Origin of the sequence: Cellulosimicrobium sp. NPDC055967, assembly GCF_042269845.1 — a bacterium.
Lineage (GTDB): Bacteria > Actinomycetota > Actinomycetes > Actinomycetales > Cellulomonadaceae > Cellulosimicrobium.
The window spans coordinates 554960-659312 of record NZ_JBHJYJ010000001.1; the positions used below are offsets into that span (position 1 = coordinate 554960).

Genomic DNA, 104353 nt, shown 5'->3' on the forward strand with positions numbered 1-104353 from the left:
GACCAGCACGGACCGCCACAGCCGCGCCCCGCGGCGCCCGACGCCCCCGACCCCCCCCCGCCCCCACGGGGGGTCCCTCGCCGCCCCCGGGCTGCGGCACGCCCCACGACGGCATGCTCGGCGGGCAGCAGGCACATGGTCGACACAGTGCTTCCGAGAAAGGCGTGGACCGGTCGCGTCATGCCTTCGTAGCGTCGGGAGGTGCCCGACGCGATCTTCGACGACGCCCGCCTCGCCGCCCTCTACGACCCGCTCGACCCGGACCGCTCCGACCTCGACGCCTACGCGGCGATCGTCGACGAGCTCGGCGCGCGGCGCGTGCTCGACGTCGGGTGCGGCACCGGGACGTTCGCGTGCCTCCTGGCGCGGCGCGGGATCGAGGTGGTCGGCGTGGACCCCGCGGGAGCGTCGCTCGACGTCGCGCGCTCCAAGCCGGGCGCCGACCGCGTGCGCTGGGTGCACGGCGACGCCACGACCCTCCCGCCGCTCCAGGTGCACCTCGCGACCATGACGGCCAACGTCGCCCAGGTGTTCCTCACCGACGACGCGTGGACCGCGACGCTGCGCGGCGTCCGTGACGCGCTGGTCCCGGGCGGGTGGCTCGTCTTCGAGACGCGCGACCCCGCGCGCCGAGCATGGGAGGGCTGGGTCCGCGAGGCGACGACCGTGCGCGTGGACGTGCCCGACGTCGGGCCGGTCGAGTCCTGGACCGACCTCACCGACGTGTCCCTCCCCCTCGTGTCGTTCCACGACACGACCGTGCTGCCCGACGGCACCGAGCTGCACTCCGACTCGACGCTGCGCTTCCGCGAGCGCGACGAGGTCGAGGCGTCGCTCGTGGCGTGCGGGTTCGAGGTCGTCGACGTCCGCGACGCGCCCGACCGCCCGGGCCGCGAGTGGGTGTTCGTCGCGCGGCGCGCGGAGCCCGACGTCGAGTGACGCAGGTCCGAGCGAGCGACGCACTCCGAGGTGCGCCTCCCGGTCGGGCGTGCGTCGGTCGGCACGTTCGCCCAGGACGGCACCGTGGTGCCTGGCATCGTCTGTGGACGGCGGTTCGACGGTGTGGGACACACCTCGTAGATTCCTCGTAGCGCTCGGCCGACCAGCGGGGCGCGACGACCGGTCCGACACCACCGACAGGGGTCCTCTTGCTGCACGTGCACCGCTCCGAGCGTGCCGAGGCGCTCGTGGCGCCGCTCGCCGCCGTGCTCGCCGAGGCGCCGGAGGACCCGTTCACGCCGGACGTCGTGGCCGTCCCGACGCGCGGCGTGGAGCGGTGGCTCGCGCAGCGGCTCTCGCACCACCTGGGCGCGGGCGAGACGGCGGGCATCTGCGCGAACGTGGACTTCCGCGGGCCGCGCCGGCTCGTGGAGCAGGTCGTCGCGGACCTCACGGACCTCGACCCCGACGACGACCCGTGGCGCCCCGAGCGGCTCGCCTGGTCGGTGCTCGAGGTGCTCGACGCGCACCTCGCCGAGCCCTGGGCGGCGCCGCTCGCGCGCTACGTCGGCGACCCGGGCGACGAGGTGCGCCGGGGGCGACGTCTGACGCTCGCGCGGCGGCTCGCGGACCTGCTCGTCGACTACGCGCGGCAGCGGCCCGAGGTCGTGCTCGCGTGGTCGGCCACGTCGCCGGAGACCGGCGACACCCCGGACGACCTCGCCTGGCAGCCCGAGCTGTGGCGCCGCCTCGTCGACCGCGTCCCGGCCACGGACCCCGCACGTCGCGTCGAGGACGCGGTCGCGGCGTTGCGCGCGGACCCGGCGGCCGTCGACCTGCCGCCGCGGCTGTCCGTGTTCGGCCCGACGCGGCTCCCGGAGGACGAGCTGCGCGTGCTGCACGCGCTCGCCGAGCACCGCGACGTCCACCTCTGGCTCGTGCACCCGTCGCCCGCGCTGTGGGAGAAGGTCGCGGCGTTCGACGGCGGTCCCGCCGCGACCCTCGACGCCGCCCCGGACGACCGCCCGGAAGGCGTGCGCACCCGACGCCGCGCGGACCTGCCGACGCTCGCGCGGCATCCGTTCCTCGCGTCGACCGGCCGCGACGCGGTCGAGCTCCAGCTCCGGCTCGCGGGGAGCACGTCGGTCGAGTCGCACCACGCGGCCGCTCCGGCTCCGCCGACGCTGCTCGGCACGCTGCAGTCCGCGCTGCGGACCGACGAGCCCGACGGCGCCCACGTGCTGGACCCGGCGGACCGGTCCGTGCAGGTGCTCGCGTGCCACGGCCGCGCCCGCCAGGTCGAGGTCCTGCGCGAGACGCTGGTCGGCCTGTTCTCCGCAGACCCCACGCTCCAGGCGCGCGACGTCATCGTGCTGTGCCCCGACGTCGAGACGTTCGCCCCCCTCGTCACGGCGACGTTCGGCGCGGTCCCCGAGCTCGGCGACGACGCGCACCCGGGCCAGCGCCTGCGCGTGAGCCTTGCCGACCGCGGCGCCGGGACGACGAACCCCGTGCTCGCGCTGCTCGCCACCCTGCTGCGCCTCGCGGACGGCCGCGTCACGGCGTCGGAGGTGCTCGACCTCGCGGCGAGCGCGCCGGTCCGCCGCCGGTTCCGGTTCTCCGACGACGACGTGGACCGCCTGCGCCAGTGGGCCGTCGAGGCGGGCGTGCACTGGGGCGAGGACGGCGCGCGCCGAGCGCGATTCGACATCAACGAGAGCGTCCGCCAGGGCACGTGGGACGCGGCGCTCGACCGCCTCCTGCTCGGCGCGGCGATGGCGGACGAGGACGCACGGTTCGTCGGGCCGGCGCTGCCGCTGGACGACGTCGGCTCGACCGACGTGGACCTCGCGGGCCGCCTCGCGGAGCTCGTCGCGCGGCTGACGGAGACGCTGCGCGCGCTCGACGGGGTGCACCCGCTCGCGCACTGGCTCGACGCGCTCGACCGCGCGCTCACGCTGCTCGCCGAGGCGCCGCCCACGGAGGGGTGGCAGATCGGCTCCGCGCGCCGCGTGCTGGGCGACGTGCGCGCGGCGGGCGCCGCGCACGGCGGGGTCGCGCTGCGGCTCGCGGACGTGCGCGCGCTGCTCGACGACCGTCTCGCGGGGCGTCCGACGCGTGCCGGGTTCCGCACGGGCGCGCTCACCGTGTGCTCGCTCGAGCCGATGCGCTCGGTGCCGCACCGGGTCGTGTGCCTCCTGGGCCTCGACGACGGCGTCTTCCCCCGCACCGCCGCTCCCGCGGGCGACGACCTGCTCGCACGGCACCCGGAGATCGGCGAGCGCGACGCGCGCAGCGAGGACCGGCAGATCTTCCTCGACGCCGTCGCGGCGGCGGGCGACCACCTCGTCGTCGTGCACACGGGCGCCGACGAGCGCACCGGCGCCGCCCGCCCGCCGGCGGTCCCCGTCGCGGAGCTGCTCGACGCGCTCGACCGCGTGGCGCGGACTTCCGACGGGCGCCCGGTGCGCGAGCACGTCGTCGTGCAGCACCCGCTGCAGACCGTGGACGAGCGCAACTTCATCCCGGGCGCTCTGGGCGTGCCGGGTCCGTTCAGCCACGACGGCGCGGCGTTCGACGGCGCCCGCCAGGCGCGCGAGACGCGTCAGCCGGTCGGAGCGCTGGTGGGCGCGCCGCTCTCGCTCCCGGCCGTGGCCGAGAGCGGCCCGCAGGCCGGCGAGGTCCCGGACGCCGGGGCGGACGCCCGCGCCGACGTCGAGCTCGACGACCTGGTCCGCCTGCTGGAGAACGCGCCGCGCTGGTTCGCGCAGCACACGCTCGACGTCGGGCTCGTGCTGGAGGAGGACGACGTCGAGGACCGCCTCCCGCTCGCGCTCACCGGCCTCGCGGGCTGGGGTGTGGGCGACCGCGTGCTCCGCGCCGCGCTCGCCGGCGTCGACCCGAACCGGGCGATGCAGGCCGAGTGGCGCCGGGGCCAGGTCCCGCCGCGCGAGCTGGGCCGCTCGGCGTTGCAGGAGGTGGTCCGCGCCGTCGGCCCGCTGCGCGTCGCCGCCGTGGAGGCCGCGCGCGAGGCCGACCTCGCCGCGGGCCGCCCGGTGAGCCAGGACGTGCTGAGCTCCGCGGAGACGGTCGACGTCCGCGCCGTGCTGCCCGACGGCCGCACCCTCGTCGGGAGCGTGCCGGGCGTGCACGGGGCGCGGGTCGTGCGCACCGAGTACTCGCGGCTCGGTCCCAAGCACCGGCTGCGCGCCTGGGTCCAGGCGCTCGCGCTCACGGCGAGCGACCCGGGCCGCCCGTGGGACGCCGTCGCGATCGGTCGCTCGTCCCGGGGCCCCGGCGTCGCGTGGTCCACCCTCACCCCGCCGGACCGCGAGACGGCGTCCCGGGTCCTCACGGACCTCGTGGCGCTGCGCGACGAGGCGGCGCGCGAGCCGTTGCCGCTGCTGCCCGACGTGTCGCTGCGCTACACGGAGGAGCGGCGCACGAGCGACGCGCGCGACGCCCTGATGCGCGCGGGCTGGGCGTGGAACAAGGGCTTCGAGCGCAAGGACCCGTACGTCGTCCTCGCGTGGGGCCAGGACCCAGCCCTCCCCGACGTCGCCGGGCTCGCCACCACGGCCGACCTGGGCCGCTTCCCCGACGACCCGACCCGCCTCGGCGCGCTCGCGCGCCGTGTGTGGGAGCCCCTGCTGGAGAACGAGCTGCGAGGTGCCCGGTGAACGGCGTGACGTCCCGGACCACGCCCGGCGGCGCCCCCACGCGTGGGGGCACGCCGGGGACGAGCAGCGCGCCCCGGCGCTTCGACCCGTTCGGCGAGCTGCCGAGCGGGACGGTCGTGCTCGAGGCCAGCGCCGGCACGGGCAAGACCCACACGATCGCGACCCTCACGACGCGCTACGTCGCCGAGGGCGTGGCCGCCCTGCCGGAGATCATGCTCGTGACCTTCGGCCGCGCCGCGACCTCGGAGCTGCGCGACCGCGTCCGCGAGCGCCTCGTCGCGACCGAGCGGGCGCTGCGCGGGGCCGCCCCCGCCGACGACCCGGACCCCCTCGTCGCGTTCCTCGCCGCGGTCGACGACGACGAGCTCGACCGCCGCCGCGAGCGCCTGCGCGTCGCGCTGTCCCAGCTCGACGCGGCGACGATCACCACGACGCACGGCTTCTGCCAGCAGATGCTCACCGCGCTGGGGACGGCGGCCGACGTCGACCTCACGACGAGCTTCCTGCCCGACGTCGCGGACCTCGTCGAGGAGGTCACGGACGACCTGTACGTGCGACGGTTCGCCGACGAGCCCGAGCCGATCCTCTCGCCGCGCGACGTGCGCGACGTCGCCCGGGCGGCCGTGAGCGACCACGGGGCGGTGGTCGCGCCGTCGGACGCGGCCGAGGGGTCGGTGGCGGCGGCGCGGTACGAGGCCGCGGTCGCCGCGCGCCGCGAGGTCGAGGCGCGCAAGCGCGCGATGCACCTGCTCGACTACGACGACCTGCTCGTGCTGCTGCGCCGCGCGCTGACCGACCCCGAGCACGGCGCGACGGCGGCCCGGCGGGTCCGGTCGCGGTTCCGCGTCGTCATGGTGGACGAGTTCCAGGACACCGACCCCGAGCAGTGGGAGATCCTGCGGACGGCGTTCCACGGGCACCCCGAGGAGTGCCGCACGCTCGTGCTGATCGGCGATCCCAAGCAGGCGATCTACGCGTTCCGCGGCGCGGACGTCGTGACGTACCTGCGCGCGGTCGAGGACGCCGCGGACACGGCGACGCTCAGCACGAGCTGGCGCAACGACGGTCCGCTCCTCGCGGGCCTGCACGCGCTGCTGGGCGAGACGGCGCTCGGCGACCCGCGCATCGTCGTGCGCCCGGTCGACGCGGCGCACCCCGAGCCGCGCTTCTCCGGCGGCGCGCCGGTGCGGCTGCGGCAGGTCACGCGGCGCGCCTACCGCCTCGGCGGGTCGTCCGCGCCGTCGGCACCGGACGCGCGCAGCCTGCTGGCCCGGGACGTCGCGGCCGACGTCGCGAGGCGGCTGGGGACCGCCGGCGGCGGCGGCGACCGCGTGCGCGACGACGGGCTCGGCGCGGCGGGCGACGACGGCGTGAGCACCGGCGGCGCGGGACGGTGGCGGCCGCTCGAGCCGCGCGACGTCGCGGTGCTCACCCGGACGAACGCACAGGCCGAGGCGGTGCGCTCCGCGCTCGTCGCGCTCGGCGTGCCCGCGGTCGTGTCGGGGCCGTCGAGCGTGTTCGGCTCGGCGGCGGCCCACGACTGGCTCACCCTGCTCGCCGCGCTGGAGCAGCCGGGTCTGCACCGCCGCGCGACGGCGCTCGCCCTCACCCCCTTCGTCGGCTGGGACGCGCAGCGGCTCGCGACCGCCGGCGACGCCGACCACGACGAGCTCGGGGACACCGTCCGGACCTGGGCACGCCTGCTCGCGGACCGCGGCGTGGCCGCGGTCGCGGAGGTCGCGGCCCGGGGAGGTGCGACCGCGCGGGTCATGGCGCGGGTCGACGGCGAGCGCTACCTCACCGACCTGCGCCACGTCACGCAGGCGCTCCACGAGGCCGCCGTCACCGACGGGCTCGGCACGGCCGCGCTCACGGCGTGGCTGCGTGCCCGGATCGCCGAGGTCGGCACCGTCTTCACCGACGAGCGCACCCGGCGCCTCGAGACGGACGCCGCCGCCGTCCAGGTCGTCACGGTGCACGCGGCGAAGGGCCTGGAGTTCGGGGTCGTGTACGTCCCGTTCGGCTGGGAGCGGTTCGAGTCGGACGACCAGGAGCTGTTCGCCTTCCACGACGACCACGGGCAGCGCGTCCTGCACCTGGGCGGGGTCGGCTCCCCCGGGTTCGTCGACGCCAAGGCACGCTGGCGCGACGAAGAGCTGGGCGAGGACCTGCGGCTGCTGTACGTCGCGCTCACGCGCGCCCGGCACCAGGTGGTCGTGCACTGGACGCCGACCAAGCGCAGCACCGGGTCCGGCCCGCTCACGCGGCTGCTGCTCGCGGACCGGATGCTCGGCGGCGAGCCCGGCCGCCACGCCCGGCCCGACGCGATGCGCGACGACGCCGTCCGGTCCGCGTTCGAGGCGCTCGCCGCGCGCTCGGGCGGGACGGTCGTCGTCGAGCAGATCGATGCCCGGCCGAAGGGCGAGCGCTGGTCGCCCGGCGCCCGCGCCGGGTCCGACCTCGCCCTCGCCGCCGCGACGCACCTGCCCGACCGCGAGTGGCGGCGCGCGTCGTACTCGGCCCTCACCGCGGCCGCGCACCACGGTCCGGTCGGCGGGATCGAGAGCGAGCCCGAGGACCCCGGTGTCCAGGACGAGCCGGAGGAGACGCCGGACGACGACGGGACCGGCACCGCGCCCGCCGTCGTGCCGGCCGGCCGCCCCGGCGCCGACGTCCCCTCGCCCTACGAGGGGCAGCCGGGGGGCACGGCGTTCGGCACGCTGGTGCACGAGATCCTCGAGTACGTCGACACCACGGCGGACGACCTCGACGCCGAGGTCCGCGCCCGGTGCGCGCAGGCTGCGACGGTCCGTGTGCCCGGGGTGGAGCCCGTGTCGCTCGCGGCGGCGCTGGGCCTGTCGCTGCGCACCCCGCTCGGACCGATCGCGGGCGGGCTCACGCTCGCCGACGTCGACCCGCGCGACCGGCTGCCCGAGCTCGAGTTCGAGCTCCCGCTCGCGGGCGGGGACGAGACCGAGGGCGTCACGCCCTCGACGCTGCGCGACCTCGCCGACGTCTTGCGCGCCCACCTGCCCGCCGACGACGCGTTCGCCCGCTACCCCGACCTGCTCGCCGCGCTGGCCGACGAGGCGGCGGACGGCTCCGGGGCGAGCGGAGCGGCGGGCGGCGGCGTCCCGCTGCGGGGGTACCTCACGGGCTCGATCGACGCGGTGCTGCGGGTGCCCGCCACGGGGCCGGACGGTCGTCCCGACCCTGCGGGCCGCCGGCGGTACCTCGTCGTCGACTACAAGACCAACCGCGTCGGCCCGCCCGGGGTGCCGCTCGCCGTCGGCGACTACCACCCGGACGCGACGCGCGACGCGATGCTCGCCTCGCACTACCCCCTGCAGCTCGTGCTGTACCTCGTCGCGCTGCACCGGTACCTGCGCTGGCGCGTGCGCGACTACGACCCCGACCGCGACCTCGCGGGCGGCGCGTACCTGTTCGTGCGCGGCATGGCCGGCCCCGACACCCCGACCGGTCCCGACGGCGCGCCGTACGGCGTCGTCGCCTGGACGCCCCCGCCGGGGCTCGTCGTCGCCCTGTCCGCCCTGCTCGACGGAGGTCGCGCATGACCACGACCCCTCTCGGCGCGACGGCGCCGGCCGCGCCCGTGACTCCCCCCGTGGACGAGGGCGACCCGCGCCTCGCCGTCGGGGTGCCCGCGTGGCTCGCCACGTTCAACGCCGCGCGCGTGGTCTCCGCGGCCGACCTGCGCGTCGCGCTGCGGCTCGGCCGCCTCACGGGCGAGCAGGACGACCAGGTGCTGCTCGCGGTCGCGCTCGCCGTGCGCGCGGTGCGCAGCGGGTCGGTCTGCGTGCGCCTCGACGACCTCGGGTCGCTCGAGCTGCCCGAGGACGAGGAGGCGGCGCGCACCGACGCCACGGACCTGCCCTGGCCGGACCGCACCGCGTGGGCGGCCGCGGTCGCGCGCAGCCCGCTCGTCGCGGTGGGCGTCGACGGGCCGGCCGACCGCCCCGCGCGCTGGGTGGGCGGCGCCCTGTACCTCGACCGCTACTGGCGCGACGAGCTCGCGGTGCGCCACGACGTGGACGGTCGGCTCGCCGCGGACGACCTGCCCGTGGACGGCGAACGCCTCGACGCCGCGCTCGCGCGCCTCTTCCCCGCGGCGGACGACACCCGGCAGCGCCTCGCCGCCGCGCACGCCGCGACGCGCCGGCTCACCGTCCTCACGGGCGGCCCGGGCACGGGCAAGACGACGACGGTCGCGCGCCTGCTCGCCGTCCTGCACGACGCCGCGCTCCCGACCTCGTCGTCCGCCGGCACCACGTCCGGCGCCGCGTCCTCCCCCGTACCTCCGGGCGCCGGAGGGACGACGCCCGCCGCGGGCACCGCTCTCGCGGCGGGCACGGTCCCCGGCACCGCGCTGCGCGTGGCGCTCGCCGCGCCCACGGGCAAGGCGGCCGCGCGCCTTCAGGAGGCGGTGCGCGAGGTCGTCGCCGGTTTCCCGGACCCGGTCGACCGCGAGCGGGTCGGCGCCCCCGTCGCCACGACGCTGCACCGCCTGCTCGGCTACCGGCCCGGCAGCAGCACCCGGTTCCGGCACGACGCGCACCACCACCTGCCGCACGACGTGGTGGTCGTGGACGAGACCTCGATGGTCGCCCTGCCGCTCATGGCGCGGCTGCTCGAGGCGCTGCGGCCGGACGCACGGCTCGTGCTCGTCGGCGACCCCGACCAGCTCGCGTCCGTCGAGGCCGGGGCCGTGCTCGGCGACCTCGTGCACCGCGAGCCGGTCGCGCCGCCCGCGACCGCGACCGTCGTGGTGGCGACGGCCGACGTCGCGCTCGCCGGCTCCCCGCCGCCCGCCGTCGGCGAGGTGGACGACCGCGCGGTCCTGGGCAACGGCGTCGTGCGGCTGCGCACCGTCCACCGCCAGGACCGCGACTCCGAGATCCTGCCGCTCGCGGCGGCGATCCGGGCCGGGGACGCGGAGGCGACGCTCGCGCTCCTGCGGGCCGGGCACGGGAGCGTCCAGTTCCTCGAGACCCCCGACGACACGCCCGACGACGCCGTGCTGGCCACCGTCCGCGCGGACGCCGTGGCCGCGGGCACGCTGCTGGTCGAGGCGGCCCGCTCGGGTGACGCGCCCGCAGCGCTCGACGCCCTCGCCCGGCACCGCGTCATGGTCGCCCACCGGCGCGGCCCCGCCGGTCGGGGCCGGTGGGCGGCGCAGGTCGAGGCGTGGGTCGAGGAGGCCACGGGCCACCACGCGACCGACTCTCCGTGGGTCGCCGGCCGGCCGCTGCTCGTCACGACGAACGACGCCGAGGTCGGCCTCTACAACGGCGACACGGGCGTGCTCGTCGCAGAACCCGGGGGCGCCGGCGTCGTCGCCGTGTTCGGCGACCCGCGCTCCCCGCTGCGGGTGCGCACCCACCGCCTCCCGCCGGTCGAGACCGTGCACGCGATGACGGTCCACCGCGCGCAGGGCAGCCAGTTCGACCGCGTCACCCTCGTGCTGCCGCCCGCGACGTCGCCCCTGCTCACACGCGAGCTCCTCTATACCGCGGTCACGCGGGCACAGTCGTTCGTGCGCGTCGTCGGTTCCGAGGACGCCGTGCGCACCGCGGTGACGAGCCCGGTCCACCGGGCGAGCGGGCTGCGCACCCCGCTGCCCGGCGGTCAGTCCTCCGCGCGCCCCGCCTGATCCTTCTCCCGCAGCTCCTTCAGCCGGCTCCAGGGCACGAGCACGATCCAGGCGACGGACGCGATCGCGGCGCCCATGATCATCGAGGGGACGTCCATGGCGACCATCCTGACAGGCGTGCCCCGACTCCCCAGGGGAATGAGGCTCGGGGGTCGCCGGTTGGCACCAGGGTGAGCACCCAGACCCCGCGCCTGTCCGTCCTCGACCTCGTGCCCGTCCGCTCGGGCCAGTCCAGCACCCAGGCGGTGCGGGCGTCGCTCGACCTGGTCCGCCTCGCGGACCGGCTCGGGTACGAGCGGTACTGGTTCGCCGAGCACCACAACATGCCCGCGGTCGCGGCGTCGACCCCGCCCGTGATGATCGCCGCGGCGGCGTCGGTCACCGAGCGCATCCGGGTCGGCTCGGGCGGGGTCATGCTCCCCAACCACGCGCCGCTCGTCGTCGCGGAGCAGTTCGCGGCGCTCGAGGCGATCGCCCCCGGCCGGGTCGACCTGGGCATCGGCCGCGCGCCGGGCTCCGACCCCGTCGTCACGCAGCTCCTGCGCATCACCGGCCCGACGGCCGACGTCGACCGGTTCCCCCAGCACGTGACGGACATCCTCGCGCTCATGAGCCCGCAGGGCGCGACGCTGCGCCTCACGAGCGGCCAGGTGTACGACGTGCACGCGACCCCGGCCGCCGACGGCGCACCGACCGTCTGGCTGCTCGGGTCGAGCGACTACTCCGCGCGCCTCGCGGCCGAGCTCGGGCTCCCGTACGTGTTCGCGAACCACTTCTCCGGTCAGGGCGTCGACGAGATCCTCGCGCTCTACCGCGAGGGCTACCGTCCGAGCGAGGCGTTCCCCGAGCCGCGCACGTTCCTCACGCTCAACGCGGTCGTCGCCGAGACCGACGACGAGGCCCGGGCCCGCGCGCTCCCGCAGGCGCGGATGATGTCGCGGCTGCGCACCGGTCAGCCGCTCACCGCGCTGGAGACCGTGGAGGAGGCCCTGGCGGCGCCCCTCGACGGTGCGGCCGGGCAGATGGTCGAGGACAGCCTGCGCCGCTGGGCCGTCGGGACGCCCGACGACGCCGCGGCCGAGGTCCGTCGGCTCGCCGAGCGCCATGGGGTCGACGAGGTGATGATCGTGCCGGTCGCGGCGTCGCGCGCCGACGAGGCGCTGGACTCCACCCCGGGCCGCACCCGCACGCTCGAGCTCCTCGCGGCCGCCCTCGCGGGCGCCCCGACGGCCTGACCCGCCGACCGCCCGTCGGGCCATCCACCCGCCTCGCTGCCGAACACGACCTGGCACGCGGTCGAACACGACATGAGGGTCATGATCCGCGGGATATCGACCCTCATGTCGTGGTCGGCGGGAGGCGGTAGCCTCGCGCGCATGACGACGACGTACGACGACGCGTCCTGGCACTCCGACGGCGAGGGGTACCCGCCGGAGGCCGGCCCCGCGGCGGGCGCGACGCACATCGGCATGTTCCTCGCGTGGGCGGTGCTCGGCGGGCGCGTCTCCGAGGGGCTCGCCGAGGAGGCCGCGGACGAGCTCGCCGCGCTGCGCGACCGGAGGACGACGCCCGGTGAGTTCGTGCTCGACGCGTGCGACGGCAGGCTCGTCGACGAGGACCTCGACGACGTCGCCGCGGCGTTCGCGAGCGCGTACTACGCCGGCGACGAGGAGGACGAGGACGGCGGCGGCCTCTACCTGGAGGACTACGTCGACGCGGTGAGCCCCGGCGACGGCGAGCCCGAGGACGTGTACCGCGTGCCGGACACGTGGGAGACGTACGACCTCATCGGTCCCCTGATCGACGCGCGCTTCTCGCAGTGGGACGACGAGGGGTGCCCGACGGTCCTGCGCCACCGCGCCTGAGACCCGAGATGACCGCGCCCACGCCCGTCACCCGGCTCGCCGCCGTGCTGCGCGCCGACAACCCGGGTCCGATGACGCTCGACGGCACACGCTCGTACGCGCTCCGGGCGCCCGGGTCGGCGACGTGCGTCGTCGTGGACCCGGGGCCCGACGACGCCGCGCACCTCGACGCGCTGGCGGCGGCCGGGCCGGTCGAGCTCGTGCTCGTCACGCACCGCCATGCCGACCACACGGCCGGGGCTCCCGGGCTGCGGGAGCGGACCGGGGCGCCGGTGCGCGCCGCGGACCCGGCGCACTGCCAGGGTGGCGCGCCCCTGCGCGACGGTGAGGTGGTCCAGGCCGCCGGGCTGCGCATCGTCGTGCACGCCACCCCGGGCCACACCGCCGACTCGGTCTGCCTCGTCCTGCCCGACGACGGCCCGGTCGCCATGGCCGGCGACCTCGCCACGGCCGGCGAGCTCGCCAGGGGCGGCGCACGCCCGGGCGACGAGACCCCCGCCGACCAGCCCCTCGGCGACGCGGCCCTCGGTGGCACCCGGTCGGGTGACGCCGCTGCGGGCGGCGCGGGATCGCCGTCGGGCACGACGGTCCTCACCGGGGACACCGTGCTCGGGACCGGCACGACGGTGATCGCGGCGCCCGACGGCTCGCTCGGTGCCTACCTCGCGAGCCTCGACGCGATCGAGACCGTCGCCTCCGCGGGGCCTGGCCGGACGACGGGGCTCCCCGGCCACGGGCCGGTGGTCGACGACCTCGCGGAGCGGGTGCGTGCGTACCGCGCGCACCGGCTCGAGCGCCTGGCCCAGGTGCGGGCGGCGCTCGCCGCGCTCGGGTTGGCCGCGGGCGCGGACGACGCCGTGGAGCGGGTGGTCGCGCGCGTCTACGCCGACGTCGACCCGTCCGTCCTCGGCGCGGCGCACCAGTCCGTCGCGGCGCAGCTCGCGTTCCTGGCGCGGGCCGACGAGCTCGCACGACGGTCCGCCCGAGGGAGGTCCCGCGCGCCCCGCGACCCCGGCTGAGCGGACGGCTGGTCGTGCGGCGAGTGTCGGTGGCGCCCGGCACGATGACGGGCATGACGACACCACGGCTCGGTATCGCGTTCGTGCCCACCCACGCTCCGGAGAGCCTGCGGCGGCTCGCCACCACTGCGGAGGAGGCCGGCCTCGACGACCTCTGGGTGTGGGAGGACTGCTTCAAGCAGTCGGGCCTGGTGTCGGCGGCCGCCGCGCTGGCCTGGACCGAGCACCTGCGCGTCGGCATCGGGCTCATGCCGGCCCCGCTGCGCAGCACGGCGATCACCGCGATGGAGGTCGCGACGCTCGCCCGGATGTTCCCGGGCCGGCTCGTCGCGGGCGTCGGTCACGGGGTCCAGGAGTGGATGGGGCAGGCGGGGGTCCGCGTCGCGTCCCCCCTGACGCTGCTGCGCGAGCACACCACAGCGCTACGGAGCCTGCTCGCGGGCGAGGAGGTCACGACGGCGGGGCGGTACGTCACGCTCGACGCCGTGCGGCTCGACTGGCCTCCCACGCAGCCCGTCCCGCTGTGGCTCGGGGGCGTGGGTCCCCGGTCGCTCGCGCTGGCGGGCGAGCTGGGCGACGGCCTGATCCTCGCGAACGCGCTCACCCCGGACGACGTGCGGGCGGCGGCCGCGGCGGCCCGCGCGGCCCGGGGCGGTGACCGGCTCGGAGCGGGGAGCGACCTCGATGTCCACGCGACGCTCATCGCGGCGACCGGCCCGGACGCGCAGGAGCGCGTGGACCGCGAGGTGCCGCTGTGGGGCAAGGAGGCCGGTCAGGGCATCGGCGCTGGCGGCGACGCCGCGACGATCGCCGCGGCCGTCCAGGCCCTGGCGGACGCGGGTGCGACGGCCGTCGCGGTCCAGCCGACCGCCGACGAGCCGGACGTCGAGGGGTTCGTCCGGTTCCTCGGGCGGGAGGTCGTGCCGCTGCTCAACGCCCGCTGACGCGCGACGCGTCGGTCGACCCGCCGGCGCGCTGACGCTCGCGGAGGCCGTGCATCAGGGCGACCACCGCGCACACCAGCGCGACCGCGCCGACGGCGAGCGCGAGCCGCACGGGGAAGGCGGCATAGAGGTCGGACACCTCACCGACCGGGAGCCCCCACTCGACGGCGGTCTCGCGCAGCTCGCCCGCGAGGACCCCGACCCGGCCCGGCACCCGCGACGCGACTGCGGCGACCCAGCCGAGGAGCTCGATGACGACGGAGGCCACGGAGTAGGCACCGGTCGCGAGGGGGATCACGGGGACACCCTAGCGGAGCCGGACACCGCGGGCATATCCGGCACGACCCCGAGAATCCCCTGGCGCGACCCTCAGACCAGCGGCTTCGCGAAGCAGAGCGCGACGTGGTTGTCCCCGACGTAGGGCGGGAACGTGTGGACGGCGCGGTAGCCGAGCGAGCGGTAGAGCGCGATCGCGCCCGGCTGGCGGATGCCCGTCTCGAGCAGGAGCCGGGCCGCCCCGCGCTCGCGCGCGACCGCCTCGAGCCCGTCGAGCAGCCTGCGGGCCGTCCCGGTCCTGCGCGCCCGTGCGCGCACGAAGACCTTCTTCACCTCGAGCGCGTCCGCGGGCGCCCCGGGCGCGGGGCGACGCAGCGACGCGCACCCGACGGCCTCACCGTCCCGGTACGCGACGAGGGTCGCCACGACGTCGGCGCCCAGGCGTGCGTCGACCACGTCGAACCCGCCGGCGGCGTCGAACGCCGCGAACAGCTCGGGGTAGAGGATCGCCGAGGACGTCTCGTGCATCTCGCGCCGCAGAGTCGCCGCGTCCGGGTCGTCCCACGGCACGGCGCGGACCTCCAGGACCCCACGAGCAGACGTGGTCACGGACTCGCGCGGGGTCGCGGTCGACCGCGCGTCGAGCGTCCCGGGCCCGCCGATCGCCGCCGACGTCTCGTCCACGGCGCCGGTGCCGACGCCCGTACCCCGCGCCGTCCTGAGGTCGAGCGCGAAGCAGCGCGAGAGCAGGTGCCCCGCGTAGTGGCCGTACGACTCGATCGGGACGTACCCGAGCGAGAGGTAGAGGTCGATCGACTCGGGCTGGAGCGTCCCGGTCTCCAGGACGACGCGCTCGAGACCGGCGTCGACAGCGTGCCGGTGCACGGCCCGCATCGCGGTGCGCGCGTGACCGTGGCCGCGGTGGTCGGGCTCGACCCAGAGGCGCTTCACCTCGCCGGTGCGCGCGGGGTGCGCGCCGCCGCGGCCGTCGGGAGTGCCCGACACGTCCCGCAGCGCGACGAACGCGACCGGCTCGCCGGCCGACCGGACCACGAGGTTCGCGACCGACGCCTCGGGCTCGAACGTGCCCGCGTCGGGCTCGCCGTAGCGCACGGCGAGCTCCGCCTGCTGACGGGCGCGCAGGAGCTCGGCCGCGGCGTCGTCCCCGGGGACGGCCTCGACGGTGACGTGCGCGCCCGGGCGTCCGACGCCGTCGGGCCGGACGCGCGGGGACGCGCCCGTCACGCCGACCTGGTCATGCGCGGACGAGCGCGCCCAGGACCGACGTGAAGAAGCCGAGCCCGTCGGTGCCCGCGCGGGGTCCCGCCTCGTTCGCCGGGCCGAAGCCCGCCTCGACGGCGTGCTCGGGGTGCGGCATCAGGCCGACGACGTTGCCCGCCGCGTTCGTGATGCCCGCGATCCCACGGCGCGACCCGTTCGGGTTCCAGCCGTCGTAGCGGAAGACGACGCGACCCTCCGCCTCGAGCTCGTCGAGCGTGCGGTCGTCCGCGACGAACTGGCCGTCCTGGTTCTTCAGCGGGACGGTGATGCGCTGGCCGACCGTGTAGTCGCGCGTCCAGGCCGTGTCCGCGTTCTCGACCACGAGCACCTGCTCGCGGCAGATGAAGTGCAGGTGGTCGTTCTTGACCATCGAGCCGGGCAGCAGGTGGGCCTCGGTGAGGACCTGGAAGCCGTTGCAGATGCCCAGGACGGGCATGCCGCCCGCCGCCGCGTCGACGATCGACTCCATGACGGGCGCGAAGCGGCTGATCGCGCCCGCGCGCAGGTAGTCGCCGTAGGAGAAGCCACCGGGCAGGACGACCGCGTCGACGCCGTGCAGGTCGGCGTCCGCGTGCCACAGCGACACGGCCTCGCCGCCCGCGAGGCGCACCGCGCGCGCCGCGTCGCGGTCGTCCAGCGTGCCGGGGAACGTGACGACGCCGATCCGCGCCGTCGCGAGCGTCGCGCCGGACATCAGGCGAGCCCCTCGGACGTGATCGTCGCGGCGGCGTCCGCCTCGATGTCCGCCACACGCACGACGTCCTCGATGACCGGGTTCGACAGGACCTTGACCGCGGCCTCCTGGGCGGCGGCGAGGACCTCCGGCGTGACCGGGCCGTCGACCTCGAGCTCGAACCGCTTGCCCTGGCGCACGGACGTGAACTGGGTGAAACCGAGGCGCGGCAGCGCCCCGACGACGGCCTTGCCCTGCGGGTCCAGGATCTCGGGCTTGGGCATGACCTCGACGACGACGCGTCCCACGGGGGCTCCTTGGCGAGAGAGTTCGGGAGAGCCGGGGCTCCGGGATCCCGCCCACGTCACGGTCGTCGAGGACGGCCGGTGGGACGGGGCGAGCGGGAGCCGACGGCGGGATTCCGCGGCCAGTCTACCGGGCGCGCACGACGCTTCCGGCGGGCGTCCGCACCCTGGCACGACGGCGCGGCTCAGGCTCCGGCCGCGCGCGGCGGGTCCGTCGGGGTGTCCACGGGGATGTTGCCGTCGAGCACGTGCTTTCGCCACGCGCGCGCGACGTGCGAACGGCGGAAGAGCAGCCCCCCGCCGAGGAACGTCCCGCACCACAGGAGGATCAGCCACAGTTCGGGCCTGCTGACGTCGTCCGAGAACAGGACCTGCGCCAGCACCGGCCAGCCGTAGAAGATCGCGAGAGCGGTCCCGAGCCCCGTCATGGTCACGCGCCAGGGGTAGAGCAGGCCGTGGATGTCGTCGGCCACCCATCACCAGTAGCGCGACGGGAGCCGGGCGTCGAACAGCCGGTACAGCAACCAGCGCCCGAGCGGCGGGTGCTCCCGCCGGCGCAGCGCCCAGCCCGCGCGCACCAGCCCCCACGCCTCGCGCGCGCCGATGCCGTGCGGCGCCCCGCCGTCGTCGGGCGCGGGCGCGAGGTCGAGCAGGACCGCGAGCGCCTCGTCGCCGTGGAGGCGGCGCCAGCGCGGCGGGTAGGCGCGGAGCCAGAACCGGGCGGACCGTTCGTACCGGTCGGCGCCGCCCGCGCTCACGCGCCGCTCCCCGCGAGACCGTCGGCGGCGCCCGCCGGGCCGTGGCGCTCCAGGGACCGCCGCGCACGCTCGGCGAGCTCGGCGAGGCGGAGAGTCTCCGCCCGGGCCGCTCGGCGCCCGTCGTCGGTAGCGCGGTAGTAGCGCCGGAGGCGGCCGTCGACGACCTCCTCGCCGGTCGGCTCGACGAGCCCGGCCCCGACGAGCCGGTCGAGGTTGCCGTAGAGCGTGCCGGCCCCGAGCCGGGTGCGGCCGTCGGACAGCTCGCGCACGGCCTGGATCACCGCGTACCCGTGCCGCGGCTCCGCGCTGAGGGAGAGCAGCACGAGGTACGCCTGCTCGGTCATGCGGAACGCGGGAGGACTCGGCGCCATGAACGATATGTATCGGATGACGACCTATAGAGCCAGCCCTCGACGCGTGTCGGAGGGTGCGGCTAGAGTCGAACACGTGTTCGAGACGCACGCTCGGGCACGGTGCGAGGGCGGGGTCCTGCCCCTTCCCCGCCCTCGCACGAACTGGTCCCACGACGCAGGGAGGTCCGCGTGGCAGCACCGCTCGCACCTGCTCCGACCGCCGAGCGCGGCAGGGCTCGTCCGACGCCGCAGACCGTCGCGCGCGTCCTCACGCGCGACGAGACCTGCGTGTTCCCCGGGTGCCGTGTCCCGGCGTTCCGCTGCGACCTCGACCACGTCGTGGCCCCGCGGCCGGGCGCGGACGACGACGCCGCGGCCGCCGCACAGGAGGCCGACAACCTCGTCGCGCTCTGCCGGCACCACCGCGTCGTCCGTGCCCGCGACGGCTGGCGGCCCGCCCTGCTCGCCGACGGCTCGGTCCGGTGGACCGCGCCGAGCGGGCACACCTACGTGCGCCCGGGCGCCGCCCGGACCGCCTGACGGCGAGACCGGTCGACCGACTGACAGCCTCAGCCGAGCGTCGAGCCCGTGAGGCGCTCGTACGCCTCGAGGTACCGGGCGCGGGTGCGCGTGACGACCTCGGCGGGGATCGACGGCGGCGGGGTGTCGGACGCGCGGTCCCACCCGGACGCGGGCGAGACGAGCCAGTCGCGGACGAACTGCTTGTCGTAGCTCGGCTGCGCGCGCCCCGGCTCCCACTGGTCCGCGGGCCAGAACCGCGACGAGTCGGGCGTGAGCACCTCGTCCCCGAGGACGGTCTGGCCCGTGGTCGGGTCCACGCCGAACTCGAGCTTGGTGTCCGCGAGGATCACGCCGCGCTCGCGCGCGACCTGCTCGGCACGCGCGTAGACGGCGAGGGTCAGGTCGCGGAGGCGCGTGGCGTCGTCGAGGCCGATCTGCGCGGCGACCGCGTCGAACGAGACGTTCTCGTCGTGCTCGCCGACGGCCGCCTTGGTCGCGGGCGTGAAGATCGGCTCGGGGAGCCGCGAGCCGTCGACCAGCCCGGCAGGTAGCGGCACGCCGCAGACCTCTCCCCCGGCGCGGTACTCGACGAGCCCGGAGCCGGTGAGGTAGCCGCGCGCCACGCACTCGACGGGGAACATGTCGAGGCGGCGGCAGATCATCGCGCGCCCGGCGACGACGTCGGGCACGAGTCCGTCGCCCGGCTCCGACGACACCTCGGTCGACACGACGTGGTTCGGCACGAGGTCGGCGAGCTGCTCGAACCACCACAGGCTGAGCTGGGTGAGCACGACGCCCTTGTCGGGGATGCCGGGCGACAGCACGTGGTCGTAGGCGCTGACCCGGTCGCTCGCGACGACGAGCACGACGTCGCCGAGCGGGTGCACGCCGCCGACGGCGGGCAGGTCCGGCGCGTAGAGGTCGCGCACCTTGCCGGAGTACACGTGCGTCCAGCCGGGCAGGTCGAGCGCCGCGGTGTCGAGCGCGTCCACCTCGCCGAGCGAGAGGGCCGAGGCAGGGTCCTGAGGGGTGTCGGTCACGGCCCCTAGTCTCGCACCGGCCGTAGCGGGCGCGGCACCGTGTCCGACGACCGGTCGGTCAGCCTGTCAGCCTGCCTCGCCGGACCGGCGGTCCGACCTGGCGGCTCGAACAGGCGTCCCGTCCCGGCGGCCCCTCGGACGGCGCCGAGACGCCTCGCCCGACGGCACGGGACCGCGACCACCGCCGAGCCCGGCGCGACGAACGCCGCCGAAGCCGCTACTGTGCCGTCAGGACGGTCGTGGGAGCGCTCCCTCACCGTCGGGGGCCTGCATCGGAGCGACCCCCTCGGGGGCGCCTGCACCGCTGTCCCGGCCCGGCCGACGACGGCGGGGTCGACATCCGCACCGAGGAGGCAACGATGCACCACGGCACGATGCACCATCGCCTGACAGCGCTAGCAAGCGGGATCGGGGTGGTCGTCGCGAGCGTCGGGCTCGCGACGGCCGCGAGCGCGAGCGCACCCGCCGGCACCCCGACGTCCGCCGGGAGCGCGGTCCCCGCGCTGCTCGCCGGGCCCGTCCCGAGTCCTGACGACCTGTCCCCCGGCCAGCTCCACGCGCTCGAGCGCGACCTGGGCCTCGACGCGGCCGGCGTCGCGGACCGCCTCGCGCTCGACGCCGCGACCGGCGCCGTCGAGCAGGCACTGAGCGGCGGCCTGGGCGCGGCGTACGCCGGCACGTGGGTCGACGCCGACGCCGCGACGCCCGTCGTCGCCGTCACCGACCCGGCCGCGGTCCCCGAGGTCGAGGCGGCGGGCGCCGAGGCCGTCGTCGTGGAGCGCGGCCTCGCCGAGCTCGACGCCGTCGCCACCGGGCTGGACCAGGTGTCGACGCCCGACGCCGTCCAGGCCTGGTACGTCGACGTGACGACGAACGAGGTCGTCGTCGAGTCGCTCGACCCGGCCGCTGCGGAGGCGTTCGTCGCGGCCTCGGGGGTCGACCCGGCCGCCGTCCGCACCGAGGTCGTCGACGCGCCGTACGAGCTCACGGCCGACGTGCGCGGCGGCGACCGGTACATCACCCGCGACCCGGGCGCGTCGTCGGGGTCGGCGTGCTCGATCGGCTTCGCCGTCCAGGGCGGCTTCGTCACGGCCGGGCACTGCGGCGCCGCGGGCAAGGAGGTGCTCACGGCGGGCTGGGCGCGCATGGGCACCGTCCAGGCGGCATCGTTCCCCGGCCACGACTACGCCTGGGTGCGCGTCGACGCCGGGTTCTCCCCCGTCCCGCGGGTCAACAACTACGCGGGCGGCACGGTCGACGTCGCCGGGTCCGCCGAGGCGCCGGTGGGCGCGTCCATCTGCCGCTCCGGCGCGACGACGGGCTGGCGCTGCGGCGTCATCGAGCAGAAGAACATCACCGTGAACTACGGCAACGGCGACATCCCCGGCCTCGTGCGCGGCAGCGCGTGCGCCGAGGGCGGCGACTCGGGCGGCTCCGTGATCTCGGGGAACCAGGCGCAGGGCGTGACCTCGGGCCGCATCAACGACTGCTCCAACGGCGGCAAGTTCATCTACCAGCCCGTCAACCCGATCCTCTCGGCGTACGGGCTGTCGCTCGTCACGACCGGCGGCGGGTCGGGCAGCGCGCTCGTCGGGCTCGCGGGCAAGTGCATCGACGTGCCGGGCTCCGACTTCAGCGACGGCAAGCGGCTGCAGCTCTGGACGTGCAACGGCACGAACGCCCAGCGGTGGACGTTCGAGTCCGACGGCACGGTCCGCGCGGGCGGCAAGTGCATGGACGTGGCCTGGGCCGCCACGGCCGACGGGACCGCCGTCCAGCTCGCGAACTGCAGCGGCCACCCCGCCCAGCAGTTCGTGCTGAGCGGCGCGGGCGACCTCGTGTCCGTCCTCGCGAACAAGTGCGTCGACGTGCCGAGCAGCAACAGCACCGACGGGACGAAGCTCCAGATCTGGACGTGCAACGGCACCGCGGCCCAGAAGTGGCACCGAGCCTGACAGGACCCCCAGGGCGCCGAACACGACATGGCGGTCGTTATCAGCGTGAAAGCGACCGTCATGTCGTGTTCGACGGCGGGAGAGGTCGTGCTCGACGGGCGCCCGGGCGCGTCGGGGTCGGGCGGGCTGCCCGACGGCGGGGCGTCAGCCCGCGAGCGTGACCTCGCCCGCGGCGGCCCGCGCCGCGATGTCGGTGCGGTGGTGCGAGCCCGGGAGCACGATGCGGTCGACCGCCGCATACGCCCGACGGCGCGCCTCGGCGAGGTCGGCACCGCGCGCCACGACCGACAGCACCCGGCCGCCCGAGGCGACCAGGCCGCCGTCGTCCCCCCGCGACGTGCCTGCATGCAGCACGTGCACGCCCTCGACGTCCTCCGCCGCGTCGATGCCCGTGATGACGTCGCCGCCGCGCACCGCGCCCGGGTAGCCGTGCGCCGCGACGACCACGGTGACCGACGCGTCGTCGTGCCAGCGCAGCGCGCCGACCTCGGCGAGGCGGCCCTGCGCCGCCGCGAGCATCACGGCGGACAGCGGCGTGGCGAGGCGCGTGAGCACCGACTGCGTCTCCGGGTCGCCGAACCGCGCGTTGAACTCGACGACGCGCGTCCCGCGGCTCGTCAGCGCGAGCCCCACGTACAGGACGCCGACGAACGGCGTGCCGCGCCGCGCCATCTCGTCGATCGTCGGCTGCGCGACGCGCGTGACGACCTCGTCGACCAGCCCCTCCGGCGCCCACGGCAGCGGGCTGTAGGCGCCCATGCCGCCCGTGTTGGGGCCGGCGTCGGCGTCGAACGCGCGCTTGAAGTCCTGGGCGGGGGCGAGCGGGACGACGGTCGCGCCGTCGCTCACGCAGAAGAGCGAGACCTCCGGGCCGTCCAGGTACTCCTCGACGACGACGCGCGGGTCCTCGGGCATGCCGTCCGCGGCCCGGCGCGGGGTCGCGAAGCACGCGGCGGCGTGCTCGAGCGCGGCCTGCCGGTCCTCCGTGACGACGACGCCCTTGCCCGCGGCGAGGCCGTCGTCCTTGATGACGTACGGGGCGCCGAACGCGTCGACCGCGGCCGCGACCTGGTCGACGTCGGTGCACACGTGCGCGAGGGCCGTCGGGACGGACGCCGCCGCCATGACGTCCTTGGCGAACGCCTTGGAGCCCTCGAGGCGTGCGGCCTCGGCGCTCGGCCCGAACACCGGGATCCCCGCCGCGCGCACCGCGTCCCCGACGCCCGCGACGAGCGGCGCCTCCGGGCCGACGACGACCAGGTCGACGCCCAGGTGCGTGGCGAGCGCGGCCACCGCGGCGCCGTCGTTCTGGTCGACGGCGTGCAGCGTCGCGAGGCCCCCGATGCCGGGGTTCCCGGGAGCGGCGTGCAGCTCGTGGGGCTCGGAGCCCGGGCGGTCGGCCTCGTGCGCGAGGGCGTGGACGATGGCGTGCTCGCGGGCACCGGTCCCGACGACGAGGATCTTCACGGGCGCCGAGTCTACCGAGACGGCCCGGACGCCCCGCGGGGCGTCCGGGCCGTGGTCGGCGCGCGTCGTCAGTTCAGGGACGGCGGCTCAGTGGATGAGGTCGTGCCGCGGGATGATCGCATCGCGGCTCGGGCCGACGCCGATCGCGGAGATGCGCGTGCCCGACATCTCCTCGAGCGCGAGCACGTAGCGCTGCGCGTTCGTCGGCAGGTCCTCGAACGTGCGGGCGCCGGAGATGTCCTCCTGCCAGCCGTCGAGCTCCTCGTAGATCGGCTTCGCGTGGTGGAACGCGGTCTGGTCGAGCGGCATCTCGTCGTAGCGGACGCCGTCCACGTCGTACGCGACGCACACCGGCACCTTCTCGAAGCCGGTGAGGATGTCGAGCTTGGTGAGCACCATGTCCGTGATGCCGTTGACGCGGGTCGCGTAGCGCGCGATGACCGAGTCGTACCAGCCGCAGCGGCGCGCGCGGCCGGTCGTCACGCCGTACTCGCCGCCCTGCTTGAGCAGGTACTCGCCGTTCGCGTCGAACAGCTCGGTGGGGAACGGGCCCTCGCCCACGCGCGTCGTGTACGCCTTGATGACGCCGATGACGGAGCTGATGCGCGTCGGCCCGACGCCCGAGCCGGTGAGCGCGCCGCCCGCCGTCGCGTTGGACGACGTGACGAACGGGTAGGTGCCGTGGTCGACGTCGAGCATCGTGGCCTGCCCGCCCTCGAAGAGGACGTTCTTGCCCGCGTCGAGCGCCTTGTTCAGCTCGAGCGCCGTGTCCGCGACCATCGGCTTGAGCCGCTCGGCGTACTGCAGCAGCTCGGCCACGGTCTCGTCGACCGTGATGGCACGGCGGTTGTAGACCTTCACCAGCAGGTGGTTCTTCTGGTCGAGCGAGCCCTCGATCTTCTCCGCGAGGATCTTCTCGTCGAAGAGGTCCCAGATGCGGATGCCGACGCGGTTGATCTTGTCCGCGTAGGCCGGGCCGATCCCGCGGCCGGTCGTGCCGATGCGGCGCTTGCCGAGGAACCGCTCGCTCACCTTGTCGATCGTGCGGTGGTAGCCCGCGATGACGTGCGCCGAGCCCGAGACGAGCAGGCGGGAGACGTCCACGCCGCGCGAGATCAGGTCGTCGAGCTCCTGGAACAGGACCTCGATGTCCACGACGACGCCGTTCGCGATGACCGGCGTGACGCCCGGGGACAGGATGCCCGACGGCAGCAGGTGGAGCGCGTACTTCTCGTCCCCGATGACGACCGTGTGGCCGGCGTTGTTGCCGCCGTTGAACTTGACCACGTAGTCGACCCGGGAGCCGAGCAGGTCGGTCGCCTTGCCCTTGCCCTCATCGCCCCACTGGGCACCGACGAGCACCACGCCTGGCATGGAATCCCCACTTTCGCACTGCCTGTTCCTCGGGCCGGTCATGGTCGTGGGCGCACCGGCGTCCGGAGCGGAGCGGGCAGGTCGTGCCCGACGGCGCTGGGCCCGCGGGCCCGAGGCGTCACCCGGGCGGCAGTCACCCGGGGACCGGCGCCGAGTTTACCGGCCATTGACCTTTCGGGCGTCCGTCGTCCACGGCGCGTCCGCCGAGCCCGTGATCGCTCCTCATCGTGCGGCCGGCGTGGGGAGCGACCCCGCGTTCGGCACGTTCCGGTGCCGGGCGCATCCCGGGCGGGCAGAATGGCTCCATGAGCGACACGCACGCGAACCTCCTCGACGGCCCTGCGCCGGTCCGTCTTCCCGACGACTACGCGCACGTCCGCGACGCCATCGCCGCCGACGGCGACCCGTACGAGATCGCGGCCCGCACCCCCGCCAGCTCGCTCGCGTGGGCGTACCTCGCGGAGGACTTCCTCCACGAGAACGGCTCCCGCGGCGCCGTGACGGCCTACGCGTTCGCGCGCACCGGCTACCACCGGGGCCTCGACTCGCTGCGCCGGGCGGGCTGGCGCGGGCAGGGCCCGATCCCGGCCGACCACGTCCCGAACCAGGGCTTCCTGCGCGCGCTGCTCGCGCTCGCGGAGTGCGCGGCGTACATCGGCGAGGTCGAGGAGGCCGAGCGCTGCGAGCAGTTCCTGCGCGACTCCGGCACGTCGGCCGACGAGGTCCGCGGGCTGCGCTGACGGCTCCGGGTCGCGCGACCGTCGTCCAGGGGCGGTGGACGCGCGACCCACCCGGGCGACGATTAGAGTCGACGACATGATCGAGATCGCCACGTCACCCGCGACGACGACCCTCGTCATCGCCGGGGACCTCGATCTCGCCGAGCGTGACCAGTTCCCGGAGATCGCGGCGCGCGTCGTCGGGCTGCGCCGTCAGCTCCTCGTGATCGACATGTGCCGCGTGACGTTCATGGACTCCACCGGCGCCGCGTTCCTCATCTCGCTCGCGGACTCGGGGCGCAAGCGCGGGGGCGCCACGGTGCTGCGCGGCTGCGACGACCGCGACCTGTTCGTGCTGGAGGTGTGCGGGGCGCTCGAGCTGTTCCGCATCGACTCCGACCACCGCTGCGAGCCCGCGACGCCGCCGTCCGGCTTCGCGAAGGTCGAGCCCCCGGCCTGACGGCCGGGCCCGCGGGGGCGACCGCCTATCGACCCGACGGCCGCAGCGTGGCCCAGACGAGCTTGCCGGACGCCGTCGGGCGCCAGCCCCAGTCCGCGAGCCGCTCGACGATCTGCATGCCGAACCCGCCCATACGGTTCGGGTGCCCGTCCGTCGGGACGGGCGGCGCCGGGTTGGAGTCCTCGACCTCGACGCGGATGCCGTCGCCCGTGTCGAAGAGGCGCAGCGCCAGGTGCCCCCAGCCGTGCAGCACGCCGTTCGCCACGAGCTCGGAGACCACCAGCTCCGCGTTCGCGCTGTCCCGCACGCCCCACGCCTGGCACGTGCGCACGACGGCGTGCCGCGCGCGCCCGATCGACGCGGGCTCGCTCGGCAGGAGCCAGCGGCGGCTGCGCGGGCTGAGCACGACGGCCGACGCGTCGTGCACCGGGTCGGGGATGCGCACGACGACGAGCGCGACGTCGTCCTCGGGGGCGTCCGCGAGGCGGGACAGGAGCTCCTCACCCACGCCCGCGGCGTCGACGGCCGTCACGGCCTCGGACGCGGCGACGAGCGCCTCGAGCCCCACCCGCAGGGCGCGGTCGCGGCGCTCGATGAGGCCGTCGGTGTAGAAGACGAGCGTGTCGCCCGGGGCGAGCGCCGCGACGCCCGTCGACCGGCTGCGGCCGCCGAACCCGACGAGCGCGCCCCCGGCGTCGTCGAGCTGCGTCACCGTGCCGTCCCGCAGCAGGAGCGGGGGCAGGTGCCCGGCTCGCGAGTACTCGATGCGCCACGCGTCGTCGGGCTGCTCGGCGTCGGGCTGGGTGAGCGCCGCGTAGACGAGGCTCGCGGAGCGCGGGATGCGCATGCCCTGCACGAGCTGGTCGACGCGCTCGAGCACCGGTCCCGGCGTCGTGAGCTCGTACGCGTACGAGCGCACGACCGAGCGGAGCTGGCCCATCGCCGCCGCCGCCTCGACGTCGTGGCCCACGACGTCGCCGATGACGAGCCCGACGACGTCCGGCGCGATCTGCAGGACGTCGTACCAGTCGCCGCCGACCTGTGCGTGCTCCGAGTTGGGCGCGTAGTAGGTCCAGACGTCGAGCCCGGTCACGTCGGCCTGCTCGGGCAGCATCGCGCGCTGCAGCGTCTCGGCGAGGCGGTGCTCGCGCGCGTAGAGCCGCACGTTGTCGATCGCGGTGCCGGCGCGGCGCGCGATGACCTGGAGGAGCGTGCGCACGCCCTCGCGCGCCTCCGCCTCGGTGCCGAGCCCGTGCTGCGCCGCGTCGGGCGCGTCGCCCGTGACGAGCAGGCCGAGGATGCGCCGGCGGCCCGGGACCGCGGTCACCGTCACGGAGCCCGGCCGGTGCGGCAGGCCCGAGTGCCGGTGGTGCAGGTCACGCTGGAGCCAGCCGGACGCCGACCACTGCGGGTACGTGGCGGACAGGTCGAGCGTCACGGGGCCCTCGATGCGCCCGTCCAGGACGTCCTGGACGCGGTCGGGCACGTCCACGAGGCGCACGCGCGGGACGGAGCCGGTGACGGCCGCGGAGTCGCCGAGCGCGTCGGTCGTGTGCAGGCCGGGCGCGACGGGGAACGCCCCTGGCGTGTAGCGGCCGTGCCGCTGCCCGCGCCCGCTCGGGGGCGCGGCCGTGTCGACGCCCTCGGCGTACCGGAGCCCGTCGTCGTTGAGGTAGAAGCCGGCCCAGTCGACGACGTACCCCGCGAGGAGCTGGGTGATGTCGCGCAGCGCGTACGGCTGGTCGAGGTCGGCGAGGAGGTCCGAGCTGCGGGAGACGACGTCGAGCACGGCACGCTCGCGCCGCTCCAGCGCGAGGGACGCGACCTGGGCCGCGTACCGCTCCAGGTGCTCGGAGACGTCGACCTGCACCCCGACCCAGTGGGTGACGGTACCGTCCGGGCCGGCGAGCGGGGCGAGCGAGAGCTGGGTCCACACGGGGGAACCGTCGCGGCGCAGCGCGCGGACGGTGTGCGTGATCTCGCGCTCCTCCGCGATCGCCGTGCGCAGCTCCTGCGCGTCCACCGGCTCCGAGAGGAGGGACTCGAGGACGTGCGGGCTGCGGCCCAGGACCTCGGCGGCGGCGAACCCGGTCTGGCGCTCGAACGCGGCGTTCACCCACACGATCGGCATCTCGTCCGAGCGGGGACCGGTGACGAACATCGCGACACCGGCGCCCTCCATCGCCCGCGTGCACAGCTCCTGGACGTGCGCGGGCACGTCGGTGCCGAGCCCCGGCGAGCTGCCCATCGTCACCTCCGACGGTCCGTGCGTCGATCGTCTGGAAACCGACGCCACGGTCGCGTTACTGTCCCGACTGGACATTCAACCGTAGATTGGTGCTTCCCGAGACCGGAACGGGTCGGGACCACGCAGAGAGGAGCGCCGGTGCGCGAAGGTACACCCTCGGCCGCCGACCGTCCGGTCGGCGTCGCCGGCGACCCCGCCGGGGCGGGCGACCCGGCGAGCGTGCACGTCATCGTGGGGACGACGCGGGCACGCATCGTCCTCTCGGGCGAGATCGACGCCGACCTCGGCGCCGACCTCCAGGAGGCGACCGCCGCGGCGGAGGACTCCGGGCTCCCCGTCGAGATCGACGCGCACCACGTCACCTTCATGGACTCGTCCGGTGTGGCGTTCCTCGCACGCCTCGCGTCGCGCGGCCCGCACCGGGTCCGCGTCCTGCGCGCCCCGCCGACGGTCCGGTTCCTCCTCGAGGTGACCCGCATCGGCGAGCTGCTCGACATCGTCGACGTGGACCCCGGCTTCGACCTCGACGAGACCCCGGGCGACGGCGCGGGCACCACGGACTGAGGCCGGCCCCACCCCCGCACCGTCACCCTGCTGCACGGTCACCCTGCTGCACGGTCACCCCGCCGCACGGTCGTCCTGTCCGACGGGTCACGACCCGTCGGCACCGGTCGCGACCACCGGCACGACCCACGACGAGGGCCCCCGGTCCGAACGGACCGGGGGCCTTCGCGCGTCCCGAGCCGGCGCGACGCCGGCTCGCGGGGCGTCAGCGGATCTTGTTGCCCGCCGAGCGCAGCTGCTGCGACGCCTCGATGATGCGGGCGGCCATGCCGGCCTCGGCCAGCTTGCCCCAGGCGCGCGGGTCGTAGGCCTTCTTGTTGCCGACCTCGCCGTCAACCTTCAGGACGCCGTCGTAGTTCGAGAACATGTGGCCGACGACCGGACGCGTGAACGCGTACTGCGTGTCGGTGTCGATGTTCATCTTGATGACGCCGAAGTCGACCGCGGCCGAGATCTCCTCGGCCGTGGAGCCCGAGCCGCCGTGGAAGACGAGGTCGAACGGGTTCGCCTTGCCGACCTTCGCGCCGACGGCGTCCTGGATCTCCTTGAGGATCTCCGGGCGGAGCTTGACCGCGCCCGGCTTGTACACGCCGTGCACGTTGCCGAACGTGAGGGCCGTCAGGTAGCGGCCCTTCTCGCCCGTGCCGAGCGCCGCGACCGTCGCGAGGCCGTCCTCGACCGTCGTGTAGAGCTTCTCGTTGATCTCGGCCTCGTGGCCGTCCTCCTCGCCGCCGACGACGCCGACCTCGATCTCGAGGATCGTGCGCGCCGCCTGCGAGAGCTCGAGGAGCTCCGCCGCGATCGTGAGGTTCTCGTCCAGCGGGACGTCCGAGCCGTCGTACATGTGCGACTGGAAGGTCGGCAGACCGCCGTTCTTCACCTGCTCGGCCTCGAGGGCCAGGAGCGGGCGGACCCACGAGTCGAGGTTCTTCTTGACGCAGTGGTCGGTGTGGATCGCGATCTGCACCGGGTAGTTCTTCGCGACCTCGCGCGCGTACGCCGCGAGCGCGAGCGAACCGGCGATGCGGTCCTTGACCGTCGAACCCGAGCCGTACTCGGCGCCGCCCACGGAGACCTGGATGATGCCGTCGGACTCGGCCTCGGCAAAGCCCTGGAGCGCGGCGGTGATGGTCTGCGACGAGGTGATGTTGACGGCCGGGTAGGCGAACGAGCCTGCCTTCGCCCGGTCGATCATCTCGGCGTAGACCTCGGGGGTTGCGATGGGCATGCGGAGCTCCTGTGGAGTCGTGCGGGGTGGACTGTCAGGTCAAAGTCTGGCATGGATGACAGCGCAGGGTCAGGGCCGTTCGACCTGTGGTCGCCCGGTGACCACGCCGCCGCTCGACACGGCCCGCGGGTCCGGGCTCACTGCACCGGCGGCAGCGTGCACAGCAGCGCCGTGACCGCCAGCAGCAGCCCGGCCACCACCAGGAGCACGACGGCAGCGACCGACGGCTGGCGGCTCCGCACGACCACCTCGGCGCGGGCTCCGTCACCGGTCGGGGCGAGTCGACGCAGCACCTCCAGGTCAGCGGCGAGCTGTGCGGTCGGCGTGGTGCTCATCGCCACGTCGCCACGCCGGGCGTCGCTCACGAACGCGAACTCGTGCCGTGCGCCGTCGACCGTCTCGACGACCAGCAGAGTCGTCGTGTGGACGACCCGCGCGATCGACGCCCACGGGATCTCGGTCCGGGTGGTGCGGACGTGCACGACGACCCCCGCACGATCGGCCCGTACGGTCCGCGCCTCGTCGACCAGAAGTCCCAGGAGCACGAGCCACGACAGCACCGCCGTCCCCCAGGCCGCCACCGACCCGGGATCGATGTCGACGAGCATCCACCGCACGCCCGCCGTCCCGAACAGCGCGACGACAGCCACGGCACCGATCACCATGGCGGCCTGGGCGATTCGGAGGACCGCGCGACGCCCGGCGTCCGGGTAGGCGTACGGGAGACCGGCCACCGCAGCCCGGATCGGCGTGGTCTCCCCGACCGCGGGCACGGGGTCAGGCCTCGCTCAGGATCCCGACCAGGACCAGCGCGCAGAACGCCGTGATCGCGCACAGGGCGAGAGCGGTGACCACCACGGTGGCGGGCCGCTGGTACCACCACGGCCCCGGCTCCATCGGTGCGTCGAGCTCAGCGACGACGCCGGGGGTGGGCCGGGGCACGTCCAGCTCACGGACCTTGCGGACCCGTGCGCGGTTGACCAGGGGCATGACCCACCACGCCAGGAGCCCGATACCCCACCACGACCAGGTCAGCGTCCGCGCGGTCGCCTCCCGGTGGATCGCCTCGCCGCACGACCGGCACATCCAGCCCTTCCACGTGGTCACGCGGTAGAAGATCGCGATGGACCCCAGGGACTGCTGCGCGGTCTTGACGGCGGGTGTGGATCCGCAGAAGCGGCACTCGCCGACGTCCGGCTCCCGCCCGGTCGTCGTCGGCTGGGCGGAGGTCTCGGCACTCATCAGGCTTGCTCCAGATCATGTTTTGTCGGGCTATGTTGCCCGATAGCGGGCGAACCGTAGCAGCGCTGGCTCGCGGCTGTCACCCCCGCTCGTGCGGGCTCACCGCGTGCTCGTCGCCCAGGCGTACATGGCCACGGCGGCAGCCGCCGCGGCGTTGATGGAGCGGGTCGAGCCGTGCTGGGTGATGTGCAGGACGGCGCGGCACGCGGCGACCGCCTCGGGCGTCAGCCCGGTCGACTCCTGCCCGAGCAGCAGCACGCACGACGCGGGCAGCGCGTACCCCTCGATCGGGACGGAGCCCGGGATGTTGTCGACGCCCAGGAGCGGCAGCCCCTCCCCCGCGGCCCAGGTCGCGAGGTCGGCGACGGTCGCGTGGTGGTGCACGTGGAGGTAGCGGTCGGTGACCATCGCGCCGCGACGGTTCCACCGGCGCCGCCCGACGACGTGCACGCCCGCCGCGTTGAACGCGTTCGCGGTCCGCACGACGGAGCCGATGTTGAGGTCGTGCGCCCAGTTCTCGATCGCGACGTGCAGGGAGCGCGCCGGGTCGCGGCGGGCGTCGAGGTCGGCGACGACCGCCTCGACGGTCCAGTAGCGGTAGGCGTCGACGACGTTGCGCCGGTCGCCGTGCGCGAGCAGCTCGGGGTCGTACCGCGGGTCGACGCGGGTCGCCCCGGGCGGGCCCGCAGGGTCCGGGACGCGCGGCCACGCGTCCGGCCCGCCGGGCCAGGGCCCGACCCCCACCTCGCGCTCCTCGGCGCGGTCCTCGGCGCGGTCCTCGGCGCGGTCGCCCTCGTGCCCGACGGCGGGACGCGCCCCGGGCGGCACCTCGCGCGAGGCGTCGGACGGCGTCACGCGCGGGACCCGAGCCAGTCGCGGTAGGTGAGCGTCCCGTAGCGGCGGTCGGGCACGAGGTTGCGGCCCGCGCGGAAGAACTCGCCCAGCGGCCCGGGCAGCGGCACCCCGACGACGGGGCGGCGCGAGCAGTGCGCGGCGCGCCACGCGCGGGCCATGCCGCGGGCGTCGAGGACCTCGGGGCCGCCGATCGTCACCGTCGTCGCGTCCGGTCCCGGTCCCGGCACGCCGCCCGCGGGCGGCGCGCCCTCGGCGGCGTCGACGAGCGCCCGCGCGACGTCGGCGAGCGCGATCGGCTGGAACCGGACCCCGCGCGGCACGGGCAGGAGGCCGAGGCGAGCCCACCGGCCGAGCCGCCCGTCGCGCCCGAGGAAGATCTCGAGGAACTCGTGGAACTGGGTCGCGCGCACGACCGTCGTCGGGACGCCACCGGACGACAGGACCCGCTCCTGCTCGGCCTTCGCGCGGTAGTACCCGTAGTCCCCCTGGTCGACGTTCACGATGGAGAGCACGACGACGCGGCCGACCCCGGCGCGGCGCGCCGCCTCCACGAGGCGACCCGCCCCGACCGTGAAGACCTTCACCGCCCCCGGCGACATCCCGTTGCTCGCGTCGACCACGGCGTCGGCCCCCGCGAACGCCGCGTCGAGCGCGGCCGCGACGACGACGTCGTCGGAGCCGAGGAGGTCGACGCGGTGGTGCGTCGTGCCCGGGAGGCGCGCGCCGTCGTCGGGCGCGTGCCGCGAGACCACGCGCACCTCGTGGCCGCGCGCGACGGCCTCCTGCACGACGGCGCGGCCTGCCGCGCCGGTCCCGCCCACCACCGCGATGCTCGCCATGACGGACATTCTGCCCGGAACCTGCGCGGGACCCCCGGCCGCGCGGGACCTTCACAGGCGGTGCACGCCCGACGTCCGGGCCGGGCGCACCGCCCCCACTACGCTGGTGACCCGTGAACACCCTCGCCGAGCTCGCCTCCGCCCTGCCCGGGGCCGCGCACGCCGCGGGCCTCGGCGCCGCCGGACCCGTCGCCGCCCTGGGCCCGGACTGGATGGACCCGATGACGCTCATCGAGCGGTTCGGCGACGCCGCGCTCGTCGGCATCGTGGTCGTGATCTTCATCGAGACGGGCCTGCTGTTCCCGATCCTGCCGGGCGACTCGCTGCTCTTCACCGCGGGCGCCCTCGTCGCGCAGGACACGCTGCAGATCAGCCTGCCCGTGCTGCTCGCCCTGCTCTTCGCGGCGGCGTTCCTCGGCGACCAGACGGCGTACCTCATCGGGCGGACCGTCGGGCCCAAGGTGTTCGACCGGCCGGACTCGCGGTTCTTCAAGCGCAAGTACATCGACCAGACCAACGCCTACTTCGAGAAGTACGGCGGCCGGACGATCGTCATCGCCCGCTTCGTGCCCATCGTGCGCACGTACGCGCCGGTCGCCGCGGGCGTCGGCAAGATGCACTACCGGCACTTCGTGGGGTTCAACGCGCTCGGCGCGCTGCTGTGGGCCGTGGGCCTCACGTGGCTCGGCTACCTGCTGGGGAACATCACGTTCGTCAAGGACAACATCGAGGCGCTCGTCCTGCTCATCGTGTTCCTCTCCGTGGTCCCGATGATCGTGGAGGTCTGGCGCGGGCGCCGCGCCGAGAAGCGTGCCGCGGCGCTCGAGGCACAGGTCGCGGCCGACGCGGCGGGCACCGACGGCGAGCCGGCCGTCACCGACGGCACGACCGCCGTCGGGCAGGGCGAGAAGGACGGGAAGGACGCCTGAGATGACACGAGAGATCACGAGCTGGCTGACGGACATGGACGGCGTGCTCGTCCACGAGGGGCACGCGATCCCCGGCGCGCCGGAGTTCGTGCGGGCGCTGCGCGACAAGGGCCGCCCGTTCCTCATCCTCACGAACAACTCGATCTTCACGGCCCGCGACCTGCGCGCGCGGCTCGCGACGTCGGGCATCGACGTCCCCGAGGAGTCGATCTGGACGTCGGCGCTCGCGACCGCCCAGTTCCTCAGCGACCAGATCCCGAACGGCAGCGCGTACGCCGTCGGCGAGGCGGGCCTGACGACGGCGCTCTACGAGGCGGGCTACACGCTCACCGAGTCCGACCCGGACTACGTGGTGCTCGGCGAGACGCGCACGTACTCGTTCGAGGCGATCACCAAGGCGATCCGCCTCATCCTCGGCGGCTCGCGCTTCATCTGCACCAACCCGGACACGACCGGCCCGTCCCAGGAGGGCCCGCTACCCGCGACGGGCGCGGTCGCGGCCATGATCACGGCCGCGACGGGCCGCAAGCCGTACTTCGTCGGCAAGCCCAACCCGATGATGTTCCGCTCGGCGCTCAACCGCATCGACGCGCACTCGGAGAAGACGGCGATGATCGGCGACCGGATGGACACGGACGTCGTCGCGGGCATCGAGGCCGGGCTGTACACGTACCTCGTCATGACGGGCTCCACGAAGATGTCCGACGTCGACCGGTTCCCGTTCCGCCCGAGCAAGGTCGTCGACTCCGTCGCGGACCTCGTCGACCTGGTCTGACGCTCACCGCTCCCCCGCACGCACGACGGCGCCGCGCGGTCAGGATCGCCCCGCCCGTGAGCAGCAGGGTCCCGGCGAGGAGCGCGAGGCTGCCCGCGTCCGTCCCGGTCGAGGCGAGGGCACCCGAGTACGCGTCGCACTCCACGTCGCCGCCGATCGGGAAGCTGAACGTCACGGGCGACAGCGCCGTGCCGGCCTCGTAGAACCCGGCGAAGGCCTTCGCCCCGGCCGCCGTGAGGGTCGCGGGAGCGCCGCTCCACGTGATCGTGGAGCCCGACGTCGACTTCTTGCCCGACAGGTCCAGGCTCGCGAACGCGACGCCGTTCGACGAGGACGTGTTGCCCTCCATGTCGCTGCTCCGGACGTCGACGACGAGCGTGCCCGACGAACCGTTCACGACGACGCGCGGGTTGCTGATCCGCAGGTCGAGGATGCCCTCGTGCCCGGAGAACGACACCGAGCCGCCGAAGCTCGCGCGCCCCTTGCCCAGGTCCGTGTTGAACGAGCCCTTGCCGCCGCTCCACGTGAACGCCGAGCCGGAGTCCTGCACGCCGCTCGTCGAGACCGAGCCCTTCGCGATCGGGCCGGTGACGTACGCGCGGAAGCGGTCGCTCACGCCCCACGAGAGGGTCGCGCCGTGGACGCCCTGCGCGAAGCACTGCTCCGTCGCGCTGCCCGAGCCCGTGCCGGTGGTCCCGGTGCCGACGATCGTGATGGGCGCGGACGCCGTGTGGTTCGCGCCGACCAGCAGCAGCGTGTGCTCGCCCGGGGCGACGTCCCTCGGGATCGTCACCGTGGAGGTCGCGGCGCCGCCGGCGTTCGCCGTGACGCCCGTCGCGAGGGTGCGCGGCGTCGAGCGGATCTCCGTGCGGATCCCGGACTCGTTCGCGCCGAAGCCGATGCCGTTGATCGTGACCGCCTCGCCCGGCGCGGCCTGCGACACCGAGAGCGTCGCCTTCGCCGGGTCGACCGTGCCGCCCGTCGAACCGTCACCCGGGGTGCCGATCGTCCCGCCGTCGCCACCGGTGCTCGACGTCGGGGCACCAACGGTGAACGTCACCGGGGCGAGTGCCTCACCAGCGCCGTAGAAGCCGGAGAAGGCCGCGGAGCCGGCTGCCGTGAGCGTCGCCCCGGCGTCCGCGTACGTCACCGCGCCGTCCTTCGCCGTCGTCGGGGTCGGGAGCGCGAGCGTCGCGAACTCGACGCCCTTCGCGGCGAACGTCGTCCCGTCGAGGTTCGAGGACGTCACGTCGAGCAGGAGCGTGCCTGCGCGGGTGCCGTCGATCCGCACGCGGGGGTCGGACACCGTGAGAGAGAGCAGCCCGTCGTGCCCCGAGAACTGGACCGTCCCGCGGTAGCCCGTGGACGTACCCGCCACCGGAGCCGCCCAGGGCGTGGACTGCCAGAACGTGAACGTCTTCCCGGAGACCGCCGCGCCCGCGCTCGCCGTGGCGCCGCCCTTCGCGATCGGGCCCTGGATGTAGTCCACGAACGAGCCGCGCACTCCCCAGCTCAGGCTCCCGACGGTGGTCGGCGTCGTGGGCTCCGGGTCGACCGGTCCGGGCTGCAGGACCGCGACCGGGGTGAACGTGTCGAGGCTGCGGTCGGTCGCGGAGAGGCCGTGCGCCGCCGACGTCGCGACGACGTACTCCTTCGCCGGGTCGAACGAGCCCGCGGGGACGGTCAGCGTCGTCGTGAACGCGCCGTCGACCACCTGCTGCGGCATGACCCAGCCGAGCTGGAGCCACCCGTCCGCGACGAGCGGGCCCGAGCCGTCCCAGATCGACGCGTCGCCGACCAGCACGTACGCGCCGAACCGCGCGCCGTCGCCGACGAACCCGGTGCCCGAGACCGTGAACGTGGTCTCCACCGCCGGGTCCACCGGCGCCGACGGCGACACCGTCACCGTCGGCACGGGCTCCGGAGCCGGGGCCGTGACGGTGAGCGTCGCGCTGCCCGTCACCCCGAGCTCCGACGTCACGACGACGGGGACGGGCCCCGCGGCGGCGTCGGCCGGGACGGTGAGCAGGATCGCGGCCCCGTCGCGCGAGTAGGTCGCGGCCTTGCCGCCGAACGTCACGCCCTTGACGTCGTCGCCCTCGACGAGGCCGCCCACGGTGAGCCGGACGGTGTCGCCGGCCTCGACCGTCGTCGTGGCTGGCGTCACCGTGAGCGACGCGGGGGTGTCGAACGCGACGGGAGCGAAGAGCTCCTGGTCCGCGTTGACGGCGCCGCCGGCGGGGTAGGTGTAGACGCCGTAGCGCCCGCCCTCCAGCGCCGCGGGGTTCTTCACGACGAGGCGTGCCTCGAACGTGCCGTCCTCGGCGATCTCGGTCCAGGCCGCGCGGATCGCCCCTTGGTACTGCGGCGGGACCTGGTCCAGGACGGACGCCGCGAGTGCCCACGACTGCGAACCGACCTTGCGCGTCGACCCCTTGGCGCCCTCCGACGGACGCCACTCCTCCGCGAAGGACCCGAACACGACGTACGTGCCCTGCGGGAGCGTCGCGGGGATCGGCATGCCGTAGCCCCCGACGTTCGCCGCCGGGTCGAAGCCCAAGCCCTTGACGACGATCGTGTCGCCGACCGCGACGGTGGAGTCACCGAGCGGCGTGGTGCCGTCCGCGGCGTAGACGTCGATCGCGGGCTCCCACGCGGGGACCTCGTCCTCGCCGAACGCGAGGGTGACCGGAGCCGTCTTCTTGGCCTCGGCGTTCGCGTCGTTCGGGCCGCTCGCGACGAAGTGCGCGCGCTGGCCCGTCGGCTCGAGGTAGGCGAGGAGGGCGTCCGTGTACTGCTGGGCCGACGACGTCACGAGGACCCGGCCGCTGCCGAGCGCCTCCGGGTCGACGGTGAACGTCGCGACGTCGAGCTGCGTCGCGGCGGACGAGTCGGCCGCGTCCGTGAGGTTGTCCCAGGACACCGCGGCCGACAGCACGCCGTGCCCCGACTCGTCGACGCGCGCGGTGAGGTCCTCGAGCTGGAGCCAGTAGAACGGCGTGTTGCCCGCGTACGTGTTCTTCCAGGTCAGACGGAGAGCGCCGGAGAGCGTCAGGTCGGTGTCGGAGTCGGACCGCTCGACCACGGTGACGGGGAACCCGAAGGTGCCGTCCGCGGTGACGCCGCCCGTGACCTGCTTGTCGTTGTAGTAGGAGAAGACGCGGTCGGAGACCTTCCACGAGACGGTGCCGCGCGTCGTCCCCGGCTCGGCGATCTGCGGGAAGGGCGCGCTGAGAGGCACCTGAGGCTCCGGCTGCTGCACCGAGACTGAGGTGAACGTGTCGAGGCTGCGGTCGGTCGCCGAGAGGCCGTGCGCGGCCGATGTCGCGACGACGTACTCCTTGGCCGGGTCGAGCTTCCCCGCCGGGACGGTGAGGGTCGTGGTGAACGCACCGGCGCGCACCTGCTGCGGCATCACCCAGCCCTGGGCGAGCCAACCGCTCGCGACGAGCGGGCCGCTGCCGTCCCAGATCGAGGCGTCTCCGAGGAGCACGTACGCACCGTTCGCCGCGCCCGCGCCGACGAAGCCGGTGCCGGAGATCGTGAACGTGTTCTCCACCGCCGGGTCCACCGGGGCGGACGGCGAGACGGTGACCTTCGGGTCCACCGCGGGCTCGGGCTCCGGCTCGGGCTCGGGCTCGGCGGCGGTCACGGAGTGCACGACACCGGCCGACGTCGAGGCGACGAAGGCCGCCGGGTCGGCCGGGTCGAAGGTCGCGCTGAGCTCGTGCGCACCGGCGGCGAGGCTCGCCGTCTCCAGGCGCGCGACGCCGTCGGCCACAGGCGCGGTGCCCAGCACGGCGCTGCCGTCACGGAACGCGACCGTGCCCGCTGCGGCGGGCGCGACGGTCGCGGCGAGCGTCACGGTCGTGCCCGCGACGGAGGTGCCCGCCGGCGTCACGGCGAGCGTGGTCGTCGTCGCCTGCGCCGGGGACGCCGGCTCGGGCGACTCGACGCGCGCGGTCAGCGTCGCGATCGGCTTGCCCGCGTACGACGAGAAGTAGGAGGAGACGTCGCCGAGCGACGCCGCGACGGTCCCGTTCGCCACGAACGTCACCTGGTCGCCGTCGCGCGTCGCCGACACGGCGACGTCCGCGACCTTGGCACCGTCGCCCGCACCGGCGTTCACCGTGCCCGCGAAGTCGGCGTAGAGGACGCCGGTCGTGGGGCCGGTGAGGTCGAGGCGCAGGTCGGAGACGGTCACGTCGAGCGCGCCGTGGTGGCCCTGGTAGCGGGTCGCGCCACCGAGCCGCACCGTGCCGGTGCCGGACGCGTCGTCGTACGTGCCGGACGCCGGGCCGTAGGAGGACTGGCCCCCCTGGAGGGCCGGCGTGACCGTGCCCTGCGCGATCGGGCCGGTGACGTAGGACGTCCAGGAGTCGACGAAGTTCCAGGTGGCCGAGCCGCCTGTCACGTCGGTCGGGGCCGCCTGCGCGGGGGCCCCCGCGCCCGCGACGGTCAGGCCGGCGGCGAGGGCCGCGGCGAGGAAGGAGGCGAGGCCGCGGCGGACGCGTCTCGACGAGGAAGTGCGCACAAGGTCTCCCGTGCTGGTCCGGGCGAGGTCCCGGCGGGGAGCGGGACCGACGACGCGGAGCGTGCTGAGGCTCCGTCGTGACGGACCATATAAGGCTCGCCTCACCAAAGCAAGGTAAGCCTGACCTATCTCGATGTGACGCGCGCCTCGTCGCACGTCGCACCGCACGCCTGACCCGCACGACGACGCCCCGCGGCACGGCCACGGGGCGTCGTCGGGCAGGCGGCGGCGCTGCGCCGGGGACCGTCCGGGCTCAGGCGAGGCCGAGGTCCTCCAGGCTGAACAGGAAGTGGTAGGGCACGCCGAGCGCCTCGATCTTCTCGCCCGCGCCCGTCGCGCGGTCGACGATCGTCGCCACCCCGACGACCTCGCCCCCGGCGGCGCGCACGGCCTCGATCGCGGTGATCGGCGACCCGCCCGTCGTCGTGGTGTCCTCGACCACGACGACCTTGCGGCCGGCGACGTCCGGACCCTCGATCTGCCGCTGCATGCCGTGGGCCTTCGCGGCCTTGCGCACGACGAACGCGTCGAGGTCCTGCCCGCGCGAGGCCGCGGCGTGCAGGAGCGCGGTCGCGATCGGGTCCGCCCCGAGCGTCAGCCCGCCCACCGCGTCGACCTCGGCCGTCCCGAGACCGCGCTCCTCGAGGAGGTCGAGGAGCTGGTGCCCGATGAGCGGCGCAGCCCGGTGGTGCAGCGTCACCCGCCGCAGGTCGACGTAGTAGTCCGCCTCCTTGCCCGAGGAGAGCGTCACCCGGCCGTGCACGACGGCGAGCTCGCGGATGAGGTCGAGCAGCTGCTCGCGGGGCGTCGCGGAGAGATCACTGGTCACGCCGCCAGCGTAGTCGGCTCCCGGTTCAGCGGTACTTGCCGATCGCCCGGACGGCCGAGCGCGGCATCGCCCGCAGCGCGGCCGACGCGACGCGGTAGCGGACCGACGGGGTCGAGATGACGACGCCGCGCCGGACGTCCGCGAGCGCCGCGGCGACCACGCGGTCGGCGTCGAGCCACGCGAGGTCCGGCAGGACGGACTTGTCGATGCCCGCGCGGTCGTGGAACTCCGTGTGCGTGAAGCCGGGGCACAGGACGGTCGCAGAGACACCCGTGCCGTGCAGCTCGACGGCGAGCCCCTCCGTGAACGAGCGCACCCACGCCTTCGCGGCAGCGTAGGTGCCGCCCGCGGTGAGCGCCGCGACCGACGCGACGTTGAGGATCGCGCCGCGACCCCGCTCCGTCATCTGGCCCGCGGCCGCGTGCGACAGGACCAGGACGGCCCGGACCATGACGTCGAGCGCGCGCAGCTCGACGTCCAGGTCGCCGTCCACGAAGTGCTGCTGGGTCGCGAAGCCCGCGTTGTTCACGAGCAGCCCGACCGGCCGCTCGTCCGGGCCCCCGGTCGAGGCGAGGCGCTCGGCCACGCGCGCGACGTCGTCGGGCACGGACAGGTCCGCCGGCAGGACCTGGACCCGCACGCCCGCGGCGGCCCGGATCTGGCCCGCGACCTCCTCGAGGCGCGCCTCGTCGCGCGCGACGAGCACGAGGTCGTGCCGCGCCGTGGCGAGTTGCCACGCGAACTCCAGGCCCAGGCCGGCGCTCGCGCCGGTGATGAGTGCTGTCGCCATGGCCACAGCCTACGGGCGGCGGCGCCCGGACCCGGCCGCCACACGGCCGCCGACGTCGGTACGGTGGGGCCCGTGCGCCTCGCGACCTGGAACATCAACTCCGTCCGCGCCCGGGTCGACCGGGCGATCGCGTTCCTCGAGCGGACGGGGACCGACGTCCTCGCGCTCCAGGAGACCAAGTGCGCCGACGCGCAGTTCCCCGTCGCGCCGTTCGAGGCGGCGGGGTACGAGGTCGCGCACGTGGGCGTGAACCAGTGGAACGGCGTCGCGGTCGTCTCGCGCGTCGGCCTGGACGACGTCGAGACCTCCTTCCCGGGCCAGCCCGCCTTCGGCGAGAAGGTCGAGGCGCGCGCCCTGGGCGCGACGTGCGGCGGCGTGCGTGTGTGGAGCCTGTACGTCCCGCACGGCCGCGAGGTCGGCGACCCGCACTACGCGTACAAGCTGCGCTGGCTCGACGAGCTCCGCGCACGGGCGGCGGGCTGGCTCGCGGACGACCCGGCGGCCCAGGTCGCCCTGGTCGGTGACTGGAACGTGGCCCCGCTGGACACCGACGTGTGGGACGTCGCGTACTTCGCGGGCAAGACGCACGTCACGCCGGCCGAGCGCGACGCGTTCGCGGCGTTCGGCGCCGCCGGGTACACCGAGGTCACGCGCGAGGCGCTCCCTGGCGAGCACACGTACACGTACTGGGACTACCAACGACTGCGGTTCCCGCGGAACGAGGGCATGCGGATCGACTTCGCCTACCTCTCCCCCGCCGCTCGCGCCCGGGTGACCGGCGTGGCGATCGACCGCGACGAGCGCAAGGGCAAGGGCGCCTCGGACCACGTGCCGGTGGTCGTCGACCTCGCCGACTGACACCTTCGCGCGGGCTCAGGCACGAGCACCCACGTGGAGCGCGACGGCGCGGACGGCCCCGATCTCGACCCTCGCCGTGCCGTCACGCCTGACCTTCACGACGTCGCCCGTGCACGAGCCGCCCACCAGGCCCGGCGCGCCCGTGCCCACGTCGCAGTAGCGCCCCGCGGGCAGGCCCGTGCGCACCTCGACGGTCACGGGCTCCGCCGCCCGGTTCACGGCCACGAACGCGCGGTCGCCGCGCGAGAAGGCGAGGACGTCGTCACCCGGCACCTGCACGTCGACGAGCGGGGCGTCGCCTGCGACCGCGCGCCAGTCGACGAGGCCCTCGACCGCGGGCCAGCGGTGCTGGCAGACCCACTCGCCGTCCTCCCACGACCGCTCCGGCCCCTCGTCGCCCACGCACGCGGCGTCGAGCACCGCGCCCTCGGCGTCCTGCACAGGGCCTGCGTCGCGGTCCGTGAACGCGTACCCGGAGTACACGACGGGCGTGCCGTAGTCCGTCGCGAGCATGAGCACGCTCGCGAGCTGGTCGCGCGCGCCGTCGCGGTAGGTGAGCGTCGACCCGTTGCGCTCCGTGTCGTGGTTCTCGACGAACACGACCGCGTCGTCGTCGGGGAGGCGTCCCTCGCCGAGGGACGTCGCGAACTCGAACGCCCCTCCGTCGAGGATCCCGACGAGGTCCTTGCCGTAGGCGAACTCGTACACCTGCCCGGCCGCGGTGTACTGCTCGGGCTTCACCGGCTGGTCGCCGTCGCGGATGACCTCTTGGAGCACGCGCGTGCCCTCGGGCAGACCCGCGACGATCGCGGCCACGTCCTCGGGCGGCACGTGCTTGGCGGCGTCGATGCGGAACCCGTCGACGCCCAGCGAGAGCAGGTCGTCGAGGTAGGCCCGCTGCGCCTCACGGACGCGCTCGCTCCCCGTGGCGAGGTCCGCGAGGTTGACGAGCTCACAACCCTGGACCTGCTCGGCGAGGAGGTACGTCGAGATGTCGCCGCCCGGGGTGTCGCAGTGGTGGAAGTCGCCGTCCGCGTCGGAGAACAGGCCCGGATACTCGTAGTGCTCGTACGGGCTACCGGCCCAGCCCGTGCCCGGCTCGTCCTGCCCGGACATGTGGTTGAGCACCGCGTCCGCGACGACCTCCACTCCGGCGGCGTGGCACGCGTCCACCATCGCCGCGAACTCGTCACGCGTCCCCAGGCGCGACTCGACCCGATGGCTCACCGGCTGGTACGAGGTCCACCACTGCGCGCCCAGCACGTGCTCCTGCGGTGGGGAGGTCACGACGAACGCGTAGCCCGCCGGACCGATCCGCTCGCCGCACTCGGTCGAGATCGCGTCCCAGGTCCACTGGAAGAGCTGCACGCCGACGTCGCGCGAGCGCTCCACGTCGGGTGCCGAGCACGCCGTGGCCCCCGCGCCGACCGCCAGCGCGGTGACGGCCAGCACGACGACGACGCCGACCACCGGACGGGTGCGGCGGTGACGGGGACGGGGGCGCGGCCGGGGACGGTCGTTCACGGTGCTCCTCGGTGGGGAGGTCGCAGGGAGTCGGTCAGGGGACGCGCAGGATGCGCACGGGATCACGGAAGGCCGCGAGCGCCGCGGAGGGGACGGCGCCCAGCAGCGCCACGAGCAGCGTGAGGCCCGCGACGCCGACGACGAACGGCACGTGCGGGACCGCGCCGACGACGCGTAGCACCACGACGAGGCCCGCCACCGTCCCGAGGGCCACGCCGCAGACCGCCCCGCACGCCGTCTGGACCAGCACCCCCGCGACCAGTGCCGACCGCGTCGCTCCGAGCGCACGGCGCCGCCCGAAGTCACGGCGACGGGCGGACACCGCGCCGAGCACGGTGACCGCGACGACGACGCACCCGACCGCCATGACGAGCGCCATCGTGCGGCGCGCGCTCGCACCGAGGTCGCCCGCCACGACGGCGCGCAGCTCGACCGCACCCGCCGCGGTCTCGACCGTCACCTCGTCCGGCGCCGCGGCAGGGGGTGCGGCCTCGAGCGCCGCGCCGAGCCGCGGGACGACCGACGCGTCGTCGGCCAGGACGTGCACGAACGACAGCACGAGCCCGGCCGGCTCCGTCGCGACGAGCACCGTCCCGTCCAGCGCCGCGAGCGGGCCCGACGCGTCGAAGGTGCCGACCACCGGGACCGCTCTCGCGTCGTCGACGCGCACCCCGGAAGCGGTCGCGTCCGCCGGGACGACCGTCCCGACGCCGTCGTCCGTCCCGAGCGCACGCGCGGCGTCGCGGCCGACGACCGCCTCGCCCGGCAGGGGTGCGCGACCCGCGACCAGCACGAGGTCGGGCGGCAGGTCCCCCACGACCGCGCGGGCCGGTACCCGGGCGTCCTCGCGCGGCAGGGACGCGTTCACGACGTCGTTCGCGGGGCCGAGGCCGAACGCCCACGCCACGTCGGACAGCTCCTCGGTCTCGGCGACCGCCTCGGCACGGATACCGGCGGTGCCGGTCGCGTCGACCAGGGTCACCAGGCGCGTGCCGGTCCCGTCGATCCGCGCGACGACCTGCTGCTCGGCGACGGCCGCCTGCCCTGTCGTGACGAGGACGACGAAGCACACGACGGCGACGAGCAGAGCAGTGACGGTCGTCGCGGCGCGCTGGGACCTGGCCGCCTCGACCGCGTCCCGGAGCAGGTCCAGGACCCGCGGAGAGCCGTTCACGAGATCTCCAGCCGTCGGGAGGACTCGGCCGCGAGACGGGGGTCGTGCGTCGCGACGACCACCGTCGCCCCGTCCGCGGCGTGCGCCTGCAGCGCCTCCCACACCACGCGCGCCGACACGGGGTCGAGGTTTCCGGTCGGCTCGTCGCCCAGGAGGACGCGGGGACGAGTCAGGAGCGCACGGCACAGCGCGACCCGCTGCGCCTGCCCCCCGGACACCTCGCCCGGGCGGTGGTCCGCACGGTGCTCGACGCCGAACCGTTCGAGAAGATCGTGCGCGCGGCGGACGCGGGCCCGCCGGTCGAGACCCCCGAACAGGCCGGCGTCGCACACGTTGTCCAGCACGGTGCGTGTCGGGTCGAGGACCGCGTCCTGGAAGACGAAGCCGACGTCGCGTGCACGGATCTGCGCACGTCGTGCGTCGGGCAGCGCCGAGACGGGCTCGCCGTCCCACAGCACGGTGCCGGACGTGCCTCGCAGCATCAGGGCGAGGAGGTACAGGAGCGTGGACTTGCCCGAGCCGGACGGCCCGGTCACGGCGGTCAGGGTCCCGGGCTCGAGGTCGAGCGAGAGGTCGGAGACGACGGGCGCCGAGCCACGCCGGTAGGAGAACGTGAGGCCCCGCGCGCCGAGCGTCACGGGACGTCCTCGGCGACCTGGACCACGGTGCCGACCTCCACACCCTCGAGCACCGCACGCCCCCCGCCCTGCGCGACGACCCGGACAGGGACCCGCACGCCGTCCCGCGCGCGGACGTAGGTCGCGCCCTCGGGACCCGTCCGCACCGCGGCGAGCGGCACGGTCGGGCCGGACGTCTCGGGGACGAGCACCTGACGACCCGTGTACACCGCGCTCCCGGGGTCGGTGGGCACGTTCCCGCACGTCTCGCCGCACACCGCCGCTCCGTCCGGGCGAGCGAGGTGCAGCACCGTGTACCCGTTCGTGTCGGTCGTGACGTCGGCGACGACCACGTCCACCTCCGCACCCTCGTACCCGACGGCCGCGGCCGCCCCCGGCGGCGGGACGTCGGCCCCGTCGGCCAGGGTCGCAGAGAAGCCCGGTGCCGCCGCGAGGACCTCGACCACGGGCGTCCCCGGGGAGAGGCGGTCCCCGACCTCGACGTCCGTCGCCGCCCGCACCCGGGCCGGCAGCTCCGGCACGAACACGACGTCACCCGCTCGCACCGTGCCGTCGGGGGTGATGCCCAGGTCCCGCTGCCAGGCGCGGACGGCCGTCGTGGTGGCCGCGCCGAAGGTCCCCAGCCCACGCCCCGGGTCGACGAGCCGGTCGGTCGCCGTGAGGAACCGTTGGAGCTGTGCGACGTCGTCGCCGACCGCGCCCGCGGTGAGGTCCCGGAACGACGGCACGGCCCCGGGCAGGACCGTCACCGGGCGCAGGTCGACCGTGAACAGGACGTCTCCGGCAGCCACGACCGCGCCGTCGGACACGGCGACCGAGGTGAGCGTCCCGTCCGCGGCGCTGACGCCCGCGCCCGCGGTGTCCCACCGCGCCACGACCGTGAGCGGCAGCGACCGGCCGACGGTCCCCTCCGTCACGGTCGTCGTCAGCGGCTCGTCGGCGGCCGTCGCGACCTGCGGGGGGACGAACGTCGCTCGGCCGAGGACGAACGCCGCGGCGGCTGCGACGAGCACCGCGACCGCCCAGCCGACACGCGCGACGGCCCGTGGACGCGCACCGCGCCACCCGGCGCCACCCCTCACGACGACGCCTGCGGGGCTCTGCTGACGATCATCTTGAAGGCGGCGCTGGTCGGGCACGCCTGGACCACGCGAGAGAGCTCGTCGGGACCTGTCGAGGTCGTCCCGTCCGGGCCGGGATCGAAGATCTCCCACGGCGACCACGCCTCGGCGTCCTGCGCGTAGGCGTCGGCCCACGCCTCGGCGCTCTGCGAGGGCGGCGGGACGTCGTACCCCTCGTGGACGAGGCACTCACGCTGGTCGAGGAGCCGCTCGTACTCGACCTGGAGGTCCGGGTCGCGCTGGTACTCCGGCTCGGGGACGACCGCACGGCACGCCTCGACAGCGGCGGCTGCGGCAGCCTCCGCCCCGGGGAGCGACTCGCCCTGCCCGTCCTGGGGGACGACGACGCCGTAGCCGCCGGCCTGGACGTCCGGGACCTGCCCCTGCTCACGCAGGCACGCCTCCGCCGCGACCCGGAACTCTTCGTCGGCCGCCCGCACCTCGGCCATCCAGCCCGGCTCCGTGTACGCGGTCGGCGCGCCGGAGATCGGCGCACCCGTGCCGCAAGCCCCGAGAAGGAGTGCCGGCAGGAGTGCGAGCGCGGCACCCGTCGCGGTGTCTCGGCACCTCCGCCGACGTTCCACGGTGTCGTTCGTCATACGTCCTCCCCGGTGCGGCGGGCGGGGCACGGCCCGCCCGCCGCGATCGCGGTCAGTGGCAGAAGCCGGAGGCGGAGATGAGCGTCGAGGCGCTCCCGCTCCACGTCCCCGTCGAGCCGGCCCCGTAGGCCCAGACCTGGGACCTCGTGCTGGTCGCGCCGTAGTAGGTCGTGACGGCACCGCCCGGCGCCTTGGCCTGGACGGTGCCCTTGCCCGTCGTCGTGGCGCCGACGTCCTTGCCTCCGTAGCAGATCTGGTATCCCGACGTCGATGCCGCCGACGCGGGTGCGGCGACCGCGACCCCGCCGAGAACGACGGCGAGACCCGCCGCGAGACCGATGAGCGAACGCTTCATTGCTGCTCCTTCGTGGCCGGCGGCACCGAGCGGTCCGCCGGTCGGCCACGGGAACCTTCCGTGCCGCAGGCGGCACGGAAGGCACCGGCGGCATCTGCGCCGCCTCCCCCTGACGCCGCAAACGTACAGAAAATTGCGGAAACTGTCTGCAACCATCCGCATCGTGGTACGCGCACGGCGCGTCCCCGGGGTCGTCCCCCGGAGCCGCGCCGTGCGCAGGCCCCCCGGCGGCGGAGCCGCTACCTCAGGTACGGGCCCGCCTCACCGACCTTGCCCGGCGCGGGGTTGCCCGGGAGGTCGAGCACGTAGGCGCGCAGGTTGCCCTTGCCCGGCGCAGGGACGGCCAGGGTCCCGTTCGTCACGACCTTCCGGTCGCCCGTCACGGCGTCGACGTACGTGCCGTTCGGGACGCGGGCGAAGGTCGCGGCGTCCGTCACCGTGACGAGCACGAAGCTGTCGACGGCGCCCTCGGTGAACCGGCGCTTGTACGCCATGCTCCCCTGCACCCCGACCGTCGAGTACTGGCCCTTCTGCAGCGCCGGCACGGCGCGACGGATCTGGTTGAGCCGCTGCACGTGCTGGACCAGCGGCTTCTGGAGCGTCTGCGCGACCGCACCCGACGCGGACTCCACGACCCCGAAGTCGCTCGCCACGACGTCGCCCGCGAGATGGTCGCCGTAGTACGCGCGCCCGGTGGTCGCGAGGGGGCACGTCGGCCCGCAGTCGATCGGCTTGCCCGCCTGGAACTCGATCTCCGAGCCGTAGTAGAGCGTCGGGATGCCCCGGAACGTCCACATGAGGCTCATGTTCTCCGCCCACGCGTCGGTTCCGCCGGCGTAGCGCACGGTCGACTTGTTGGGCCCGTAGTCGTGCGAGTCGACGTACACGACGTTGTACGTCGCGTCGTTGTACGAGTCGTCCGAGTCCTTTCCGTTGTGGTAGGCGTTTCCTGCGTCCCCGAAGTTCATGTGCATGCGCATGTCGATGACGTTCATGCCCGAGAACTTCGAGTGGTCGGGCGCGTGGTACGTGTTGCCGTCGGCGCCGCCGAGGAACGCGTTGTCCGACGTCGGTTGGTTGCCCGTGCCCAGGAGGTTCTCGTACTGGAACTGCTCGGCGGCGGCCACGACGTCGTCCAGGGAGTACTCCTTGCGCTCCTTCCACGTGTAGAACTGCGCGGAGTGGTTCACGGAGCCACGGTTCCACTTGTCGTTGACGAACGCCGCGACCTCGCCGAAGACGTAGAAGTCCTTGCCCTTCTCGCCGTGCGTCGCGACGGCGTGCTCCTGGATCGCGGGCAGGAAGTGCCGGTTCCACATGACGCGCGGGATGTGCACGGCGGTGTCGACGCGGAAGCCGTCGACGCCCATGTCGATGTACCGGTTGTAGGCGTCGATCAGGTACTGCTGCACCTCGGCGTTCTCGGTGTTGAAGTCGGCCAGGTCGTCGTGCAGCCAGCAGTCCTGCGCGTCCTTGCCCTCCCAGTTGCCGATCCAGCACTGGTGGTACGTGCTCTTCGGGAACATGCCCGACGTGGGCGAGGGCCACTGGCAGTTGTAGATCTGGAACCCCTCTGGGCTCTTGTACTGCGTGGGCGTGCCGAACCCGGAGCACGTGCTCCCCGCCGGGGCCGTCGTCGACCACAGGTCGCCGTTGTACGTGCGGCCCTTCGCGAGCGCGTTCTGCGCGGCGGTGAGGGTGGGGTCGTTCCCGTCGTTCTCCTCCATCGGGTCGTACTCGCGACCCTCCTCCTTCGCCGAGTACATCCAGTCCCACTGGCCGTCGCGCGCGCCCCACACCGTCGGCACGAACAGGCCCTTGGCGCCCCAGCGCGACGAGTGGTTGTACACGACGTCCTGGTAGATCTTGATGCCCTTCGCGTGCGCGGCGTCGATGAGGTCCTGGTAGGAGGCGCCCGGCGTCTCGAGGCGCGGGTCCACGCGGAAGAAGTCCCAGCCGTGGTAGCCGTGGAAGTCGTAGTCGGACCGGTTGAGCACGACGGGCGTGATCCAGATCGCCGAGAAGCCGAGGCCCTTGACGTAGTCCAGCTTGTCGATCAGCCCCTGGAAGTCGCCGCGGAACATGGGGTCGTCGTTCGCCGCGTTGCCCGACTTCACGTGCTGGGACCCGCCGCGGTTGTTCTCGCTCACGCCGTCGTTGAAGCGCGCGGTCATGACGAAGTAGATCGAGTCCTCGCGCGGGTCACCGCCGAGCGGCTCGCCCGTCGTCCCCGGGTCGACCACGGGCTTCGTGCCCGTCGTGACGGTGACGGGTGCGCTCGCCGCGGAGCGGTTCCCCGCGGCGTCGACGGCCGTCACGGAGTACGTGTACGCGGTCCGCTCGAGCAGTCCCACGTCCGTCGCGGACGGGGTCGTGACGTCCCGCGTCACCGGGCCCGCTCCTCCGGTGCGGGTGAGGGTGTAGCCGGTGACGGCCGTGTCGTCCGTCGCGGCGTCCCACGTGACCGTCACGCGCACGCCGTCGGCCGTCGCGACGAGCCCGGACGGGACGCTGGGCGCCTGCGTGTCCGGCTCCTCGGGGACGTCGGGGCCGCACGGGCTCTGCGCGACGGGCGCGACGACGCCGCCCGAGACCGTCTGCGGTCCCGCGGTGTAGCGGTAGTTGCCTCCGCCGTTGTTGTCCCACCGCCCGGCGCCGTCGTTGAAGACGACCTGGCCGCCGCTCGCCTCGCCGAGGTCGATGGTGTGCGCGAACCACCCCGCGCACGCGGCGGTCATCGGCGTGCCCGGGACGCTCGTCCACGCGCCCGAGCCCACCTGGTAGTGGATCTTCGGCGCGGCCCACGACGTCGCGTAGTAGATCGTCGCGGTCGTGTCCGCAGGGTCCGTCGGGTCTGTCGGGTCGGTGGGGTCGGTGCCGCACGGCGACGCCCCCGCGGTGAGCACGCCGTCCTGCACGACGACGGTCCCCGCGCCCGCCCGGTAGTTGGCGCCGCGGTTGTTGTCCCAGGTCCCGGCACCGTCGTTGAAGGTGAGCTGCACCCCCGACGCCGCGCCGAGGTCGATCTCGGCCGTCAGCCACCCCGGGCACGCGTCGGCCATCGGCACGCCGGGGACCGACGTCCACGCAGCGCCGTCGACGCCGTAGTGGACGTTCGTCGCCGCCCAGCCGGGGCGGTCCGGGTAGTAGACGGTCGTCGTGGTCGGTGCCGCGCTCGGTGCTGCGCTCGTCGCCGTGCTCGGTGCCGCGACGGCGCTCAGTCCGGCCGCCCCCGGCAGCGCGACGGCCAGGGCGAGCGCCCCCGCCAGGCGTGCCCGCGACCTTGCGAGCTTCGTTGTTCGCATCGGTGTTCCTCCGTGTCGTGTCCCGGCGTCGGTGCCGGGACGTCGGCCGCCGGTCCGCGTGCCGCCGTCGTGGAGGACGCACCCTGGCTGTACCGTTGCTGCAAGATCTAGCAAAAATTGCGCCTGCTTACAAGAGCCTGTTCATACGGCGGACGGCGCGGCGGCGCGTCGCTACGGTGTGTCCATGACCACGCCACCCGTCCCGCCGTACGGGTCTCCCGACGATCCCGTCGACCCGTACGCCGCCCCGCGCCCGCACCAGCCGCCGCTCACCCCGTACAACCCGCCGACCGACGCCCCGGCGCCCGAGCAGGGTGGCTTCGTCGCACCGTCCGGGGCGGGTGGCGCGTACCCGGGCACGCCCGGGACGGGAGCCCCCTACGGTGCGCCCGCCGCCCCGGGCGGGCAGGGGTCGCCCTACGGCCCCGGCGCCGCACCCGCCTACGGCTCGCCCCCGGACGCCGGGTACCCGCCGTCGGCCCCGTCCGGCTACGCCGGGAGCCCCGGCTACGCCGCCTACCCGCCCCCGTACGGGTCCACGTACACGCCGCCGCCGCGGACGAACGGCCTGGCGCTGGCGTCGATGATCGTCTCGATCGCGAGCCTCGTGGTCTGCGCGGGCTTTCCCGGGATCGTCGGCCTCGTGCTCGGGATCGTCGCCCTCAACCAGGTGATGCGGGACGGGACGCGCGGGCGCGGGTTCGCCGTCACGGGCATCGTGGTGGGCGCCGTCTGCACCGCGTTCGCGATGCTCATCGTGCTCGCGGCGACCCTGAGCGACTCGTAGCCGTGGCCGACGACGACCTCTTCGCCCCGCCCGGCGGGCCGACCGTCCCGCCCCGGCCCGGCGCGCCCGTGCCGCCGCCGCCCGCGGGTGCGCCGACCCCGCCGGGCGCCGCGGCGCCGCGCCCGGCCGCCTCGGCGGACCCGGCCGGACCGCCCGGGCCGCCCGGACCGGGGTTCGCGCCGGAGACGTACTACGCGCCGGGGTGGCAGCCGGCCGCTCCGCGCGTCGAGCCGCTCGCCGTCGCGAGCGTGCCGGCGGGCGTCGTGCTCGGTCCCGTCGGGATCGGGCTGGGAGCCGCGGGCCTCTCCCGCGTGCGGTCCCGCGGCACGCGCGGGCGCGGGCTCGCGGTCGCCGGCACGGTCGTGGGCGCCGCCGTCACGGTCGCGTGGACCGTGGGCGCGCTCGCCTGGTGGCAGGGCGAGCAGGCGCGCGCGCCGCTCGCGGGCGACGTCACCGCCCCGCAGACCGTCAACGCGGTCCAGCTCGTGCTCGGGACCTGCCTCGACGCGCTGCCGCCCGACGGCGAGGTGGCCCAGGTGCGGGCCGTGCCCTGCGCGGACGAGCACCGGGCCCAGGTCGTCGCGCGGACCGACCTGGGCGCGGACGAGCTGTGGCCCGGTCAGCAGGCGGTGGACCGGCGCGTGGCACGGGTGTGCACGCCCGACGTGCTGGGGTCGGACGCGCCCGAGGGCGTCGAGCTCGTCGTGTGGTCGCCGACCGAGGCGTCGTGGCGCGACGGCGACCGGACGGGCCTGTGCCTGGCCGCGGCCGCCGACCCCCTCCCGGGCGACCTGCTCGGCTGAGCGGGCCGGAGGTCCTCGCGCTCAGGGCGCGCAGACCTCGTCGGCGAGGATGAGCCGGAGGTAGGCGCGCAGGTCGGCGGCCATGTCCACGCGCTCGGGCCGGGGGCGGTCGAGCGACAGCAGCCACTGGACCTGGAGCCCGTCCATGAGCGCGACGATGTGCCGCGCCGCGGCCGACGGGTCGACCCCGTCGCGCAGGCCGCCGGCGCGCGCCCGGCGCGCGAGCTGCTCGCCCGACCGCGCGACCGCCCACTCGTACCGCCGGACGAAGTACTCGTGCGCCGGGTGGTCCGGGGACGTCGCCTCGGCCGCGAGCGCCGTGAACAGCTCGACGATGTGCCGGCGGAGGGCGTTGCGCTCGACGAGGCGCACGAGCGCCTCGAAGTAGTCCGTCCCGCGCGCGAGGTCCTCGTCCAGGTCCGCCACGTCGACGGTGTCGCGGTAGTCGAGCACCGCTTCGAGGAGCGCGACCTTCGTCGGGAAGTGGTGGAGCAGGCCGGGGTGGGACATGCCCACGCGCGACGCCAGCTCGCGCAGGGACGCGGCGTGGAAGCCGACCTCGCCGAACAGCACGACGGCGGCCTGGAGGATCTCCTCCCGCTTGGCACGGCCCTTCGCGTACCCGCGACCCGGATCGGGGGTCGCGGCGCGGCCGGGTGCCCCGCGGTCCTGACCCGCGCCGATCGCCGCGCTCGTCATGGTCCTGCTCCGTCCGTCGTCCGACGAGGGAAAACCCTACCGACCGTGGCGCGGCCCGGGGCCCGCGGGCCGCGAGTTCACCCGCGGCCGTCCGCCGCTCAGGACGCGGGCGCGAGGGCCGGGTCCGCGTGCCCGTCGGTGCTCGGGGTCGCGCCGGGCACGGTCGCCGACGGCGTGTCGGTGGGAGACGGCGGCGCGGGCTCCGTCGGGGCCGCGCCGCCCGGGTCGGTGGGCTCCTCGTCCTCGTCGGACGGTGCGGCGGCGAGCGCCTCGGCGGTCGCCGCCGTCACCGTGCCGTCCCCGGGCAGCCCGTGGGCCTGCTGGAACGCCCGCAGCGCCGTACCGGTCGCGTCGTCCATGGTGCCGGTGACCTCGATGTCCGCGCCGTGCACGCGGAGCCGTTCCTGGACCCAGGAGACGGACGCGGGGTCGGCCGTCGGCTCGGGCGTGGTCGGTGCGGGCTCCGGCGCGTTCGTGCCCGGGGTCGGCGAGGGGCTGGTCGTCGGCTCCGCCCCGGGACCGGCCGACGCGGGCGGCGTGCCCGTCCCGCCGGACGACGGTCGCGGCGCGGGCGCCGCTCCGGCGTCGGTGCCCTCCGCCGGGTCGTGCGCGTGGTCGGGCGGCGGGATGCGCGTCACCTCCGGACGCGACGCGTCGGGGCGGGGCGTGACGGCCGGGACGCCGTCCTCGACCGCGGTCCCCGCGTCGGCGGACGCGCCGACGACGACGGCCTCGCCGCCCCCGGTCGCGGCGCCCACCATCCCGGCGACCGCGACGACGAGCGTCACCGCACCCGCACCTGCCGCGACCGTGACCCACGGCGTCGCCGTGCGGTGCGCGGCGGGCGGCGGGGCGACGCTGCGCCCCTCCGGGGTGCCGGACGAGTCGTGACGTCGGCGCACGTCGCCTCCTTCCAGGACGGTCGGGGACCGGCGGACGACGCGTGGCGCAGCCCGCCTGAGCGGTCGGGTGAACGTCCACCCTGCCCCATGCCCCGGCCGGATGTCACGCCCGGCGCCCTCACCTGCGGCGACGCCGGGCGTGCCGGCGCGGGTCCCGGCGTTCCGGCGGCGCTTGCGACGGAGGTCGCAACGCAGGTTCCTCCCTGCGCCGCAAGACCCGGGGACCCCCCGCGCGACAGCCTGGTGGGACACCGCACGGGAGCCGTGCGGGACGTGACGAGAAGGGACCGGCATGACCACCATCCACGTCTCCGGGCTGCGCAAGTCCTACGGGGCGTTCGACGCCGTGCACGACGTGACGTTCACGGCCGCGCCCGGCCGCGTCGTCGGGCTGCTCGGGCCGAACGGTGCCGGGAAGTCGACGACCCTGCACGTCCTCCTGGGGCTCGCCGCGGCCACCGCGGGGAGCGCGACGTTCGACGGTCGGGCGTTCGCCGACCTGCCGCACCCTGCCCGCACCGTCGGCGCGCTGCTCGACGCCGGCGGACTCCACCCCGGGCGCACGGGCGGCGACCACCTGCGCGTGCTCGCCGCCGCCGGGCGGGTCCCGGCCCGGCGCGTCGACGAGGTGCTCGCGCTCGTCGGCATGACGCCCGCGGCCGACCGCCGCGTCCGCACCTACTCGCTCGGGATGCGGCAGCGCATCGGCATCGCCGCCGCGCTGCTCGGCGACCCGGAGGTGCTCGTGCTCGACGAGCCCGCCAACGGGCTCGACCCCGCGGGGATGCGCTGGCTGCGCGACCTGGTGCGCGGCTTCGCCGACGACGGCGGGACCGTGCTCCTCGCGAGCCACGTCCTGTCCGAGGTGCGGCAGGTCGCGGACGACCTGGTCGTCGTCGGGCAGGGTCGCGTCGTCGCCGACGGCCCCCTCGACGACCTGCTGCGCGGGGAGTCCCTCGAGGACTTCTACCTCGACCTGACCGCCACGACCGAAGGGGTGCGCTGATGTACCGCGCCGAGATGCTCAAGCTCCGCACGACCCGCGCGACGTGGGTCGTCGCGGCCGTCGCCGTCGCCGGGATGCTCGTCGTCCAGGCCTTCACCCTCCTGCTGCCCACGATCCTGCGGGGCACCGAGGCGCTCGGCGGGGGCGCGACCGTCGGGTTCCAGGCGTCGCCCGAGATGCTCGAGGACCTGGCCCCCGACCTCGGCGCGCTCACCGACGCCGCCCAGCCCGCGTTCCAGCGCGGCATGCTCGACCTGCTCGGCAACGGGCTGAACGGCTCGGGGTCGGTCGGCGTCGCGACCATGTGCATGCTGCTGCTGGGCGTGCTCGCCGTGACGACGGACTTCCGCACGGGCGGCATCGTGCCGACGGCGCTCGTCCAGCCGTCGCGGCTGCGCATCCTCGCGGCCAAGGCCGGCGCGACCGCGACCGTCGCCCTCGGCGTCGGCGTGGTGCTCGCCGTGGTCGGCGCCCTGGGTCTCACCGTCGCGATCATGACGACCCCGGGGGCGACCCTCGCGCTCGGGCCCGGCGAGGTCCTCGGCGTGTGGGCCCGCGGCCTCGCGGTCCTCGTGCTCCTCAGCTGGTTCGGGCTCGGGATCGGGACGCTCGTGCGCGGCCAGGTGGCCGCCGTCGTGACCGTCGCGGCGCTCGCGCTCGCCGAGCCGATCGTCCGCGGTGCGGTGACCCTGCTGTCGGGCGGCGAGTCCGCCGCGGCGGAGTGGCTCCCGCTCGGCCTGGGCGCGCTCGCGTCGACGGGGCAGTCCGGGGCGGAGCTCCTGGGCGGCGCCGCGCCGCTGGGCACGCTCGCCGCGCTCGCCGGCCTCGTCGCCTGGGTCGCGGCACTCCTCGGGAGCGGCGCCCTCACGCTGCAGCGCCGCGACCTGGTCTGACGACCGCCGAGGTAGAGGGCTGGTATCGCGAGGTAGAGGCGTGGTCACTCCTCCCGGTGGACCACGCCTCTCCCTCGGCGGGCCACGGCTCTGCCTCGTGGCCGGGTCGGCGCACCCCCGTAGGGTGGGCAGGCCCACCGACCCGTCCGTCCCCGTCGTCCCGTTGGAGGAGACCGTGACCGAGGCCCTGCGCCGCGCGCTCGACCGGGTCGGCGTGCGCACCGACACCGGCCGCGACGCCGTGCTCGCCGGGGTCGTCGCCGCCGCGACCGTCGTGCTGTTCCTGGGGATCGAGCGCGTGCTCGCGACCGACGTCGGTGCGACCTTCGGCGCGGGGCCCGGCGCCGTCATCATCACCCCCGGCGTGCGCGCGACGGTGCTCGCGCTCGTCGTGGTCCAGGCCGCGACCCTGGCGGTCCGCCGTCGGGCACCGCTGGCCTGCCTCGCGCTCGCGGTGGTGGCCCAGGTCGCGATCACCGTGCTCCTGCCGCCGTACGTCGGGTTCCAGGCGCCGGCCACACTCGTCGCCGCGTACTCCGCCGGTGCGTACGCGCCGCGACGGGCGCGCCTCGTCGCCCCGGCGCTCGCGGCGTTCGCGCAGGTCGTGCTCGTCTTCGCCCTCGGGGGCTTCGCCGTCCCCGCCGGGGCGGGGCCCGCGCAGCACGCGCTCCAGGTGGGCGGCGCGCTGCTCTCCGCGCTGCTCACGTTCGTGGGGGCGGCGCTCGTCGGCTCGTACGTCGCGACGCGGCGCGAGCTCGTCGCCGAGCTGCGCGACCGGGTGCTGCGGGCCGAGCGCGAGCGCGAGGCGCTCGCCGCCCAGGCGGTCCTCGAGGAGCGGGCGCGCATGGCGCGCGAGCTGCACGACGTCGCGGCGCACCACCTGTCCGGCATCGTCGTCCAGGCGTCCGCCGCCGAGCGCCTCGTCGACGCCGACCCGGAGCGCGCCAAGGAGTCGGTGCGGTGGATCCGCGCGCAGGGCCGCGAGACGCTCGACGACCTCCGCCTCGTGGTCGGCATCCTGCGCGGGCGCGACGACGAGGACGGCACGGAGCGCGAGGCGCCGCAGCCGACGCTCGCCGAGGTCCCCGCCCTCCTCGACACGGCACGCTCCGCCGGCACCGTCGTCTCGGTCGAGACGGACGGCAGCCCGTGGGAGCCGACGCCGAGCACGCAGATCGCGGTCTACCGCGTGCTCCAGGAGGCGCTCGCCAACGCGCGCCGGCACGCGCCGGGCCGGCCCGTGGCCGTGCGATTCGCGTGGTCCGCCGCGGACCTCGTGCTCACCGTGCGCAACCCGGCGGCCGGCACCGCGCCGCCCGCGGACCCGCGGCCCGGTCACGGGCTGGTCGGCATGCGCGAGCGGGCGACCGTGCTCGGCGGCACGCTCGACGCGCGGCGGGCGCCCGACAGCGCGTGGCTCGTCCGCCTGACCGTGCCTCGCTCACCCGCGCGCGACCCACGCCGCGCCGATCAGCTCACCCCCGACCAGGAGGTCTCGTGACACGCGTCGTGCTCGTGGACGACCAGGCCGTCGTCCGCGCCGGGTTCACCGTCATCCTCGAGAGCGAGGGCGTCGAGGTCGTCGGTGAGGCGTCGAACGGCGCCGACGCCGTCCGCGTCGCGCGCCGCGAGCGCCCGGACGTCGTGTGCATGGACGTGCGCATGCCCGGCGGCGACGGCATCACCGCGACGCGCGCGCTCGCCGGTCCGGACGTCGTCGACCCGGTCCCCGTGCTCGTGGTGAGCACGTTCGACCTCGACGACTACGTGTTCGGCGCCCTGGAGGCCGGGGCGAGCGGGTTCCTGCTCAAGGACGCCGAGCCGGACGTGCTCGTGGACGCCGTCCGGCGGGTCGCCGCGGGCGACGGCCTGGTCGACCAGACCCTCACGCGGCGGGTCATCGGCGAGTTCGCGCGCCGCCGCGCGCCCGTCTCGCGGGACGACGACGCGGCCGCGCTCCTCACCCCGCGCGAGCTCGACATCGTCGACCTGCTGTGCCGCGGGTCGTCCAACGCGGAGATCGCGACGGCCCTGTTCCTCGAGCCCAGCACGGTGAAGTCGCACCTGAGCCGGGCCATGACCAAGACGGGGGCGCGCGACCGCGTCCAGCTCGTCGTGTGGGCGTTCCGGCACGGGATCGTCGACCCGGCCGGCTGACGTCAGCGCACGGGCCGCGGCACCCCGAACCGTGCGTGCACCGGCGCGGCCACGTGCACGAGCGCCGGGTCCGCGGGCGGCAGCCCGAGGCGGTCGAGCACGTCCGTGTCGAGCGCGTCGAGCGTGCCGCGCCGCAGCGTCCACGGCTCGTGCACGACCGGGAACCGCCACAGCCGCCCGGCCCGTGCGCCGTAGGCGGTCCAGCGCGCCGTGAGCCACCGCACGAGGCCCGACGACGCGTCGACCTCCTCGTGCGCGCGCACCTCGGCGCGGAGCGTGAGGTCGCGCAGCAGCCCCGGGTGCTCGTGCGGGACGTGCAGGGGTCCCCGGCCGGTCGAGCGGAACCGGTAGCGCACCGCGGACGGCGGCCCCGCACGGTCGCCGTCGGCGTGCACCTCCGCCTGCACCGCAGCGTGCGCCGGGTGGTAGGGGACGCCGGCCGCGCGCGACGCGGCGACGAACGCGCGCGACGTGGCCCACAGGCCGAGGAACCACACGCCCTCGGTGCCCGCGCGGTCGCGCACGTACACGCGGACGTTGAGCTCGGGGAACGTCGACCACGCGCCGAGGGCGGGCAGCGGCGGGACCCGGACGCCCGCCATGACGAACGGGACCACGCCGAGCCACGTCGTCCCGCCGACCTCCTGGACGGCGAGGCCGGGCGGGAGCCAGCCCTGCACGACGGCCGGGTCGACGCGCCAGTGGAGGAACGTCAGCGCGTCCCAGCGCTGCACGTTCACGGCGACCCGCGGTGCCCGGTGCGGTGCGGCTCCCGGCCCCGGCGCGGCGGCCTCGTCGAGGAGGCGCCCCGCGGGCCCGACGAACGGCTCGCCCTCGCGGTCCTCACGGTCGCCCGGCTGCTCGCCGACGAGCACCAGCCGGGCGCGCTCGGGTCCGCGCGAGAACACGACCTGCGTGGCGTCCGCCCACAGCTCGCACCCGTGGCAGTCCCGCGCCGCCCGGGCGAGCGCGTCGACGTCGCTCACGGCACGCCCGCGCGGGAGCCACTCCTGCGCGCCCGAGCGCTCCGGAGCCGGTCGTCGGGGGCTCATGGGCCCACCGTGCAGCACCGCACGTCTGCTCGCACCCGGCGCTCGCGGGACGCGCGGCCCGGCCTGGGGGCCCGGGCCGGGCGGAGGCGGTCAGAGGACCTGGTAGAGCGCACCCTGCACGAGGCTGAGGAGGACCCCCAGGAGCGCCGCCGCGCCGAGCGCCGTGCCGGCGGACGCGAGCGCCGCGCCCGGCAGCCGCCGCACGAGCGCGACCGCGCCGGTGACCGTCGCGACCAGCGCGAGCACGCCCGTGAGGATGCCGTTGACGAGCTGGAGCACGCCGACCGACGACGGCGAGTAGCCCGCCGACGAGAGCACGAACGGGAACGCGAGCGTGACGACCGCACCGACCAGGACGGTCGCGACCCCGAAGGCGAAGGCCACGACGGCGAGGGGCGAGCGTCGCGCACCGGTGGCCGGTGCGGGCGAGCCGTAGGCGGACGGGGCGGAGGCGGACCAGGTCTCGGGGCCGGGCTGGGGAGCGCTCATGCACCCATCCTGCCGAACCCCGCGGTCCGGCGACAGGGACGTCCGCGGTCCGCGACCGCGGGCACCGGGATCACCGACGACCGGGCGCGCCCTGCGCGAGGTCCTCCGACTCCTCGGGCCGGTACACGCACACGTGCAGCGCCTGCGGTCGCACGCTGACGTCGAGCCGCTCCGCCGGCTCGATCACGTCGCCGTCGAGCTGGCGCGGCTGCGGCCGGTCGGAGACCACGGAGACCTCCCGGCCCCGCACGACCTCCCGGCTCGGCACCCGGCTCCTGCCCCGCACGACGCCCCACAGGAGCTGGACCCAGTGCTGGAGGTTGCGCGGCGCGATGATCGCGACCTCGAGCTGCCCGCTGTCCGGCTCCGCGTCCGGGAGCAGGTTGGTGCCGGCCTGGAGACGGCCCACGTTGCCGACGACGACCGTGCGCGCACGACGGCGCCGCGTCCGCCCGTCGACCGTCACCTCGACGTGCATCTCGTCGTCGGCGAGGTGCTTGAGCGCCGAGAAGACGTACGCGACCGACCCCGCCCTGGCCTTGAGCGCCGTCGGGGCGTCGCGCATCATCGCCGCGTCGAGCCCCATCCCCGCCATGATCGCGAACGTCTGCCCGTCCGCGACGCCGACGTCGATGGTCCGTCGGCCGCCCCGGAGGACGAGGCGCAGGCCCTCCTCGGCGTCGGTGGGGACGCCGAGGTTCACCGCGAGGAGGTTCCCCGTGCCGCCCGGGAGGATCGCGAGCGCGGCGTCGGTCCCCGCCAGCCCCTCGACGACGGCCCGCACCGTCCCGTCCCCGCCGCTGACGAACACCACCTCCGCGCCGTCCTCGACGGCCTGGCGCGCCTGCCCCGTGCCCGGGTCCTCGGCCGTCGTCTCGAGCCACGCGGGCTCCGGCCACCCCGCCTCGGTGAGCCGCGCGACGATGAGGTCGCGCAGCGCGTCCAGACCCTCCACCCGGTTCGGGTTGACGATCACGGCCGAGCGGTGGGGCCCGACGTCGGGGCGCTGCGGAGCGGTGTTCTGGGTCTCGGTCGTCTCGTCGGTCGGCACGGACCGAGTATGTCCCGGCGGCCGTGAGGACGCGCGGTACGGGGGCAGCCCCATCCGCGCGGACAGGGGGACCCCGGGTTCTCTGCGCCGCTCGGTCACGACGGCGGCAGAGGACCCGGGGCCCGTCGGACAGGACGTCAGGCCGTGAGGATCTCCGTCCCGAGGGTCAGCCCTTCGGCCTCGGGGTCGCGGTCGACGCGCACCACGTCGCCGTCGGCGACGTCGCCCGAGAGCAGCATCCGCGCGAGGCGGTCGCCGATCTCGCGCTGCACGAGGCGGCGCAGCGGGCGCGCCCCGTACGCCGGGTCGAAGCCCTCGAGCGCGAGCCACTCGCGGGCGGCCGTCGTCACGTCGAGCGTGATGCGCCGGTCCGCGAGGCGCCGGCCGAGCGCGGCGACCTGGATGTCGACGATCCGGCCGAGCTCCTCGATCGTCAGCGGCTCGAACACGATGACGTCGTCGAGCCGGTTGAGGAACTCTGGCTTGAAGGACGCTCGCACCGTGCTCATGACGGCCTCGCGCTTCTCCGCGTCGTCGAGCATCGGGTCGACGAGGAACTGCGAGCCGAGGTTCGACGTCAGCACGAGGATGACGTTGCGGAAGTCGACCGTGCGGCCCTGGCCGTCGGTGAGACGGCCGTCGTCGAGCACCTGCAGGAGGATGTCGAAGACCTCGGGGTGCGCCTTCTCGACCTCGTCGAGCAGCACGACCGAGTACGGCCGACGCCGCACGGCCTCGGTGAGCTGGCCGCCCTCCTCGTAGCCGACGTACCCGGGGGGCGCGCCGACGAGCCGGGCGACCGAGTGCTTCTCGGAGTACTCGGACATGTCGATGCGCACCATGGCGCGCTCGTCGTCGAAGAGGAAGTCGGCGAGCGACTTCGCGAGCTCCGTCTTGCCGACGCCCGTGGGGCCGAGGAAGAGGAACGAGCCCGTGGGGCGGTCCGGGTCGGCGACGCCCGCGCGCGAGCGGCGGACGGCGTCGGACACGGAGCGGACGGCGGCCTGCTGGCCGATGAGGCGCTCCCCGATGACCTCCTCCATGTGCAGGAGCTTCTCGCTCTCGCCCTGGAGCATGCGGCCGGCGGGGATGCCCGTCCACGCGGACACGACCTCCGCGATCTCGTCGGCGCCGACCTTGTCCGCGATCATCGGCGCGGCCTCGGGGCCGGACGCGGCGAACGCGTCGTCGGCCTGCTCGGCCGCCTCGGCCTCGTCGAGCTCGCGCTGCACCTGCGGGATCTCGCCGTACTGCAGGCGGCCCGCGGTCTCGAGGTCGCCCTCGCGGATCGCGCGCTCGACCTGGACGCGCAGCTCGTCGAGCTTCGCGCGCAGGTCGCCGACGCGGTTGTGACCCGCCTTCTCGGCCTCCCACCGCGCGGTGAGGGCCGCGAGCTCCTCACGACGGTCCGCGAGGTCGGCGCGCAGCTTCTCGAGGCGTTCGAGCGACGCGGGGTCGGTCGACTCGGACAGCACGACCTCCTCCATCTCGAGGCGCGTGACGGCGCGCTGCAGCTCGTCGATCTCGATCGGCGACGAGTCGAGCTCCATGCGCAGGCGCGACGCCGCCTCGTCGACGAGGTCGATCGCCTTGTCCGGGAGCTGGCGGCCGGTGATGTACCGGTCGGAGAGCGACGCCGCCGCGACGAGCGCCGAGTCGGCGATCGTCACCTTGTGGTGCGCCTCGTACCGCTCCTTGAGCCCGCGCAGGATCGCGACCGTGTCCTCCACCGAGGGCTCGCCGACGAACACCTGCTGGAACCGGCGCTCGAGCGCCGGGTCCTTCTCGATGTACTCGCGGTACTCGTCGAGCGTGGTCGCGCCGACGAGGCGCAGCTCGCCGCGCGCGAGCATCGGCTTGAGCATGTTGCCCGCGTCCATGGCGCCCTCGCCGCCCGCGCCCGCCCCGACGACCGTGTGCAGCTCGTCGATGAACGTGACGACCTCGCCGTCGGAGGACTTGATCTCCTCCAGGACGGCCTTGAGTCGCTCCTCGAACTCGCCGCGGTACTTCGCGCCCGCGACCATGCTCGCGAGGTCGAGCGACACGAGGCGCTTGCCCTGGAGCGAGGTCGGGACGTCGCCCGCGACGATGCGCTGGGCGAGACCCTCGACGACGGCCGTCTTGCCGACGCCCGGCTCGCCGATGAGCACCGGGTTGTTCTTGGTGCGGCGGCTGAGCACCTGCACGACCCGTCGGATCTCGGAGTCGCGGCCGATGACGGGGTCGAGCTTGCCCTCGGCGGCCGCGGCCGTGAGGTCGGTCCCGTACTGCTCGAGCGCCTTGTAGGTCCCCTCGGGGTTGGGGCTCGTCACGCGCGCGCTCCCGCGGACGGCGGGCAGCGCGGAGCGCAGGGCCTCGGCGGTCGCGCCAGCCTGCTGCAGGATCGTCGCGGCCTGCGAGGATCCCGCGGCGATGCCGAGCAGCAGGTGCTCGGTGGAGACGTATTCGTCGCCGAGGGCCTGCGCCTCCTTCGCGGCGTTGTCGAGCGCGGTCGACGTGGCGCGCGACGGCGTCGGCTGCGCGACGGCGGACCCGCTCGCCGTGGGGAGCGCGACGAGGGCCGCGCGCACCTTCTGGCCGACGGCCTGCTTGTCCGCGCCGACGGCGTCGAGGAGCCCGACGGCGACCCCGCCCTCCTGCGTGAGCAGCGCGGCGAGGAGGTGCGTGGGCTCGAGCTGCGGGTTGCCGGCGGCCGACGCGGTCTGGATCGCCTCGCCGATCGCCTGCTGCGACATCGTGGTGAACTTCGTTTCCATGGGTGCTCCGGTGTGGTGCTCGAAAGATGGTCTGACCAGTGGAACGACTCCGAAGTTGAGTGTATTCCGCTCAACTTAGTTCGTCAGCCCCGTCCCCGACCTCTCGACGGTCCGTCGTCCGGAGCGGATGAACTCCCGGACGCATTCCGTCTCAAATCGGCTTCGACCCTCGCCTCGGGCGACGATCCGCGACATGCTGGGCCGGTGAACTCCTCACCCTTGCGCAGACGACTCGGCCTCGGCGCCCTCTTCGCCACCCTCGCACTGTTCCTCGCGGGGTGCATGAGGATGGACATGGCCATCACCCTCAACGAGGACGACACGTTCGACGGCAGCGTCGTCATGGCGTTCTCCGACGAGATGGCCCAGTCCCTGGACATGGACCCGCAGGAGATGTGGGACCAGATGGGCTCCGAGATGGAGTCCGACCTGCCCGACGGCGCGACGCAGGAGCCGTACGCACAGGACGGCTACACCGGCACCAAGATCACGTACGCCGACCAGCCCATCTCCCAGCTCGACACCGGCGCCACCGACTCCATCTCCGTCACGCGCGAGGGCGACGAGTACGTGGTGAGCGGCTCGATGGACATGACGGGCGAGGAGTTCAACCCCGAGACCGGCGACGCGGCCGGCGACGAGATGACGCGGCAGATGATGGACAGCCTGGACATCAGGGTCGCCATCACCTTCCCGGGCGAGGTCGCCGAGTCCAACGGCACCGTCGACGGCAACACCGTGACGTGGACGCCGGTCGTCGGCGAGGTCAACGAGATGACGGCGCGCGGCTCGGCCGTCGCGGGCGGCTCGGCCGGCACGGGCGACGAGGGCTCGGACGAGACCACCGACTCCGACGGCGCCACCGCACCCGACGGCGGCGAGAGCGCGAGCGATTCGTCGGACTCGGGCTCTCTCGCGTGGCTGTGGTTCGTGATCGGCGGCGTCGTGCTGCTCGGCATCATCGGCCTCGTGCTCTGGCTCGTGCTCCGCTCCAAGCCGGGCACGCAGGACGGCCAGGCGGCCGGCTTCCAGCAGGGCGGCTACCCGGGCCAGCCCGGCGCCTACCCCGCGCCCGGTCAGCCTGGTCAGCCCGGCCAGTACCCCGGCCAGCCCCAGGGCCAGTACCCGGGGCAGCCGGGCGCCTACCCGGGCCAGCAGCAGCCGGGTCAGCAGGGCGGCTACCCCGGACAGCAGGGTCAGTACCCGGGCCAGCAGCCGGGTGGCTACCCGGGTCAGCCGGGCCAGCAGCCGGGCGCCTACCCCGGCCAGCCCGGGGCCCCGCAGGGCTACGGGGCGCAGCCCCCGGCCCCGGGCCCGTACGGCGCCCAGCCGCCGGCCCCGCCGCAGCCGCAGGGCGGCTACCCGGGCGCGGCCCCGTACGCCCCTCCCGGCGCGCCGCACCCGCAGTCGTCGCCGACGACGCCGCTCCCCGCGCAGCCGCCCGTCCCGCCGGGCGCGACCCAGCCGCTGCCGCCGTACCAGCAGCCCGCCCCGACCCAGCCGCTCCCGCCGCAGCCGGGCGCACCGGGGCCGGACGGCCCCGCGGCCCCCGCCGGCCCGGACGACGAGATCGACGACGCGACGCGCCTGCGCCCGCCGCCCGAGTGACGGTCGCGAGCACCCGCTCGGTCGGTGCCGCGCAGCCTGTGCCGCGCGGCCGCTGACCCGCAGCACCACCCACGACGGCCCGCCCCGAGACCGGGGCGGGCCGTCGTGCGTCCCCGACCTTTGCGGGGCCCGACCGCGGCCGCGAGCCGCGGCGGCACCCGGCCGGGCGACCGCCGGGTCCGTGACGCGGTGCGCCGGACGCTCCACCGGCCGACCGCCAGGTGAGAGCCGCGCGATGACCCGTATTTGTTTATCGGCATTGCCTTTTAGTCGCCGGCCGATATACGGTCACCCGAAGCCGCCGGGTGCCTGGGTGCTCGACGACCGGGGGGCACAACGGTCCACTCAATGAGGAGTCACCATGAAGCATCACGTCTGGCGCCTGGCCACGGGCCTGGCAGCGGCAGGTAGCGCGCTCGCGGTCGGGGTCGCCGCGGTTCCGGCGAGCGCGGCCGACGACGAGTACAAGGTCCTCGTCGTCGGCGAGACTCTCGGCTTCCGCCACTCGCACATCGACGAGACCACGGAGGCGGTCATCGCCATCGGCGAAGAGCGCGGGTTCACGGTCGACGTGTGGGACTCGCGGCAGCCCGAGCTGACGCTCGACACGACGCCGTTCACGAGCGCCGAGGACCTCGGGCAGTACGCGACGATCCTCTTCGCGTCTCCCGTCGACGGCACCAACAACCAGGACCCCGCCCGGCCCCGCCTGCTGAACGACTCGGAGCTCGCGGCTCTCCAGGGCTACATCCGCGACGGTGGCGGGTACGTCGGCCTGCACGCCGCGACCGACACCATGCACGCGGTGCCGTGGTACAGCGAGCTCAGCGGCGGGTCGGCGCGGTTCAAGAGCCACCCGGCCCAGCAGACGGCCACGATGCGGATCGAGAGCCCGGGCCACCCGTCGACCGAGATGCTCCCCGCGGAGTGGACGAGGTTCGACGAGTGGTACAACTTCACGAGCAACCCGCGGGAGGACGTGCACGTCCTCATCACGCTGGACGAGTCGACCTACAACCCCGGCCGCGACGCCATGGGCGACGACCACCCCCTGGCCTGGTGCCAGAACTTCGAGGGCGGACGGTCCTGGTACGAGGGCGCCGGCCATGTCGACTCGTCGTACTCCGACCCGCTGTTCCTCGCGCACCTCGCGGGCGGCATCGAGTGGACGGCCGGGAAGGTGAGCGGCGGCGGTGACTGCGTCACCTTCAAGGAGGTCGACGGCATCGTGACGTCGCTCTCGACGGGCTCGAACCGCGCGGAGAAGCTCTCCGCCGGGGTGAGCGACTACCTCGACCGGGCCGAGGCCGCCGCGGACGCGGGCGAGCACGCCGACGCGATCCACATCCTCAAGCAGGCCAAGGGGAAGGCGCACGGCCTCCAGGACGAGACGCTCGTCGCGAAGATCGCCGACCTGATCGAGTGGCAGCAGACGCTCGTCTCCTGACCTCGGGAGCTCGGCCCCGACCGAAGCGGCCACGCCTTCCGGGCGTGGCCGCTTCGGCGTCCTCCGGCGGGCGTCGCGCGTGCCGGCGTCTCAGGACTCGACGGTGACCTCGACGACGTCGCCCACGGCGTCGAACCTCACCGCGGGCCAGTACCCGTCCAGGAAGTGCCCGCCGCACGAGTCCGCGAGGTGCACGACCGTGCCGCCGTCGTCGCGCCGCCGGACGAGCTCGACCACGAGGTCCTCGGCCGCCTCCGCGAGCTCCTCCGCGGTCGGCTCGTCCTCGCTGAACCGGCGGACGACGGCCTCGACCGCCCGGCGCGCGAGGCGCGGGCTGAGCGCGTCGTCCCACAGGGGCTCGGCGGGGACGTACGCGAGCGCCTCGGCGCCGAGCGCGGGGTCGACCTCGGCGAGCGTCGCCGGGCGCCACTGGGGGTCGCGGTCCTTGTCGACGAGCTGCGCGCGGACGCCCTCGACGAGGTCGTGCTGCGTGTCGACGAACCAGGAGACGAGGCCGTACTCCTGCTCCAGCGCCGCGCGCAGGTCCGGGAGGTCGCGCGCGCTGCGCACGGCCGCGAGCGCCACGGTGACGGCGGTCGGCGAGAGCCGCTCGAGCTCGTCGGCCTCGGCGCCGGCCTGCTCGTCCCCGTCCCGGGCGGCGGCCCGCAGCCGCGCCACGATCTCGGGCACCGTGTCCGCCGCGTACGCGGCCTCGACCGCCGCCTGCCGGGTGACGAGGCGCGAGACCGGCGCCGGCAGCGCGTGGCGGCGCACGACCTCCCGCACGTCCTCGACGTCGAACGGGTCGACCCCCGCGGTCGCGAGCGCGGCGAGGTCTGCCGCCAGCACGGGCAGCCGCTCGCTCGGCACGTAGTGGTCGGCGAGCCCGACGAAGAGCGCGTCGGCGGCGTCCATCGTCACGGCGCCGAGCGCGAGCATCTCCCCCAGCCGCCCGGGTGCACGGGCGAGGAGCCAGGAGCCGCCGACGTCGGGCGTGAAGCCGATCCGCGTCTCCGGCATCGCGACCCGCGACCGCTCGGTGACGACGCGGACCGGGGCGTGCGCGCCGAGACCGACGCCGCCGCCCATGGTGATGCCGTCCATGATCGTCACGACGGGCACGGGCAGCTCCGCGAGCGCCGCGTCGACCGCGTACTCGCGCCGGAAGTAGCGGCGGGCCTCGGCCTGCTCCCCGGCCACGATCGACGCGTGCAGCGCGCGGACGTCGCCGCCCGCGCACAGGCCGCGGTCACCGGCGCCGTCGAGCAGCACGACACGCACGGTCGGGTCGACGCGCCACTCCTCCAGCACGTCGGCGATCTCGCCGAGCATGGCGTAGCCGAGCGCGTTGAGCGCGCGCGGACGGTCCAGGGTGAGGTGCCCGACGCCGTCGTCGACGCGGGCGATGATCTCGCTCGTCACGCGCGCCACGCTACCCCCGGCCCGCCCCCCGGACGTGTCGGCAGCACGTCGCCCCCTACGACGACCTCACGCTGACGACTCGCCGCGCCTGTGAGCTGTCAGCGTGAGGTCGCGGTGTGGCGCGAGAATCTGCTGACACGTCGCACGCAGAGGACTGGAGACGCCGATGAGCGAGACGCAGGCGCCGGCATGGCGCACGGACGTGCTGGGCGAGGACTGGGTCGCGCGGGACCTCGACCTGCCGGACGGCGCGGTGGCGACGCTCGTCCGCAGGGCCGACGGCGCCCGTCCGCCCGGCCCGTCCACCGAGCCGGGCGAGGGGTCCGCCGCGGGCGGGGAGCCGCCGTCGGGCACGGGCGAGCGGCCCGCGGTGCTGTACGTGCACGGGTTCATCGACTACTTCTTCCAGACGCACGTCGCCGAGGCGGTCGAGGCGCGCGGGTACCGGTTCTACGCGCTCGACCTGCGGGGCTACGGGCGCTCGATCGGCCGCGGCTCGGGCGCGCCGTCACGGCCCGACGACGACCCCAACTTCGTCACCGACCTCGCCGTGTACGCGCAGGACCTGGACGCCGCCGCGCGCGCGATCCGCGCGGAGGGCCACGAGCGGCTCGTCGTGCTGGGCCACTCGACGGGCGGGCTCGTCGCGAGCCTGTGGGCCGACGCGCGGCCGGGCCGGCTCGCGGCGCTCGTGCTGAACAGCCCGTGGTTCGACCTCAACAAGCCCTGGGTGTTCCGGGGTCCGGTGACGTGGCTGGTCGACGGGGTCGGCCGGGTCGCGCCGCGGCTCGTCGTGGGCGGGCTGGACCCGCACTGGGCCGAGGCCCTGCACGCGAGCACGGGCGGCGAGTGGGACTTCGACCTGGCCTGGAAGCCGATCGAGGGCTTCCCCGTCCGGGCGGGGTTCCTGCGCGCGGTGCGGCGCGGGCACGCGCGCGTGGCGCGCGGGCTGCACGTCGACTGCCCCGTCCTCGTGCTGGCGTCCGCGCGCAGCGGCCCGGCCTCGGGCTGGCACGACGCCCTGCTCACGACCGACAGCGTGCTCGACGTCGGCCAGATCACGTCGCGCGCGGAGCGGCTGGGCGACGACGTCACGATCGTCACGGTCGAGGGCGGCGCGCACGACCTCGCGCTCTCCCCCGAGCCCGCCCGCTCGACCTATCTGCGCGAGGCGCTCGACTGGCTCGACGCCCACGCCTGACGGTCCGCCGACGCGTCCGGCTGCCGAGCCCGGGGTCGTTCCCCAGGACCCGACCCTCCTGAGGAGGGACCCCGGGTTCGCGCCGGAGGCGTGTCACCGTCGTGTCCGAATACCGCTAGCCACGGGAGGGTCCGTGGGGTGAGGATCGAGGCATGACGACGACCCTCGCGACTCCCCGCGCGGCAGCGGACCCCGTGTTCGCGGAGCGCTACCGCGCCATCGCGTCGCGCGACCGCCGGTTCGACGGGCAGTTCATCACCGCCGTGAGCAGCACGGGCATCTACTGCCGGCCGTCGTGCCCGGCGCGGACGCCCAAGCCGGAGAACGTCACGTTCTACCTCACGTCCGCCGCGGCGCACGAGGCCGGCTACCGCGCGTGCAAGCGCTGCCTCCCCGAGGCCGTGCCCGGCACGCCGAGCTGGGACCTCGGGCACGACCTCTCCGCCCGCGCGATGCGCCTCGTCGCCGACGGCGTCGTGGACCGCGAGGGCGTCGACGGCCTCGCCGCGCGCCTCGGGTACTCGGCCCGGCACGTGCACCGCGTGCTGGTCGCGGAGCTGGGCGCCGGGCCGGTCGCGCTCGCCCGCGCGCTGCGCGCCCAGACCGCGCGTGCCCTGCTCACGGGCACGGACCTCCGCCTCGCGGACGTCGCGTTCGCCGCGGGCTTCGGCAGCGTCCGGCAGTTCAACGACACCATCACCGAGGTCTTCGACACGACGCCGAGCGAGCTGCGCCGTCGGGCCCGGCCCGGCCGCCCGACCCTTCCGCGCGGCGACGCGGGCGTGCGCGTCCCCGACGACGCTCGTGCCGTCCGGGACGACGGCGGCACCACCGCGGTGCTCGACCTCACGCTCCCCCTGCGCGAGCCGTTCGACGCACGCGGCGTGTTCGCGTTCCTCGCGGCGCGCGCCGTCGACGGCGTCGAGGTCGCGGACCTCGGCGGGCCCGCGCTGTCCTACGCGCGCACGCTCGCCCTGCCGCACGGGCCGGGCGCGTTCCGCGCGACGTACGGCCCGCCGCCGGGGAGCACCCGCGGCGCACCGCGGTTCCACGTCGAGCTCGAGCTCACGTCCGTGGCCGACCTGCCCGCCGCGATAGCGCGGGTCCGCCGGCTCTTCGACCTCGACGCCGACCCCGCGGCCGTGGACGCGGCCCTCGCGGCGGACCTCGCGCTCGCCGCGTCGGTGCACGCCGTCCCGGGCGTCCGCGTCCCGGGCGCGGTGGACGCGACCGAGATCCTCGTGCGCGCCCTCGTCGGGCAGCAGATCTCCGTCGCCGCCGCGCGCACGCACCTGTCGCGGCTCGCCGTCGCGCTCGGCACGCCGTTCGTCTCCCGGTTCGGGCCGACCCGCCTCTTCCCGACGGCGGCGCAGCTCGCCGACGGCGGCGCCGAGCACCTGCGAGGGCCGGCGCGGCGCACGGCCGGGATCCTCGGCGTCGCCCAGGCCCTCGCGGACGGCACCCTCGCGCTGTCCAGCGCCGACGACCCCGCGGCGCAGCGAGCGGCCCTCGAGGCGCTGCCCGGCGTCGGCCCGTGGACGTCCGGGTACGTCGCGATGCGCGTCCTGCACGACCCGGACGTCCTGCTCGACGGCGACCTCGCCCTCCGCGCGGGCGCCGCGGCGCTCGGCCTGCCCGAGGAACGTCGTGCGCTCGCCGCGCACGCCGAGCGCTGGGCGCCGTGGCGCTCCTACGCCGCGATGCACCTGTGGCGCGCCGCGGCTCCTCGACCCTCGACCACCCCCACGAAGGAGACCCCGTGACCACCGCACCGACCGCCCCCGCGACGACGGCCGCCACCGGGAGCACCACCGGCACCGCCGTCACCACGACCGTCGAGACGCCCGACGGCCCGTTCACGGTCGTCGTCGACCCCGACGGCACGGTCCTCGCCTCCGGCTGGACGGCCGAGCCCGCGGCGCTCGTCGCGCTCGTCCACCCCGACCTGCGCCCCGCGGACGTCTCGACCGTGCCCGACGACGCGCCCGCCGTCGTCCCGGCGGTCGCCGCGGTCCGGGCGTACTACGCAGGCGACGTGCACGCGATCGACGCCGTCCCCGTGCGCCAGGTCTCGGGCCCCTACCGCGCGCACGCGTGGGACGTGCTGCGCACCGTCGAGCCGGGCGACCCCGTCACCTACACGCGGTACGCCGAGCTGTCGGGGCGGCCCGCCGCCGTGCGCGCCGCCGCGGGCGCGTGCGCGATGAACGCCGCCGCGCTGTTCGTCCCGTGCCACCGCGTGCTGCGCACGGACGGCAGCCTGGGCGGGTTCCGCTACGGCCTCGAGGTCAAGCGCAGCCTGCTCGACCGCGAGGCCCGCGCGACCGGGGCGCCGTCACTCCTCTGAGCGTCCGGCTCGTGCCGGAGCACGCGCTCAGCCCCAGCCGAAGAGCTGGGTCCACACCCGGTCCGCGTGCCCGACGCCGATCTCGCGCAGGTCGCAGTTGAGGATGTTCGCCCGGTGCCCGGGGGAGTCCATCCACGCGCGCACCACGTCCTCGGCGGTCGCCTGCCCCTTCGCGATGTTCTCCGCACCGGGGTTCGGGTAGCCCTGGGTCTTCGCGCGGTCCCAGGGCGAGCGGCCGTCGAGGCTCGTGTGGTCGAAGTAGCCCTGGGCGAGCATGTCCTCGCTGTGCAGCTGCGCGGCGGCCGTGAGCCGCTCGTCGACCACGAGGGGCCCGCACCCCGCCGCGGCCCGCTCGGCGTTCGTCCGGTCGACGACGGCGGCGCCCTCGGCGGTGATCGTGCCCGGGCTGGCCGGGGCTGCTGACGCGGGTGCCGACGCCGCCGCGGGGCCGGACGTCGGGGCGGGCGTCACGCTCGGTGCAGGTTCCGTCCCGGCGTCCGACGGCACCGGGTCGCCCTGCGTGGCGCCGGGTGCCGCACCCGGCGCCTCGGACGACGGCGCGGGCGACGGCGCCTCGTCGCCCCCGGCCTCGGGCGCGCCGGCGTCGTCGCCCGGGCTCGACCCGCTCGGCGAGGCGGCTCCGCCCGGCGTCGCCGCGTCCCCCGAGGCGTCCCGGTCCGCCGTCGCGCGACCGTCCGCGAGCGTGCGGGAGGCGCTGTCGTCGCGCGGGTCGCGGCCGTCGAACCAGGTCTGCGGGTCGGTCCCCTGCCAGGGCAGCGCGGCGACCACCGGGCCGAGCGGGCCGACGTGCTCCGGGCGGACCTCACCGGTCATCGTCGCGAGCGTGACGCCCAGGGGCGGTCCGAGCAGCAGCGCCGCGGCGACCCCCGACGTCACGGCCACCCGCGGTGCTGCCCGCAGGTGCCGCGCGAACGGGTCGCCCCGCCGTCGTGCTGCTGCGGTCGCCGGGGCTGCCGGTCGGGACCGCGGCGCGTCCGCGGGCGCGCCAGCCCGGTGCCGGGGCGTGCGCTGCGGGGCCATCGCCCGACCCTACCCACCCCGGCCGTGGATGTGTACCGCTTCGTCCGTTCTGCCCGCGGTCCCCTTCCCGCCGGACCCGGGGCCTGGGGGTCAGGCGATCGACGGCTCCTCGGGCGCCGAGACGGTGAACACCGCGCCGGCGATGAGCGGCACGGACGTCACGCGGCGCTCGAGCTCGTCGAGCCGCAGCGCGACCGACGTCTCCGACTCGTCCCCGCGCAGGTCGACGCTCGCCACGAGGTACAGCGCGCGCGGGCCGACGTACTCGAGCCGCAGGTAGGTCACGCGCTCGACCTCCGGCAGGTCCCGGATGCCCTGCAGGACGGCGGCCCGCGTGGCGGGCATCGCGGCCTCGCCGACGAGGAAGCGGCGGTTGCGGTCGATGAGCACGACCGACACCACCGCGAGCACGAGGCCGACGACGATCGACCCGATCGCGTCCGGGACCGGAGAGCCGGTGAGCTGGTGCGCGAGCACCCCGCCGAACGCGACGACGAGGCCGACCAGCGCGGCGGCGTCCTCCGCGTACACGGCCCGCAGCGTGGGGTCGGACGTCACGAGCACGTGGTGCAGCGTGTCGCGGTCGGCGGCCCGCGCCTCGTCGCGCGCCTGGCGCCGGGCCCGCAGGAACGACACGCCCTCCAGGACGAACGCGAACGCCAGCACCGCGTAGGCGACGACGAAGTCGTCCGCGGGCTGGGGGTGCACGAGCTCCTGGATGCCGTGCGTGATCGACACCCCCGCGCCCACGGCGAACAGACCGATCGCCGCGAACATCGACCACACGTACGCCTCGCGGCCGAACCCGAGCGGGTGCTCGGCGTCGGCGGGGCGCCGCGAGCGCTTGTCGGCGACGAGCAGGAAGACCTCGTTGCCGGTGTCCGCCCACGAGTGCACGGCCTCGGCGAGCATCGACGCCGACCCGGTGATCGTCGCGGCGACGGTCTTGGCGCCCGCGACGAGCGCGTTGGCGAGGAACGCGACGACGACGGTGACGGTGCTCTCGCCCGCGTCCTCCGGCCGGGCGACCCGCGGGTTGCGCGACTCCGGCGGCGGCGGGGCGGGCGTGGGGGCGTCGGCCATGCAGCCGGTCTACCAGCCGTGCCCGCAGCCCGCGCGCGGAGCGGCGGTCGACGGCAGCCGCCGTCGGTCTCTGGACCCGACGAGCGCGTCAGCGCTCCGAGGTGTCGGGCCCGGCAGCGGGCCCGACGTCGCCGGCGGCGGTGTCGCCGGTGGCGGCCGGCTCCGCGTCGCCGGTCTCCCGACGCGCGCTCACGCGCGACGCCGGGCCGGCGGCGGCACCGGCGTCCTCGTGCTCGCCCGAGTCCTCGCGCTCGGCCGCGTCCTGGTCGCGCGTGAGCTCGTCCACGACGAGCAGGTCCGTGCGCACCTTGCCGGTCCGGTAGCCGGCGCGGCCGACCATGTGCGCCGCGACGGGCGAGGTGAGGAGCTGGAAGACCACGACGAGGAACAGCGTCGCGACGGCGCCCCACGAGCGCAGCCGCAGGCTCAGGCCCGCGAGCACGAGGATCAGCCCGAGGACCTGCGGCTTCGTCGCGGCGTGCATGCGCGCGAGCAGGTCGGGGAAGCGCACGACGCCGACCCCCGCGGCGAACGCGAGGAACGCGCCGCTCAGCAGGAAGACGGCCGAGACGACGTCGGCCAGGGTGTCCCAGAAGCTGGTCGCCGGGTCCATCAGCGCACCTCCCCCTCGGGCGCGCCGCCGTGGTGCTCGGGGTCCACGGCGGAGTCGCGGTCGGCCTCCTCGGCCTCGCGGCGCGCGGCGTCCTCCGCGGCGACCTCGTCGGCCGTGCGGATGCGGCCCTCGTCCTCGGGCTCGACGGACGCGAAGCGCGCGATCGTCACCGAGCCCACGAACCCGACGAGGGACAGCACGACGAGGATCGGGATGGTGTCGGTGCGCCGCGAGAACGCGGCCTCGAGCGCGATCGCGCCGACGAGAGTCGTCGTGAAGACGTCGAGCGCGATGGTGCGGTCGAGCATCGACGGGCCGCGCTCGGCGCGCACGATCGCGAGGCTCGCGCCGACCGCGAGCAGCGCGGCGGACGCGATCACGACGACGAGGTAGACGGTGTCGCTCATGCCTCGGCCACCTCTCGCTTCGACGGTTCGCGGTACAGGCCGGCCGCGCGCAGCTCGTCGTTGGACGCGAGCGCGTGCAGCACGCGGGCCTCCAGGGCGAGCGTGTCCTGGCGCACCTTCTCCACCCCGCCCGCGGTCTCGACGTCGAGCACGTGCAGGTAGAGCATCCCGGTGAGCCGGTGGGCCTCGACGACGATGGAGCCGGGCACGAGCGAGGAGAGCTCGGCCGTGATCGTCAGGTAGATGTCGGACGGGTTGCGCAGCCGCACGCCCACGACGGCGCCGCGCGGCGTGTGGCGGGGCGTGAGTGCGAGCAGGCTCACCTGGAACGACGCGACGACGAGGTCGGCGACGAAGCGCCCGACGAGCACGGCGAACGGCCACGGTCGGAGCTTCCCGCGCGCCGCGATCGACGGCAGCGGGAAGAACGTGATGACGGCGAAGCCCAGGATGACGCCCGCGAGGACGTTGCCCCACGACAGGTCGCCCCAGAGCATGACCCAGACGATCGTCAGCCACAGGATCGTGCGCCACTGCGTGGTGACGCGCGCGAACCAGCCGGAGGCGAGCGCGCGACGGCGACGGTGCAGGCTCATCCGTCCCCACCCCCGGCCGTCGTGGCGGGCTCCGTGCCCGTCTCGTCGGTCGCGACCTCGTTCGACTCGCCCTGCCCGCGGTCGGAGTCGCCCGGGAACACGGCGTCGACGTACGTGTGACCGTCGAGCAGCGTCGCGGCGGCGCGCTCGGTGTACGAGTAGAGCGGCCCGGCCACCACGGTGAGCGCGAGGCCGAACGCGACGAGCGCCGTCGCCGGACCGACCATGCCGCGCGGGAGGCGCGCGTCCGCGGGGATCTCCACGGGCGCCGTCTGCCAGAACGCCTTGTTCCACGCCTTGACGATCGCGTACAGCGTGAGCAGCGACGTGACGACGGACCCGACGACGAGCGCCCACGTGAGCGGCGTGCCCTGCGCGACGCCCTCCTCCAGCAGGCCCACCTTGCCGAGGAAGCCGGACAGCGGCGGGATCCCGGCGAGGTTCATCGCGGGGATGAAGAACAGGATCGCGAGCCCCGGCGCGAGCTTGGCGAGGCCGCCGAGCCGGTCGAGCGAGGTCGACCCGCCGCGACGTTCCACGAGGCCCACCACCAGGAACAGCGTCGTCTGGACGGTGATGTGGTGCACCACGTAGAAGATCGCGGCCGCCATGCCCGGCTCGGACGCGAGCGCGATGCCGAAGATCATGTAGCCGATGTGGCTGACGAGGGTGAACGAGAGCAGTCGCTTGATGTCGTTCTGCGCGACGGCACCGAGGATCCCGACGACCATCGTGAGCAGCGCGAGCCACATGAGCACGTCGTCGACCACGCTGTCCTCCGGGAACAGCAGCGTCTGCGTGCGGATGATCGCGTAGACGCCCACCTTGGTGAGCAGGCCGGCGAACACCGCCGTCACCGGCGCGGGCGCGGTCGGGTACGAGTCCGGCAGCCACGCGGACAGCGGGAAGATCGCCGCCTTGATGCCGAACGCGAGCAGCAGCAGGAGCTGGATGGTCAGGGCCACGCCCGGATCGATCTCGGCGTAGCGCTCCGAGAGCTGGGCGAGGTTCACCGTGCCCGTCGCCGCGTAGGTCAGCGCGATCGCGACGAGGAACACGATGGACGACAGCAGCGCCACGACGACGTAGATCGACCCCGCGCGGATGCGCTCGCCCGTGCCGCCGAGCGTCAGGAGCACGTAGCTCGCGGCGAGGAAGATCTCGAACCCGACGTAGAGGTTGAACAGGTCGCCCGAGAGGAACGCGTTGAACACGCCCGCCGCGAGGACCATGAACGTCGGGTGGTAGATGGCGACCGGCGCCTCCTCGTCGCCGTCCGCCACGCCCTGCGCGAGCGAGTACAGCAGGACGCACAGCATGACGAAGCTCGACACGACGAGCATGAGCGACGAGAGCCGGTCCGCGACGAGGTCGATCCCGACCGGCGCGGCCCAGCCGCCGACGTCGACGACGATCGGCCCGGAGTCGGCCGCGACGAGCAGCCCCACCGACGCGGCGAGGACGAGCGCGAGGGCGGCGACCGTGATGAGCCGCTGCGCGCGCGGGTGGCGCCACAGCGCGAGCGCGGCGCCGGCCGCGACGAGCGGGAGGACGACGGGCAGCGGGACGAGGGCCGCGGCGGTGAGGCTCATCGCGGCTCCTTCCCGTCGTGGCTGCGGTCGTCAGGTCGTGGGTCGTCCGGGCGGTCGTCGCGGGCGTCGTCGTCCACCGCGGCCTGCAGGGCCGGGGACGACGGCGGTTCCTGCCCGTCGGTGATCCCGTCGCCGTCGCCGTCGGTCTCGTCGCGGACCTGGGCGGCCTCGTCGTCCAGGCTCGCGCCGCTCTCCTCCGTGTCCGCGTCCTCGAACGCCGGGGCGTTGCGCGCGGCGTGCCGCGCGACCCGGCGGTCCTCGAGGTCGTCCTGCACCTCGTCGTGGCCGTGGAGCTGCCACGACCGGTACGCCATGGCGAGCACGAACGCCGTGATGCCGAGCGTGATGACGATCGCCGTGAGCACCATCGCCTGGACGAGCGGGTCGCTCATCTCGTCCTCGGGCGTCGTGCCGATGAGGGGCGCTCCCCCGGCGCGCCCGCCCGCGACGAGGAACAGCAGGTTCGCGCCGTTGCCCATGAGGATGAAGCCGAGCAGGACGCGCGTGAGGCTGCGCTCGAGCAGCAGGTAGACGCCCGCCGCGAAGAGCACGCCGATCGCGAGCACGAGGACGACGCTCGGGGTCATGTCGATGACGTTCACCGTCGGCCGCCCCCGATCGAGTCGGGCTCCATGGCCTCGAACGGCCCCGTGTCCTCGCCGGGCTCGCGCCCGGCGGCGGCGCGCTCGGCGTGCCGGTCGATCTCCGCCCCCAGGGTGCGCAGGATGTCGAGGACGAGGCCCACGACGACGAGGAACACGCCGACGTCGAAGAACAGCGACGTGACGAGGTGGATCTCCCCCACCAGCGGCAGCGCGATGTCGTACGCGTCGCTGCCGAGCACGTTGCCGGTGAGCAGGAACGCCACGAGCCCCACGCCTGCGGACAGGAACAGGCCCGTGCCGAGCAGCAGGCCCGGGTGCACCGGTGCCGCCTCGCCGAGCTCGTAGCGACCGCCCGCGAGGTAGCGCACGATGAGCGCGATCCCGACGACCAGCCCGGCCGCGAACCCGCCGCCGGGCGCGTTGTGGCCGGAGAACAGCAGGAAGAGCGCGAAGACGATCATCGCGTGGAACAGCACGCGCGTGACGACCTCGAAGATCACCGAGCGTCTCTGGGGAGCGAGCGTGCGCCCCGCGCTGAGCCACACGAGCATGCGCGGCTGGTCCTTCTCGGTGACGCCGCGGCGGCGCAGCGCCGCACCCGGGTCCGCGCTGCCCTCGCTCCACACGCCCGAGCCGGACGCCGTCGTGGCGGGCTTCGCACCCGACGCGCGCAGGATCTCGCCGCTGCGCGTGCGCAGGAAGACGAGCGACGCGACGCCGGTCGCCGCCGCCAGGAGGACGGAGATCTCGCCCATCGTGTCCCACGCACGGATGTCGACGAGGGTCACGTTGACGATGTTCTTGCCGTGCCCGAACTCGTACGCCTCGGCCGGGAAGTCGACCGAGATGGGCGTCGCGACCCGCGCGAGCGGCGCGACGACCGCGAAGCCCATCATGACGACGGCGACGGCCAGGCCGATGCCCAGGCGCACCCACCGGCTCGCGGCGAGCGGCCGGTTGGAGAAGTACGCGGGCAGGCGGCGCAGCACGAGCACCATGACGACGAGCGTGATCGTCTCGACGAGGACCTGCGTGAGCGCGAGGTCGGGGGCGCCGTGCAGGAGGAAGAGGACGGCGTTGCCGTAGCCGGCGATGCCGACGAGGATCACGGCCTTGAGCCGGCGGCGCGAGCGGGCGGCGAGCACCGACGCGATGCAGATCGCGGCGACGGCGACGAGCTGCGCCGGACGGTCCCAGGCCTTGAGCTGCTCGGGCCACGCCGTCTGCGCGACCATGACGACGCCCGGCCCCAGCACGAGGACCACGAGGATCGCGCCGAGGTAGAACGGCAGCGAGCCACGCTGGGTGACCGCGGTGACGTCGGCCGCGAGGTCGTCGAGCTTGCGCATGACCTTGCGGTACGTGACGTCGGCCTCCGGGCCGGTCCACAGCGACGCCTGGAAGCGCTCGACGCGCGCCCGCTGCCAGAACAGCACGACGCCGACCGCGAGGACGAGGACCGTGAGCGCGAGCGCGGGGGTGAAGCCCGCCCACAGGACGAGGTGCCCGGGCTCGCCCACGGGGTAGGTGTCCGCGTAGGGCGCGAGGAGATCCTCGCCGAAGTGGGGCACGAGCGCGGTCGCGAGGCCGAGGACCGCGAGCACGACGGCGGGCCCCACCAGCAGGACCGGCTGGCGGTGGATGCGCGCGGGGTCGATCGGCGGCTCGTCGGCCTCGACCGCCGGGCGGCGCGCGGCGGCCGCGCGCACGCCCACGTGCTCGTTGGCCCGCGCCGGGGGCGTGCCGAGGTGCGGCTTGGACGCGAACGCTCCCCACCAGAACCGGATCCCGTACGCGACCGTGAACATCGACCCGACGACGACCGCCCACAGGACCACCGTGTCGACCCAGACCGGTCCCTCACCGTGCAGGAGCGACTCGAGCGCCGCCTCCTTCGCGACGTAGCCCGCGAACGGCGGCAGCCCGATCATCGACGCGGCCGCGAGCCCGCCCGCGACCGCCGTCCACGGCAGGGCCTTGCCCACGCCCGTGAGCCGGCGCAGGTCGCGCGTGCCGGTCGCGGCGTCGACGACGCCGACCACGAGGAACAGCGACGCCTTGAACATCGCGTGCGCGCCGATCATCGCGAGCCCCGCGAGGGCGGCCCCGCGCGTCCCGAGGCCGACGAGCAGGATGATGAGGCCGAGCTGGCTCACCGTGCCGAACGCGAGCACGAGCTTGAGGTCGTACTGGCGCAGCGCGCGGTAGCCGCCGACGAGCAGCGTGCCCGCGCCGAGCGCGATGACCATCGACCGCCACACGGTCGTGTCGGAGTAGGCGGGCGCGAACCGGGCGACGAGGTAGACGCCGGCCTTGACCATCGCGGCCGCGTGCAGGTAGGCGCTGACGGGCGTCGGGGCCGCCATCGCCGCGGGCAGCCAGAAGTGCAGCGGGATGAGCGCGGACTTGCTCGCCGCGCCGACCAGGAGGCACACGATCGCGGCCGTCACCGCGCCGCCCGCGGGCGGGTCGGCGATGATCTCCGACATCCGGAAGGTCCCGCCCTGGACCCCGAGGATCACGACGCCCACGAGCATCGCCAGGCCGCCCGCCGTCGTCACGACGATCGCCTGCATCGCGGCACGACGGCTCGCCTTGCGGTCCGCGTAGTGCCCGATGAGGAGGTAGGAGAAGACGGTCGTGAGCTCCCAGAAGACGAACAGGAGCAGCATGTCGTCCGCGGTGACGAGCCCCACCATGGCCCCGGCGAACGCCGTGAGCACGCCGCCGAACCGCCGCAGGCCCTGCGCGGTGGGCGAGAAGTAGGCCGAGCAGTAGACGAGGACGAGCGCGCCGACGCCGCCGACGAGCAGCAGCATGAGCCACGACAGCGTGTCCATGCGGAAGGCGAGCTCGAGACCCAGGCCCGGCACCCACTCGACGACCTGGGTGGGGTGCTCCCCCGCCATCACGCGCTCGGTCCAGGCGAGCGCGTAGACGGCCGCCGACGCCGGCGCGAGCGCCATGACGAGGAACGCCCGGCGGCCGAGGAACGAGACGAGTGCGGGCGCGCCCAGTGCCATCACGAGATGAGCAACGAGCACGTAGAGCACGGGCCGCTCCGTCCGGGTCGGGGGCGGGGTGGGCAGGCAGGACCGGGGGACTTGCTGGACTTGTCATCGTCGCACCCGCGGAAGGGAGTCGCAGGGCACGACAGTTCACGGCGACGGCGATGCCGTGCCGCGGATCATTTTACCGACTCCTCAGCCCTCCTCCGGCCCCGCAGCCCGGACCGTGACCGATTCCTCAGTCTCCCGTCACAGATCCTCGGGGTCCACGAGGAACTCCGCCTCGTCCGCGATCTCGCCCCCCACGGCGTCGTGCAGCGTCCGGGCGACCTGCGCGACGACCTCCGCCGCGCGCTTGCGCGCGACCTGGTGGTCGAGCGACGGCTGCTCCTGCTGGGACTCGACGAGGTCGCGCGGCTCCCACCGCACGCGGTAGCTCACGGCGCCGTCGGCCGTCCACGGCAGGCCGCGCAGCAGGAGCGGCAGGGCCTCCTCGCCGCCGACCTCCACCGCGACGAGCCCGTCCATGCCGAGGTCGACGATGAGGCCGTACCCGTCGAGGACCGCGCCGGTCGTCAGCGCCTTGATGTCGACGTCGTCAGCGGCCGCGTGGATCGCGCGCCGCAGCGCGGGGTCCATCTTCTCGCCCGGGTAGAGCGGCAGCTCCGCGATGCCCTTCGGCGGCCCCTCGTACGACTTCCCCTCGGTCGCGAGCCGCGTGCGGGGGTTGAGCCGCGCGACGAGCGAGAGCGCGGCGTTGGGGTCCAGCCAGACGTCCGAGTACAGCGTCATGTCGACCGCGACGCCCGGGTCCGGCGTGAGCACGACGCCCGGCGCGGCCGGGTTCCCGACGTCGGTCCGCACCGACCCGCCGAGGCGGCGCGCCGCCGCGACGAGGAACGCCACGACCCGCTCCTCCTCGCGCACCGGCAGCCCGCCGGGGAACGCGCGCCCGACGCCGTCGCGGTCCCCGCCCCCCGGGTAGGGGACGTCGCCGCGCTCGCGCGGGCACACGACGTCGAACACGAGCGTCGTGCCCGGCGGCAGACCGGAGCCGGGGCCGGCGTACGGGCCCGTGATCGTCGTGTGGCGCGACGTGCGCAGCACGCCCGGCGCCCCGGGGGCCGCCGTGCGGGCGGGCGGCACGAGCGGCTCGGTGCCCTCCGGCGCGACGTCCCAGCGCGCGCCCGCGAACCGCGAGAGCGCGAGCGTCTCGACCTCGTCCACGACGACGTCGGCCGGGAGCCCGAGCAGGTGCCGCGCCTGGTACGACTGCGCGGCGCCGGGCCCGTCGGGGTGCGGCAGCGGCGGGAGCGGGCTCATGCGGTGCGGTCCTCCGGTCATCGGGTCCTGCGGGGTCGAACGGCGTCCGACGCGGCGTGCCGCGCTCAGACGTCGGTGCGGTGGAAGCTCTGCCACGAGCGGGAGGCCGTCGGGCCGCGCTGGCCCTGGTAGCGGGAGCCGTAGACGCTCGACCCGTACGGGTTCTCGGCGGGCGACGACAGCCGGAAGAAGCACAGCTGCCCGATCTTCATGCCCGGCCACAGCGTGATCGGGAGCGTCGCGACGTTGCTCAGCTCGAGCGTCACGTGCCCGGAGAACCCGGGGTCGATGAAGCCGGCCGTGGAGTGCGTGAGCAGGCCGAGCCGGCCGAGGCTGGACTTGCCCTCGAGGCGCGCGGCCACGTCGTCGGGCAGCGTCACCGCCTCGAACGTCGACCCGAGGACGAACTCCCCCGGGTGCAGCACGAACGGCTCCGCCGGGTCGACCTCGACCAGGCGCGTGAGGTCCGGCTGGTCCTGCGACGGGTCGATGAACGGGTACTTGTGGTTGTCGAACAGCCGGAAGAACCGGTCGAGGCGCACGTCGATGCTCGACGGCTGGAGCATCGACGGGTCGTACGGCTCGAGCTGGACGCGCCCGGCGTCGAGCTCGGCCCGGATGTCGCGGTCGGAGAGCAGCACGGGCCCACGCTAGCCGACGCCGGGGCCCGCCAGGAGCGGTCGCCGAACCCTGGATCCGCGGTCACCCCACGGGGCCGTCCCCGGGGTCGCGGGTCGTCTCGACGGCGAGATGACCCGCGACCCCGGGTTCGGCGAGGCGTCAGGCGCGCAGCGGGCGGCCCGTCGAGTCCACCGAGTAGTAGCCCGTCTTCGAGGTCAGGTAGAGGATCCCCTCGACGAGGCCCCAGATCGCGATGACCGGCGCGGCGAAGCCGAACGACAGCACCGACACGAGCAGCATCGTCAGGCCAATGCCCGTGTAGCCCAGGTAGAACCGGTGGATGCCGAGGCTCCCGACGAGGATCCCGAGCAGGCCCGCGGCGAGCCGGGACTTGGCCTGGGGGTCGTACGCGGGGTCGAAGCCGGGCTGTCCGTACGCGCCGGGCTGCGCGTACCCCGGCTGCTGGCCGTAGCCCTGCTGCGGGTAGCCCTGCGGGTAGCCCTGCTGCTGCTCGGCGCCGTAGGCCTGCCCCTGCGGCTGGCCGTACCCCGCCTGCGCGCCGGGCGTCCCGTACGGCTGCTGGCCGTAGGCGTCGCCGTAGCCCTGCGGCTGGCCGTAGCCCTGCTCGCCGTAGGCCTGCTGCCCCGGGTCGGGCTGGCCCGCGGGAGCCGCGCCCGACGGCGTCGCCCCGCCCCCGTAGACCGGGTCGCCCGGGGCCGGGCTCCCCTGCGCGGGGTCGGGCTGCTGCTGGTACGGGTTCTCGGACAAGGCTGCTCCTCCGGCGTGCGCCGCACACGGGCGCGGATCGGGTCGTCGTGCGGTCGGGTTCTGGCATCACCGGCGACGTCCGCTATGATCGGGGCGCGCGCTGGTTCGCCGAGGATCCTCCCAGAGGGCCCGGGGCGGACGCCACCAGCGCCGCGCGGGTGTAGTTCAATGGTAGAACTTCAGCTTCCCAAGCTGATAGCGCGGGTTCGATTCCCGTCACCCGCTCAGCGCACGAGAGCCCCGCACCGGTCCGGTGCGGGGCTCTCGTCGTCATGGCCAGGCGGCGAGCAGGTCATCGGCCGTCCACACCCGGGACAGGCGCGGGTCGTCGTCGGCACCGGCCGGGCAGACCGCGACGAGCGGGGTCGCGGCGCCGACGCCCGGCACGTGGACGGCGTCGGCGGCGAGCGCCGCGACGTCCCGCGCCGTGAACGGCGTGCGGGCATGCCACTTGATGCTCCCGACGAACGCGATGGTGCGCGCGGGGCGCGTGTCCGCCGCGACGAGGTCGATCTCGGGGGTGTTGTTCCGCGGCCACCACCCTCCGACCTCTCGGGCACCGGGCCAGGCCTCGTCAGGCAGCAGGCGCGCGAGAGCCTCCCGCACCACGGGTTCGATCGCGCGACCGCGCCAGGACGAGAACGTCGTCTCGAACCGGGCGGCAGCCAGGTCGGGTCGACCGCGGTCGATGTCCGGGAGCGCGGGCTCGACCATCGCGAGCCAGAACCGCAGCGCCGGGTCGGAGACCCGCCAGCGCCGGTCCTTCGTCGCGGCCCGGGTGGAGAGCGGCTCGTCGGCGGCGATCACGCGTTTCTCGGCCAGGAGCCCGAGCGACCGGTCGAGCGTCGTCGGGGAGATCGAGCCGTCGAGAGCCTGGAGGATCCGCGAGTAGGTCCGTTCGCCCTTGCCGCCGATCGCCGTCAGCACCATCCGGGCGTGCGACGTGGAGGGCAGCTCGCCGTCGAGGACCCTCGTCCCGGAGACGACGAGCGCACTCGTCGGCCGCTCGTACGCGCGCCGCACGAAGGCCACGGGCGGCTCCTCCGGCTGCCACTCCTGCGCGACGAGCGGCTGTCCGCCCGTGACGAGGAACGCGTCGAAGGCGTGGGCTCCCGTCAGTCCCGTCATCCGGGCGACGTCCCGAGGGGACAGAGCACGCAGCAGCATCTCGGTCGCGCGCCCGTGGAACGGTTGGTCCGGACGCCCGAGCGCCTCCATCATCGCCAGGTCGCTCCCGAGGAGGAGCAGCAGCACGGGCCGTCGCGAGAGCTCCCGGTCCCAGACGCGCTGCAGCTCCCCGGCGCCACCCTGGATCCCCTCGAGCAGCCAGGGCAGCTCGTCCACGACGACGATGGCCGGGGTCTCGGCAGGCAGCGCGGCCGCCAGCAACCGGAGGGCAGCGGTGAAGGAGGTGGGCCTGTTCTCCTCCGCGACGGCGGCACCGGGTAGGTCCGACCGCGCGACAGCCTCGGCGAACGCCGCGAGCTCGTCCCCCGGGGGAGCGTGTCGCGCCGCCTGGAAGTACACGGACGGGACGCCCTCCCGCTCGATGAGCTCTGTCACGAGGCGCGACTTGCCGACGCGGCGGCGGCCTCGAAGCAGCACGGCGACGCCGGCATCCGCCCGCCCACCCGTCCGGACGACGTCCAGCTGGTGCGCGAGCTCGCGCAGCTCCGTCGCACGCCCGACGAATCCCACCATGACACCCCCTCAGATCAAACCCCCACCAAGAATACTAACTCTTGTGGGGGTATCAAGCGCCGAGCCCGGGGTCGATCCTCACGGCGACGGTGACGTGGGGAACGACCCCGGGCTCGGCGGTCTGAGGGTGGGCCTCAGCCCAGGATGCTGCCCGCGGCCTTCGCCGAGGCGGCGAGCGATCCGGTGAGCGGCAGGTCGGGGAGGATCACGGCCTGGGCGGCGTGGTAGACGTCGGGCTTGCCGACCCACGTGACGCCGTCGGGGCGGTTGGCCGTGTCGAGCTCGTGGTGCCACGAGCCGCGCTCGGGGTCGACGAGGAACCGGTCGATCCACGCCCACCAGCCCGCGGCGGCCTCGGCGAAGCGCGACTCCCCCGTGACCCGGCCGAGCACGTCGGCGGCGGCCACGGCCTCGGCCGCGACCCAGTGGTAGCGGCGCGGCTCGACGGGCACCCCGGACCAGTCGACGGTGTACACGAACCCGCCGCCGTGCTCGCCGTCCCAGCCGTCGGCGACGGCGCGGTCGAACAGCGCGACCGCGGCCTCGGTGCGCGCACCGGGCGTGCCGGCCGCGATGTCGACCTGGAGGAGGAGGCGAGCCCACTCGAGCCCGTGCCCCGGCGTCGACCCGTACGGCTTGAACGGGTCGCGCGGGCGGTCGGCGTTGTAGTCCGGCAGCGGGTTCCAGTCCGCGTCGAAGTGCTCGGGGATGCGCCACTCGTTCTCGCGCGCCCACCCGACCACGCGGTCCGCGATCGACGCGGCGCGGTCGAGCCACTCGGCGTCGCCGGTCGCGTCGTGGGCCGCGAGCAGCGCCTCGACCGCGTGCATGTTCGCGTTGACGCCGCGGTACTCGTCGAGCGTGGTCCAGTCGCGCGTCCACTCGTCCGCGTGCATGCGCGGGCCGGGCTCCCAGAACCGCTCGTCGAGCACGGCGAGCGCCGCGTCGAGCAGCTCGCGCGCGCCCTCGCGGCCCGCGATCGTCCCCGACGCCGCGGCGAGCACCACGAACGCGTGCGCGTAGGCGCTCTTCGTCCCGTCCACCGGGACCCCCTCCCCCACGTCGAGGTCGCCCGGCCGGCGGGCCGGGCCCCGCGACGACACCCAGCCGCCGTTCTCCGCGTCCACGAGCACCGCGCGCAGCCCGTGCAGCGCCGCGTCCGCGTGCTCCCCCGCCCCCGGGACCCCGAGCAGCGACGCGAACGCGTACACGTGCGCCATGCGCGACGTGATCCACGTGTGCACCGGCCGGGTCGGGTCGGGGCGGTCGTCGTCGTCGAGCCACTGCGCGGCCCCGTCGGCACGCAGCGACGCCTCGCCGAAGTGCAGCAGGTCGGCGAGCTGGTCGCGACGCCAGCGAGCGTGGCCCGCCGTGTGGTCGCCCTGGGGGTCGACGGCGGGGGTGGGCCGCTCGGACGGGTGCTCGGTCATGTCGTGGTCCTTCTCGTGCTGGGAACGTGGTGCCGCACCGGGCGCGGTGCCGGTACGGCGCGGTGCCCCGGGACGATCATCCCGGGGCACCGCCGGTGGTGCATGCTCACCTCGCGCCCCGGAGACCGGGGCGCGAGGTGGGCTCAGGGGTTCAGCCGCAGGTCACGGCCGCGTAGTCCGCCGTGATCGACGCCGTCACCCCCTGGTCTCCTCGGGTCGCCTCGACGGTGACCGTGCCGGCCTCGACCGACGTCGCCCGCGTCGCGAACGACTGGTAGGCGTTGGCCCCCGGCGCGACGGCCGCGAACTCCTTGGTGCCGAACGGCGTGACGAGGCGGATCGCGACGGGCGCGTCCTCGCCGTTCTCGGCGCGGACCGCGACGTACGCCTTGCCGGCGAGGCAGCGCGTGCTCACCGTGACGTCGATCGCGAGCGTCGGCTGACCCTCGGTCACGGTCACGGGGACCTCGACCACCTGGCTGGTCCAGCCGTCGTCGACCACGACGTACGCGGTGTACGCCCCGGCCGCCGCGTAGGCGTGCGACCCGGAGACGGACCCGTCCGTCACCGTGCCCGCCGCGACGTCGGAGCCGTCGCCCCACGTGACCGCCGCGCGGAGCTCGACGCCCTCGCGGCCACCGGTCACCTGGGCGAGCACCGCGTCCGCGGACTGCCCGACGGCGAGGGTCACGCCGTACGCGGCCGTCACCTCGAGCGCGGGGTGCTCGGCGAACGTCCCGTCGTGCGCGACCGCGACCACGTGGATGCGGCCGTCGCGCGAGAGCTCGCCCGGCTGGTCCGGGAGCGTGAGGCTCACGGGCCGCTTGCCCTCGGGGAGCGTGATCGGCGCCGTCGCGAAGAACGCGGCGGGGGTGCCGGTCTGCGGGCTGCCGCCGCGCAGGCGGTTGTCCGTGACCGCGACGGGGATGTTGCCGAACACCGGGTTGCGCGCCGCGCCCGACCAGTCGCCGAAGCTGAGGTCGATGGGCTGCGACGAGCCGTCGTCGAAGGTCAGCACGCCCTGGGCCTGCTGGTTCTTCTCCGTGCCCGTGCCGATCACCGAGAGCTGCTCGGCGTCCGCGGGGACCTCGAGCTCGATGGTCTGGCCGTCGCCCGTCGCGTTGTCCGGCTGGCCGGCGGGGATCGCCGGGACGTCGAACGCGAGGTCGGTGCCGGGCACCGTGCCGCGCTCGCCCTGGACGAAGCCCTTCGCCGCGAGCTGGGCCCGGTCGAAGAACACGCCCTGGCCGTCGCACGAGCCGACGGTCGTGCCGAGGTCGCCGATGCAGACGTTGTCGTACGCCGCGAGCAGCGAGCCCTCGCGCAGGAGCGAGACGGAGACGTACGAGGTGGTCGAGACGGGCTCGATCCCCTCGCCCGAGACCGTGACGGTCACCGGGTAGACGCCCGGGGCGGTCCACGAGTGCGCGGCGTTCACCGCGTACCCGCCGAACGCACCCGCCTGGAGCGAGCCCGCGACGGGCTCGGAGCCGTCGCCGAACGCGACCTGCACGTCGAGCGCCGACGCGTCGCCCTCGACCCCGGTGAGGGTCGCGAACGAGCCCGAGACCTCGCGCCGGGTGACCGTGTCGCGGTCGGGCGCGGCCGAGAGCGTCAGCTCCTCGGCCCCGGAGGCCTTCGGGTCGGCCAGGAGCTCGACCTCGGCGAGCGAGAGCGCGCCCGAACCGGAGGCCTCGGTGACGTTCACGCGGTACTGCGCGAACGCCGTCGGCTCCGCGACCGTGAACGGCCGCGTCTGCAGCGCCCAGCGGAACTGCTCGCCCGACCGCTCGTCGAGGGTCGTCCAGGTCTCGCCGTCGTCGGAGCCCTCGAGGGTCCATGCGGACGGCGACGCCGTCCCGCTCGCCCCGGAGGTGAGGGTGTACGACCCGACCGTCGGCCGGATGCCGTTGCCCGCCCACGTGATCGACGGGGTCGTCGTGGCGAACGTCGTGCGCGTGCCGGACGTGTTGTCCGTCAGCGCCGCGGCGCTCGTCGCCGCGTCGCCGTCCACGACGGTCGTCGTGCCGAGGCCCGACGTCGTCGCGTCCTGGACCGGTGCCGGGGGCTCGTCGCCCTCGGTGAGCGACGGCGGGGCGTCGTCCTCGCCGGTGCCCCAGTCGGACGGCTCCGGACCCATGACGAAGTCCAGCGTCGCGCCGCCGGAGAGGTCGGCCTGCGAGAGCGACGTCGAGGTGCGGGCCTCGCCGTCCACCGCGAGCGACTGCACGTAGACGTTGTCCACCGAGTTGTTCTCGGCGTTGACCACGAGGTCGCCGTCCGGCAGGTGCACGGTCGCCTTGTCGAACAGCGGCGAGCCGACCGCGTACTCGGCGGAGCCGACCTGGAGCGGGTAGAAGCCGAGCGAGGCGAAGATCCACCACGACGACATCTCGCCGTTGTCCTCGTCGCCCGGGTAGCCCTGGCCGATCTCGCTGCCCACGAACAGGCGGCGGGTGACCTCACGGACCTTCTCCTGGGTCTTCGAGGGCGCGCCCGCGGCGTCGTACAGCCACGGGATGTGGTGCGACACCTGGTTGCTCATGCCCCACATGCCCATGCGCACGTCGCGCGCCTCGCGCTGCTCGTGGATGCCGCCGTTGCCGGCGCCCTTCTCCGGCGTGGAGAAGAACAGGTCGAGCTTGTCCTCCAGGCCCTGCTGGCCGCCGTAGAGGTTGGCGAGACCCTGCGGGTCCTGCGGCGCGTGGAACGCGAAGTTCCAGCCGCTCGTCTCGGTGTACCCGCCGCCCCACGCCTCCGGGTTGTAGGTCTCCGGGTCGACGGCCCACGTGCCGTCCGCGTGCCGCGGCACGAAGAAGTCGACCTCGGGGTCGAACAGCTCGACGTAGTGCGTGGCGCGCTCGAGGAAGTACGAGGACTCCTCGCGCAGCGCCTCGCGACGCTCGTCCGGCGTGGCCGGGTCCTCCGCGAGGGCGGCGGCCATGTTGCCGATGCCGAAGTCGTTGACCAGGCCCTCCAGGCCCCACGACACGGACTCGTGCGTGGACTCCGGGGTGAACCCGAGGAACGGCGACGTCTGCAGGCCCTTGCGGCCCACGGCGTTGTTCGGCGGCGCGACGGAGGCGTTGCGCAGCGCGGCGTCGTACGCCTCGAGCGCCGAGTCCGTCGGGAGCGAGCCCTTGAGGTACGCGTCCGCGAACGCGACGTCGGAGCTCGTGCCCGTCATGAGGTCGGCGTAGCCGGGGGAGGACCAGCGCGCGATCCAGCCGCCGTCACGGTACTGCTGGACGAACCCGTCGATCAGCTCGCCCGCGAGCTCCGGGTAGAGGAGCGAGTACGCCGGCCAGGCCGTGCGGTACGTGTCCCAGAACCCGTTGTTCACGTAGATCTTGCCGTCGACGATCTTCGCGTTCGTCTGCGTGTCCGTCGCGGAGCCCGTGGTCGCGGAGACCGGGCTCGCGTACTGGTACGCCGGAGCCTGCGCCGTGCCCGTGTTCTCGAACTGCGAGTTCGGGTACAGGTTGAGGCGGTAGAGGTTGGAGTACAGCGTGACGAGCTGGTCCTCGCTCGCTCCCTCGACCTCGATGACGCCCAGACGGTCGTTCCACGCCTGCGCGGCGGCGGCCTTGACCTCGGTGAAGGTCTTGCCCGTCACCTCCAGGTCGAGGTTCTTGCGCGCCTGGTCGAGGCTGATGAACGAGGTCGCGACACGCAGCTCGACCGTCTTGTCGGACGACGTGTCGAACGTCGCGAAGCGCGCGTCCGCACGGTTGCCCGCCGCCGTCCCGACCGCCGTCGGACTACGGTCGAAGGTGCCGGCGACGAACATGCGCGTACGGCCCACGGACAGGCCCGAGCCGTTCTCGACCCAGCCGGAGATCGTCCCCGTGGCCTGGTCGTACGTGAGCTTGGACGAGCCGTCCACCTTGTCCACGAGCACGTGGCCCGTGGCGCCGGGGTAGCTGAAGCGGAGCACCGCACCGTGGTCGGTGGGCGTCGCCTCGATCGCGGACCCGTTGGTGAACGTGACCCCGTAGTAGTCCGGGCGTGCCAGCTCGTCGGCGTGGTCGAACTCGAGGCCGCGCGTCGAGAGCGTGGCGTCGGGCGTCCCGGACGCCGTCGACGGGAGGAACGTGAGCTGGTTGCGGTCGCCCATCCAGGGGCTGGGCTCGTGCGAGATGCCGAAGCCCTGGAGCACGGGCTTGTTGTTGGCGTTGTTGGCCTTGTGGTACTCGTACAGCCAGCTCTGCGAGGAGGCGTTGGTGTAGGGCACCCAGAAGTTGAAGCCGTTCGGCGTCGCCGTCGCCGGGATGTTGTTCCCGCGCGAGAAGCTGCCCGACGCGAGCGTGCCGCGGCGCGTGTCCACGTAGTTGGCGAGGCTCGAGCCGTCGATCGTCGCCGGGCTCGCGGTGATCGCGACGTCGTCGAGCCAGCCCGCGAACCTGGTGCCGGCGTGACCGCCCGGGTTGTCGTAGCCGAGCAGCACCTGGTCGACGGTCTTGCCCGCGGCGACGTCGCCGAGGTCGATCCGCACGGAGTTCCACTGGTCGGCGTAGAGGATCTTGCCCTCGCCCTGCGCCTGGGCCGTCGCGACGGTCTCGTGCGCGTCGCGCGCGCCGAGGTCGGACAGGTAGGTGCCGTCGGTGAACAGCACGTCCACGGACGCGTACGTCGACGGGTACTGGAGGTCGTCGAGCAGCTCGGGGAAGATCGTGTAGCTCAGGCGCGTGTCCTCGCCCACGACGACGTCGACGTCGTCGTAGAGCACGTTGGTCGCGTAGGTCTCGCCGTCGGCGAGGTGCGAGCCGTCGTACCGGAGCGAGTGCAGGCCGGAGAACCCGACGCCCGCCTTGTTGGTGAAGTTCACCCGCGGGCCCGTGCCGACCTTGGTGTTCATGGGCGCGGCGGAGGGGCCGGCGCTCAGGTCGCCCGAGAGGTCCCAGCCGGCGAGCTGGACGATGGAGTCGCCCGAGTTCGCGGTCACGTTGAGGCGCAGGTACGTGTACGCCTCGGTGGGCTCGTCGAGCTCGAAGCTGCGGGTCTGCTGCCGGTTCGGGAAGTCCTCGTCGGTGCGCTGGTCGAGCGGGGTCCACGTGGAGCCGTCGTTCGAGCCCTCGATCGTCCAGGTCTTCGGGTCGCGTCCCGCGGCGTCGTCGCCCGACGTCATCGAGTAGGCGACGAACGAGACCGGCTCCGTGAACTCGTACCGGACCCAGCCGGTCGAGGCGAACGCGAGCCACTTGGTGCCGGAGCTGCCGTCCGCGAGGTTCGCGGCGCCCTCGTTCGGCAGGTTCTGGGCGCTCGCCGTGACGGCCTTGAGCTTCCCGAGCACGCTGCCGGGGAGGCCGCTCGTGAACGACCCGACGTTCGACTGCCAGGGGGCGCCGTCGCGCTCGGCCACCGTGGTGGCGAGCGCTGCGGGGTCTCCCGACTCGAAGGACGACGAGAAGTCCCCGGGCTCCGCGGCGGCGGCGGGAGCCGCTGTGAGGGCCCCCGCCGGGGAAGCGAGAGGCACTGCGAGAGGGACGGTGAGGGCCGCGGCGAGCGCGAGGCCGAGGGGCCTCGCGCGGCCGCTCCGGGAACGCGCGGCGACCGCGCGTCCGGGCGGGAGGGGTCTGGTCATGCTCGCGATCTCCTTCGATCATCTGACAGCGCTGTCAGGCTGCAGGGGTGCCCCTGACAACGCGCAGGGGGGAAGCGTTGTCAGGGGCAGCCCGAACTTATGCGGCGGCGACGGTCTTTGTCAACGCGACCGGAGCCTCCGGGAGCGGACGGCCCAGGGCCCCTCGCTCCCGGCACGACGGGCCTAGGCTCCCGGGCCGGAGACCTCGCCCGTGCCCCGCACGACGAGGCGCGTGGGCACCACGACGAGGCGCGGGGCCAGCTCCGGGCTCTCCGCCCGTGACACCGCGAGCGAGGCGGCCTGACGCCCCATCTCGACGACGTCGTACCCCACGACGGTCACGTCGAGAAGGTCCGCGAGCTCGAAGTCGTCGAAGCCCACGAGGGCGACGTCCGCCGCCCCGCCCGCGGACACGCGGTCCCGCAGCGCGTGGAGCGCGCCGACCGTGATCTTGTTGTTCGCCGTGACGAACGCCGTCGGGGGCTCCGGCAGGGCGAGGAGCTCCGCGACGAACGCACGCGCGAGGTCGGCGTCGTGGGCGCCGTCGCGCACGTAGCGCGACGGGTCCTCGACGCCCGCGCCGCGCAGCGTCGCGACGAACTCGTCGCGACGCTCCTGGAACGTCCACAGGCGGGAGACGTCCCCGACGAGCGCGATCCGCCGGTGCCCGTGCGCGAGCAGGTGCGTGACGGCGTCGCGCACCCCGCCGCGGTTGTCGATGACGACCGTGTCCGCCTCGACGCCCTGCGCGGGCCGGTCGATGAAGACGACGGGCAGGCCGTCGTCGAGCTCGCGGCGCAGCGACGAGTGGTCCGTCGACGTGGGCGTCACGACGAGGGCGCCCACGCGGCGCTCGACGAGCGCCTCCGTGAGCGAGCGCTCGCGCTCCGGCTCCTCGTCGGAGCTCGTCGTGATGAGCTGGAGGCCGTGGTGGCGCAGCTCGCGCTCGATCCCGCTCGCGAGCGCGGAGTAGAACGGGTTCGCGAGGTCGCCGGTGACGAAGCCCACGAGCCGCGAGGACCCGCCGCGCGCCAGGTCGGCCGCCACCGCGTTGCGGCGGAAGCCGAGCCGCTGCGCGGCCTCCTGCACCTTGGCCCGCGTCTGCGGCGCCACGTTGGGCTCGTCGTTGAGGACGCGCGACGCCGTCTTGAGGCTGACGCCTGCGACCTCCGCGACGGCCGCGAGGGTCGGCCGTCGGCCTCCCCGCCCTGCGTGCGGGCGCGCCGCCGTCTCCGTCGGCGCGACCGTCCCGGCACCCGGCGCCGTGGCCGCGCTCCCGCCCGGCGGGAGCGTGCCCGTGCTCTCCCCCTGCATCACCATCATCAGACCTCCCGTCGACCGCGGATGAGCATGTCGACGACGATAGCGAGCAGGAGCACCGCTCCGGTCACGATGTACCGCGTCGCCGTGTCGAGGTTGAGCAGCGTGAGCCCGTTGGCGATCGACTGGATGACCAGCACGCCGAGCAGCGCGGACCACGCGCTCCCGCGCCCGCCGAACAGGCTCGTCCCGCCGATGACCGCCGCGGCGATCGCCGTGAGGTAGGTGTCGGCGGCGCCGGTGCCCTGGTTCGCGGCGGCGAGGCGCCCGGCCGCGAGGATGCCGCCCAGCGCGGCGAACGTGGAGCAGGCGACGAAGCACGAGACGACGGTCCGCCGCACCGCGACGCCCGCGAGGAGCGCGGAGCGCCGGTTCCCGCCCACGGCGCGCACCGACCGGCCCCAGCGCGTGCGGCGCAGCAGGACGTCCACCACCACGACGAGCGCGACGAACAGCACGACCGTGTAGCCGATCCCGCGCGCGGTCCCCAGGTAGGCGACCGTGCCGACGAGGACCGCGGCGAGGACGGCGGTGCGGACCGCGATCCGGCCGAGCCCGGGGCTCGGCAGCTCCGCGCGCACGCGGCGCCGGTGGTCGACGACGCGCAGCGCGGCGTACCCGGCCACCACCACGACGACGAGCGCCCAGGCGGCGGTCGGCGCGAGGAAGCCCTGCTGCACGGTGCGCACGAGCCAGGACTCGAACGGGATGTTGATCGAGCCCGAGGGGCCGAGCACCCGGAGCTGCACGCCCGCGAGGACGAGGAGCCCGGCCAGGGTGAAGACGAACGACGCGAGCCCGAGGCGCGTGGACAGCAGCCCGTACCCCAGGCCGACCACGACGCCGACCGCGAGCGCCGCGAGGATCGCGAGGCCGACGGGCCAGTCGAGGTTGACCGTCCCGACCGCGAGCACCGCGGCGGCGAGACCGCTCACGGAACCGACGGACAGGTCGATCTGGCCGACGAGCAGCACGAGGACGACCCCGAGCGCGATGATCCCCGTGGGCGCGCTCTGGAGCGTGAGGTTGACCAGGTTCTCCGCCGAGAGGAACGCCGGGTTGATCGCGCCGAGCACGACCCAGATGAGCAGCAGCGCGCCGACGATCGGGAGCATGCCCAGGTGGGCGCCGCGCAGCTGCCGGACGACGCTGCCGGACAGCGCGCCGGTCGACGTGCGGTCGAGCGCCGCGCCGGAGGTGCGGCCGGGGACGCTCATCGGTGCACCGCCCCGGTGCCGCCGGAGCGCCGCTCGCGCCCCGGGTCGGTCGCCGGCCGGGCCGTGCCGCCGGGCCGCGCGGGCCGGACCGCGCCGGTCATCGCGGCGAGCAGGTCCTCGTAGGACGTGTCGCCCGCGAACTCGCCGTGCACGCGCCCGAGCCGCAGCACGAGGATGCGGTCCGCGACGGCCTGCAGGTCGCCCGCCTGGTGGCTGATGAGCACGACGGCGTGGCCGCGCTCGCGCAGCTTCTCGATGAGGTTGAGCACCTCGGCCGTCTGCCGGACGCCGAGGGCCGCCGTCGGCTCGTCGAGGACGAGCACGCGCGGCGCGCCCAGGAGCGCCCGCGCCACGGCGACGACCTGCCGCTGCCCGCCGGACAGGGTGCGCACGGGCTGGCGCACGGACGGGACGGTCGCGGCGAGCTGGTCGAGCAGGCCCCAGGCCTCGCGCTCCATGGCGATCTCGTCGAGGAACGGGCCGCGCAGCGTCTCCTGCCCGAGGAACACGTTCTCGACCACGTCGAGGTCGTCCACGAGGGCGAGCTGCTGGAACACCGCCGCGATGCCGTGCGCGCGCGCCGCCGCGGGCGAGTCGAGGACGACGGGCGCGCCGTCGAGCAGGACCTCGCCCGCGTCGGGCCGGAACGCGCCCGCGACGACGCCGGCGAGGGTCGACTTGCCGGCGCCGTTGTCGCCCACGACGGCGAGCACCTCGTGCTCGCGCACGTCGACGTCCACGTCGACGAGCGCGCGGACGCCGCCGAAGTTCTTGGAGACCCCCCGCAGGGACAGTACGGGCGCGCTCACGGGGCGGCCTCCAGGAGTCCCGCCTCGACGCACGCGTCGACGTAGTACGGGGTGCAGATCTCGTCGACCGTGTACACGCCGCCGTCGACGATGACGCGCTGCACGTCGTCGATCCCCACCGCGCGCGGCGCGAGGAGCAGGCTCGGGACGCCGTCGATGCTCGCGGTCGCGCGCGGGTCCTCGCCGCGCAGCACGCGGACGGCGAGCTCGGCCGCCGTGCGCGCCTGCTGGGCCGTCGCCTTGTACACGGTCATGTACTGGTCGCCGGAGACGATGCGCTGGACCGCCGCGAGCTCGCCGTCCTGGCCCGTGGTGGGCGGGACGGGGTCGAGGCCGGCGGCCTTCATCGCCGCGATCGCGCCGCCCGCGATGCCGTCGCTCGCCGCGAACACGCCGTCGACACGGCCGCTGTACTGCGTGAGCTGCCCCTCGACCCACTCGGTCGCCTTGTCGGGGCTCCAGTCGGGGGTGTCGTACTCGGCGAGCACGTCGATGTCCTCTCCCTCGAGCGCGCGGTGGGCGCCGGCGGCGAGCTCCGCGGCGTTCGGGTCGGTCGGCGAGCCCTGGACGAGCAGGACGCCCGGCCGCCGGCCCTGCGCCGGCGGGTCCTGCTCGGCGCGGTCGAGGACCGCGCCCACGAGCGCCTCCCCCATGAGGTACCCGATGAGCTCGTTGTCGAACGAGACGTAGTAGTTCGCGCCCTCGACGAAGCGATCGTAGGCGATGACCGGCACCCCGAGCCGCTGCGCCTGGGCGACGATGCTCACCGCGGCGACCGCGTCGACCGCGTCGAGGACGAGCACGTCGGCCCCGCGGGCGAGCATGGACTCGGCCTGCTGCTGCTGGTTCGCGGCGTCCTGGGCGGCGTTGGCGTACAGGACCTCGCACGTGGGGCAGCGGCGCTCGACGACGCCCACGAAGGTCGGGCGGTCGGTGGTCTCGTAGCGCGCGGTCTTCGCCTCGGGCAGCAGGAGCCCGATGGTCCCCTCCGACGGCCCGGAGGGCGCCTCGGGCGCGGCGCAGCCGGCGAGCACGAGCAGCGCGACGACGACGGCGGCGAGGGCGCCCGTGACGGCCGTGCGGGCCCGACGGCGGGCCGTCCCCGTGCGTGCGGCGCTCGCCCCGGTCATGCGCTCACCCCCAGCGCGCCGCTGACGCGCGCGAGGTCGAGCGCGACGGCGAGCGCCCCGCGCACCTCGGCGGCGGACCCGAGCTCGGACGCGACCACCTCGACGGGGCCTGCGGTGCTCGGCACGGTCCGCTGCTCGAGCGCCGTGCGCAGCGGGCCGAGCAGGGCCTCCCCCGCCTCGGCGAGCTGTCCCCCGACGACCACGATCTCGGGATCGACGAGGTTGCACAGGTTGGCGGCCGCGACGCCGAGGTGCTGGCCGGCGTCGAACAGGACGCGCCGGCACCCGGGGTCGCCCTCCTGGGCGCGCGCGATGACGTCGCGCAGGGTGAGGGGGCCGCGGCTCTCGGAGAGCATGGACAGCAGGACGCCGGCACCGACGTACATCTCGAGGCAGCCCCGGTTGCCGCACCGGCACACCGGGCCGTTCTCGTCGATGGTGACGTGGCCGATCTCGCCCGCGACGCCCGCGCGCCCGTGCACGACCCGCCCCCCGAGGACCAGCCCGCCGCCCACGCCGTGGGAGACCCGGAGGTACGCGACGGCGTCGTGCCCGACGGCGGCCCCGAACCGGGTCTCGGCGAGCGCGCCGAGGTTGGCGTCGTTGTCCACGGTCACGGGCGCGCCGAGCTCGGCCTCCAGGACCTCGGGCACCACGACGCCGTCCCAGCCGCGCATCATGCCGACCGTCGCGATGCGCCCCGCGCGCACGTCCACGGGCGCGGGCACGCCGACACCGACGGCGAGGAGCTCGTCGGGGGCGGCGTCGACGGACGCGACCATCTCCTCGACGAGCAGGGCGGCGCGCTGCAGCCCGGTGTCCGCGCGGTGGTCGGGGGCCAGGGGCATGCGCTGGTCCGCGAGGACGCGCATGGACGCGTCGGCGAGCGCGACGCGCATGGACCGTGTGCCGAAGTGGACGCCGGCGACGAGCCCGAGGTTGCGCGCGAGCGTGACCTGGAGCGCGCGGCGGCCGCTGCGCGTGGACGGCGAGGTGTGCAGCACGCCCGCACCGGTGAGCTCCTTGACGATGTTGGAGACGGTGGCCGGGGACAGCCCGGTGACGCCGGCCAGCTCGATCTGCGTGAGGGAGCCACGCTGCTGGACGGCGCTCACGATCCGAGCTCGGTTGGCCTCACGCAGTGAAGTCTGCGAGCCCGGGGTCACCCGGTCAGCGCGCACGCAGGTCAGGATACCGCCGGGGCACCCCCGTCCAGGTGGGACAGGCCGGGTCGTGGACGCTGAGCCGATCTTCTGAACGAACTGGACAGCGCTGTCACCCTACGTCAGACTCGGCAGAACCGCTGGTTGCGTGCAGGACGTGACGCGAAGATCACGATTCAGCGACGCTTGCGTTCATTTCTTGACATCAAGCGGCAGCGGGTCGTTGTATGGGCAGCGGGTTCGAGGGCGCGCCGGTGCGCCCGGCCGACGAGACGTGGTCGTCTCGACGGTCCCCCACGACCGAAGAAGGCGTAGGGAAATCACGATGCGAATCGATCGCAGGACGAGCGCGACGGTGGCGACGGCCGCCCTCGTGGGTCTCGCACTCGCCGCGTGCAGCGGCGGTGGTTCCGGTGACGGGGGTACCGGCGACGGAGGCGCTTCGGGGGGCGGCGACGAGGTCGAGGTCTTCACCTGGTGGGCCGCGGGCTCCGAGAAGGCGGGTCTCGACGCGCTGGTCGGCGTGTTCAACGAGCAGCACCCCGACGTGGAGTTCATCAACGGCGCGGTCGCCGGCGGCGCCGGCTCGGCCGCGAAGGACCTCCTCCAGTCCCGCCTGCAGGCGCAGGACCCGCCGGACACGTTCCAGGCGCACGCCGGTGCCGAGCTGCAGGACTACATCGACGCCGCGCAGATCGAGGACGTCTCGTCGCTGTACGACGAGTTCGGCCTCAACGACGTCTTCCCGGCCGACCTCGTCGACCGCCTCAAGTCCGACGACGGCGCGATCTACTCGATCCCGTCGAACATCCACCGCGCGAACGTCGTGTGGGCCAACCCGACGGTCCTCGAGGCCAACGGCGTCGACCCGGCCGCGACCTACGCGGACCTCGACGCCTGGATGGCGGACCTCGACAAGCTCAAGGCCGCGGGCGTCACGCCGCTGTCGGTCGCGACCACGTGGACCCAGGTCAACCTGCTCGAGACCGTGCTCCTCGCGGACCTCGGCGCCGAGGGCTACAACGGCCTGTGGGACGGCTCGACCGACTGGGAGGGCGCCGACGTCACAGCCGCCCTCGAGGACTTCGAGAAGCTCATGAGCTACACCAACACGGACCGTGACGGGCTCGACTGGCCCGAGGCGACCCAGATGGTGATCGACGGCAACGCCGCGTTCAACGTCATGGGCGACTGGGCCGTCGCGGCGTTCGAGGAGCAGGGCAAGACGCTCGGCACCGACTTCACCGCGTTCCCCGTCCCGGGCACGGACGGCGTGTTCGACTTCCTCGCCGACTCGTTCACCCTCCCGGTGGGCGCGCCGCACCCCGACGGCGCCAAGGCGTGGCTCGAGACCGTCGGCTCGCTCGAGGGCCAGGTCGCGTTCAACAAGGCCAAGGGCTCCATCCCGGCGCGCACCGACGCCGACCCGAAGGAGTTCTCGGAGTACCAGCAGACGGCGATCGAGTCGTTCGGCAACGACACGATCGTGTCCTCGCTCGCGCACGGCGCCGCCGCCCCGGTCGCGACGCTGAACGCGATCTCCGACGCGACGAGCAAGTTCACGTCCGGTGGGTCCGACCTCGCGACCTACCAGTCCGAGCTCGCTTCCGCCGCACAGGGCTGACACCGCTCCACCGGAGCCGCCGCGCGTCGTCGGGAACCCTCCCGACGGCGCGCGGCGGACCCGCGCGACCGGAACGCGTCCCCGGGACGCCGGTCGCCCTCGCGCGCCGCGTCCCACACCCACGACCGGGAAGACCCACCATGCTCAAGTCACTGCGACGAGCCGGCCCAGCGCTGCTGATGCTCACCCCCTCGCTGATCCTCGTCGGTGTGTTCGTGTACGGACTCATCGGCGCGAACTTCAGGACGTCGATCACGGACAACCACACCGCGGCGCAGGCCACCGGCCAGAAGCCGTCCGTGGTCGTCTGGTTCCAGAACTACACCGACCTGCTCGGCAGCGAGGCGTTCCAGCACTCGCTGAAGAACCTCGTCCTCTACACCGTCGTCTTCCTCGTCGGGACGCTCGTCATGGGCTTCCTGTGGGCCTGGATGCTGGACAAGCCCGTCAAGGGGGAGGGGATCTTCCGCTCGGTCTACCTGTTCCCCATGGCCGTGTCGTTCGTCGCCTCCGGTGTCGTGTGGCGGTGGCTGCTCAACTCGAACCAGGACGAGCAGGCCAGCGGCCTCAACCGGCTGTTCCAGATCGTCGGCCTCGACTTCCTGCAGAACAACTGGTGGAACAACGTCACGTGGGGCATCACAGCCATCGCGATCCCTGCCATCTGGCAGCTCTCGGGCTACGTGATGGCGCTCTTCCTGGCCGGGTTCCGCGGCATCCCCGACGAGCTCCGGGAGGCCGCCCGCATGGACGGCGCGAGCGAGTGGAAGCTGTACCGCCACGTGCTCTTCCCGCAGCTCTCGCCCATCGCGCTGTCGGCGCTCATCATCATCGGCCACATGTCGCTCAAGGCGTTCGACCTCATCATGTCGATCTCGAAGCCGGCGAACTACCAGACCAAGGTGCCGGCCGTCGACATGTACGTGTTCAAGTCGAGCTTCGACTACGCCAACGCGGCCGCCGTCGGCTCGATCCTGCTGATCATCGTGGCGGTCATCATCGTGCCCTACCTGATCCACACCAACCGTCAGGAGAAGCGATGACGACCGCCACCACCGAGCCGGTGCCCGCCACGCCGACCGGCACGAGCGGGCGCCCCGTCGACCTCCGCCCCGACGGCGGCAAGGAGCGCTTCTCCGCGGGCCGCACCCTCAAGTACGCGGTCCTGATCCTCTTCCTCGTGATCGTGCTCATCCCGGTCTACGTGCTCTTCGTGACGAGCTTCAAGGGTGCGGGCGACGCCTCGCCCGCGCGCGCGTGGTCCCTCCCCCAGGTCTGGACCACGGAGAACTGGCAGACGGCGTGGACCGCGCTCTCGCCGGCGATCTGGCGCACGGTGCAGATGGTGGTGCCGTCCGCGCTCATCGCCGCGTTCCTCGGGTCGCTCAACGGGTTCGTGCTCTCGCGCTGGTCCTTCAAGGGCGCGAACGTCGTCTTCACGCTCATCCTCTTCGGGATGTTCATCCCCTACCAGGCCGTGATCATCCCGCTCAACCAGCTCGTGCTGGGCCTCGGGATCCCGAGCGGCGTGCCGACGCTGATCCTGCTGCACGTCATCTTCGGCATCCCCATCACGACGCTCATCTTCCGCAACTACTACATGACGGTCCCGCACGAGCTCGTCGAGGCCGCGCGCGTGGACGGCGCGGGGATGCTGCGCACGTACTGGTCGATCATCCTGCCGATCTCGATCCCGAGCTTCGTGGTCGTGCTCATCTGGCAGTTCACGTCGGCGTGGAACGACTTCCTCTTCGCCGTGTTCTTCTCGTCCAGCCAGAACGGCCCCGTGACGCTCGCGCTGAACAACCTGGCGAACGGCGCGCTGCTGCAGAACTACGGCGTCTCCATGGCCGGGGCGCTGTTCGCGTCGCTGCCGACGCTGCTCGTCTACATCGTCCTCGGCAAGTACTTCGTCGGAGGCCTCATGTCCGGCTCGGTCAAGGGCTGACCTCCGGTCGAGCCGAGCTCGCGGGGGGCGGGCGGGACCTGGTCGCACCGGGTCCTGCCCGCCCCTCCGTCGTACCACCGACGAGCGACCCGTCACCGGGCGAAGTCCGCGGCACTCCCTTCATTCCCGGGAGAACCCCGCCTATACTCACTGTCGACAGCGCTGTCAGGTGGCCTCGCGTCACCACGTGCGACGTCGCACCACGAGAGGAACGCACCGCGTGAGCACCCCCCGCCCCGCCTGAGCAGCGCCCCCCGACCCGCGCGGGGGCGCCGGTCGTCCGACCCTGGACCGGCGCTCCCCGCGCGAACCCGCACCACCCCCACCCCGCCCGCACGACCCGCCCGAGCACCAGCACCGTTGCCGCTCGACGACGCCCGGAGGCCCCATGACCCGCCCGCCCGCCCCGCCGCCAGGACGGCGCGCACGACGCCGCGCCACCGCCGCCGTCGCGCTCGCGACCGCCGGAGCCCTGCTGCTCACCCCCGCGGTCGCGCAGGGCGCACCGTCGGCCACGTCCCCCGCGGCCGCCACGGCGGGGATCGACGCCACGCCCGCGTTCGGCGCCCCTGACTCGACGGCCGCCGACTACTACGGTGCGCTGCTGCGCCACACTCGCTGGGTCGAGACCGTCTGGGACTCGTCGGCCGGGGTGTACCAGCTCAAGGACTTCAACTTCGCCGTCGTGCTGGGCAACGCCGTGCTCCTGACCCACGGCGAGTACGACGCCGAGCTCGCGGGCATCCCCGAGGAGACGCTCCGCGCGCACACGCTCGCCACGATCCGCCACTACGCGGCGACCAACCGGTTCGTCGACCCGGCGGGCACCTGGGGCAAGAAGCTGTTCTGGGACTCGACGTTCCAGTCGTACTTCCTCGCGGCCGGGACTCTCCTGTGGGACGAGCTCGACGCGACGACGCAGGCGAACCTCACGACGATCGCGACGAGCCAGTCGAAGTACACGGCCGACCTCGACTTCGGCAAGGACCCGCTCTCGGGCTCCTGGACCGCCGACTGGCCGACGGGCAAGCACGAGGGCGACACCGCGCAGGAGGAGGTCGGCGTCTACACGCAGGCGCTCGCCCCCGGCCTCGCCTGGGCCCCGGACGACCCCGACGCGACGCGGTGGGCCGAGCAGCTCGGCGACTGGGGCCGCAACGCGGCCGGCCAGCCGACGGCCGACCAGAACAACCCGGCCGTCGTCGCGGGCAAGGCCGTCTCGACGAACACCATGCAGACCATCCACGACACGTACCTCGTGGAGAACCACGGGTCGTTCGGCCCGCACTACCAGTCCGACATCTGGCGGTCCGGCGGGCGCAACGCGATCCACTTCCTGCTCCGGGACGAGCCGCTGCCGGAGATCCTCACGCACCAGCCGAACTCGGCGGAGCTGTGGGAGTCGATCAAGCTCGTCATGTCCGACGCGGGCGAGCCGTTCATGCCGATGGTCGCCGACCGCGAGTACCTCTACGGGCGCGACGCGATCCCCATGGCGTTCCTCGGCCAGGTGCTGCGCGACCCCGACGCCGCGCGTGCCGAGGCCAACCTTGCCGCAGCGCTCGAGGACTACCAGTCGTACGCCCCGGTGTACCGGCTCGCGAAGTTCTCGGGCGAGCCCAAGTACGAGCCCGAGGCGCGCGCGGAGATCGCCATCTCCTACCTGCTGCACGTCGAGGCCGCCGAGTCGCCCGAGGGCTCTGTCGAGCCGACGCCGCAGGACGAGTTCTTCGAGCGCCTCGCCGGGGTGCGCGACTTCGGCGCCGGCCCCGGGCTGACGGTCCAGCAGTCCGCGGACGCCTGGGCCGCGGCGTCGAGCCGCAAGGGCTTCGTGAAGTTCCCCTGGGTCCCGGGGCACGACTCGTGGCTCTTCCACGTCTCGGGCTCGACCCCGTACCTCTACCCCAGCACCGGCGCGACCGTCGACGAGCGGCACGTGACGACGTACACCGGGCCGCGCGACGGCTTCGAGGGCACGTCGTCGGTGTTCCGGGTCGGCAGCGGGTACGCGGGCCAGGTCACGCTCCCGACCGGGGCCGCCGTCTACGCGTCGACCGGCGCGGGCACCGAGGACGCGAGCCTGTCCGTCCGCAACCTCGACATGAACGGGTACTCCGGGCTCGACGGGTCGCGCACCTACACGACCGCCGAGGGCGAGACCACCGCGACGCTCCCGGTGACCCGCCCCGCCGACCCGGCGGACGCCAAGGCCGCGCGCGTCGACGACCTCACGTTCGCGCCCGTCACGGCGCGGTACGTGCGGCTCCTCGGGCAGCAGGGCCACCCGCAGTACGGCTACTCGATGTTCGCGTTCCACGCCTACGGCGCGGACGAGGGGTCGGCGACCGACCTCGCGGCCGGCAAGGTCGCGACCGCGTCGAGCGAGGACGTCGGGGGCGGTCGCCAGGCCGCGCGCGTCACGGACGGCAACCCGTCCACGCGGTGGGCCGTCGCGGTCGGCGAGCGCACCCGCCCCGACTCGTGGATCCAGGTCGACCTCGGCGAGGAGACCACCGTCGGCGGCGTCCGGTTCGCCTGGGAGGCGAGCGCCGGCGCGCGCTACCTCGTCCAGACGTCGACCGACGGCGAGACCTGGACGACGGCCACCGCCTACGGCAAGGCCCCGGCGGACGTGAACGTCGCGCGCCTCGACACCGTCGACCTCACCCCGGAGGGCGCGGACGAGCCCGCGCCGGTCACCACGCGCTACGTCCGCGTGCAGGGCGTGCGCGGCGACGCGGCGTACGGCTACTCGCTCTACCACCTGCGCGCGTTCTCCCCGGCGGGCACGGACGTCGCGGCGGGCAAGCCGGCCACCGCGTCGAGCGCCAACGGCTCGAACCCGGCCGGTGCCGTCACCGACGGCTCCGCCACGACCCGCTGGGCCGTCGCGGTCGCGGACCGCACGAAGCCGGACTCCTGGATCCAGGTCGACCTCGGCGCCCCCACCGAGGTCAGCCAGGTCCAGCTCGGCTGGGAGGTCGCCGCAGGCCAGGAGTACCGCGTGCAGACGTCGCTCGACGGCCAGTCGTGGCACGACGCCGCGTCGTTCCGGTACACCGGCGACCAGGTGCTCAGCAGCGACGGTGACTGGCTCAACGTCGAGGGCGAGGCAGGGTTCGTCGTGCGCGGCTCCGACGCGCCGGTGACCGTGTCGCGCGCGACGGACACGCGCCACGTCGTCCGGCTCACGGACGGCGCGACCGGCCCGCGGCTCGTCGAGATGGTCCCGGGCGACGCCGCGGCGACCGCCGCCCAGGCCGGGGCCCACGTACCCACGGCCGCGGACCCGGCGGTGCTCGTGAGCGCCGTCGACGGCTACGTCGTGGCGTTCAACCTCACGGGCGCGGACGTCGCGACGACGCTCACCGTCCCGCACGACGGCGGCGCCGTCCCCGTGTACGCGGGCACGCAGGCTGTCGGCGCCGAGGCCTCGACGCTCGACGTCACCGTCCCCGCGGGCGACGCGGTCGTCCTCGCACCGCGCGCCACGGTCGCCACGCCCGCCGGGCGGGCCCCGGCGGACGTGACGGTCGCCGTCGACGACGCCCGCTCGTTCCGCGTGAGCGGCGACGGGACGCCGGTCGAGCTGCGCCACGCCGAGACGGGCGCGACGCGCACGGTCGGGGCGACGGCGTCGGGCACGCGGGTCACGTTCCGGGACGCGACACCGTTCCCGGTCGCGGACCGCGCGCTGAGCACCCTCACGTTCCCCGCGTCGGTGCTGCCCGAGGGCATGACGTCGCCGTCGCTCGCCGTCGACGGCGACGCCGCCACGGCGTGGGTCCCCGGACCGGACGGCCGCATGGTCACGGACCTGGGCGCGCCGCGCGAGATCGGCACCGTCGTCGCCGCGTGGGAGCGCGGCGGGGCGCCGGAGTCGGTCGTGTCCGTGAGCGACGACGGCCTGACGTTCACCGACGTCGGCACCCTCGGCGCGGGCGACGTGCGCGGCACGCTCGCCGTCGACCGCACGGCGCGGTACGTCGCGCTGAGCACGGCGTGGGCCGACGGCGACCCGGGCCTCACGGCCCTGCGGGTGCTCGCGCCCGGCGCGGCCGACCCGGCGTCGCCGCCGGCGGTCGCCGTCACCGCGACGGCCGAGGTCCGGTGCCTCGCCGGCAAGCCGTACGTCGCGGTGCGGGTCGTGAACGACGACGACACGCGCCTCGACGTCGAGGTCGCCACGCCGTGGGGCTCCAAGAGCTTCCCGGCCGTGGCCCCCGGCAGGAACGCGTACCAGTCGTTCGCCGTCCGCGGCGACGCCGACGGCGAGGTGACGGTCACGGCCGCGGCGTCGGACACCGTCGACGAGCGCGAGACCGTCGCGACGCCGGAGCACGACCGCCCGACCTGCGGCTGACCCACCCCCGCCGAACCCGGGGGGGGGGGGGGCGGGGGCCCGCCCCGGCGCGGGGGGCGCGCGGGGGGGGGGGGGC

General features: G+C 74.8%; 84 protein-coding genes and 1 tRNA gene. 32 read left to right on the forward strand and 53 right to left on the reverse strand.

From position 1 onward, the window contains the following. Window positions 1-201 precede the first annotated feature (201 nt). The 4 genes from ACFC2L_RS02360 to recD all read left to right on the forward strand — a co-directional run bounded on the left by ACFC2L_RS02360 (window position 202) and on the right by recD (window position 10290). On the forward strand, window positions 202-939 hold the full coding sequence (locus tag ACFC2L_RS02360; RefSeq protein WP_375822618.1) for a class I SAM-dependent methyltransferase: 738 nt from the start codon (window positions 202-204) through the stop codon (window positions 937-939). Between the two features lie 218 nt (window positions 940-1157). Then, window positions 1158-4619: an exodeoxyribonuclease V subunit gamma gene (gene recC, locus ACFC2L_RS02365; RefSeq protein ID WP_375822768.1), complete on the forward strand. Its 3462-nt coding sequence runs from the start codon at window positions 1158-1160 to the stop codon at window positions 4617-4619. 5 nt (window positions 4620-4624) lie between these two features. After that, entirely contained in the window at window positions 4625-8194 is a 3570-nt protein-coding gene (locus tag ACFC2L_RS02370) for a UvrD-helicase domain-containing protein (protein ID WP_375822619.1), read from the forward strand. Next, entirely contained in the window at window positions 8191-10290 is a 2100-nt protein-coding gene (recD, locus tag ACFC2L_RS02375; RefSeq protein ID WP_375822620.1) for an exodeoxyribonuclease V subunit alpha, read from the forward strand. Before ACFC2L_RS02370 ends, recD begins: the two co-directional genes overlap by 4 nt. Here recD and ACFC2L_RS02380 read toward each other — a convergent pair. After that, window positions 10266-10388: a hypothetical protein gene (locus ACFC2L_RS02380; RefSeq protein WP_255364885.1), complete on the reverse strand. Its 123-nt coding sequence runs from the start codon at window positions 10386-10388 to the stop codon at window positions 10266-10268. The two genes, recD and ACFC2L_RS02380, sit on opposite strands and share 25 nt — an antisense overlap. Before the next feature lie 72 nt (window positions 10389-10460). Between ACFC2L_RS02380 and ACFC2L_RS02385 the strand changes: the two genes are divergently transcribed. The 4 genes from ACFC2L_RS02385 (at window position 10461) to ACFC2L_RS02400 (ending at window position 14118) form a co-directional block, all read left to right on the forward strand. After that, window positions 10461-11525 (forward strand): LLM class flavin-dependent oxidoreductase, encoded by a 1065-nt coding sequence (locus ACFC2L_RS02385; RefSeq protein ID WP_375822621.1) that lies wholly within the window; start codon window positions 10461-10463, stop codon window positions 11523-11525. 141 nt (window positions 11526-11666) lie between these two features. Then, complete coding sequence (locus tag ACFC2L_RS02390) at window positions 11667-12155, forward strand: hypothetical protein (RefSeq protein WP_375822622.1); 489 nt, start codon at window positions 11667-11669, stop codon at window positions 12153-12155. Between the two features lie 8 nt (window positions 12156-12163). After that, window positions 12164-13174, forward strand: coding sequence for an MBL fold metallo-hydrolase (locus ACFC2L_RS02395; RefSeq protein ID WP_375822623.1), 1011 nt, complete (start codon window positions 12164-12166; stop codon window positions 13172-13174). A gap of 53 nt (window positions 13175-13227) precedes the next feature. Further along, window positions 13228-14118, forward strand: a complete 891-nt coding sequence (locus tag ACFC2L_RS02400) for an LLM class flavin-dependent oxidoreductase (protein ID WP_375822624.1) — start codon at window positions 13228-13230, stop codon at window positions 14116-14118. Here the strand turns inward: ACFC2L_RS02400 and ACFC2L_RS02405 are convergent. From ACFC2L_RS02405 to ACFC2L_RS02435, 7 genes are all read right to left on the reverse strand, one after another. Next, the gene (locus ACFC2L_RS02405) at window positions 14105-14416 is read right to left on the reverse strand and encodes a hypothetical protein (RefSeq protein WP_375822625.1); all 312 of its coding nucleotides are present in this window, start codon (window positions 14414-14416) and stop codon (window positions 14105-14107) included. The genes ACFC2L_RS02400 and ACFC2L_RS02405 overlap by 14 nt on opposite strands. A gap of 71 nt (window positions 14417-14487) precedes the next feature. Then, window positions 14488-15639 carry a GNAT family N-acetyltransferase gene (locus ACFC2L_RS02410; RefSeq protein WP_375822626.1) on the reverse strand — a complete coding sequence of 384 codons (1152 nt, stop codon included), beginning with the start codon at window positions 15637-15639 and terminating at the stop codon, window positions 14488-14490. Window positions 15640-15649: 10 nt separating this feature from the next. After that, window positions 15650-16369 carry a phosphoribosylformylglycinamidine synthase subunit PurQ gene (gene purQ / locus ACFC2L_RS02415; protein ID WP_375822627.1) on the reverse strand — a complete coding sequence of 240 codons (720 nt, stop codon included), beginning with the start codon at window positions 16367-16369 and terminating at the stop codon, window positions 15650-15652. Continuing rightward, window positions 16369-16656, reverse strand: a complete 288-nt coding sequence (purS, locus tag ACFC2L_RS02420; protein ID WP_375822628.1) for a phosphoribosylformylglycinamidine synthase subunit PurS — start codon at window positions 16654-16656, stop codon at window positions 16369-16371. Before purS ends, purQ begins: the two co-directional genes overlap by 1 nt. A gap of 182 nt (window positions 16657-16838) precedes the next feature. Then, window positions 16839-17126: a hypothetical protein gene (locus ACFC2L_RS02425; RefSeq protein WP_375822629.1), complete on the reverse strand. Its 288-nt coding sequence runs from the start codon at window positions 17124-17126 to the stop codon at window positions 16839-16841. A 3-nt stretch (window positions 17127-17129) separates the two neighbouring features. After that, window positions 17130-17411 (reverse strand): hypothetical protein, encoded by a 282-nt coding sequence (locus ACFC2L_RS02430; RefSeq protein ID WP_375822630.1) that lies wholly within the window; start codon window positions 17409-17411, stop codon window positions 17130-17132. After that, the gene (locus ACFC2L_RS02435; RefSeq protein WP_375822631.1) at window positions 17408-17782 is read right to left on the reverse strand and encodes a PadR family transcriptional regulator; all 375 of its coding nucleotides are present in this window, start codon (window positions 17780-17782) and stop codon (window positions 17408-17410) included. Before ACFC2L_RS02435 ends, ACFC2L_RS02430 begins: the two co-directional genes overlap by 4 nt. A gap of 171 nt (window positions 17783-17953) precedes the next feature. On the opposite strand from ACFC2L_RS02435, the gene ACFC2L_RS02440 reads away from it, so the two are divergent. Beyond that, window positions 17954-18304 carry a hypothetical protein gene (locus tag ACFC2L_RS02440; protein ID WP_375822632.1) on the forward strand — a complete coding sequence of 117 codons (351 nt, stop codon included), beginning with the start codon at window positions 17954-17956 and terminating at the stop codon, window positions 18302-18304. 29 nt (window positions 18305-18333) lie between these two features. On the opposite strand, the gene ACFC2L_RS02445 is transcribed toward ACFC2L_RS02440, so the two are convergent. Beyond that, window positions 18334-19278 (reverse strand): phosphoribosylaminoimidazolesuccinocarboxamide synthase, encoded by a 945-nt coding sequence (locus ACFC2L_RS02445; protein WP_375822769.1) that lies wholly within the window; start codon window positions 19276-19278, stop codon window positions 18334-18336. 407 nt (window positions 19279-19685) lie between these two features. On the opposite strand from ACFC2L_RS02445, the gene ACFC2L_RS02450 reads away from it, so the two are divergent. After that, window positions 19686-21281, forward strand: coding sequence for a ricin-type beta-trefoil lectin domain protein (locus ACFC2L_RS02450; protein ID WP_375822633.1), 1596 nt, complete (start codon window positions 19686-19688; stop codon window positions 21279-21281). A 144-nt stretch (window positions 21282-21425) separates the two neighbouring features. Here ACFC2L_RS02450 and purD read toward each other — a convergent pair whose 3' ends face one another. Both purD and ACFC2L_RS02460 read right to left on the reverse strand, forming a co-directional pair. After that, entirely contained in the window at window positions 21426-22748 is a 1323-nt protein-coding gene (purD, locus tag ACFC2L_RS02455; RefSeq protein ID WP_375822635.1) for a phosphoribosylamine--glycine ligase, read from the reverse strand. 87 nt (window positions 22749-22835) lie between these two features. Beyond that, window positions 22836-24122 (reverse strand): adenylosuccinate synthase, encoded by a 1287-nt coding sequence (locus ACFC2L_RS02460; RefSeq protein WP_375822637.1) that lies wholly within the window; start codon window positions 24120-24122, stop codon window positions 22836-22838. A gap of 305 nt (window positions 24123-24427) precedes the next feature. On the opposite strand from ACFC2L_RS02460, the gene ACFC2L_RS02465 reads away from it, so the two are divergent. Together ACFC2L_RS02465 and ACFC2L_RS02470 are read left to right on the forward strand one after the other, a co-directional pair. Continuing rightward, window positions 24428-24862, forward strand: coding sequence for a DUF3151 domain-containing protein (locus ACFC2L_RS02465; RefSeq protein ID WP_375822638.1), 435 nt, complete (start codon window positions 24428-24430; stop codon window positions 24860-24862). A gap of 76 nt (window positions 24863-24938) precedes the next feature. Further along, window positions 24939-25301: an STAS domain-containing protein gene (locus ACFC2L_RS02470; RefSeq protein WP_047233594.1), complete on the forward strand. Its 363-nt coding sequence runs from the start codon at window positions 24939-24941 to the stop codon at window positions 25299-25301. Between the two features lie 25 nt (window positions 25302-25326). Here the strand turns inward: ACFC2L_RS02470 and ACFC2L_RS02475 are convergent, their stop codons facing one another. Beyond that, a complete protein-coding gene (locus tag ACFC2L_RS02475; protein WP_375822640.1) occupies window positions 25327-27549 on the reverse strand; it encodes a SpoIIE family protein phosphatase in 2223 nt (740 codons plus the stop codon). Window positions 27550-27687: 138 nt separating this feature from the next. Here ACFC2L_RS02475 and ACFC2L_RS02480 point away from each other — a divergent pair, with 138 nt between their 5' ends. Then, window positions 27688-28113: an STAS domain-containing protein gene (locus ACFC2L_RS02480; RefSeq protein ID WP_375822641.1), complete on the forward strand. Its 426-nt coding sequence runs from the start codon at window positions 27688-27690 to the stop codon at window positions 28111-28113. A gap of 205 nt (window positions 28114-28318) precedes the next feature. Here ACFC2L_RS02480 and fbaA read toward each other — a convergent pair whose 3' ends face one another. From fbaA to ACFC2L_RS02505, 5 genes are all read right to left on the reverse strand, one after another. Continuing rightward, window positions 28319-29341: a class II fructose-bisphosphate aldolase gene (fbaA, locus tag ACFC2L_RS02485; protein WP_253055145.1), complete on the reverse strand. Its 1023-nt coding sequence runs from the start codon at window positions 29339-29341 to the stop codon at window positions 28319-28321. Window positions 29342-29478: 137 nt separating this feature from the next. Next, complete coding sequence (locus tag ACFC2L_RS02490) at window positions 29479-30114, reverse strand: hypothetical protein (protein WP_375822643.1); 636 nt, start codon at window positions 30112-30114, stop codon at window positions 29479-29481. A 4-nt stretch (window positions 30115-30118) separates the two neighbouring features. After that, entirely contained in the window at window positions 30119-30583 is a 465-nt protein-coding gene (locus ACFC2L_RS02495; RefSeq protein ID WP_375822644.1) for a hypothetical protein, read from the reverse strand. Between the two features lie 99 nt (window positions 30584-30682). Then, window positions 30683-31438 (reverse strand): TrmH family RNA methyltransferase, encoded by a 756-nt coding sequence (locus tag ACFC2L_RS02500; RefSeq protein ID WP_375822646.1) that lies wholly within the window; start codon window positions 31436-31438, stop codon window positions 30683-30685. Continuing rightward, entirely contained in the window at window positions 31435-32277 is an 843-nt protein-coding gene (locus ACFC2L_RS02505) for an SDR family oxidoreductase (RefSeq protein WP_375822648.1), read from the reverse strand. Before ACFC2L_RS02505 ends, ACFC2L_RS02500 begins: the two co-directional genes overlap by 4 nt. 113 nt (window positions 32278-32390) lie before the next feature. On the opposite strand from ACFC2L_RS02505, the gene ACFC2L_RS02510 reads away from it, so the two are divergent. After that, window positions 32391-33206 (forward strand): VTT domain-containing protein, encoded by an 816-nt coding sequence (locus tag ACFC2L_RS02510; RefSeq protein ID WP_375822649.1) that lies wholly within the window; start codon window positions 32391-32393, stop codon window positions 33204-33206. 1 nt (window position 33207) lies between these two features. Further along, window positions 33208-33981: an HAD-IIA family hydrolase gene (locus ACFC2L_RS02515; RefSeq protein ID WP_264029577.1), complete on the forward strand. Its 774-nt coding sequence runs from the start codon at window positions 33208-33210 to the stop codon at window positions 33979-33981. On the opposite strand, the gene ACFC2L_RS02520 is transcribed toward ACFC2L_RS02515, so the two are convergent. The 3 genes from ACFC2L_RS02520 to ACFC2L_RS02530 form a co-directional block, all read right to left on the reverse strand. Continuing rightward, the gene (locus ACFC2L_RS02520) at window positions 33884-38515 is read right to left on the reverse strand and encodes an HtaA domain-containing protein (RefSeq protein WP_375822650.1); all 4632 of its coding nucleotides are present in this window, start codon (window positions 38513-38515) and stop codon (window positions 33884-33886) included. The two genes, ACFC2L_RS02515 and ACFC2L_RS02520, sit on opposite strands and share 98 nt — an antisense overlap. Before the next feature lie 253 nt (window positions 38516-38768). Beyond that, a complete protein-coding gene (pyrE, locus tag ACFC2L_RS02525) occupies window positions 38769-39344 on the reverse strand; it encodes an orotate phosphoribosyltransferase (protein WP_375822652.1) in 576 nt (191 codons plus the stop codon). Window positions 39345-39369: 25 nt separating this feature from the next. Further along, a complete protein-coding gene (locus ACFC2L_RS02530; RefSeq protein ID WP_375822654.1) occupies window positions 39370-40134 on the reverse strand; it encodes an SDR family NAD(P)-dependent oxidoreductase in 765 nt (254 codons plus the stop codon). Between the two features lie 72 nt (window positions 40135-40206). Here ACFC2L_RS02530 and ACFC2L_RS02535 point away from each other — a divergent pair, with 72 nt between their 5' ends. Continuing rightward, window positions 40207-40992 carry an exodeoxyribonuclease III gene (locus ACFC2L_RS02535; RefSeq protein WP_375822656.1) on the forward strand — a complete coding sequence of 262 codons (786 nt, stop codon included), beginning with the start codon at window positions 40207-40209 and terminating at the stop codon, window positions 40990-40992. 15 nt (window positions 40993-41007) lie between these two features. Here ACFC2L_RS02535 and ACFC2L_RS02540 read toward each other — a convergent pair whose 3' ends face one another. The 7 genes from ACFC2L_RS02540 to ACFC2L_RS02570 form a co-directional block, all read right to left on the reverse strand. Continuing rightward, entirely contained in the window at window positions 41008-42516 is a 1509-nt protein-coding gene (locus ACFC2L_RS02540) for an alpha-amylase family protein (protein ID WP_375822658.1), read from the reverse strand. Between the two features lie 34 nt (window positions 42517-42550). Beyond that, a complete protein-coding gene (locus tag ACFC2L_RS02545; protein WP_336722730.1) occupies window positions 42551-43690 on the reverse strand; it encodes an FtsX-like permease family protein in 1140 nt (379 codons plus the stop codon). Continuing rightward, entirely contained in the window at window positions 43687-44328 is a 642-nt protein-coding gene (locus ACFC2L_RS02550; protein ID WP_264029585.1) for an ABC transporter ATP-binding protein, read from the reverse strand. Before ACFC2L_RS02550 ends, ACFC2L_RS02545 begins: the two co-directional genes overlap by 4 nt. Further along, entirely contained in the window at window positions 44325-45341 is a 1017-nt protein-coding gene (locus ACFC2L_RS02555) for a peptidoglycan-binding protein (RefSeq protein WP_375822660.1), read from the reverse strand. The genes ACFC2L_RS02550 and ACFC2L_RS02555 overlap by 4 nt, the downstream gene beginning before the upstream one ends. 65 nt (window positions 45342-45406) lie before the next feature. Beyond that, window positions 45407-46048 carry a hypothetical protein gene (locus ACFC2L_RS02560; RefSeq protein ID WP_375822662.1) on the reverse strand — a complete coding sequence of 214 codons (642 nt, stop codon included), beginning with the start codon at window positions 46046-46048 and terminating at the stop codon, window positions 45407-45409. Window positions 46049-46100: 52 nt separating this feature from the next. Then, window positions 46101-46403 (reverse strand): hypothetical protein, encoded by a 303-nt coding sequence (locus ACFC2L_RS02565; RefSeq protein ID WP_375822663.1) that lies wholly within the window; start codon window positions 46401-46403, stop codon window positions 46101-46103. 239 nt (window positions 46404-46642) lie between these two features. Then, on the reverse strand, window positions 46643-49708 hold the full coding sequence (locus ACFC2L_RS02570; protein WP_375822665.1) for a carbohydrate binding domain-containing protein: 3066 nt from the start codon (window positions 49706-49708) through the stop codon (window positions 46643-46645). A gap of 184 nt (window positions 49709-49892) precedes the next feature. Here ACFC2L_RS02570 and ACFC2L_RS02575 point away from each other — a divergent pair, with 184 nt between their 5' ends. Together ACFC2L_RS02575 and ACFC2L_RS02580 are read left to right on the forward strand one after the other, a co-directional pair. Beyond that, window positions 49893-50495, forward strand: coding sequence for a DUF4190 domain-containing protein (locus ACFC2L_RS02575; protein WP_375822667.1), 603 nt, complete (start codon window positions 49893-49895; stop codon window positions 50493-50495). Between the two features lie 2 nt (window positions 50496-50497). Next, window positions 50498-51298, forward strand: coding sequence for a septum formation family protein (locus ACFC2L_RS02580; protein WP_375822669.1), 801 nt, complete (start codon window positions 50498-50500; stop codon window positions 51296-51298). A gap of 21 nt (window positions 51299-51319) precedes the next feature. On the opposite strand, the gene ACFC2L_RS02585 is transcribed toward ACFC2L_RS02580, so the two are convergent. Then, window positions 51320-51997 carry a TetR/AcrR family transcriptional regulator gene (locus tag ACFC2L_RS02585; RefSeq protein ID WP_375822670.1) on the reverse strand — a complete coding sequence of 226 codons (678 nt, stop codon included), beginning with the start codon at window positions 51995-51997 and terminating at the stop codon, window positions 51320-51322. A gap of 98 nt (window positions 51998-52095) precedes the next feature. After that, window positions 52096-52899 carry a peptidoglycan-binding protein gene (locus ACFC2L_RS02590; protein ID WP_375822671.1) on the reverse strand — a complete coding sequence of 268 codons (804 nt, stop codon included), beginning with the start codon at window positions 52897-52899 and terminating at the stop codon, window positions 52096-52098. A gap of 292 nt (window positions 52900-53191) precedes the next feature. On the opposite strand from ACFC2L_RS02590, the gene ACFC2L_RS02595 reads away from it, so the two are divergent. The 4 genes from ACFC2L_RS02595 (at window position 53192) to ACFC2L_RS02610 (ending at window position 56955) form a co-directional block, all read left to right on the forward strand. Next, entirely contained in the window at window positions 53192-53905 is a 714-nt protein-coding gene (locus ACFC2L_RS02595) for an ABC transporter ATP-binding protein (RefSeq protein ID WP_375822673.1), read from the forward strand. Next, window positions 53905-54798: a hypothetical protein gene (locus ACFC2L_RS02600; protein WP_375822674.1), complete on the forward strand. Its 894-nt coding sequence runs from the start codon at window positions 53905-53907 to the stop codon at window positions 54796-54798. The genes ACFC2L_RS02595 and ACFC2L_RS02600 overlap by 1 nt, the downstream gene beginning before the upstream one ends. A 124-nt stretch (window positions 54799-54922) precedes the next feature. Then, the gene (locus ACFC2L_RS02605; protein WP_375822676.1) at window positions 54923-56299 is read left to right on the forward strand and encodes a sensor histidine kinase; all 1377 of its coding nucleotides are present in this window, start codon (window positions 54923-54925) and stop codon (window positions 56297-56299) included. Continuing rightward, window positions 56296-56955: a response regulator gene (locus tag ACFC2L_RS02610; RefSeq protein ID WP_375822677.1), complete on the forward strand. Its 660-nt coding sequence runs from the start codon at window positions 56296-56298 to the stop codon at window positions 56953-56955. Before ACFC2L_RS02605 ends, ACFC2L_RS02610 begins: the two co-directional genes overlap by 4 nt. Before the next feature lie 2 nt (window positions 56956-56957). On the opposite strand, the gene ACFC2L_RS02615 is transcribed toward ACFC2L_RS02610, so the two are convergent. The 4 genes from ACFC2L_RS02615 to clpB form a co-directional block, all read right to left on the reverse strand. Continuing rightward, a complete protein-coding gene (locus ACFC2L_RS02615) occupies window positions 56958-58007 on the reverse strand; it encodes a DUF2071 domain-containing protein (protein WP_375822678.1) in 1050 nt (349 codons plus the stop codon). Window positions 58008-58097: 90 nt separating this feature from the next. Continuing rightward, window positions 58098-58496, reverse strand: coding sequence for a hypothetical protein (locus ACFC2L_RS02620; RefSeq protein ID WP_375822680.1), 399 nt, complete (start codon window positions 58494-58496; stop codon window positions 58098-58100). Between the two features lie 70 nt (window positions 58497-58566). After that, window positions 58567-59547, reverse strand: coding sequence for a diacylglycerol/lipid kinase family protein (locus ACFC2L_RS02625; protein ID WP_375822681.1), 981 nt, complete (start codon window positions 59545-59547; stop codon window positions 58567-58569). A 137-nt stretch (window positions 59548-59684) separates the two neighbouring features. Further along, window positions 59685-62306 carry an ATP-dependent chaperone ClpB gene (gene clpB / locus ACFC2L_RS02630; protein ID WP_375822682.1) on the reverse strand — a complete coding sequence of 874 codons (2622 nt, stop codon included), beginning with the start codon at window positions 62304-62306 and terminating at the stop codon, window positions 59685-59687. A gap of 294 nt (window positions 62307-62600) precedes the next feature. Here clpB and ACFC2L_RS02635 point away from each other — a divergent pair, with 294 nt between their 5' ends. After that, window positions 62601-63914 carry an LppM family (lipo)protein gene (locus ACFC2L_RS02635; protein WP_375822684.1) on the forward strand — a complete coding sequence of 438 codons (1314 nt, stop codon included), beginning with the start codon at window positions 62601-62603 and terminating at the stop codon, window positions 63912-63914. A gap of 361 nt (window positions 63915-64275) precedes the next feature. After that, the gene (locus tag ACFC2L_RS02640; RefSeq protein ID WP_375822685.1) at window positions 64276-65361 is read left to right on the forward strand and encodes a ThuA domain-containing protein; all 1086 of its coding nucleotides are present in this window, start codon (window positions 64276-64278) and stop codon (window positions 65359-65361) included. Window positions 65362-65451: 90 nt separating this feature from the next. On the opposite strand, the gene ACFC2L_RS02645 is transcribed toward ACFC2L_RS02640, so the two are convergent. Then, window positions 65452-66783 (reverse strand): enoyl-CoA hydratase/isomerase family protein, encoded by a 1332-nt coding sequence (locus ACFC2L_RS02645; RefSeq protein ID WP_375822687.1) that lies wholly within the window; start codon window positions 66781-66783, stop codon window positions 65452-65454. A gap of 166 nt (window positions 66784-66949) precedes the next feature. Here ACFC2L_RS02645 and ACFC2L_RS02650 point away from each other — a divergent pair, with 166 nt between their 5' ends. The 3 genes from ACFC2L_RS02650 to ACFC2L_RS02660 all read left to right on the forward strand — a co-directional run bounded on the left by ACFC2L_RS02650 (window position 66950) and on the right by ACFC2L_RS02660 (window position 70331). Then, window positions 66950-67984, forward strand: coding sequence for an alpha/beta hydrolase (locus ACFC2L_RS02650; protein WP_375822688.1), 1035 nt, complete (start codon window positions 66950-66952; stop codon window positions 67982-67984). A gap of 152 nt (window positions 67985-68136) precedes the next feature. Further along, window positions 68137-69747, forward strand: coding sequence for an AlkA N-terminal domain-containing protein (locus tag ACFC2L_RS02655; protein ID WP_375822690.1), 1611 nt, complete (start codon window positions 68137-68139; stop codon window positions 69745-69747). Further along, window positions 69744-70331, forward strand: coding sequence for a methylated-DNA--[protein]-cysteine S-methyltransferase (locus ACFC2L_RS02660; protein ID WP_375822691.1), 588 nt, complete (start codon window positions 69744-69746; stop codon window positions 70329-70331). Before ACFC2L_RS02655 ends, ACFC2L_RS02660 begins: the two co-directional genes overlap by 4 nt. Window positions 70332-70358: 27 nt before the next feature. Here the strand turns inward: ACFC2L_RS02660 and ACFC2L_RS02665 are convergent, their stop codons facing one another. From ACFC2L_RS02665 to ACFC2L_RS02715, 11 genes are all read right to left on the reverse strand, one after another. Beyond that, the gene (locus tag ACFC2L_RS02665; RefSeq protein ID WP_375822692.1) at window positions 70359-71372 is read right to left on the reverse strand and encodes a CAP domain-containing protein; all 1014 of its coding nucleotides are present in this window, start codon (window positions 71370-71372) and stop codon (window positions 70359-70361) included. Between the two features lie 90 nt (window positions 71373-71462). Then, window positions 71463-72455: a cation diffusion facilitator family transporter gene (locus ACFC2L_RS02670; protein ID WP_375822694.1), complete on the reverse strand. Its 993-nt coding sequence runs from the start codon at window positions 72453-72455 to the stop codon at window positions 71463-71465. An 88-nt stretch (window positions 72456-72543) separates the two neighbouring features. Next, window positions 72544-73068, reverse strand: a complete 525-nt coding sequence (mnhG, locus tag ACFC2L_RS02675; protein ID WP_375822696.1) for a monovalent cation/H(+) antiporter subunit G — start codon at window positions 73066-73068, stop codon at window positions 72544-72546. After that, on the reverse strand, window positions 73068-73475 hold the full coding sequence (locus tag ACFC2L_RS02680; RefSeq protein ID WP_087470905.1) for a monovalent cation/H+ antiporter complex subunit F: 408 nt from the start codon (window positions 73473-73475) through the stop codon (window positions 73068-73070). The genes mnhG and ACFC2L_RS02680 overlap by 1 nt, the downstream gene beginning before the upstream one ends. Next, window positions 73472-74071, reverse strand: coding sequence for a Na+/H+ antiporter subunit E (locus ACFC2L_RS02685; protein WP_375822698.1), 600 nt, complete (start codon window positions 74069-74071; stop codon window positions 73472-73474). The genes ACFC2L_RS02680 and ACFC2L_RS02685 overlap by 4 nt, the downstream gene beginning before the upstream one ends. Further along, complete coding sequence (locus ACFC2L_RS02690) at window positions 74068-75663, reverse strand: Na+/H+ antiporter subunit D (protein ID WP_375822700.1); 1596 nt, start codon at window positions 75661-75663, stop codon at window positions 74068-74070. Before ACFC2L_RS02690 ends, ACFC2L_RS02685 begins: the two co-directional genes overlap by 4 nt. Beyond that, window positions 75660-76250, reverse strand: a complete 591-nt coding sequence (locus tag ACFC2L_RS02695) for a Na(+)/H(+) antiporter subunit C (RefSeq protein WP_375822702.1) — start codon at window positions 76248-76250, stop codon at window positions 75660-75662. The genes ACFC2L_RS02690 and ACFC2L_RS02695 overlap by 4 nt, the downstream gene beginning before the upstream one ends. Before the next feature lie 11 nt (window positions 76251-76261). Beyond that, the gene (locus ACFC2L_RS02700) at window positions 76262-79321 is read right to left on the reverse strand and encodes a Na+/H+ antiporter subunit A (RefSeq protein ID WP_375822704.1); all 3060 of its coding nucleotides are present in this window, start codon (window positions 79319-79321) and stop codon (window positions 76262-76264) included. 204 nt (window positions 79322-79525) lie between these two features. Further along, entirely contained in the window at window positions 79526-80599 is a 1074-nt protein-coding gene (locus ACFC2L_RS02705; protein ID WP_375822706.1) for a hypothetical protein, read from the reverse strand. Window positions 80600-80664: 65 nt separating this feature from the next. Further along, the gene (gene dcd / locus ACFC2L_RS02710; RefSeq protein ID WP_047233554.1) at window positions 80665-81240 is read right to left on the reverse strand and encodes a dCTP deaminase; all 576 of its coding nucleotides are present in this window, start codon (window positions 81238-81240) and stop codon (window positions 80665-80667) included. Window positions 81241-81379: 139 nt separating this feature from the next. Further along, complete coding sequence (locus ACFC2L_RS02715; protein ID WP_375822708.1) at window positions 81380-81988, reverse strand: NINE protein; 609 nt, start codon at window positions 81986-81988, stop codon at window positions 81380-81382. 154 nt (window positions 81989-82142) lie between these two features. Here ACFC2L_RS02715 and ACFC2L_RS02720 point away from each other — a divergent pair. Next, window positions 82143-82213 (forward strand) — tRNA-Gly (locus tag ACFC2L_RS02720). Between the two features lie 45 nt (window positions 82214-82258). On the opposite strand, the gene ACFC2L_RS02725 is transcribed toward ACFC2L_RS02720, so the two are convergent. The 8 genes from ACFC2L_RS02725 to ACFC2L_RS02760 form a co-directional block, all read right to left on the reverse strand. Next, window positions 82259-83689: an ATP-binding protein gene (locus ACFC2L_RS02725; RefSeq protein ID WP_375822710.1), complete on the reverse strand. Its 1431-nt coding sequence runs from the start codon at window positions 83687-83689 to the stop codon at window positions 82259-82261. A 134-nt stretch (window positions 83690-83823) separates the two neighbouring features. Then, complete coding sequence (locus tag ACFC2L_RS02730; protein WP_375822712.1) at window positions 83824-85119, reverse strand: AGE family epimerase/isomerase; 1296 nt, start codon at window positions 85117-85119, stop codon at window positions 83824-83826. 151 nt (window positions 85120-85270) lie between these two features. Next, the gene (locus tag ACFC2L_RS02735; RefSeq protein ID WP_375822714.1) at window positions 85271-90595 is read right to left on the reverse strand and encodes a GH92 family glycosyl hydrolase; all 5325 of its coding nucleotides are present in this window, start codon (window positions 90593-90595) and stop codon (window positions 85271-85273) included. A gap of 291 nt (window positions 90596-90886) precedes the next feature. Continuing rightward, the gene (locus ACFC2L_RS02740; RefSeq protein ID WP_375822716.1) at window positions 90887-92026 is read right to left on the reverse strand and encodes a LacI family DNA-binding transcriptional regulator; all 1140 of its coding nucleotides are present in this window, start codon (window positions 92024-92026) and stop codon (window positions 90887-90889) included. Next, window positions 92026-93240 (reverse strand): sugar ABC transporter permease, encoded by a 1215-nt coding sequence (locus ACFC2L_RS02745; RefSeq protein WP_375822718.1) that lies wholly within the window; start codon window positions 93238-93240, stop codon window positions 92026-92028. Before ACFC2L_RS02745 ends, ACFC2L_RS02740 begins: the two co-directional genes overlap by 1 nt. Then, window positions 93237-94049 carry an ATP-binding cassette domain-containing protein gene (locus ACFC2L_RS02750; RefSeq protein WP_375822720.1) on the reverse strand — a complete coding sequence of 271 codons (813 nt, stop codon included), beginning with the start codon at window positions 94047-94049 and terminating at the stop codon, window positions 93237-93239. Before ACFC2L_RS02750 ends, ACFC2L_RS02745 begins: the two co-directional genes overlap by 4 nt. Beyond that, window positions 94046-95179, reverse strand: a complete 1134-nt coding sequence (locus tag ACFC2L_RS02755) for a substrate-binding domain-containing protein (RefSeq protein ID WP_375822722.1) — start codon at window positions 95177-95179, stop codon at window positions 94046-94048. The genes ACFC2L_RS02750 and ACFC2L_RS02755 overlap by 4 nt, the downstream gene beginning before the upstream one ends. Further along, the gene (locus tag ACFC2L_RS02760; RefSeq protein ID WP_375822724.1) at window positions 95176-96294 is read right to left on the reverse strand and encodes an ROK family protein; all 1119 of its coding nucleotides are present in this window, start codon (window positions 96292-96294) and stop codon (window positions 95176-95178) included. The genes ACFC2L_RS02755 and ACFC2L_RS02760 overlap by 4 nt, the downstream gene beginning before the upstream one ends. Before the next feature lie 373 nt (window positions 96295-96667). On the opposite strand from ACFC2L_RS02760, the gene ACFC2L_RS02765 reads away from it, so the two are divergent. From ACFC2L_RS02765 to ACFC2L_RS02780, 4 genes are all read left to right on the forward strand, one after another. After that, window positions 96668-97966 carry an ABC transporter substrate-binding protein gene (locus ACFC2L_RS02765; RefSeq protein ID WP_375822726.1) on the forward strand — a complete coding sequence of 433 codons (1299 nt, stop codon included), beginning with the start codon at window positions 96668-96670 and terminating at the stop codon, window positions 97964-97966. Between the two features lie 140 nt (window positions 97967-98106). Next, window positions 98107-99009: a carbohydrate ABC transporter permease gene (locus ACFC2L_RS02770; protein WP_375822728.1), complete on the forward strand. Its 903-nt coding sequence runs from the start codon at window positions 98107-98109 to the stop codon at window positions 99007-99009. After that, a complete protein-coding gene (locus tag ACFC2L_RS02775; RefSeq protein ID WP_375822730.1) occupies window positions 99006-99914 on the forward strand; it encodes a carbohydrate ABC transporter permease in 909 nt (302 codons plus the stop codon). Before ACFC2L_RS02770 ends, ACFC2L_RS02775 begins: the two co-directional genes overlap by 4 nt. 388 nt (window positions 99915-100302) lie before the next feature. Beyond that, window positions 100303-104277, forward strand: a complete 3975-nt coding sequence (locus ACFC2L_RS02780) for a discoidin domain-containing protein (RefSeq protein WP_375822732.1) — start codon at window positions 100303-100305, stop codon at window positions 104275-104277. Window positions 104278-104353 lie beyond the last annotated feature (76 nt).

Coding starts and splice junctions, on each gene's coding strand:
- recD (WP_375822620.1), top strand. CDS start 8,191: ATGACCACGACCCCTCTCGGCGCGACGGCGCCGGCCGCGCCCGTGACT.
- ACFC2L_RS02380 (WP_255364885.1), bottom strand. CDS start 10,388: ATGGACGTCCCCTCGATGATCATGGGCGCCGCGATCGCGTCCGTCGCC.
- ACFC2L_RS02390 (WP_375822622.1), top strand. CDS start 11,667: ATGACGACGACGTACGACGACGCGTCCTGGCACTCCGACGGCGAGGGG.
- ACFC2L_RS02395 (WP_375822623.1), top strand. CDS start 12,164: ATGACCGCGCCCACGCCCGTCACCCGGCTCGCCGCCGTGCTGCGCGCC.
- ACFC2L_RS02400 (WP_375822624.1), top strand. CDS start 13,228: ATGACGACACCACGGCTCGGTATCGCGTTCGTGCCCACCCACGCTCCG.
- purQ (WP_375822627.1), bottom strand. CDS start 16,369: ATGTCCGGCGCGACGCTCGCGACGGCGCGGATCGGCGTCGTCACGTTC.
- ACFC2L_RS02435 (WP_375822631.1), bottom strand. CDS start 17,782: ATGGCGCCGAGTCCTCCCGCGTTCCGCATGACCGAGCAGGCGTACCTC.
- ACFC2L_RS02450 (WP_375822633.1), top strand. CDS start 19,686: ATGCACCACGGCACGATGCACCATCGCCTGACAGCGCTAGCAAGCGGG.
- ACFC2L_RS02460 (WP_375822637.1), bottom strand. CDS start 24,122: ATGCCAGGCGTGGTGCTCGTCGGTGCCCAGTGGGGCGATGAGGGCAAG.
- ACFC2L_RS02465 (WP_375822638.1), top strand. CDS start 24,428: ATGAGCGACACGCACGCGAACCTCCTCGACGGCCCTGCGCCGGTCCGT.
- ACFC2L_RS02470 (WP_047233594.1), top strand. CDS start 24,939: ATGATCGAGATCGCCACGTCACCCGCGACGACGACCCTCGTCATCGCC.
- ACFC2L_RS02475 (WP_375822640.1), bottom strand. CDS start 27,549: ATGGGCAGCTCGCCGGGGCTCGGCACCGACGTGCCCGCGCACGTCCAG.
- fbaA (WP_253055145.1), bottom strand. CDS start 29,341: ATGCCCATCGCAACCCCCGAGGTCTACGCCGAGATGATCGACCGGGCG.
- ACFC2L_RS02495 (WP_375822644.1), bottom strand. CDS start 30,583: ATGAGTGCCGAGACCTCCGCCCAGCCGACGACGACCGGGCGGGAGCCG.
- ACFC2L_RS02505 (WP_375822648.1), bottom strand. CDS start 32,277: ATGGCGAGCATCGCGGTGGTGGGCGGGACCGGCGCGGCAGGCCGCGCC.
- ACFC2L_RS02515 (WP_264029577.1), top strand. CDS start 33,208: ATGACACGAGAGATCACGAGCTGGCTGACGGACATGGACGGCGTGCTC.
- ACFC2L_RS02530 (WP_375822654.1), bottom strand. CDS start 40,134: ATGGCGACAGCACTCATCACCGGCGCGAGCGCCGGCCTGGGCCTGGAG.
- ACFC2L_RS02560 (WP_375822662.1), bottom strand. CDS start 46,048: ATGACGAACGACACCGTGGAACGTCGGCGGAGGTGCCGAGACACCGCG.
- ACFC2L_RS02565 (WP_375822663.1), bottom strand. CDS start 46,403: ATGAAGCGTTCGCTCATCGGTCTCGCGGCGGGTCTCGCCGTCGTTCTC.
- ACFC2L_RS02570 (WP_375822665.1), bottom strand. CDS start 49,708: ATGCGAACAACGAAGCTCGCAAGGTCGCGGGCACGCCTGGCGGGGGCG.
- ACFC2L_RS02575 (WP_375822667.1), top strand. CDS start 49,893: ATGACCACGCCACCCGTCCCGCCGTACGGGTCTCCCGACGATCCCGTC.
- ACFC2L_RS02585 (WP_375822670.1), bottom strand. CDS start 51,997: ATGACGAGCGCGGCGATCGGCGCGGGTCAGGACCGCGGGGCACCCGGC.
- ACFC2L_RS02595 (WP_375822673.1), top strand. CDS start 53,192: ATGACCACCATCCACGTCTCCGGGCTGCGCAAGTCCTACGGGGCGTTC.
- ACFC2L_RS02600 (WP_375822674.1), top strand. CDS start 53,905: ATGTACCGCGCCGAGATGCTCAAGCTCCGCACGACCCGCGCGACGTGG.
- ACFC2L_RS02615 (WP_375822678.1), bottom strand. CDS start 58,007: ATGAGCCCCCGACGACCGGCTCCGGAGCGCTCGGGCGCGCAGGAGTGG.
- ACFC2L_RS02620 (WP_375822680.1), bottom strand. CDS start 58,496: ATGAGCGCTCCCCAGCCCGGCCCCGAGACCTGGTCCGCCTCCGCCCCG.
- clpB (WP_375822682.1), bottom strand. CDS start 62,306: ATGGAAACGAAGTTCACCACGATGTCGCAGCAGGCGATCGGCGAGGCG.
- ACFC2L_RS02635 (WP_375822684.1), top strand. CDS start 62,601: ATGGCCATCACCCTCAACGAGGACGACACGTTCGACGGCAGCGTCGTC.
- ACFC2L_RS02640 (WP_375822685.1), top strand. CDS start 64,276: ATGAAGCATCACGTCTGGCGCCTGGCCACGGGCCTGGCAGCGGCAGGT.
- ACFC2L_RS02650 (WP_375822688.1), top strand. CDS start 66,950: ATGAGCGAGACGCAGGCGCCGGCATGGCGCACGGACGTGCTGGGCGAG.
- ACFC2L_RS02655 (WP_375822690.1), top strand. CDS start 68,137: ATGACGACGACCCTCGCGACTCCCCGCGCGGCAGCGGACCCCGTGTTC.
- ACFC2L_RS02665 (WP_375822692.1), bottom strand. CDS start 71,372: ATGGCCCCGCAGCGCACGCCCCGGCACCGGGCTGGCGCGCCCGCGGAC.
- ACFC2L_RS02670 (WP_375822694.1), bottom strand. CDS start 72,455: ATGGCCGACGCCCCCACGCCCGCCCCGCCGCCGCCGGAGTCGCGCAAC.
- mnhG (WP_375822696.1), bottom strand. CDS start 73,068: ATGGACCCGGCGACCAGCTTCTGGGACACCCTGGCCGACGTCGTCTCG.
- ACFC2L_RS02680 (WP_087470905.1), bottom strand. CDS start 73,475: ATGAGCGACACCGTCTACCTCGTCGTCGTGATCGCGTCCGCCGCGCTG.
- ACFC2L_RS02685 (WP_375822698.1), bottom strand. CDS start 74,071: ATGAGCCTGCACCGTCGCCGTCGCGCGCTCGCCTCCGGCTGGTTCGCG.
- ACFC2L_RS02690 (WP_375822700.1), bottom strand. CDS start 75,663: ATGAGCCTCACCGCCGCGGCCCTCGTCCCGCTGCCCGTCGTCCTCCCG.
- ACFC2L_RS02695 (WP_375822702.1), bottom strand. CDS start 76,250: ATGACCCCGAGCGTCGTCCTCGTGCTCGCGATCGGCGTGCTCTTCGCG.
- ACFC2L_RS02705 (WP_375822706.1), bottom strand. CDS start 80,599: ATGAGCCCGCTCCCGCCGCTGCCGCACCCCGACGGGCCCGGCGCCGCG.
- ACFC2L_RS02725 (WP_375822710.1), bottom strand. CDS start 83,689: ATGGTGGGATTCGTCGGGCGTGCGACGGAGCTGCGCGAGCTCGCGCAC.
- ACFC2L_RS02730 (WP_375822712.1), bottom strand. CDS start 85,119: ATGACCGAGCACCCGTCCGAGCGGCCCACCCCCGCCGTCGACCCCCAG.
- ACFC2L_RS02740 (WP_375822716.1), bottom strand. CDS start 92,026: ATGATGGTGATGCAGGGGGAGAGCACGGGCACGCTCCCGCCGGGCGGG.
- ACFC2L_RS02745 (WP_375822718.1), bottom strand. CDS start 93,240: ATGAGCGTCCCCGGCCGCACCTCCGGCGCGGCGCTCGACCGCACGTCG.
- ACFC2L_RS02755 (WP_375822722.1), bottom strand. CDS start 95,179: ATGACCGGGGCGAGCGCCGCACGCACGGGGACGGCCCGCCGTCGGGCC.
- ACFC2L_RS02765 (WP_375822726.1), top strand. CDS start 96,668: ATGCGAATCGATCGCAGGACGAGCGCGACGGTGGCGACGGCCGCCCTC.
- ACFC2L_RS02770 (WP_375822728.1), top strand. CDS start 98,107: ATGCTCAAGTCACTGCGACGAGCCGGCCCAGCGCTGCTGATGCTCACC.
- ACFC2L_RS02775 (WP_375822730.1), top strand. CDS start 99,006: ATGACGACCGCCACCACCGAGCCGGTGCCCGCCACGCCGACCGGCACG.
- ACFC2L_RS02780 (WP_375822732.1), top strand. CDS start 100,303: ATGACCCGCCCGCCCGCCCCGCCGCCAGGACGGCGCGCACGACGCCGC.